Origin of the sequence: Paraburkholderia sp. BCC1885 (assembly GCF_900996235.1) — a bacterium.
Lineage (GTDB): Bacteria > Pseudomonadota > Gammaproteobacteria > Burkholderiales > Burkholderiaceae > Paraburkholderia.
Genome location: NZ_CAAJGM010000022.1, coordinates 1 through 115343, shown reverse-complemented (window position 1 = coordinate 115343; position 115343 = coordinate 1). Strand labels below are relative to the sequence as shown.

Sequence of the window (115343 nt, the reverse complement as noted above, 5' to 3'; positions counted from 1 at the left end):
GCGCAGATGTATCCGAGCCTGTCGCTGACGGCGTCGATGGGACAAGGCGGTTTTAGCTGGCCGGCGGCGCTCTCCGGCGCGGGGGCGATCTGGGCCGTCGCGGGTTCGCTCTCGCAACCGATCTTCCACGGCGGCGCGCTGTTCGCGCAACGCCGCGCGGCGCTGGCGACCTACGACGCCGCCACTGATCAGTACAAGCAGACGGTGCTGACGGCATTCCAGAATGTGGCGGACACGCTGGCCGCGCTCGAACATGACGCCCAGGCGCTCGATGCCGCCAACCTCGCCGCGCGTGCGGCGCAAGGCATTTCAGACGAAACCGCGGCGCGCTACCGGCTGGGCGCCGTGCCGGTGTCGGCGGCGCGATCGAGCGAGCAGCAGTTCCGCAACGCGAGGCTCGACGAGATCCGCTACACAGGCGCGCGGCTAACCGATACGGCCGCGCTGTTTCAGGCGATGGGAACGCCGCCGGTCGATGCAACGGCGGCCGCCACGTCCGTCAATACACCGCCGGCTCCCCCACCGGCCGGTGCTTGAAGCGCTTGTGCACCCAGTAGTATTGCGCCGGAATCCGCCGCACCTGGGACTCCAGGAATTCGGTGATCCGGCGCGCATCGACCGTGGTATCGGCCGACGGAAAATTGCTTAGTTCTTCGAAGATTGTCAGCTTGTAGCCGCGGTAATCCGGCAGCACCTCGGTGACGAACGGCACCACCCGCGCATTGCCCGCCTTGGCGAGACGCGACACGGATGTCAGCGTGCAGGCCGGCACCCCGAAGAACGGCACGAATACCGAATCGCGCAAGCCGAAGTCCATGTCCGCCGCCAGCATCACCGGCTTGCCGTCGCGCAGCACGCGCAAGGCGCGGCGCACGCTGTCGCTGCGCGGAATCATCTCGGTGCCGAAACGGCCGCGCTGACGCTTGGCCATCTCGTCGAACATCGCGTTCGACATCGGCGTGTACAGCGACGCGACCGGATGGCGCGTCGAATACATCATGCAGCCGGCCTCGATCCCCACGAAGTGAAAGCCGACGAAGATCGTCGGCCGCGAGTGGGCTTCGGCGAGGTCGATGGCGCTCTCCACTTCCACTAGCCGTGAAATGTCCCGCGCATTGCCGAACCACTGCGTGCCACGCTCGACGTAGCTGCGAATCACATGACCGAAATGCGCGCGCGCGAGGGTTTCGCGTTCCGCGGCGCTCATATCGGGGAAACACAGTTTCAGATTGGTATGCACGACGCGTCGCCGCGTGCTGGGAATGCGGTACAACAAGGCGCCGATGCCGATGCCAAGGCGCGCCACCACGCCGTAAGGCAGCCACGCGAACGCGCGCAGCAGTCCTGTCATCAGGACCAGAAGTATTCTGCTTTTCAAAAGAAGATCCCGGTTGAGAGGGGGTGCTGCAAACACTTCGTCCCAGGCCAGCCTGAGCTGCGGGTGAAGTGACACGCGTGCGCGTCGAGACCGGGGGTAGCGCGCTTCGCCGGGGTGAGAAAGCGGAAGTTCTCGCCTTGTCGCGAGAGGTTAAATGGTGAATTAGGCTCGAATAGTAAACCGGATTGGGGGCGCCCGGCGCACTGTCAGGTAGGAATTACATTACAAAATGTTGGATTGGGGTCAGCTTGACGGTAAATGTGTACCGGCGGCCTTTTTGTGAGACGACGTGTCCGGGCGGCTTAAATACGACCCGGACACGCCACACCGCATTACGGCTTGGTCGTCTCGAACATATTCATGATCTGCTGCTTCTCGTTCGACGACACGTCCGGCGGCGTCATTCCGGCGGGGCCCACGCCGCCCACGGCATCGCTGGCGCCAGCGAGCGGATTGGCGGAATCGAGACCGATGCTGGCGACGAAGCCGTTGCCCGGCGTCATATCCGTGTAGAACATCTCGCCATCGACGCTGGTGACCGTATCGGGCTGGGCCGGCTCGGCTTGCGGCACGCCGCGCAACGCCTTACCCATATAGTCCACCCAGATCGGCAGCGCGAGTTGCGCGCCGAATTCGCGACTACCAAGGCTCTTTGGCTGGTCGTAACCCATCCATGCCACCGCCACCAGCGACTGCTGGTAACCGGCGAACCAGCCGTCCTTGGCGTCGTTGGTGGTACCGGTCTTGCCCTGCAGGTCCGAACGCTTCAGCACGTTGGTACCCGCGCCGGTGCCCGCGGTCGCCACCGAGTGCAGCAGGCTGTTCATGATGTAGGCGTTACGTGGATCGATAGTGCGCGGCGCATCGCGGCCCGCCGTCAACGGCTGTGCCTTCGAAATCGCCTCGCCGCGCGCGTCGGTCACTTCGGCGATCAGGTACGGATTGATCCGGTAGCCGCCGTTCGCAAACACGGAGTACGCACCCGCCGACTGCAGCGGCGTGACGAGCCCCGCGCCGAGCGCCATCGGCAGATACGGCGGCGTCTTGTCGGCATCGAAACCGAAACGCTGCGTCACGAAGTCCTGCGCGTACTTCGTGCCGATGAACGACAGAATGCGAATCGACACGAGGTTCTTCGATTTCTCCAGGGCCACGCGCATCGGCATCGGACCGTCCGGCTGGTCGTCGTCCTTCGGCTCCCACGGGTCGCCGCCCGGCGAGCTCGGCGGGAAATACAGCGGCGCGTCGTTGATGATCGTCGCCGGTCCAAGACCCTTGTCGAGCGCCGCCGAATAAATGAACGGCTTGAAGCTCGAACCCGGCTGACGCCATGCCTGGGTGATGTGGTTGAACTTGTTCTTGTTGAAGTCGAAGCCGCCGATCAGCGCGCGAATCGCGCCGTCCTGCGGCGTGAGCGACACCAGCGCGCCTTCCACCTGCGGCAATTGCGTGATCTGCCAGTTGCCCTTGTCGTCCGCGACGAGGCGCACGATCGAGCCCGGCTTGATACGCTGCGCCGCCGTGGCGCGCGCGCTCAAGGCGTTGGCGACGAACTTCAGGCCGTCGCCATTGATCGTGGCTTCGGTGCCGTCGAGGAACTGCGCGTGCACTTCCTTCGGGCTCGCCGCCGTGACCACGGCCGCGACGATCTCGCCATTGTCCGGGTGATCGGTCAAGGCGTCGTCGATGGCCTGGTCGCGGTCGTCGCCGGGCGGCGGCAACTCGACATTGCCTTCCGGACCGCGATAGCCGTGGCGGCGCTCGTAGTCCATCACGCCCTTGCGCACGGCGTGATACGCCGCGTCCTGATCCGCGGAGTCGATCGTGGTGATCACGTTCAGACCGCGCGTGTAGGTCTCGTCCTTGTACTGCGCGTACATCATCTGACGGACCATTTCCGCCACGTACTCGGCGTGCACGCTGTATTCGTTGCCGGGGTTCTTGGTGTGGATCTCTTCCTTGACCGCCGCGTCGTACTGGTCCTGGGTGATGTACTTCAGATCGAGCATGCGCTTGAGAATATATTCCTGACGGATCTTCGCGCGCTTCGGATTGACCACCGGGTTATACGCCGACGGCGCTTTCGGCAAGCCGGCCAGCATCGCGCATTCGGCGAGCGACAGATCCTTCAGATCCTTGCCGAAATACACGCGCGCCGCCGCCGAAAAACCGTAGGCGCGCTCGCCCAGATAAATCTGGTTCATGTACAGCTCGAGAATCTGGTCTTTCGTCAGCGCCCGCTCGATCTTGTAAGCCAGCAGCATTTCGTAGATCTTGCGCGTATAGGTCTTCTCGCTCGACAGGAAGAAGTTGCGCGCCACCTGCATGGTGATCGTGCTCGCGCCCTGCGACGCGCCGCCGTGCAACAGGTCGGCCGAACCGGCCCGCAGGATGCCGACGAAGTCGACCCCGCCGTGTTCGTAGAAGCGGTAGTCCTCGATGGCGAGCACCGCCTTCTTCATCTGGTCCGGAATATCCTCGAAGCGCACGAGCGTGCGGCGCTCTTCGCCGAATTCGCCGATCAGCACGTGGTCGGCGGTGTAGACGCGCAACGGCACCTTCGGCTGATAGTTGGTCAGCGCGTCGAGCGACGGCAGTTGCGGCCCCATCACGACCAGCGCGTAACCGAGAATCAGCGCGCTGACGACTACCAGCGTCGCCAGCAGGCCGACGAACGTCAGCGCGATGCGCGCGCCGAGCGAACGGCGGCGCGGTTCGTCCGAAGCGTCGTTGCGTCCTGAGAAGCGGTGGTAGGGATCCCGGTCTTCACCACCCGGAGAATTTGAGGATTGCGGTCGTTTGATGATTGGCATGACTCGAATAGTTGGCGCATAACTCCACGCCTCTCTGCGGGCGGCAAATACCACCGTGTGACCGGACGCCCCCGGCAAGCCCCACGGCGCGCCCCTGAAGGGCCCGCGCAGACGGGTCCCGGCGCAACGTAACAGCGCATTTTAAAGAAATCGCGCGAGGGCCAAGACGATTTTTTTGTAAGAATTCCTTGGCGACGCCTTTCCCCCGCCCCGCTGCCGCCTTGCGGCGCACGCCGCGGCAGGGGTTATCAACAGAAAACGTTGACAGGCCTGTGGACAAGTGTGCCGGAAACGGCCCAAGCCTTTGATGTCGCGGGATTTTCATGCCGCGCCCGTTTCGCATCGGGGCAACTCGCCTTATGATGGTCTGGTCGCGCGGGGAAAGCGCGGCCGCGCGCAAAATCAGCCGTTCGACGCCAACAAGTACGCGAGCAGACCATGAACAAGCCCAGCGAACGCATCGTCGTATTCGTGACACCCGCCCAGAAGCTCGCAATCGCCGCCAGCGCGGAAACACTCGGCATCAGCGTAAGCGAGTTGATGCGGCGTGCGGTGCTGAGTTTTGGCGCGACCAGCGAACAGGTGAAGGCGGCGAGCATTGTCGACCGCTTGCGCGCGCCGCGCGAGCCGGACGCGCTCAACCAGGCACTGGAACGGGTCGCCCGCGGCAGCCGCGATGCTCGCGCGGCTCAGCCGGCCGCGCTGCAGAAGGCGGCGCCCGCGACCGCCGCGGGCGTGCCGCAGCAGGCGGAGCACGAGACACTGCTGCCCGCCGACGTGCTCGCGGCGCTGGTACGCACGCCGGAAGAAGAACAGGCCGCCGAGGACCAGCGGGCGGTAGCGCGTGTGGCGGCGGCAAAAGCGGCCGCGATCGCGCCGCATGCCGAGCCCGAAGCGCCGCGCGTGGTTGCACCCATCGCACCCATTGCGCCTGTTGCGCCTGTTGCGCCTGCCACACCCGCAGCACCGCGCCGGCGTGTGCGCCTCGACGCCACGCCCGCCGAAGATGACCCGCGCAACGATCCGAGCACGGAAGACGGCCGCTTCGCCTGAGCGCTTCTTCTCGATCTTTGCCATGGACATGTGGCACAGACACATCCAGCGACCAAGGCATTACTTTCGCGCCTGTAAGGTCTCATTCGCACGCGGCGTAGCCGTCGCCGCCGCATCTCCCTTCGACGCATTTTGCGCCGCGCTTTACAAACGTTGAAACTTTCCGCGCGCATCGGCGCCCAATCGACGTTCGATACACGAATACAGCCACACTTTAAGACGGTTTTAAGACATGGCGTGGTGTAATATCCGCGAGCTGCTGAGCCCGCCTGGCTTGCGTCCGACACACAGCCGCCACGCGGCAGACGAACAATTTTCCATGCCCCTATTGCAATTGGCGCGCGAGCCCCGACTTCCGCACCGGTTGCCCGCGCAATACCGCGCACGGCAGCGTAAACTAGTCGTCACAAGTGCTTGAACGCGCCGGGTACTCAGCGCCGATTTCATTCTACGGAGGGTTTCATGTCGCTATTTGATAGCATCTCGCGCACGCTTAAAGGTCTCCTGAACGACGCTGCCGATTCCGTGCAAGATCCGTCGCGCGATTCGCGCCAGATCGTGCGCGAGCTCGACGAAAGCATCGCCAAGGCGGAGAACTCGCTGATCGAGATTCAGGCGCAGGTCGCCACGCAGCAAAGCAAGCGCGACGTTGCCGCCGACAAGGCGAAGAAGTACGAAGACGGCGCAAAGCGCGCGCTGCAATCGGGCGACGAAGCGCTGGCTCGCGAAGCACTCGGTGCGCAGGCTACCGCCGAAGCGGAACGCGATGCGCTGGCGAAAGAGCTCGCTACGCTGGAGCCGTCGGTCGCGCAACTGAAGAGCCAGATCGAGGACATGCGCGGCCGCCGCAACGACCTCAACGCACGCTCGAACATCCTGCAGGCCAAGCAGCAGATCGCCCAGGCCAAGGACGTCGCGGCAACCGCGCTCGGCGGCATCGGCGGGCGCAATCTCTCCGACGACTTCCAGAAGCTCGAAGACAAGGTGGCGTTGTCGAATGCACGCTCCGACGCGCGCCTGAATTCCGCCGACGTGAAAAGCGGCAAGGCGCTCGAAGACAAGCTCGCCGACCTGAATCGCGGCCCGTCGGTCGAGGACCGCCTCGAAGCGCTGAAGAAGCAGTTGAACACGCCGGCGCAGTAAGCCGCCGCGAAGCAGTACACCGGAGGTGACGCAGCGCCGGCAATCCGTGCGGCGCTGCGTGTCACACCGGGGCATCGATTGACATGGAGACGGGCGTCAAGCCGTCCGGTCTGATACATGAAAAAATTTCTCGCAGCCCTGTTCGCTTCGCTGATGCTGGTGTCCGGCGCGGCGTTCGCCGTGCCGACCGCCCAGCAGATCGAATCCGCGATGGCGCAAGGCAACTGGCAACAGGCCGACGCCGGCCTGACCGAGGTGCTGCAGGCGCATCCGAACAACGCGCGCGCGCACTATCTCTACGCTCAGGTGCTGGATCGCGAAGGCCGCTCCGCCGATGCGCTGGCGCAGATCCAGCAGGCCAAGACGCTCGACCCGCAAATCCGCTTCACCGATCCCACGCGCTTCGCGCAAACCGAAGCGCGCATTCGTCGCGACGCGGAACAAGGCGGCGTAACCACGCGCCATGCGGCCAATCCGTTCGCGCAACAGAACAGCGGTTCGGTGCAACAGCAGGCGGCGCTGGCGCCGCCCGTGCCTGAGCGCCACGGACCGTCCATGGGCATGTGGATCGGCATTATCGTGCTGATCGCCGCAATTGCGCTGATACTGCGCTGGACGCTGCGCCGCGCGCGCTCGCAGGACGATTCGCGCGCCGACGACGATCGCCGCGTGCAACTCAAGCGCGCCACCGATCTGCTGAACGCCGTGCGTTCGCTCAAGCTCGATGTGAAGCTGTCCACCGCCGCCGGACACGAAGCGCTGGAGCGCGAAGTCGAAGGCACCGAAGAACAGTTGCGCACGCTGGTCGAGGGGTTGTCGAGCGGCAAGAATCCGGTGCCGCCGTATCAGCTCGACGAACTGGAACAACGTGTCGCGAGTCTGAAGGCGCGCGCCGAGGGCCGCCCCGATCCGTATGCGGCCGCACCGGCCGGCATGGGCGATTCCGCTTACGCACGCGAGGCCGAGCGTTTCGGCAATCCGCCGCAAGCGCCCTACCCGTATCCGCCGCAGCAACCGCCGCAGGTCATCGTGCAACAAGGCGGCGGGTTCGGCAGCGGCATGGGCGGCCTTCTGACCGGCGTGCTGCTCGGCGAAGCACTCAATTCGGGCCGCGAGCGCGAAGTGATCGTTGAGGACGACGAGACGCGCCGTCGCGGCGGCAACAATGACAACAACAGCAACGATGGCGGCGGCCTCGATTTCGGCCAGGGGTCGAACAACTGGGACGACGGCAGCGGCGGTGTCGATACGGGCAGCGACGATTCGGGCGGCTGGAGCGATACCTGACAGGCACGCTGTCCGCCCTGCCGTGTGATGGCAAGCGCGCAAGTGCCGCAAACGGCATCTGCATAAACAGACAGGCCCCGTTCATCGCGGGGCCTGTTTTTTATGCTTTGTTTTTTCATGCTTTGTTTCATGCACGCTTTGCACGAGGCGTGACGCGTGGCGCTTACCTCAATGCTTACGCATTCGCCGCGAGCGACGGCCGGTGCTGCGCGAGCACCGCGGCGCCCGCAAACAGCCTGACAATAAAACGCTCTGCATAGTCGATGAGCGCCTCGCGCCGGGCTGCATCGCCGATGTACTCGTGCGACAGATGAAACAGCTGCAGCACGACCTGCGTGCACACTTCATCCACGGTCGCGCGCGTGAGGGCCGGCATCAGATCGAGTTGCACGACGTCGTCGGCCATCTCCGCCGACACCTCGTTCAGGTTCACGCGCACCGCGTCGCGCAACGCCGGCGAGGTGCCGTGATACTCGGCGAGCGCGCTCAAAAACGCTTCGCGGTTATCCAGTGCAAACGCAAAAAACGCGACGCAGGCGCGACGCGGCACGCTGTGCGGCTCGTCGTGCGCGGCGAGCCAGCGCTCGCGCCGCAGCATCGGCCGCAGACGGCGGCTGACCCATTCGACCGCTTCGCGCGCCAGATCGTCGAGTGTGTCGAAATGCCGGTAAAACGTGTTCGGGTTCAGGCCGGCTTCGCGCGCGAGTTCGCGCAGACCGAGCGTCGCAAAGCTGCGACCGCCCGCCGTCAGGCGCAACGCCGCCTCGATGAGTCGGCGCTTGCCGGGCGCGAGATCGAGATCGAACTCGGAATCAGATGTGGGTTCCATGGATTCAAAAACAAAGCGCGTGCACCGTCTGCACTGTAAACGATCTTGACGCGCGGTGCACAGTTGTCTACTCTGCGCGTTACGAAGTAGACAATTGTAGACACCTCCGGCCCGGCTCGAGCACCCGGCGGGCGTCGCGTCATGGATCAATTCACCTGGAGCATCGCCCTTATGCCGTCTCCCTCGCCTGCCAAGCCACGCATCGCCATCGTCGGGAGCGGTTTCGCCGGCATTGGCATGGCGATCCGTCTGCGGCAGATGGGACTGGACTCGTTCACTATCTACGAGGCTGCGGGCGACATCGGCGGCACATGGCGCGACAACACCTATCCGGGCGCTGCCTGCGACGTGCCCTCGCATCTGTATTCGTTTTCGTTCGAACCGAATCCCGGCTGGACCCGTGCTTACGGACCACAGGCCGAGATTTTCGCGTATCTGCAGCACTGCGTGCGCAAGTACGGACTCGCGCCGTTCGTGCGCTGCCACGCACGCGTAGCGGCAGCGCGTTTTGATGAGGATTGCCAGGTATGGCGTCTGGATATCGAACACGGCGGCAACGGCGATAACGGCGGCCACGCGGCCACGGCATCGAACGAATCAGGCACACGTGAAACGATCGAGGCCGACATCGTGATCGCCGCGAGCGGCCCGCTGTCACGGCCGGCGATGCCGCAGATCGCCGGCCTCGAACGCTTCGCGGGCAAGCTGTTTCACTCGGCGCGCTGGGATCACGACTATCCGCTCGAAGGCAAACGCGTCGCGGTGATCGGCACCGGCGCCAGCGCAATCCAGTTCGTGCCGCGTATCCAGCCGCGCGTCGCGCGTCTCGAACTATTCCAGCGCACCGCGCCGTGGATCATGCCGAAACCCGACAAGCCCGTCAGCGAGCGGGCTCGATGGTGGTTCCGGCGTCTGCCGTTCACGCAACGATTCGTTCGCAGTGCGATCTACTGGCAGCTCGAATCACGCGCCATCGCCTTCGTCGTCAATCCGAAACTGCTGAACATCCCGATGAAATTCGGTCTGAGCTATCTGGAGCGACGCGTCAAGGAACCCGCGCTGCGCGCCAAGCTGACGCCGAATTACCGGCTCGGCTGCAAGCGCGTGCTGCTCTCGAGCGACTACTATCCGGCGCTCAACCAGCCGAATGTGGACGTCGTGACGAGCGCAATCCGCGAACTGATCGCCGACGGCATCGTCACCGAGGACGGCGTGCATCACCCGGTCGACGCGATCATCTGCGGCACCGGCTTCCAGGTCAACGACGTCGGTGCGCCGTTCGAGGTCACCGGCATCGGCGGCGCGGATCTCGGCGCCCGCTGGCTGCGCGACGGGCCCGAGGCGTATCTCGGCACGAGCATCGCCGACTTCCCGAATTTCTTCATGATGGTGGGCCCGAACACCGGCCTCGGCCACAACTCGATGATCTACATGATCGAGTCGCAGGTGCAATACATCGCCGACTGTCTGCGCGAACTGCGCCGGCGCGGCGCCCGCACCATGAATCTGCGACCCGACGTGCAGCAGGCTTTCAACGCGCGTTTGCAGGAAGACATGCGGCGCTCGGTGTGGGCGAGCGGATGCCATAGCTGGTATCAGACCAAGAGCGGCAAGGTCACGGCAATCTGGCCGGGCTTCACTTTCAGCTTCCGCAAACGCACCCGCCGGGTGCGTGCGGACGAATACCGCTTCGCGCGCTGACGCTGGCCGCGAAACTGCGCCGTTCTCGCACCCGCACGCGAACCCGCGCCGCAATTCGAACCATCAGGGAGACAACCATGGCAAGCGTGAACACTGCTTCAGATGCACGAACCGGCTCGCAGACAGCCGTGCTGCCGCCCCGCCCGCTTGCCGCGCGCCTCGGCATTACCAGCGTGCCGCGCGAGACACTGCGGCGGCGCTACACGCAGCCAGGCTCGAAGTTCGTCAGCATCATGGGCACCGAAGTCCATTACGTCGACGAAGGCAGTGGCGAGCCGCTCGTGATGATTCACGGCTTCGCGGCGTCGCTGCATACCTGGGACGGTGTTGCGGAGGAACTGGCGCGCAGCCATCGCGTGATCCGTCTCGACCTGCCGCCGTTCGGCGTGACGGGGCCGCTGCGCAGCGCGTCCGGTGCGATCGAAACAATGGACTTGCCGGCCTACCGGCGCTTTATCGATACCTTCATGCAGGCGCTCGGCATCGGTCGGGTGATGTTGATCGGCAACTCGCTCGGCGGTCTGATCTCGTGGGATTACGCCGTGCGCCATCGCGACCAGGTGAAGCGGCTGGTGCTGATCGACTCGGCCGGTTTTCCGATGAAGCTGCCGATCTACATTGGCCTCTTCAACAGCGCGCTGGTGCGCATGAGCGCGCCTTGGTGGCTGCCCGAGCCGATCATCCGTAGCGCGGTACGCAACGTGTACGGCGATGCGCGCCGGCTCGCCGCACCGGTTCTGCGACGCTACATCGAGTTCTTCCACGGTGAAGGCACGCGCACGGCAATCGGCAAGATGGTGCCGACACTCGATTTCGCCGATCTCGATACCGACGTGCTAAAAACGGTCGACGTCCCCACGCTCGTCCTGTGGGGAGCCAAAGACCGCTGGATTCCGCCCGCGCACGCCGCGGAGTTCGCGCAGCGCATTCCGGGCGCGCGATCCATCATGTACGACGGCCTCGGCCACATTCCGATGGAAGAGGACCCGCAACGGGTGCTCGCGGACTTGCGTGCATTCCTCGCCAAAGAGGAAACGAAAAGCGGCACGCCGGCCGTCTAGAGGCCGCGGCATGTAGCATGCCCGCAGCGGGCATGCAGCGGGCATGAACGCCCCGCCCGCGCTCAGCCCCCGCCGCCCAGGAAGCGCAGCAGGTCCCACAGAAACTTGCAGGCCATGACGATCAGTTCCCACAACTGGTAAAGCTGCTGCCAGCCGGTCAGGCACGCAAATGCTTCGATCATAGTCAGTCAGGCGATGGACGGTGGCGGGTTCCCGGCGGCCCGGGGAGGGATCGACGCCCAAGCGCCAAGACCCACATCATAGCGACCTCGGGATACCCCGTATCAAGTCGCACCCGCGGATGCCGTCAATACAACGAGAAGACGCGGCATCCGGCCTGGATGACCGTGCTATCGAGGAGAGACACATGACGCGCTTCAGCTTTCGCCGGGTGGGACGCACGCCGTCGATCGTCGGCGATATCGCCGCGCAGGCGGGCAAACTCGGCATCGAGATCTGCGACGTCTCGGGCCACGTCGAGGAGGTCGCGGCGCGGGTGCAGCATCAGGCCCAGGTATGCCGGTCGCTGCGCGAGGCCGCCGCCCAGACGATGGCCGGCAACCGCCGCATCGCGACGGCGGCGCGCGAGATGCGCGACGTGACGACCAACGTCGCGAGCAGCGTGCAGGAATCGCAGCGGACCCTGGCGGCCTCGCTGGAGGACATCCATGGCCTCGTTGAAGGGGTGACGGTCATCGAGAGCCACATCGGCGCGCTGCGAGCCGCGCTGGCCCATGTGAGCCGCGTCTCCGAGGAGATTTCGCTGATCGCGCGCCAGACCCATCTGCTGGCGCTCAACGCGGCCATCGAAGCCGCGCGGGCGGGCGAGTCCGGCAAGAGCTTCGCGGTGGTCGCGGCGGAGGTCAAGAATCTCTCGGCAAAGACAGCCCAGGCGACCGGCCAGATCGAAACCACCCTCGCGCAATTGACCCAGCAGACGGAGCAACTGACCAACGAGGGCTCGGTAAATACGGCGCGAGCGCATCGGGTGCGTGAAGGCTCGCGCAAGATCGGCGAAGTGGTGCACGCGACCGGCGAAGCGATTACCCAGCTCAACGCGGAGGCGGGACAGATCGCCACATTGACGGGCGAGATTGAAAACCAGTGCACGGGACTCGAAGCGCAGGTGCTGGACATGGCGAGCGGCGTGGAGGATTCGAGCGAGAACTTCGTGCAGGCGAAGGACCGGCTGGGCAATTTGCTGGGCGTCTCGGAAACGCTGATCGAACTGACCGCCGCGACGGGCGTGGAGACCACCGACACGCCGTTTATCGAAGCCGTGCAGCAGGCGGCCGTCAGGGTCGGCAAAATGTTCGAGCGCGCGGTGGCCAGCGGCGAATTGACCATGGACGACCTGTTCGATCAGACCTATGTGCCGATCGCAAGGACCAACCCGCCGCAGTTCATGACACGCTTTACAGCTTTCACGGACCGCGTGTTGCCGGCTGTGCAGGAGCCCCTGCTCGGACTCGATCCGCGCGTGGCGTTTTGCGCCGCAGTGAATACGCGGGGCTATCTGCCGACGCATAACCAGAAGTTCTCGCAGCCGCAGCGCGACGACCCCGTGTGGAATGCGGCGAATTGCCGGAACCGGCGGCTATTCGACGACCGCACCGGCCTTGCCGCCGGGACCCATACGAAGCGGTTTCTGTTGCAGACGTATCGGCGCGATATGGGCGGCGGCGAGTTCGTGCTGATGAAGGATGCGTCGGCGCCTGTTTTTGTGAATGGGCGGCATTGGGGTGGAGTTCGGATGGGGTATCGGGCTTAGGGTGGTTTCTTTGGCCGTGCGGCGCGGCTGACTGGCGTGACAGACAAGGCGCTGGTCAGTTGCACCTACAGCAGGCTGAACTGGGCGCCCGCCTTCCACCCGAGGCTGAACGAGAAATTTGCGCGTGGCCGACAATCAATCGTTTCTGGTCGAATCGGTCTCGGGGGTCGAGACGCTCAAGGCATGATCGGAGCCGGCTTATCCATCAGCCAGCAAGCTGATTGCGAGCCTCATCAAACGTCTTCACCCACTCTTCCAACGCGACGACCATCCTGGCAACCACCTCATCCCAGTCATCAAGCCGTGTCTGCCTGAAAAGTCGCATGACTCCGGGATACCAGGGAGAATCCGTCCTTTCCCGCAACCAGCGCCAATCCGTCGAGAACATCGGAAGCATGATCCAACATGTCTTGCCGAGCGCGCCCGCCAGATGAGCCACGGACGTATCGACGGAAATGACCAGGTCCAGTTGCGCAACGATCGCCGCACTATCGGCGAAGTCATTAACCGCACCGCCAAGATGGGTCAATCGTAGAGACGCAGCCGCGCGCTCGGCCTCGCTTTCCCCCTGACCTTTCTGCAAGCTGATAAAAGACACCCCCTCCACCGACCAAAGTGGAGCAAGCGTCTCAAGTCCCGGCAGCGACCGGGTTGCGTCCCGGCCGTGCGCGGCGTTGCCTTTCCAGATCAATCCGACCTTGAGCCCATGTCTGGGCAGGTACTCTCGCCACCATACGATGCGTTGTGGCAGGGCATAAAGATATGGCAGGCGCGAAGGAATTGTTTCGACGGTCGTGTTGAAGTGCAACGGCAAGCTCATCGTGAGGACCCAGAAGTCGTGTGCCGGCGTTTGCGTAAGCTCGGTGACGACTTCATCGACGCCGTCGGCAGTCTCCATCAGCGGCTTGAGCACGGCCGGGCAGACAACGGTAAGACGCCGAAGTCCGCGCGCCTTGAGCAATGGCGCATACCGAACGAACTGGATGGAGTCGCCGAGCCCCTGTTCGTGCAATATCACCAGTGATTTATCGTGCAACGATTCTCCACGCCATTGGGGATAGTCCACCAAGGGCAACAGCGTAATCCTGCTCTGCGCGGCGGAATCGTATCTGGATTCGGCGTATCGCCATCCCTCAGCGTAACGGCCATTCGCCAGCAGGAGCAGCGCGAGACTCCAGCGAGCGGCGGAGGGTTCCGGGGCAACTTCAATCGCCTTTCGATAGACGCTCTCTGCTTGCGCGTGGCGGTCATCAAGCGTGAGCGTGTTGCCCAGGTTGAGCCACGCATCGCTATAGGCTGGAGCAATTTCGATCGCACGGCGCAACGAAGCCTCGGCCGGCAAAAAGCGTCGGCTATGCATCATGCGTGTACCGAGGTTGTAGTGCGCCTGGGCGTAATTGGGTGCCAGGCGTAGCGCGTGGTTCAACTCTGCCTCGCCCTCTTCCGGGCGGCCGTCTTGCAGAAGCAATGTGCCGAGATTGTTGTACGCTTCGCTGTGCTCGGGAGCAATGCATATTGCTCGCCGGAAAGCCGCTTCGGCCTCTGGAAAGCGACCGGCATTCATCAGTAATATGCCGAGGCGATTGTGAGCCTCGATATAGTCCGGATCAACGGCTAACGACTCGCGAAACGTCATTTCAGCTTCGTGAAGGCGTCCCTGCTCTGTTAGCAGCAAGCCCAAAAGAAAGTGCGCACGAGGCCTTCCTGGATCGAGTGCCAGTGCACTTCGAATCGAAGACTCGGATTCGCTGAGACGGCCTGACTCCATCTGAATTACCCCGAGGCTGACGAACGCCTCGACGAGGCTCGGGTCGTATTCGATTGCCCGTTTAAAAGCCCTTTCTGCTTCGTCGTACCGTTGTGCATCCATGAAAATCGTGCCGATATTATGGTGCGCAAACGCATAGGACGGCGAGATTTCGGCGGCGCGATGGAACATCGCTTCGGCATCCTGCGATTTACCTTGATCGGCCAGGACATTCCCAAGGTTACAGAGGAAAACAGCATTTTCCCGGATGTCGACTGCTTGACGGATCAGCGATTCCGCCTCGTCCAACGAACCTCGTTCCGAGCGAATCAATCCGAGCAGATGTAACGCGTCGGCGTGCCGAGGCTCGGCCCGGAGAATGGTTAAGTAACCCTGCTCAGCCTCTTCAAGGCGCCCGGCCTGATGTGCCTCGAGCACGGACTGGAACAATAACATATCAGAAATATGGTAAGAAGAACTGAATACTATCGCTGGAAAAACTCGCACGGCGGATCGCATTTCGCGAGCGCCGTGCAGATGCGGCCCGTTGTAATGGGCAAACACGATGGCCAGAACACTTGTCTCTTTACACAGGGCACAAACGCCGCCACTCTACTAGAGCTTCAGGTAGCTATACGTCACTCCTGCATCATCTGTTGTACGGTTGTAGTAAAGACAGGACGCATCGTGCCAGTGCGAGTGCGGATCAAGCACATGCATTGGCACGAACCGGTCGCGCAAGTACCCAGCGGGATACTGCATCATCACCTTCTTGCGGAATATCCGCGGATAGCAGGCTGCGATCCAGTACGAACCGCTATCGACGCCGATATAAATTCGCGCCTGTGCGATCAACCTGGCTACTTCCCAGATATCCGCAACACCGCGGCAGTCGATCACCTGTGCATCAAGGTCACTGGCTGAACCGACCTGAACGATTTCGTATCCGGCGTAAGCATCTCGAACATGAGAGATAATTTCCGCCGATAACTCTCGCACGTGGTCTTCACCCAACGCGACATGCGGAGGAATGTTCTTTCCGGTCGTGTGAAGCACAATCCGCTTTTCGAGCGTCGGCAACTCTTCGAACCGGTAAAGACGCGGGTGACGAAGGTATGCCACATGACCGAAGATGTGACTCGTGCGCTCGGCGAGCGAAGAGAATACGGGCTTTGTCCTGTAATCCTCAAACGGCACGGAATTTCCCCCCAGCCACTTTTGTGTCCAGAGATTGACGATGCGATCAGGCTGTACATCCCGAACCACATAGGGGTTGTGATCGAAGATCCAGACGCGGTCCACGTCGACGACTTTCCGGCCGGTGTTGCGAAAGTAGTTTTCCGGGAACGAGGAAAACTGCAGTTTGTCGCCGATACCTTCGGCGCCCGCGAGTGTTATTCCTAACACGCCGTGGTCGTTGAGGCGGTGAATGAGCGTCGTCGCCGGCCTGTGGTTATTGGCGTTCACGAATTCGTCGAGCGCCTGGGCAACGCGCCTGATAACGTCATTCCAATCGCCGGGCTCTGTCTGCCTGAACAGCCGCGCGGTCGGATACCATGGCGAATCGTCGCGTTTTTCCAGCCAACGCCAGCACCCGTCGAAGCGCGAGAGAATCCATACGGGTTTTCCCAGCGCTCCGGCAAGATGGGCGGTGGAGGTATCGACGGAAATCACCAGATCCAGCTGTTCGATGATCGCCGCGGTATCAGCAAAGTCGCGTACCTCGTTCATGAGGTCCAATGGACGTAACGCTTCCGGTATGTCATTGAGCTGTGCCTGCGCCGCATCCCCTTTTTGCAGGCTGACGAACGTTATCCCACCGATCTGCAGGAGCGGCAGGTACGCCTTGCACGCGATTGATCGACGTTTATCCGTTGCGTGCGCGTCACCTTGAGTTGGCCGCGGATCGCCGGCCCAGACGAGGCCGACTTTCATTTTTTTCCCTGGCGGCAGGCAATGTCGCCGACGGCTACGCCGCGCAGCGGGCACCCGAAGATACGGCATCGACGCAGGAATGCTCTCCATCGTTGTGCCGAAATGAAACGGCAGGCTCATGAATAAGCACCACCAGTCATGAGCGGGGACAACCTGCGAACCGTCGAACGCGATGCAGTGATCCACTTCTTCAATGGTTTCGAGAAGAGCGATCAGCGTGGGGGGGCATAAAACGCTTAGTTTCGCGAGACCCTGGCGCTTGAGTCCCGTCAGATAACGGCAGAACTGAAGCGTGTCGCCGAGCCCCTGTTCCGCGCAGACCAGCAGCGACTTTCCGCTTAGCGGTTCGCCGCGCCAACGTGGAAAAGGCAACGGTGGCGCGTCGACATTGACGCGAGCGTCGAGGCGGGACTCGAATAACCGCCACCCTTCCGCATACTGGCCCTGCTTGAGCAGCACTTGGGACAGATTCCACTGAATGCCGGCTGAATCCCGCTGTAATTCGATGGCTTGCCGGTAGACCGCTTCTGCCTCAGCAGGACGGCCGGCGCAGGCCAGCACATTGCCAAGATTCATGCGCGCGTCGCAACGGCCTGGCGACAGTTCAATGGCGCGGCGCAGCGCCTTCTCGGCCTCCGGCAGACGGTGCGTCTGCATATAGCGTGTTCCCAGATTGTAGTGGGCGTCCGCATTGTGAGGCGCCAACTCGATCGCGCGGCGAAGCTGAGTCTCGCCTTCATCGCCGCGCCCACTTAGCAGCAACAAGGTACCCAGGCTATTGCATGTGGCGCTGTCATCCGGGGCGATCGACAGTGAACGGCGCAGCGCTACTTCTGCCTCGGCAAGCCGGTTCATTCTCATCAACACCAGGCCCAAGTCGCGGTAGGCATTTGAGCGGCAGGGATCGACGGCACAAGCGTGACGAAACGACGCTTCGGCTTCGTCAAGACGTCCACGTTCCATCTGCAGGACGCCAAGATTGATCACCGCCTCGACAAGGTCTGGATCTTGCTCGATTGCTCGCGCAAACGCCGCTTCCGCTTCGTCGAACCGTTGCGCATCCATGAGCAACGTGCCGAGATTGTGGTGAGCGAGCGCGTAGGACGGCGCAATTTCGGCGGCCCGGCTGAATGCCGCTTCGGCGGCGGGCAATTTACCCTGATCGGCCAGGACGTTCCCGAGATTGCATAGAAAATTGGCGTTTTCCCGGATGTCGACCGCGGCGCGGATCAGCGATTCCGCCTCATTCAGCGCGCCCCGTTCAGAGCGAATCAAGCCGAGCAAATGTAACGCGTCAGCGTGCCGGGGATCGGTCTGGAGGATGGCTGAATAACCCTGTTCGGCCTCTTGAAGGCGCCCGCCCTTGTGCGCAGCGAGTGCGGAATGGAACAATGACATATCGGAAAGGGGATGTGCGAAACGTGGGTTCCCCGTGCCTAAGCGCGGGATTGTGAATCTTTTAATTCATCAAGCGCTTGCGTGACACGTCGGATTACGTCGGCCCAATCACCGGGCCAGGATGGCGTGAGTAGGCACGCGCCCGATGATCACCAGATCGAAGCATTCGAAGACCTCGGCGGGCTCGATGTACAAACAACGCATGTTCGAATCGCGACATGAACGCTCCGGTGGCAAGAAAAAATCGCTCCAGATTATATGTGGCGAATGATGGGAACTTGTTAAAAATTGTCTTTTATTTAAGATATCTAATTAAATAATTGAACGTCATACCCATTTCAAGCGCTTGCGACGGGAAGCAAAAAACTGCCCGGACCTCTCTGCCAGTTCGCTATATGCATAGACCCTCAGTTCGCCCCGATATATCTGGCATCTGGCGGCCGAAGCGATCTCCGCGACAGCTTCCCACGGGCCTGGTTTTCCGCGCAGGTCAATCACGTTGCGTCGCTCTATTCAGACTAAGCGAATCCTCCGCAGATCCAAAATCCCCTCCAGCAGATTCGCTGCCGGCGCGCTACAGCAGCGTGCGCAGATAGGCATTCCACTCCTCCGCCCGGCGGTCCCACGAATAGAAGCGGTTGAAGTACTCAACCTGTTGCGCGCGCAGTCGCTCGTCTTCAGCCCTGCGCTGCCGAACCGAACGGATCGCCTCGTCGAGGACGGCCGCAAACCGGTTTGCATGCGCCTGCAGATCTTCCGTGAACGGATAAAGCCGCGCGAAATTCGCGCAGGTTTCCGGCAACCCGCCATATGCCGCGCAGACCGTGAGACATCCCGCAGACATCGCCTCAATGGCTGCGATACAACTGGTTTCCGGTTCCAGATTCGGATACGCGAAGATATCGCTCTCGCTTAATGCGAGGCGCACCGTTTGATTCGGTTGTGCACCGTGATAACGGATACGCGGATGCGTCATGCAGCGCTCGAAGAGCGGGCGATGCGCTTCGTCACGTTCGCTCCAGCCGTAAATACCGAAGCTCGAGAACACGTCAAGCTCGATATCGGGATGTATTGCCGCGAGATGCTCAAACACCGGCACCAGGATTTCGAGACCGCGGTTTGGCGCGCTGTGGTAGATCAGGCGTATGCGATCTGCGCATCGGGGGCGATATACCCCGAATGGCTCGATCGCGTTTTGCAGCACTGTCATGTCACCGTAGGGTACGCCGGGAATCAGGTGGTACAGGAGCGCCTGATAATGCGAGACGCAGACAATGCCGGCAAACGCTCTACGATTATCAGGCTGCTCAAGGAAGCCTGACTCTTCCCTGCTGGGTTTGTCATGCAGCCACAAAATACGCTTGCGCGTCGGATCGAGTTCGCGCACGCGCGACGGAATGATCTGAAACCGTCGTGCGAGTTCCGGGTCCAAACGTGCATGCAGCGTTTGCAACATCAATTCGGTGCCGCCACAGGCGCGCACGCTCAACTCGTTGGTTTCCATGCTCAGCTCGCACCGCCGATGGTCGTCTCCGGACTGATTGCAAGCGAAGCGCCGAAATCGCCATGCCAGGTGTAGATGCCCTGGTGTGACAGTTTCGACTGCGTATCGACGAATACCCGCCCGCCGATATCCCGCCAGCGGCGACAGAACGCATAGTCTTCCGAAAGATAACGGCCCGTTGCCGGTTCGACCATGACGTCGAAAAAGCGGTAGCAGAGGTCGCGCAATGGCGAGTCGGGCGGGCCGTCAGGCACGTACCTGAGTTCGGGCAACTGCGCCACCATGGCTTCGATGACGCTGCGCCGGATGCACATGAAACCGGTTGGCGCTTCGCTCACTTCGAGAAAACCATCGCCGTCGATTTCGCTCGACGCACCGTCGTGTGCATTCACGGGATAACGTAAATAGCGCTGCGAGAAAGTCTCTTTCGTGAGACCGGCGGGCAACTGCTCCGGCCAGTCGAAGCGCTTGATGGGGTAGACGCCCGCCACGACATCGCGATCGGCCAGCAACAGGCGAAACACCTGATCGGCCGAAAAGCCGATGTCGGCGTCGATCCAGAACAGATGCGTCAAACTCCGGTCGAGCAGAAAGCGCGCGACGGCCTGATTGCGCGCCCGTGTGATCAAGCTCTCGCCGGAGTCGATCCGAATCGCGGCGCGCATGCCCATTTGCCACAGACCGTTGTTCAGTTCAAGCAGGCTGTTGGTGAAATTCGCTGCCACATTTCCACCGTAGCACGGTGTCATGAACAGCGGTTTCATGGAAGCGAGGGCGGAATGGTCAAGCATGATGGCAGTCTCCTGGCGAGTGAGAAGTGGCTGCTCTTTCATGCCGTGCCAGATGTGTGCGCAAACTCTGTGCGCCTCTCGCACCTGTATGGCGACCGACCGGCGCAGCCTCAAGGACATCCATCAGCATAAAGACTGGCCCCAGGTACGGCTTTAGGAACCGTCTTAAATTGGAGCATACCATTGGAATTGTGTCTGTCAGCGAATAGATCATCGCTGACAGACGCACCTCGCCAGCAAAAAATCAAACCGCCATCGCCATTCTCTTTCGCTCGTTACGCTGCATGAAATGATTAGCGGCGATCACGCCAACGGTTACCACGCCGATAAACAGCGTCGCTAACGCATTCATCTCGGGATTCAACCCCAGCCGCACACGAGAAAACACCACCAGCGGCAGCGTGGTCGAGCCAGGCCCGGACAAAAACGCGGACAGCACGAGGTCGTCGATAGACAACGTGAAAGACAGCAGCCATCCGGCCACCAGCGCCTGCGAGATCAACGGCAGCGTAATAAAGAAAAATACCCGCAACGGCGTCGCGCCGAGATCGAGCGCGGCCTCTTCGAGCGAAGGATGCAGTTCCCTCACCCGCGACTGCACGATGATCGTGACATAGGAAATGCACAGCATCACGTGCCCGATCCAGATCGTGAACACGCCACGTCCAGCCGGCCAGCCGAGCCATTTCGCCATTTCGATGAAGAGCAGCAGCAGCGATATCCCCTGAATCACTTCGGGAATCACCAGCGGCGCGTTGATCATCCCTGTGTACAGGGTGAAGCCGCGAAACCGGCCCATGCGCGCCAGCACGAAGCCCGCCCAGGTACCGATGAACACCGATGCAAACGCCGTCATCAGCCCAATCCGAAGCGAAAGCCACGCCGCCGCAATCAGTTCGTCGTCGTTGAGCAGCGCGGCGTACCAGCGCGTCGAGAAATGCGTCCACACCGTCACCAGTTGGGATTCGTTGAACGAATACACCACCAGGCTGACGATCGGGATGTACAGGAACAGAAAGCCAATGCCCAGAGCAATGATCTGCAACACGCGATTCGGTTTCATCAGCGCCGCTCCTCCAACGCCTTGGCCTGCGCGTACTGGAAGAACGCCATCGGCACCAGCAGCAGCAGGACCATCGCACACGTCACCGCGGACGCCATCGGCCAGTCGGCGTTGTCGAAGAACTCATTCCACATCACGCGGCCAATCATCAGCGTGTCCGCGCCGCCCAGCAGTTCCGGAATCACGTACTCCCCCACCGCCGGGATGAATACCAGCAGGCAGCCCGCGATAATGCCGTTTTTCGACAGCGGCAACGTGATCTGCCAGAACGCCTTCCACGGCTTCGCGCCGAGATCGTAGGCGGCTTCCAGCAAAGTCAGGTCCATTTTCACGAGGTGCGCATAGAGCGGCATCACGAGAAACGGCAGATAGGAATACACCATGCCGATATAGACCGCGGTATTCGTGTGATACAGCTCGATAGGCGTATGGATCAGGCCGATCGACATCAGGAAATTATTCAGCAGACCGTTATTCTTGAGGATTCCTATCCATGCATACACGCGAATCAGGAACGAAGTCCAGAACGGCAGCATCACCGCCATCATCAGAAGATTGCGGGTGGCCGGATTCGAGCGTGCAATGTAGTACGCCATCGGGTAGCCGAGCAGCAGGCACAGCAACGTCGACACCGCGGCCACCACGACCGAGTTCACATACGTCGCGAAGTACAGGCTGTCGGTCAGCAGAAAAGCGTAGTGCGACAGATCGAGCGCGATGTGGATCACGCCGTCCTGAAAGCTGGTTAGCTCCGTGTATGGCGGAATGCCGAGCTGCAGGTCGGCAAAGCTGATCTTCACGACCAGCAGGAACGGCACGAGGAAGAACAGCAGCAGCCAGACAAACGGGCCTGCCACCACGGCGGTGCGGCCGCTCAGGCCGAAGCGCCGCACGGGCCACGACGCGAAGGAACTCAGCGCGCTTTTCATGACGTCAGCACCACGCCTGCCGAAGCACTCCAGCGCACATAGACTTCGTCGCCCCACGCCGGCGGATCGATCTCGGAGAGCGCGAGGCTCGTGACGTTCGCCACCACGGTCTTGCCGCCGTCCAGCTTCACGTGATACAGCGAATAGCCACCCATGTAGGCGATATTCGTGACGATGCCCTTGCCCCAGTTGTACGCGCCCTCGGGCGGCTTGCGGGTGAGCGCGATGCGCTCGGGCCGCACCGAGATCGTCAGCGGCATGCCGAGCGGTCCAGTGATGCCGTGGTTCACGTACAGACGCACCGGCAGATCGGACGTTTCGACGAAGATGTGATCGGGTTCGTCCTCGACCACGGTGCCGTCGAACAGATTGGTCGAACCGATGAACTCAGCCGAAAAGCGGCTGTTCGGAAATTCGTACACCTCATGCGGCGTGCCGAGCTGGACGATTTCGCCTTCGCTCATCACGGCGAGGCGGCCGGCCATGGTCATCGCCTCTTCCTGATCGTGGGTCACCATGATGCAGGTGACGCCGACCTTGTCGAGAATGTTGACCAGTTCGATTTGCGTGCGCTGGCGAATCTGCTTGTCGAGCGCGGACATGGGCTCGTCGAGGAGCAGCAGCTTGGGGCGCTTGACGAGGCTGCGCGCGAGCGCCACGCGCTGCTGCTGTCCGCCCGAGAGCTGATGCGGCTTGCGCTTCGCGAAGCGGCCCATCTGCACGAGTTCGAGCACCGACTGCACGCGCTCGTTCAATTCCGCCTTCGGCACGCCTTCCTGCCTGAGGCCGAAGGCGACATTGCCCTCCACCGTCATATGCGGAAACAGTGCATACGACTGGAACATCATGTTGACCGGCCGGCGATACGGCGGCATCTGCGCGAGATCCTCGCCGTCGATCAGGATCTTGCCCGACGTCACGCTTTCGAGGCCCGCGAGCATCCGCAAAAGCGTCGACTTGCCGCAGCCCGAACTGCCGAGCAGGGCAAACAGTTCCCCCTTCCTCACCGACAGGTTCACCTGCCTGACCGCGACCGTCTCGCCGAACTTCTTGACGACGTCGACGATCTGCACGAAGTTTCCCGCTGCATCGTTCGCAACGGCATAGCTGCCCGGGGGCGGCGTGCCGGCCCCTGCCAGCGCACCCGACTGGTCACTGCTCATGATTTGCTACTTCACTCCTGCGTTTGACGAACAAAGCCCCCGGTGATCACCGGGGGCTTCATGATGAGGCCTGGCTGCCGATCATTCGAGCCGCGGACTTCAGCGGCCGGACTTGAACTCGGTCCACAGCCGCGTCTGCAGCCGCTGGATTTCCGGTGGCAGCGGCTTCAACAGGAACAGCGTCTTGATGACATCGGCCGGCGGATAGACTGCCGGATCGTTCGCCACGTCCTTGTCCACATACTTGCGCGCTTCGAGGTTCGCGCTCGGATAGTAGACCTCGTTGGTGATCGCGGCGTGGACCTGCGGCGTCTCGATGTAGTTGATCCACTCGAGCGCGGCTTCCTTGTCCTTCGCGTCCTTCGGAATCGCCATCACGTCGAACCAGACCGGCGCGCCGCCCTTCGGAATGTAATACTCGATCTTGTACGGCTTCTTCGCTTCCACCGCGCGATGCTTGGCGATCACCACGTCGCCCGACCAGCCATACGCGAAGCAGACGTCGCCGCCGACCAGATCGTTGATGTAGCCGGACGAATTGAACTGCGTGATATACGGGCGGATCTTCTTCAGCATGTCGAGCGCGGCGTGATAGTCAGCCGGGTTCGTACTCATCGGATCCTTGCCGATGTAATGCAGCGCGGCCGCGAACATCTGGTCAGGCGCGTCGAGCACCGAAACGCCGCACGCCTTCAGCTTCGAAATATTTTCGGGCTTGAACAGGATGTCCCAATTGTTGAGCGGAACATTGGCGCCGAGAATCTGCTGGACCTTGGTGACGTTGTAGCCGAGGCCCGTCGTGCCGTATGCCCAGGGCACCGAGTACTTGTTGCCCGGATCGGCGCCGGCGACGAGCGCCATCAGCGAGGGGTCGAGGTATTTCAGGTTAGGCAGCTTCGATTTGTCGAGCGGCGCAAAAATGCCGGCGGCAATCTGTTTGCCGGCGTAATTGCTGGTCGGCACGACGATGTCATAGCCGGAATTGCCGGTCAGAAGTTTGGCCTGCAGGGTGTCGTCGCTGTCGTAATTGTCGTATTTGACCTGGATGCCGGTCTGTTTGGTGAAGTTCGGGATCGTGTCCTTGGCGATGTAGTCGGACCAGTTGTACACGTTCAGTTGCGTATCTTTTGCCGCTGCCGTCAGCCACGGCGTAGCGCACAGCATGAGCGTCGCCAGTTGGCGCACTACCAGTTTCTTCATCCCGTTCTCCGATCCTGTCGGCTACAACCGACTGTCTACTCCACCCGCCACGGCGACCGCCCGCGGCTCCCCTGAAAAACCCGAAAACTACCACTAATTATTGCGCGCTTCAAAAAAAATACGGCGCTGTCGCACAAAGGGTACAGCGAGCACGGCAATGCGGCCGCGCCAGCCTGATCCGCGGCGACAAAATTGCGCGCAATTTTAGCGGGTTATAGCCGCCTGTCCACCCGGAAAAAAACCCGCACGCTCAGGCCGAATAGCAGGCGCGGATTTCTCGCAGGTTTTATCGGATTGTCATGCATAACCGCACAAAGCGCGGCCGGATTCAATGCGATTGCGCTTGCAATTGCCTTCGAATGGCTTTCAGGTCTTGAGATGAGCGAGGCGTGCCGATGCGTCGATGATTGGCGTGACATGACAGCCATCGCCGCAACTCGCCTTTGTAAGCAATCTTTTACAACGATACCGTGCGGCCGCTCCGAGGCAGATGCGCCGCATCGGTTAACATAGCGGCACCTTCCTGCGTCCCGTCCCAAGGTTTTAAATGGCTTCGAATCTTCACGCTCTTCCGGATAGCCCGTGCATCGGCGTTTGCTCCACGCTCTTCGATGAAGTCTGCAAGGGCTGCGGGCGCACGGCAATCGAGGTCTCAAACTGGGTTTTTCTGAGCGACGAGGAAAAACGCGCGGTGTGGGTGCGCATCGAACAGGAAGGCACCGCCATGCGCTTCAAGAACGACCATCTTTGACGGGCCGCCACTCCCTCCACCACGAAGTTGCGCGAAGCCGGGGCTAAACGGCAAAACGCCGGGAAACCCGGCGTTTTGCTTGCGCCCAAGGCCTGCTATCAGAAGCGCATCCCGACACCCAGACCCACCACCACCGGATCGATATCCAGCCGGCCCAGCGGTGCGCCGCCGAGCGTCGCGTCCGTGTGCATCCAGATCTTCTTGATGTCCGCGTTGACGAAAACTGATTTCGTCACCTGGACGTCGACACCACCCTGCACAGCCGGTCCGAAACTGTGGTTGGTAATGGAGATCGGCTGACCGCCGGCATTCAGGCCGTTGTTATAGAAATAGGTGTAATTCATACCCGCGCCGAGGTACGGACGGATACGGCCCTGATGGTTGAAGTGATATTGCAGCAACAAGGTGGGCGGCAGTACGTTGACGCCGCCCAGATTGCCGAGGCTCGACGTCACCTGATGACGCGATGTCCCGAGAATCAACTCCACGCCGAGATAATCGCGGATCATGTAGGTGAGATCGAGTTCCGGCACGATTGCATTGTTGACGTTCACATTGAGCGCCGACAAGGTGTTGCTGGTGGACACGTTCGGAATGATGCTGATGGCCCGCAGGCGGACGAGAACGTCGCCTGCATGGATGCCACTCATCTCGTCGTCGCCTGCCGCATGTGCCTGCGACATGGCAAGGCCCATCGCCAACAGGCACGATGCAATCGCTGAAGCCTTAAGGCGATTTTTTGTGTGGTTCTTCATGTTATTCCCCGGTCGTTGAAAGAAGCCCGGGAATTGTGGAAGGTCCACGCGGTCTGCGGGTTGACCCGCATCAACCTAGCGAAAACGCCCACCGCCCTGCGACAGGTGGTCGCGCCACCCCGGTCAGCAGCAGTTCGATCAGGTCGTGCACGCTGCGAATCGCATTGCCGAACGGCAGCGCCTCGCGGCCGCGAAAAAACAGCCCATTGGCGACGTCGCCGCGCAGCGCCGCGGCAAGCCGCGTATCGATGCAGAAGTGTCCAAACTTTTCGATGCCGTCGCGCAAGCCGCACACACTCAGACACTCGAGCGCAGTGGGACAGGCATTCTTCAGGCTGCCGATCTTGTCGCGGATACGGGTTTCATTGCGCAGATAGCGGGTGAGCCACGGCGTCTTGACTGCACGCGCCGGTAGTCCGGTGACACTGACGAATTCGACGATGTCCTCGGGTCTCGCGTCGGCCAGCACACGTTTGAAGTTCGGATGCGCGTCACCCTCTTCGGTGACGGCGAACGGCGTGCCGACCTGCACGCCGTTGGCGCCCGCGGTGAGCCACGCGCGCACGGCCTCGTGGCTATTGATGCCGCCCGCGACGATCAATGGCACATCTTGCCGCTTCAAGCCGAGCGACGTGAAAATCGGCTCCAGTTCTTCGAGGATGCGGGCGAAGTCGAAGCGGTTATCGTGCATGTCCGCGAGGTTCGTCACGCCGAGATGGCCACCCGCGTGCGCCGGATGTTCGATCACGATTGCGTCGGGCAAGCGGCCCTTCTTCATCCACTTCTTCAGCACGAGCGCGATGCCGCGGCTGTCCGAGAGAATCGGAATCAGAGCGATGTCGTGACCTTGCGTCATGTCGGGCAAATCGAGTGGCAGCCCCGCGCCCATCACGATGGCGTCGGCGCCGTTCTCGCAGGCGACCCGCACGTATTCCGCATGCGCGTTGACCGCCTTCATCACGTTGACGGCCAGCATGCCGTGACCTTCGCTCAAGGCGCGCGCCGCCTGAATTTCGCGGGCCAATGCGGTGAGATTGGCGCGTTCGAGCGTGGCGTGATCCGGATTCGCGCGGCATTGCTCGACCAGGTCCGCGTGATGATGACGCAGATCGATACTGGCGATCGTTCCAAGTGCGCCTTCGCGCGCGACGCTGCCAGCCAGCCGGTGCGCCGACACGCCGACGCCCATGCCGCCCTGAACGATGGGGAGCAACGAGCGGCCACGAATGACCAGCGGTGCAAAGGAATGAGATGAGAACATGAGACCCTGAGTCGACGAGATAAAACGTCAATACTGGTCACTGGAGCGGCGCGCGCATTGACGCACATCAAACAAAAGGAGCGTGAGCCTATTCAGGCACACGCTCCTTTGACCGTTGTCATGGGCGACGCAAAATCCACGCGAGGTGAACGCAACACGGTTCAAACCGTGGCGCTGGCGCCTTGCCCCACAACGCTATAAATTTACCGCGACATCATGTTCATGCTGACGTTATGCATCACCCACATCGTGCCGCCGATCAGGATCACCGCAGCCACCACCGTGTAACACAGCGCCATCACATTCCAGCGCTGACTGGACGAGGTGTTGAGGTGCAGAAAGAACACCAGATGAACGACGATCTGCACGAGCGCCAGCACCGCCAGCACCATGAGAGCCGACTGCGGCGGCAGCAGGCCTTGCATCACCAGACCGAACGACGCGGCCGTCAGCAGTACGGCGAGGACAAACCCGACGATATAGCTGATCGCGCTGCCGTGCGCCTCTTCTTTATGAAACGATTGCGTATGGGCCATTTAGAGGACGCTCCCAAGATAGACAAACGTAAATACGCAGATCCACACAATATCCAGAAAGTGCCAGAAGAGACTCAGGCATGCGAGACGCGTGATCGTGCGCTCCGACATTTCCGGCTTGATGACGACCTGCACGGCCAGCACCACCATCCAGACCAGGCCGAGCGCCACGTGCAGGCCGTGCGTGCCGACCAGCGTGAAGAACGACGAGAGGAACGCGCTGCGACTCGGACCAGCGCCTTCGTCGATCAGATGCGAAAACTCCAGCATTTCGAAGCGCAGAAACGCCAGGCCCAGCACGAACGTAATAGCGAGCCAGGACAGCACCACACCGGACTTGCGCTTGTGCGCGCCGAGCATCGCGAAACCGTAGGTGATGCTGCTCAGCAGCAGCACCGCTGTTTCCATTGCAACGCCCGGAATGTCGAACAGGTCCTTGCCCGACGGGCCGCCCGCGAACTGGTGCGCCATCACGGCGAACGCCGCGAACAGCGAGGCAAACAGCACGCAGTCGGTCATCAGGTAAAGCCAGAAGCCGAATACGGAATGCGACGGCGCGTGCTCGTGTTCCAGTTCGCCCAAGGCGGCGACTTGTGTATTGCTTGACATCAGTTGACCTCCGCAGCGGCAAACGCTTCACGCCGCTTCTCTTGACTTGTCCGGCCGTTATTCTCCTCAGTCCGGCGGACCGTATCAGCCGAAATGAAATACCCGTCGTGATCGCCGAAGCTGCGGCCGATCACCGTCGCCATGATGGCGATGAGCGCCACGATTGCGAGCCACGTGATATGCCAGACCCCGGCAAAGCCCAGCACCAGGCTAAACAGGCCGATAAAGAAGCCCGCGCTGGTGTTCGACGGCATATGGATGTCGTGATACACCGTCTCGTTGCCGAGACCCAAGCCGGTTTCCTTCATGTGCGCGAAAGCGTCCAGTTCATGCACCACCGGGATGCTCGCGAAGTTGTAGACCGGCGGCGGCGACGACGTGGCCCATTCGAGCGTGCGGCCGTTCCAGGGATCACCGGTGACGTCACGATATTCCGGCAGCTTGCGATTGCGCACACTGACGATAACCTGCACAACCTGGCAGACCACGCCGAGAGCGATGAACACCACGCCGCATGCCGCGAACACCAGCCACGGATGCCATGCCGCGTTATCGTAGTGATTCAGGCGTCGCGTCATGCCCATGAAGCCCAGCACATAAAGCGGCATGAACGACACATAGAAGCCGACGAACCAGAACCAGAATGCAGCCTTGCCGAGTCTCTCGTTGAGCTTGATGCCAAACACCTTCGGGAACCAGTAATGCACGCCGGCCAGATAGCCGAACACCACGCCGCCGATGATGGCGTTATGGAAGTGGGCGATCAGGAACAGGCTGTTATGCAGCACGAAATCAGCGCCCGGAATCGCCATCATCACGCCGGTCATGCCGCCAATCGTGAAGGTGATCATGAAGCCGATCGTCCACAGCACCGGGGCCGTGAATTCGAGGCGGCCGCGATAGATCGTGAACAGCCAGTTGAAAATCTTCACGCCGGTCGGGATGGCAATGACCATGGTCATAATGCCGAAGAACGCATTGACGTCCGCGCCGGAACCCATCGTAAAGAAGTGATGCAGCCAGACAAGGAACGCCAGCACCGTGATCACGCAGGTTGCATAGACCATGGTCTTGTAGCCGAACAGCGGCTTCTTCGCGAAGGTTGCGATCACTTCCGAATAGATGCCGAACGCCGGCAGAACCAGGATGTAGACCTCGGGGTGACCCCATGCCCAGATCAGGTTCAGATACATCATGGCGTTGCCGCCGCCGTCATTGGTAAAGAAGTGCATGCCGACGTAACGGTCGAGGCCGAGCAGCGCGAGCGTGACCGTGAGGATCGGGAACGTTGCCATGATCAGCACGTTTGAGCACAGCGCGGTCCACGTGAACACCGGCATCTTCATCAACGACATGCCGGGTGCGCGCATCCGGATAATGGTGACGAAGAAGTTAATGGCCGTAATCAGCGTGCCGACGCCCGACAACTGCAGGCTCCAGAGATAATAATCGACCCCGACGCCCGGACTGAATTGCAACTCCGACAGCGGCGGATAGGCCAGCCAGCCAACCTGCGCAAACTCGCCGATCACGAGCGACAGGTTGATCAGGATGGCGCTGATCGCCGTCATCCAGAACGAAAGCGAGTTCAGGAACGGGAACGCCACGTCGCGCGCGCCGATCTGCAGCGGCACGATCAGGTTGAACAGACCCACCATGAGCGCCATTGCCATGAAGAAGATCATGATGACGCCGTGGGCCGTAAAGATCTGGTCGTAGTGATGCGGCGGCAGATAGCCCGGCGAATTGAAGGCGAGCGCCAGTTGCAGACGCATCATGACCGCGTCGGCAAAGCCGCGCAGCAGCATCAGCACGGCGACCACGATATACATCACGCCAATCTTTTTATGATCGACGCTGGTGAGCCATTCGCTCCACAGCCATTTCCACTTGCCGAACCACGTCAAGGCGCCGGCCGTGGCGAGGACGAGAATCGCCATCAAGGCGCCCGCCCCCATGATAATGGGCTGATCGAACGGAATCGCCGAAAGTGTCAGTTTTCCGAACATGTGTTACCCCTTCGTACCGCAATTGGCGTTCTGCAAATCGAGAACATGGCCGTTGTTGTACTTCGCAATGATGTTGTGAAACAGCTTCGGATCGACCGATGAGAAATAGCGCACCGGCTCCTTCTCGCTTGGCTGCGCCACCGAGTTGTATTCATTCATGTCGAGGCGGCCGGACGACGCCTTGACCTGTTGCACCCACGCGTTGAACTGCTCGGGATTGGTGGCCAGCGCGCGGAATTTCATGTCGGAAAAGCCCTTGCCGCTGAAATTGGCCGAAACGCCGGCGTAGTCGCCCGCTTCGTCCGCAACCAGATGCAACTGCGTCTGCATGCCCGCCATGGCGTAGATCTGGCTACCCAGTCGGGGAATGAAGAACGAGTTCATGACCGAATCCGACGTAATGCGGAAATTAACGGGCGTCCCCACCGGGAAAGCCAGTTGATTGACCGACGCAATGCCGAGATCCGGGTAAATGAATAGCCATTTCCAGTCGAGCGCGACGACTTCGACGTTGATAGGCTTCACCGCCGACTCGATGGGCTTGTACGGATCGAGCTCGTGCGTCGTTTTCCATGTCAACACCCCAAGGCACAGGATGATGATGGACGGCACCGTCCAGATGACCACTTCGATTGCGGTGGAATGCGCCCATTTCGGCGCGTAGGTCGCCCGACGGTTGCTGGCGCGATAGTGCCATGCAAACCAGAGCGTCATGAGGATGACCGGCACGACGACAATCAGCATCGTGAAAGTGGCCGTACCGATCAGCGATTTTTCCGCCAGGCCGACACTGCCTTTCGGATCGAGCACATCGAGCTTGCTGCACCCTGCGAGACACGCGGCCAATGCGGCCGCGGCGGGTATCCATACCCTGTTGTAGAGAACTCCTTTGTTCATCATATTTGCCTGCTTTTCATTGGACCACCCCCGAGATCAGCTGCACCGTTGCAACACGCAACCTACGCAGTTAAATGCGTACGCCGCCGGATTCTACGAGCGAACGTTCGGGCGAAATTTGATCCTGGCCAAGGAAAGTGCAAACGATCTGTCATATTTTGTTTATGCGCGCGAAAACCGTGATGGACGGCGCAAATGCGGAAGACAACGACGCGCTTGCCGGCATGTCATGGCTGACGTGCGGGACGACATTCAGGCGGAAGGAAAATCGAAGCGGGGGGAGATTTGAAGCGCGCTCAAGCGGCGCGTGACTGCGGGATCCGCGTGGCGCCCACCGGGTGTTCCGGCGCGTACCACGCGGCTACATCGTGAAACTGAAGCGGACCGGCTGAATACTTACTGCACGCCCTGGCTCGCGAGGAAATCCTCGTAGTTGCCACCGAAGTCATACAGCGTGCCGTCGGTGCGCACTTCGATGATCCGGTTCGCCAAGCCGCTGACGAATTCGCGGTCGTGCGACACGAAGATCAGCGTACCTTCGTATTTATCGAGCGCGATCTGCAGCGATTCGATCGACTCCATGTCCATGTGGTTGGTCGGCTCGTCCATCAGCAGCACGTTGTGGCGGCCCAGCATCAGCTTGCCCCAGATCATGCGGCCTTTTTCACCGCCCGAGAGCACCTTGACCGACTTGCGGATGTCGTCCGCGTTGAACAGCAGGCGGCCCAGCGTGCCGCGCACCATCTGCTCGTCGTCGCCTTCCTGGCGGTAGACGTCGATCCAGTCCATCAGCGTGACGTCGTCCGGAAACTCTTCGTAGGTATCCTGCGGCATGTAGCCGATATTCGCGTTCTCCGCCCATTTGACCGTGCCGTGGTCCGTCTTCACGCCGCCTTGCAGCGAACGCAGCAGCGTGGTCTTGCCGGCGCCGTTCTGACCGATGATGGCGATGCGCTCGCCCGGCTGCACGCTAATGCTGAAGTTGCTGAAGATCGTACGCTCGTACTTCTTCGTGATGGCGTCGGCCACCACCGCGATGTTGTGCAGCTTCTTCTCGTATTCGAAGCGGATAAACGGATTTTGCCGCGACGACGGCTTGAATTCCTCGATCTTGATCTTGTCGATCATCTTCAGACGGCTGGTGGCCTGGCGCGCCTTCGACTTGTTGGCCGAGAAGCGGCGCACGAAGTCCTGCAGGTCGGCGACGCGTTCCTTCGCCTTGGCGTTGGCGTTCTGCTGACGCTCGCGCGCCTGCGTGCTGGCCAGCATGTAATCGTCGTAGTTGCCCGGATAGACCTTCAGCGTGCCGAAGTCCATGTCGGCCATGTGCGTGCAGACCTGGTTCAGGAAGTGTCGATCGTGCGAGATGATGATCATCGTCGAGTTGTACTGGTTAAGCATGTCTTCCAGCCAACGGATCGAGTTGATGTCCAGGTTGTTGGTCGGCTCGTCCAGCAGCAGCACGTCCGGCTTCGAGAACAGCGCCTGCGCCAGCAGCACGCGCAGCTTCCAGCCCGGCGCCACGTTGCTCATCGGCCCGTTGTGGTCTTCGATGGCAATACCGATGCCAAGCAGCAGTTCGCCCGCGCGCGCTTCCGCCGTGTAGCCGTCGTACTCCGCGAACTTGGCTTCGAGCTCGGCGGCGTGCATGTAGTCATCATCGGTCGCGTCGGGGTTGGCGTAGATCGCATCGCGTTCGGTCATGGCGTTCCACATTTCGGTGTGGCCCATCATCACGACGTCGAGCACGCGCACGTCTTCGTAGGCGAACTGGTCCTGGCGCAGCTTGCCAAGACGCACATTCGGTTCGAGCATGACATTGCCCGAACTCGGTTCCAGATCGCTACCCAGAATCTTCATGAACGTGGACTTGCCGCAGCCGTTCGCACCAATCAGGCCATAGCGGTTCCCTCCCCCGAATTTGACCGAGATGTTCTCGAACAGGGGCTTCGGCCCGAATTGCATGGTGATATTTGCGGTAGACAGCACGGCGCGTCCTTTGAATGAATTTGCGGCGAACAACCCAATATTTTAGCAGGTTATCAAGATGTTATCCCGTGCACGATCGCTTTGACCGCCTGCCATGGCCTAGGGGCGCTGCGAGATGCGCCGGGCACGCGATGTGCGCCCTATTTCTTCACCGTGCACGGACATGTCGGGTCCCTGCCTTCTCATACCTGAAGATTAAGGAGGAAATGATGAAAGACCACGTCTACAAGCAGATTGAATTGACCGGATCGTCGGAGAAATCGAGCGACGACGCGGTTCGCACCGCGATTGAAAAAGCGTCCAAAACCCTGCGAAATCTACATTGGTTCGAAGTGACCGAAACGCGGGGCCATATCGAAGACGATAAGGTCGTGCACTGGCAGGTGACCATCAAGGTCGGCCTGCGAATCGAATAAGGAAAAAAAGCGGCGTCCGCGAGGACGCAGCCCTTAAAAGCAGCGATTGCTGGATCGCCGCCTAGTCGATAGTTGGACTGATGCAACGGCAACGCGGGCTGGCGCGAGGCCGCGCCAGCCATCCGCTGCGCGGCCCACGCAATTACTTAGGCAAAGCGCCGTCCACGCCATCCACGTACCAGTTGATGCGCTGCAATTCTGGATCGGCCAGCGTCTTGCCGGCCGGCACCTTCACTTCGCCCGCCTGGTCCTTGATCGGGCCGGTGAACACATCCCACTTGCCGCTCGCGATCTGCTCGCGCTTCGCCGCGACGTCCTTTTGCGCATTGGCCGGCACCGCCGACGTGTTCAGATCATCCAGATCGACGGCCTTTTGCGGAATGCCCCACCACACCGGATCGTTCTTCCATTTACCGTCCAGTACCTGCTGGATCACGGCCGTGTAATACACGCCCCAGTTGCCGACCACCGAGCCCAGGTGCGCGTCAGGACCGAATTTCTTCATGTCCGAATCCCAGCCGAACGCATGCACGTGCTTTTCCGAAGCGGTCGCCAGCGTCGCGCTCGAGTCGGTGTTCTGCAGCAGCACGTCGGCGCCCTGCCCGATCAGCGTCTCAGCGGCCTGCTTTTCCTTGCCCGGATCGAACCAGCTATTGATCCAGATGACCTTGGTGTGGATCTTCGGATTCACCGAACGCGCGCCGAGCGTGTAGGCGTTGATGTTGCGAATCACTTCGGGAATCGGCACCGAAGCGACGAAGCCCAGTGTGTTGGTCTTCGTCACATAGCCCGCGGCGACGCCGGCCAGATAGGCGCCCTGATACATCCGCACGTCATAGGTGCCGAAGTTCGGCGCCTTCTTGTAGCCGGTTGCGTGCAGGAACACGGTATCCGGGAAGTCCTTCGCCACTTTTAGTTCGAAGTCCTGATAACCGAAGCTCGAACCGATGATGATCTTGTTGCCCTTGTTGGCCAGATCGCGGAACACGCGCTCCGAATCCGCCGATTCCGGCACGTTTTCAACCCGCGTGATCTTGATCTTGCTGCCGAACTTCGCTTCGGCGGCCTTCGATCCCTGGTCGTGCGCATAGGTCCAGCCGGCGTCGCCCGGGTTGCCGAGATAGACGAAGGCGACACCCGGCGCATCTGCGGCCTGCGCGGATTGTGACAGCGTCACGCCAAGGGCTAGCGACACAGCACCGAGCGCCGCGGCGGTCAGCAGATTTCTTCTCTTCATGTTTTCTCCTGTCGTGTAATGGATTGGTGCGAATCGTTGAGCGAGCTTGTATCAGACACATGACGGGTTGCAGCGGCTAGCCCGCCGCGAAGAACGGCTTGCCGAGCGACGCCGGCGCATTCAGGCGAATCGTGTTCGGATTGCGCGAGATCAGCACCAGCACCACGATCGTCGCCACGTAGGGCAGCATGGCGAGGAACTGCGTCGGCACCGGCACGCCGATCGCCTGCGCGTAAAACTGCAGGCCGGTAACAGCGCCGAACAGCAGCGCGCCGATCAGCAGACGCCCCGGCCGCCAGGTGGAAAACACCACCAGCGCGAGCGCGATCCAGCCGCGCCCCGAGGTCAGCTGTTCCTGCCAGAGGTGCAGATTGACGATCGAGTAGTAGCCGCCCGCGAGACCAGCCATGCCGCCGCCGAAGGCGACCGCGCCGTAGCGCACGCCAATCACTGGAAAGCCCACCGAATGCGCCACCTGCGGCGACTCGCCGACCGAGCGCAGCACGAGCCCCGCGCGGGTGCGGTACAAAAACCAGCCCACTACGGCGAACATGATGAAGGCGAGGTAATCGAGCGGCGTCAGGCTGAAGAAGGCGGCCCCGAGCACCGGAATCTTCGAGAGCAGCGGAATGGTCCACGTGTCGATCGACGCGCGCACCGCCGCCGACGTATACGGCTTGCCGACGTAAGCCGACAACCCGATACCGAAGATTGTCAGCGAAAGGCCGGTGGCGACCTGGTTGGCGAGCATGGTCAGCGTGAGAAAGCCGAACAGCAGCGACATGGCGAGCCCGGCCACGATCGACGCCAGCACGCCGAGCCACGGATCGCCGGTCACCGACGTGACCGCGTAGCCGCTGACGGCGCCCATCAGCATCATGCCTTCCACGCCGAGATTCAGGACTCCCGATTTTTCGGTGACGAGTTCGCCTGCTCCCGCAAACATCAGCGGAATCGCGGCAGTAACGGCGCTCGAGGTGAGCGCACTAGCTTGTTGGATATCCATAAGGCCGGGTCGGGAAAATCGGTGGGCTTCAGTTTCAGTTCGCGTGAACGGCCGCGGTACGGCGGCGCACGCGGTAATTCACAAACAGGTCGGCGCCCAGCAGGCAGAACAGCAGCAGCCCCTGGAACACGCCGGAGAGTGCCTGCGGCAACTGCATCGAGGTTTGCACCGCCTCGCCGCCCAGATACAGCAATGCCATCAACAGACTCGCCAGCACGATGCCCACAGGATGCAAGCGCCCCACGAACACGACGATGATCGCGGTGAAGCCGTAACCCGGCGACCAGGTCGCCTGCAACTGCCCGATCGGTCCGGCGATTTCGCCCATGCCCGCCAGACCCGCAAGAGCGCCGCTGATCAACAGCGAAGTCCAGATGGTCTTCTTGTCCGAGAAGCCGGCATAGCGCGCGGCGAGCGGCGCGAGGCCGCCCACGTTCATGCGGAAGCCCGCGAAACTCTTGCGCATGAAAAGCCACACCAACGGAATCGCAGCCAACGTGACGAAGATCGAGGCATTCAGACGCGTGCCACGCAGGAATTTCCAGTGCCAGTCGCCGGAAAAAGTCGGATACAGCGCGTCGCCGCTGAACATTTCGGAGAGCGGAAAATTCATGCCCTGCGGATCGCGCCACGGACCGCTCACCAGATAGATCAGCAATTGCGCCGCGACGTAGGTGAGCATCAGGCTCGTCAGGATTTCATTAGTGTTGTAGCGGCTTTTCAGAAAGGCGGGAATCGCCGCCCACGCCATGCCTCCCGCGACACCGGCCAGCATCATGGTGGGCAGAATCCACCAGCCGCTCGCCTGATCGAAATAGATCGCCACGCCGCTCGCCGCGATACCGCCAAGCAGCATCTGTCCTTCGGCGCCGATGTTCCAGACATTGGCGCGATAGCCAATGGCGAGCCCAAGTCCAATCAGGCATAAAGGCGAGGCTTTCAGCAGCAGTTCGGACCAGCCGTTCACATTCGCAAGCGGTTCGATGAAGAAGGCGTGCATCGCCTCCAGCGGATCGCGGCCCACGAGGCCGAAAATCAGAAAGCCGAGCGCGAGTGTGAGCAGCGCGGCGATCAGCGGCACGGCAAGCTGCATCGTGCGTGACGGCGCGGTACGGGCTTCGAGTCGATACGGAAAGATCATGAGTCTGCGTGGTGCCGTAGGTTATGCGTGAGCCGGTTCTTCGGTGGAAGGCGCCGCGCCCTCTTCGCGGCCGCCGAACAGACCTGCCATCCATCGGCCGATCTCCTCGGCGTTGGTATCGCCGGTGATGCGCACCGGCGACAGCCGGCCGCGCGCGAGCACGGCGATGCGATCGCAGATGTCGAACAGTTCCTCGAGTTCTTCGGAGATCACCAGAATCGCGACGCCGCGTGCCGACAGATCCAGCAACTGCTGGCGAATGAACGCGGCCGCGCCGACATCGACGCCCCAGGTGGGCTGCGCGACCACCAGCACCTTCGGCGCCTGCAAAATCTCGCGTCCGACGATGTACTTCTGCAGATTGCCGCCCGACAGACTTTGCGCGAGCGCCTCGGTGCCGCCGCAACGCACGTCGAAGGCGTCGATGCATTTTCTGGCGAAGGCGCGCATTGCGCCGGCCTTGATCCAGCCGGAATTCACCATCTTCTGGCGGTGGCCGGTGAGCAGCGCGTTTTCCGCCAGGGTCATGGCGGGCACCGCGCCACGGCCCAAACGTTCCTCCGGCACGAAGCCGAAGCCGAGCGAGCGGCGCCCACCCGCACCGAGCTTGCCCGCGGGCTTGCCGCAAATCGTGATCGCCTCGGCATGCGCGCCGCGCTGCTCGCCGGAGAGTGCCGCCAGCAGTTCGGCCTGCCCATTGCCGGAGACACCCGCAATGCCGAAGATCTCGCCGGCATGCACGCTGAACGAGACATCGTCGAGCGAGGTGCCGAACGGATCGTCGCTGGCCGCCGAGAGATGCTTCACGTCGAGCAGCACAGCACCGGGGGTATGCGCGCGGCGCGTGTAGTCGGGCAGCGAGTGACCCACCATCAGTTGCGCGAGCGACGCGTGCGTCTCTTCGTGTGGCTTCACGTGACCCGTCACACGGCCGCCGCGCATCACCGTGGCGGTGTCGCATAGTTCCTGGATTTCGTCGAGCTTGTGGCTGATGTAGAGAATGCTGCAGCCTTGCGCCGCGAGACGCCGCAATGTCTCGAACAGCTTGCGGACCGCCTGCGGCGTGAGCACCGAAGTCGGCTCGTCCATGATCAGCAGACGCGGGTTCTGCAGCAGGCAGCGCACGATCTCCACGCGCTGCCGCTCGCCCACCGTCAGGCTATGCACGTGACGCTGCGGGTCGATATCGAGTCCGTAATCCGCCGACACTTCGCGGATGCGCTTTGCCAGCGTCTTCAGGTCGAACGGTTCGTCGAGCGCGAGGGCGATGTTCTCGCCTACCGTCAGCGTCTCGAACAGCGAGAAATGCTGAAACACCATGCCGATGCCGAGCTTGCGCGCGGCCGCCGGGCTCGCGATTTCCACCGCCTCGCCTTCCCAACGGATCTCACCGGCGTCCGGACGCACCGCGCCGTAGATGATCTTCATCAGCGTGCTCTTGCCCGCACCGTTTTCGCCGAGCACCGCGTGGATCTCGCCGGGCGCGACGATCAGGGTGACGTCGTCGTTGGCGCGCACGGCCGGATATTGTTTGGTGATGCCCGCCAGCACGAGCCGCGGCACCGCCGCAGGAATAGTCGGGATAGCCGGGGCGCCTGCGGGTTGCGCGGCGTCGCTGTTATAGGAAGAGGAATCGCCCATGAGTTTCCGTAATACGTCGGTGACCGTGTCGTGCAGCGAGGCGGTGCGCCCCGGACGAATGCGCCGCGTCTTCGTTATGTCGAAATGACAATACCTAATTCGACCCAGCCAGTCGAGCCGCCAAAAATCCCCGCAAACCCGCGCCAGTGCGTGCTGTGCGGGTATCCCTCTCTTGACGCGTCTTTGTGTCCATATTAAAAGTCATATACCCCAAGGTCCATTCGATCAGCCAGAACATATATTTCGGAGAAGTCATGAGCCAGCAACGCGAGGCGATCGACACATATTTATTACGCGTCTTGCACACCCTGTTGATGGAGCGCAGCGTTACCCGCGCGGCCGTCAAACTCAATCAGTCACAACCCGCCATTAGCGCGGCACTGCGGCGTCTGCGCGACATCACCGGCGACCCGCTGCTGGTGCGCGGCAAGTCCGGCATGGTGCCGACCGAGTACGGGCTGCGTCTGCTCGAACCGGTGCAGAACGCCCTGCGTGAAATCGAGCGCATCAAGTTCCAGCAGCACAATTTCGATCCTGCCACCTCGATCCGCTGCTACCGGATCGGCTGCCCGGATTATCTGAACGTGCTGTTCGTGCCGACGGTGGTGGAGCGGTTCCGCCAGGCCGCGCCTAATGCGACGCTCGAGTTTCACTCGCTCGGGCCGGCGTTCGACTATGAACTGGCGCTCGAGGACGGCAAGCTCGACATCGTGGTCGGCAACTGGCCGGAGCCGCCCGAGCAGTTGCATCTGTCGAACCTGTTCGTCGACCAGATCGTCTGCCTGATGAGCAACGCCCATCCGTTCGCCAAGCGCGGCGGCCTGACGCTCGACCAGTATCTGAATGCCCCGCATCTTGCGCCTACTCCCTATTCGGTCGGCCAACGCGGCGCGATCGACGTGCACCTCGCGCGCGAACGCCTGAAGCGTCATGTCGTCGTGACTCTGCCGTACTTCAATCTGGCGCCGTATGTGCTGATCAAGTCGGACCTGATCTTCACCACGACGCGGCTTTTTGCGGACTACTACGCGAAATTCCTGCCTCTGACCGTGGTGCCCGCGCCGCTGGATTTCCCGCCAATGCAGTACTACCAGCTATGGCACGAACGGGTGCATTACTCCGATGAAGTGCGCTGGTTGCGAAGCCTCGTTGCCGAGGCAACCAAAACCCTGATCGACAAGCCCTAAAACAAGCCCTAAAACAAGCCTTAAGTCCAGCCAGGCCCGCGTCACGGATGCGGGCCTGGCACATCATCGCTACGCCGCGGCTTGATACAGCGTTTTCGCCAGGCGGTTGTGCTGCTCGATCACAGGGCCCAGTTCGACGGTCGTCAACTGCCCTTCTTTCACCACCACTTTCCCGCCAATCACGCTGTACGACACCTGCGACGGCGCACAGAACACCAGGGCCGCCACCGGGTCATGCAAGGCGCCTGCAAACAACGGCTGACGCAGATCGAACGAGACGAAATCCGCCGCCATACCTGGCGCCAACGCGCCGATGTCGTCGCGGTTGAGCACTTTCGCGCCGCCCAGCGTGGCGATCTCCAGCGCTTCGCGCGCGGTCATCGCATCGGGGCCGAAGCCAACCCGTTGCAGCAGGAGCGCCTGACGGACCTCCGCGACCATCTGCGCGCCATCATTCGACGCCGAGCCGTCCACGCCAAGACCCACCGGCACGCCGGCGAGCCGCATGCGTTTGACCGGCGCGATGCCTGAAGCAAGCCGCATGTTCGAGCACGGACAGTGCGCGACGCCCGTCCCCGTGCGCGCAAACAGTGCGATCCCCGCATCGTCCAGTTGCACGCAGTGGGCATGCCACACGTCGTGGCCGACCCAGCCCAGATCCTCCGCGTACTCCGCCGGCGTCATACCGAATTTCTCGCGGCTGTAAGCAATATCGTTGACGTTCTCAGCCAGATGCGTGTGCAGCGACACCCCGTATTGACGCGCCAGCACCGCCGATTCGCGCATCAGGTCGCGGCTCACCGAAAACGGCGAACAGGGCGCGACCACCACGCGCAGCATCGCGTACCGGCCCTCGTCGTGATACGTCTCGATCAGGCGCTGCGTGTCCTTCAGAATCTCCGGCTCGCGCTCCACCACGGAATCCGGCGGCAAACCGCCGTCTTTCTGGCCCACGCTCATGCTGCCGCGCGCCGCATGAAAGCGCATGCCGATCCGCTGCGCGGCCGCAATGCTGTCGTCGAGCCGGCTACCGTTCGGGTAGATGTACAGATGGTCGCTCGACGTGGTGCAGCCCGACAGCAGCAACTCGGCCATCGCGGTCAGCGTCGAGACTTCGATCATCTCCGGCGTGAGGTTCGCCCACACCTTGTACAGGTTCGTCAGCCAGCCGAACAGTTCTGCGTCCTGCGCGGCCGGAATCGCCCGCGTCAGGCTTTGATACATGTGGTGATGCGTGTTGATCAGGCCCGGTATCACCAGATGCCCACGCATATCCAGCACTTCGTCGGCGGTTTGCGGCAGGTCCGCCGTCGGTCCGACCGCGACGATCCGGTTGTCCTCGATATACAGGCCGCCGTCGCGCAACTCGCGCCTCGCGCCGTCCATCGTGACCAGCACGTCCGCGTGCCTGACCAGCATCGTTTTGCCGCGTCTGCCTGCGCGGGCTTCTGCGTGAATGCCTGCGCCCATGCCTGCCTGTTGCTCCATCGTCATTCGTTTTCTCCGCTTTGTTGCTGCCGCAGCGGCGCGCCGTGGTTCGGGCCGGCCGTGCGGCAAGGCCGATACTGGATGCTGCGCCAGCAGGCCATACCGTGTGCAAAGTCGTGCGAATGCGATGCGGCGGACACGCTGCCGTGCCGCCGCGTCCATTCGAACGCCGTTGGCCCGGTTACCCAGCGTGCTACGCCGTCTTCGGGATGCGCGGCATTGCTGCTGCGCACAGACGTAACCTTCGACGGCCAAAATAACGCTGACAACATGCGCCGGTGCGATACCCAGGTTCACACAGCCGATATAGTGGGCTTTTTTGGCACCGGTAGGATCGGGACAAACGGTTATCCAGGTCTCATGGCCGCTCGCGAGGCGCTTGTAAATGGATCGCGCAGACTTTGCGCGGCTCCTGAAGGCCTTGCAGGTCATGGCGCCTTACAGCGGGCTGTCATGCGCAAGGTCTTATCTTTCCTATCGCTCGCGCATCGACGGGAACATCCTTTTTACAATGGCTGCCACGGCGCTCGCTTCAATTCGCCGACGGGTATGTAGCCACTGACGTGGAGCCTCGATCCGCCGCAACGTATTCTGGATCGGGACGCCGCCGAAACCTCGCAAACACACAAGGAAAATTGCGAATGGGAAAGCTCACTACCCATGTGCTCGACACCGCCAACGGCCGTCCCGGCGCGGGCATCAAGGTCGAACTCTTCGCGCTCTCGGGCGACACGCGCCGTGCGCTGAAAACCACCCTCACCAATGACGACGGCCGCTGCGACCAGCCGCTGCTCGAAGGCGACGCGCTCGTCGCGGGCGAATACGAACTCGTGTTCGGCGCCGGCGATTACTTCGCGTCGATCGGCACGAAGGTGCCGGAGCCGCGCTTCGTCGATCGCGTGGTGTTGCGCTTTGGCGTCGCCGACGCCGCCGCGCACTATCACGTGCCGCTGCTGGTGTCGCCGTGGTCGTACAGCACTTATCGCGGCAGCTAGGCGCGCTCGCCGGGATATCACGCGCGACACGATGAAAACCGCGAGCCGGATTCACACCTTGGAGGCATCGCTACCGCTGCCTTTCGCAGATGACTGGAGACACCTGCGAAGTGCATCCGAAGGCGAATCGCGTAGCTCGGCAACGGCTGCCGTCACCGAAGGCTTCGAACCGGCCGACCCGCACCACCCGCAATCCGACGCCGCGCGAACTGAGCGCGCCGCGTCCCCTAACAGCAGTTTGCACGCGTCGCGCGTGGCAGACCGGACGGCCGGACCATAACCAGTCGTCCCGCCTCATGCCGCCGCCCACCGCGCAGACAACGAATCAGAATTGGAGGAGTTCATGGAAGGCTTTATCACCGACTGGCTGAACCTGGCCTTGCGCTGGTTTCACGTCATCGCCGCGATTGCGTGGATCGGCGAATCGTTTTACTTCGTCGCTCTCGACAACAGCCTGAAACCGCCCACCGATCCGAACCAGCGCCGGCGCGGCGTGTTCGGCGAACTGTGGCACGTGCACGGCGGCGGCTTCTACAACATGCAGAAGTACACCGTCGCACCGCCGGAAATGCCCGATGACCTGCACTGGTCGAAGTGGCCGTCGTACACCACCTGGCTGTCGGGTGCGAGCCTTTTCACCGTGCTGTATCTGTTTTCGCCGAGCACCTACCTGATCGACAAAAGCGTGATGGATATGGGTCCGGTGGTGGCCGTGTTCTCCGCGCTCGGTTTCCTCGCTGCGGGCTGGATTGTCTACGACTCGCTGTGCCGCACGTTGGGCAGCAAGGACAAGGTGCTGGGGATTTGCGTCGGCATCTATGTGCTGATCGCGGCGTGGCTGGCGTGCCACATCTTCGCGGGGCGGGCGGCGTACCTGATCGTGGGCGCGATGCTGGCGACGATCATGTCGGCCAACGTGTTCTTCGTGATCATTCCGGGTCAGCGCAAGATGGTCGACGCCATGTTGAAGGGCGACACGCCGAATCCGATCTACGGCAAGCGCGGCAAGCAGCGCTCGGTGCACAACACTTACTTCACGCTGCCGGTGGTGTTCGCGATGCTGTCGAACCACTACGCGATGACCTACACGAACCAGTACAACTGGCTCGTGCTGGCGATGATCATGATGGCCGGCGCGCTGATTCGCCAGTTCTTCGTGATGCGCCATCGCGGCCAGGTGCTGTGGTATCTGCCGCTGGTGGGGATCGTGCTGATGTTCGGCGCCCTCTTCTGGACCATGCCGAAGCCGGTCGTGCCGCAAGCCGAAGCGGCCAATGCGCCGACGCTGAAGGTCGCCGACATTGCGCCGATCCTGCAACAACGCTGCGCCGCCTGCCACTCCGCGCATCCGACCTTGATGGGCAGCGCGCCGTCGGGTGTGATGTTCGATACGCCGGATGAAATCTCGCAGAATGCGCAGCGCCTGTATCAGCAAGCCGTGACGCTGAAGGCGATGCCGCTCGGCAACGTCACGCATATGACGGACGACGAGCGTCAAAAGGTGGCGGCGTGGTTCCAGGGTGGGGCGCTGAAGTAAGCGATTGAGGCGAGGCCGGATCGCTGAAGCGGCCGGCCGTTTCACCTGGCCGGTCGCCGATGGAGACAGGCAGCGGGCTTTGCGCGGGAGCGCAAAGCCCGCTTTGGTTTAGGACGTAGTGAGCTTGAACGATGTACGGCTCTGAGGACTTCGATGCGTTGAAGCATGCACGAAGCCGAGGCCCAATACAAAACGCCCGAGGCACACAATGCCACGGGCGTTTGTTCTTCCAGCGACCCACTCGATCGCGTCTTATGCGCGAGCGGCTACGCCATCAGACGGTCGCCCCACTCAACGCATCCTCGGTCAACCAAAACGACTCAGCCAGATCCTGCTCGTTGAGATTGAGCCCATCGCCGCCACGATCCACGACGATGAAATCGCTCACCTCGGCGAGCGCGAGCAACGGATGATGCCACACGCCCTTCGCGTAGTTCACCCCCTGCCAGCCGTTCGTCACGAACGCGCGAATCCGCGTCGCATCGAGCTCGCCGGCCGGCGCCACGACCACGAGGTACGGCTTGTCGTTCAGCGGCACAAACGCCTGGCTGCCGAGCGGATGCCGTTCGAGCATCTTCACCTCGAACGGCAGCACGCGCGGCTGGCCACGAAACAGATTCACCAGCGTGCGACCGTTCTCGTCGGTGACGTCCACTTTCGCGAGATCGTGATAGCGGATCGTCGTGCCGAGGTTGATCGGAATCTGCTTCGCGCCTTCGAGTTCGATTACGTCGCCGAACGGGGCGAACGCATCCTTCGTCAACGGTTCGATGGCGAGCGTTTTCATTATGCGAGCGTACCCCACAGACGCAGACGCGAAACGCCGCCGTCCGGAATGATGTTAAAGCGCACGTGCGTCACCGGTCCGAGCGACGCCACCTCGCTTTCGAAATAGTGCTGGTTGTCCATCTTCAGCTTCTGTTCGCCCAGCAGCACCGGCCAGAACATCGCCTGGGTGATCAGCGAGCTGTCGGTGCCGCCTGTGACATAGGCGGCCTGGATCGAGCAGCGGTCCGGAAAGTTGCCCTTGAAGTGCGCGGTGTCCACTTCGATCTTCTTGATCACGCCAGGTTGTGCCAGGGCGACAATCGCCCAGTCGTTGCCCGGCTCGCGACGGCGGCGCGTTTCCCAGCCGTCGCCCATGTTCACGCCACGGCCCGGCATCAGGATGGTCGAGGCCGCACCGAAATGCTGGTTGTTTGCTGCGACCAGGTACGCACCGTTTTCCATCGCGGCCAGATCGAACTGCTCGGTGCGGCTCGCGCCGGCCCAGTCCATTTGCGGCTGGCCGTAGACCCGCAGACGCGCAATCCCGCCGTCCGGATAGATGTTCACGCGCAGGTGCGTGTAAGCGTTCGTATCGCCGACTTCGTGATAGTGGTGACTGTTGCCTTGCAGCGTGGCCGACGGGACGATTTCGGTCCACTGGGTCGACTGGTTCGGCTGACCGTCCACCACCCGCGCCGCTTCCACCGACGCCGCCGGCGGGAAGTTGCCCGTGAAGTGGCTCGTATCGAGATCGAGACCTTTGATCACACCCGGACGCGCGAGCTTCACCACGCACCAGTCGTAACCGGTGGTGCGCTTGCGGCGCGTTTCCCAGCCGTCCATCCACTTGCCGTGATCGTCGTACTTGCCCGGAATGAAGACAGCCGGTTCCGGATTCAGCATGCGTTCCTTCGGCGCGAAGAAATCGTCGCTCGCCTCGAGCGCCTGCGCGCCGAGACGCGGATCCGCCAGGTTCACATAGCGGCGCGTGAAGTCCGGTGCGTTGGGGTCGAGAATCGGGAGTGCCATCGTTGTCTTCCTTCCTGTCTGATAGTGCTAGAAAACGCTTCGGTTCGAGACTTGCAGCGCCGTGTCAAAACGCGCGCGTTCACGCTGATGCGGACGCGCAGTTACGCGTCGATCAGGTCGTCGAGCCGAAAACGTGCGATACGGTAGATCTGATCCAGGCTCGCGCGCAATTCGTCGGCGCGGCTATTGTTCACGCGCGCTTCGAAGTTGGCGATGATGCCGTGGCGGTCATAGCCGCGCACCGCGAGAATAAACGGAAAACCGAATTTCTTGCGATACGCCGCGTTCAAACCCACCAGCTTGTCGAATTCTTCCTGCGTGCATTGCGAGAGGCCCGCGCCGCTTTGCTCGCGGGTCGACTCCGCCGTCAGTTCGCCGCGCACGGCGGCCTTGCCTGCCAGCTCCGGGTGGGCATTGATCAATGCAAGCTGCTTCGCTTCGCCGGCGGTTTCGACTGCGTTGGACATCGTGCGATGCAGCGCGTCGATGCTGGCAAAAGGACGCTGTGCGGCTGCGACTTCCGCGACCCACGGCGAGTGCTCGAAGATGCCCGACAGCGCCGCGACGAACGCGTCGGTCGAGATGCTGTTGAGTTGGTCCAGAGTGTATTGCATCGCCTTCATGCCGCAGCCCCGCGGTTGTTGGTTGGATAAGGATGATGTTCGCGCCAGTGCCGCGCAATGTCGACGCGCCGCGTCACCCACACGCGATCGTGCTGTTCGATGTGGTCGAGGAAGCGCTGCAGTGCGCGGAACCGCCCCGGGCGGCCGAGCAGCCGGCAGTGCATGCCGATCGAAAGCATCTTCGGCGCTTCGTCGCCTTCTTCGTAAAGCACGTCGAACGCGTCTCGCAGATACGTGAAGAAGTGATCGGCTGTATTGAAGCCTTGCGGGCTCGCAAAGCGCATGTCGTTGGTGTCGAGCGTGTACGGCACGATCAGCTGTGGCGTCTTCGCGCCGCCGCTGACTTCGACCTCCATCCAGAACGGCAGATCGTCGCCGTAGTAATCCGAGTCGTACAGGAAGCCGCCGTATTCGGCCACCAGACGATGGGTATTCGGACTGTCCCGGCCGGTGTACCAGCCGAGCGGGCGCTCGCCCGTCACACGCTCGATCGCTTCCATGCCGAGGCGCATGTGCTCGGCCTCTTTCTCCGGCGACGCATCCTGATAGTGAATCCAGCGGTAACCGTGGCAGGCGATCTCGTGCCCCAGTTCGACAAACGCACGCCCGAGATCCGGATGACGCTCGATCGCCATGCCGACACCGAACACGGTCAACGGCAAGCCGCGTTTTTCGAATTCGCGCAGAATGCGCCAGACCCCGGCGCGCGAGCCGTACTCGTAGATCGACTCCATGCTCATGTGACGCGCCGGATAGGCGGCCGCGCCGACGATCTCCGAGAGGAACTGTTCCGAGCCCGGATCGCCGTGCAGCACACAGTTTTCACCGCCCTCCTCGTAATTCAGCACGAATTGCACCGCGACGCGTGCCCGTCCGGGCCAGTTTGCCTGCACCGGGTGACGGCCGTAGCCGATCAGGTCGCGTGGATAGTTCGAGTCGAGTGGCATGGTTTGGCGAATGCGTGGTGACGAAACGGGATGACGGAACTGGAAACCGGCGCCGGCTTGGGCGGAAAACACGGAAACCGCAGGAAACGCCCGCGATTTGCCCCAGCGTCTGACGGACCAGTGTAGCGAAAACGTCCCGGCGCGCCCATACACGTGGCCAGATAGTGCGTGTCAGACTGAATGTATGTGCGCGGCCGGCCGCCTGGGGACTTGGACCGGTCGCGCTCGCGTTACCCGCCTGTCACGCGCGTTTCAGGCATTTTCCCTGCTTTACGGCGTTCCTGCCGCCTGGCGAGGCGCCGCGCTAGCGGGCCTGAGACGTGCGCGCCGGCCGAGGGTTTGGATCCGTTTCCGTCGGACTGAAGGACGCCAGCGCGCCGTCGTATCGTTTCGCCAGCGGCCTCGCATAATCGCCGCGCTTGGCGGTGCCAAGGCGCAGCGTCACCAGTGCCTCTACCCACTTCACCGCCGCCGTCACCCCTTCGACAACCGGGGCGCCCAGGGCGTCCTCGATCTCCGCGCAGAGCTGCGCCATTCCCGCGCAGCCGAGCACAATGGCGTCGGAGCCGTCCTCTTCCAGCGCGCGACGGCATTCGTCGAGGATGATGCGCCGCGCCTCCGAGCCCGGCCGGTCCAGTTCGAGCACGGCCACATCGGTCGCACGGACGTTGCGGCAAAAACGCGTCATGCCGTAGCGCTCGGCCAGATGCCACGCCATGCCGCAGGTGCGCTCAAGCGTGGTCACGACGGAAAAGGCCGGCGCCAGCACGCTGGCCGCGTGCATCGCCGCTTCGGCAATTCCGATCACCGGACCGCGCGCCAGTTCACGCGCCGCATAGAGGCCGGGGTCGCCAAAACACGCGATCACGTAACCGTCGCAACCTTCGCGCTCGCCCGCGGCGATTTCGGCCAGCAGGCCGGGGACGGCAAGCGCCTCGTCGTAATAGCCCTCGATCGACGGCGGCCCCGAATCCGGGCTCACCGCGATCACCTCGGTGCCCGGCGCGACGACTTCGCGTGCGCAGCGCCCCATCGCCTCGGTCATGCGCACGGTGGTATTCGGGTTGATCAGCTTGATACGCATTTGCCCTCCTGTTTCAGCCCGCTGAGCGAATCGTCAAGGCGCGATAGAACACTGCGCCGAGCGCCGCACCGATGAACCACGAGAAATTCGCCATACCGTCGAGCGACGGCACCATCACGCACAGCACCGCAATCACGGCAGCGGGCAGCAAAGCGGCGACGGCCTTGTAGTTCACCCCGTTGCGATACCAGTACGTACCCGTTTCGGCGACGGTATAAAGATCGTTCAGCACAATCTTCTGACGCCTCACCAGGTAGAAATCGACAATCAGGACACCATACAAAGGACCGATGAAGCTGCCGAGCACGTCGAGCGTGTAGTGAATCACCGCCGGGTTGTTGAAGAGGTTCCACGGCGTGATGAAAATCGACGCCACCGCCGCCAGCATCCCGCCCATGCGCCAGCTGATGAGACGCGGCGCCACGTTGGAGAAATCGAAGGCCGGGGAAACGAAGTTGGCCACGATATTGATGCCGATCGTCGCGATCGTGAACGTCAGCGCGCCCAGAATCACCGCGCTCGGATAATCGATGCGGCCGACCGTCTCCACCGGATCGGTGATCAACTGGCCGAATACAGGCAAGGTGGCTGCGGTCGTGACCACCGTGACGAGCGAGAAAGCCAGGAAGTTGACCGGCAAGCCCCAGAAATTGCCCTTTTTCACGCTTCTAAAGCTCTTGCCGTAGCGCGAGAAGTCGCCGAAATTCAGCATCGGCCCCGAGAAATACGACACCACGAGCGAGGTCGCCGTGATCATCACCGGCACCACTTCGAGGCCATGATATTTGACGCCGCCCAGGTTGATGCCGATGTTGCGCCAGCCCGCCCGCCACACCATGTAACCGGCGAGCACGAACATCACCACGTATACAGCCGGTCCGGCGAAATCGATAAACTTCTTGATCGTTTCCATGCCGTGCCAGAACACCAATGCCTGCAGCACCCATAGCAGCATGAAGCCGCACCAGCCGAGCGTGGAGAGTCCCATCAGCCCATGACGATGCACGTCCGCATAGGGCAGCAGTTGCGGGAAGAATTTCAGCACCACGATCACCAGCGCGCTCGAAGCGAGATAGGTCTGGATGCCATACCACGCCACCGCGATCAACCCGCGAATCACAGCCGGAATGTTCGCGCCGAGCACGCCAAACGTCGCACGGCACGCAACCGGATACGGCACGCCGTTTTGCTGGCTCGGCTTGGCGATCAGATTGCACAGGACGTTGACGATCGTAATGCCGACCAGCAGCGCAATCAGCACCTGCCAGCTCGTGAGACCGAGTGCGAACAGACTGCCGGCGAACACATAACCGCCGACGCTGTGCACGTCGGACATCCAGAACGCGAAGATGTTATACGCGCTCCACGTCTGGTGACGCAGCGGTGCGAGGTCTTCGTTATACAGCCGCTCGCTGTAACCTGCGGGCATGCCGGGATCGGAGGCTGGGCCTTCCCCGTCGAAAGCAGGGATAGCGGGATTACGCGGTGCTGCACTGAACTGAGCCATGGCTGCTCCTTGAGTGTGAGGGCCGTCGACGGCAGATCGACGGGCAATGCATCCGATACGCACCGCATCCTTCCCGGCCAGGTTGGACAGCAGACGCATCGCGGCTCCGCGGTGTCTTCGTACTTATCTGTACAACTAAGCACTTTTTATTGCCGCTTCGCCGCCAGCCGCGGGCTTGTGACGAAGCGTTCTTACTCTTTTATCCGGCGCGCACCGGACAGCGGCACGCAGGCCGTAGGGACGAAATCGGTCACACCGCCCATCCGCGATGACCCGTCAATTCTGGTTTAGTACCGCGCGTCTTTTTATGCGTGCAGGGCGCCGAACACTTCGTGCAGATCCGCTGCGCCACGCGCCGGTCTGTCGAGCATTTTCAGTTCGACGCTTTGCAGGTGGCGCGACATCAGGGCCGCCGCCTCGCTGGCATCGCCGGCGTCGAGCGCGGCGAGAATGGCTGCATGGTCTTCGAACGAACATGGGCTGCGCCCGAGCGATTCGTACAAAGCCGAAATCAAAGTTGAACGCGCCACCAATCCATTCAGACAGTCGCACAACACCGTGTTGCCGGTGAGCGACGCCAGCTCGGTGTGGAACTCGCCGGAGAGGCGGATCCATGCCGAAAAATCGCGGTTTTCGAACGCCTTGCGCTCGCGGCCGATCATGCTGCCAATATGCTTCAGACGACGCGGGCCATGCCCCGCACAAATCCGCTCCACCACCGCCAGTTCGATGATGCGGCGCATCTCGAACACCTCATGCACTTCCTGCAGCGACGGACTCGCGACGAAGGCGCCGCGATTCGGCTCGAGATCGACGAGCCGGTCGGTCGCCAGCAAGGCGAGCGCCTGGCGGATCGGTCCGCGCTTGACGCCGAATACTTCGCACAACTGTGCTTCGGTCAGCTTGGCCCCAGGCGCCAGCCGATGTTCGAGGATCGCCGCGCGGATGCGCTCGGCAATCGCTTCGGGCTTCGAACCATTCGAGGTGGCGGAGGATGGCGTCGACATAATATGTGTTCCGTTATGTTGCCCATCATAGGATGGACACAATGATTGTCAACAATTTCAATATTGATTTTTCGGTAAGCGGAAACACGGCCTGTGAGATGGACTCGGTGGGACGGGCGACAGGCCTTTCTGGCTGGCGTTATCAGCTTCGCGGCGGTCTGACGCCCCTCGTTCTGCAGACAAATATTGTCAACAAAATCCTCTGCGCCAAATCGCACAGGTGTTTGTGGGCGGACGTGCTGCCTGACCGTTAGTTGCGTTCAGTAGCAATAAAAAAGCGGGCAATGCGCCCGCTTCGCCGAATGTGCCCTACTCCGTATCAGCCGAGATGCGGATACCCCGTCGCCGTGAGCCTGAAGCCATGTGCGTCGGAAACCAGATGCGCGTCCGCGCCGACCGGCAGCGTCACCAGGTTCGGGATATGCCCGAACTGCAGCCCCGTAATGACCGGGATGCCGATCACCGAGCGTATGTGCTCGATCATCGCGTTCAGGTCGTAGCCGTTGTCGTATTCGAAGGGCTTGCCGCCCGAAAAATCGCCGAGCACCAGCGCCTGCTGCCGCTCGAGAATTCCCGCCAGATGCAGTTGATAGAGTGCCCGTTCGAGACGGAACGGCTGTTCGTTGACATCCTCGACGAACAGGATGCCGCCCTCCACCGGCGGCATATAGGGCGTGCCGGCCAGCGCGGCCAGCACGGCGAGGTTGCCGCCCCACAGCATGCCGCTGACGTCGACTGCCTGGGCCTGCGGCACCGTGCTGGTCACCGTCACCGTCGGCGCGGTCAGCGTCGACCAGAACCGTTGCGTCATGACTTCGCTGAGATTCTCGGCGCCGAAATCACCCATCAGCATCGGGCCGCCGAAGGTCTTAAGCCCCGAACGCGCCAGCAACGCCATCTGAATGGCGGTGAAATCGCTATGGCCGACGAACGCGACCGGCTGATCGGTCAGCCGCCGCTGCAAGCCCTCGTAGTCGAGGCCATGCAGAATCCGCACCGCGCCGTAACCGCCGCGCACGGCGAGCACGATGTCCGGCAGCTTGCGCGACGGATCGGCCAGCCGGTTCAGCTCGGCGGCGCGCTCGCCATCGGTGCCGGCGAAGCGCTGGTAGCGGCGCTCGGTGGCGCTGACGCCCTCCACATGGTGACCTTGTGCGTGCAGGCGATGCAGCGCCCGGCGAATCGCTTCGGCGTCATGCGGGTAACCCGAGGGCGCGACCAGTTCGAAAGTGCGATGGGCGGTCATGATCGGCAATGGTGAAGGGGTGGATTCCGGCGCCTTAGCGCAGCTCGTCTGATCCGGCTGCGCCGCGAGCGGCATCTCGTGCTGCGCGCACGGCACGCCGCCGGTCGGCGAAGAACGACTTGAGCGCGGCCGAGCATTCGCTTTCCAGCGCCCCACCCACGACCGTCGTGTGATGGTTCAGCTGCGGATCGGCAAACGCATCGACTACGCTGCCGCACGCCCCCGTCTTCGGATCGCGCGCGCCGAACACCACGCGGGCGATACGCGCGTGCATGATCGCACCGGCGCACATCAGACACGGTTCAAGCGTCACATAGAGCTCGCAGCCGGGCAATCGGTAGTTTTCCAAGGCCTGCGCTGCAGCGCGTAGCGCGACCATCTCGGCATGCGCGGACGGATCGTGCGCCGCAATGGGGTGATTGAAACCCGTTGCAATGACCTCGTCGCCGCGCACCAGCACGGCGCCCACCGGCACTTCGCCTGCCGCGCGCGCCTGCTCCGCGGCGGCTTGCGCCAGCTTCATGAAGCGAAGATCGCGTTCGGAGAAGGCGGCGGGCATGGCCTCGCCGGATTCCTCGTGACTGACCAGGTCGTGGCCGCGAGGCACAGCAGACTCGCCGCCGTCAATTCCGGCGAGAACGTCATGTGAAGTGTGTGGGGTGGGTTCTTCGTGCGCAGCAGATCCGGATGCATCGGATGAAACCGACGAACCTGCAAACGCTGCGGGGTTCGCGCACGGCTCGCTCACTGCGGCTCCGGCTCGCCGGCATCTGCACCTGTCGTGCCGCCGGTGGCCCGTTCTGCGAGCCGCTCGGCAATCCGCCGGCAATATTCGCGCGGCAGAACCAGCGGGCCGCCGCGCAACGATTCGAGCGCCATGTGCAGCGCGAGCATACGCGCGCGCAGAGCGCAGCGGGTAGCCGGGTCGCTGACCGCATTCACCTCGTCCCGCAGGTCGCGCAACGCCCGCAGTTGTTCGACCGCGGGCGGAGCAAAGCCGGCATTCTTCAGGATGCGGTTCGCGGCGTGCACTTCCTGCGGGACATCGTCCTCAGGCGCCAGCGCGGCGCGCGCTCCATGCAAATCGTCGAACTCACCGCGCGCGGCTGCGGCGGCTATACGTTGTTCAACTAACGCGTCAAGCAATCTCATCTGCGGTCCACTACGTTGCGGCTCACGCATTCTATCAGGGAGCCTCATGCAAAACTCGGCTCACAAGCTGACAATCCCCTCTGATTTTTCAGATAGCGCGTATTTTAGGGGCGCATGGTGGCACGCTAAAGGAAAGTGCTGATAGCTCTTTGCTCGCCCAAACTTTACGCCTAGCTTTCGACAACACCGCTATAACCGCCCATTCACCCTCTTCCCAGGCCCCTACGTAAATTTCTGTAACGAGGGCGCGAACGGTTGTAATTTGGATCACGCGCGCGCCCACTATCCTTCGGACGCGCGCTGGCGCCTCGCCACGACGCACATCCCGCAGGAATATGACTCGAGAACCCGATCACGCAGCCGCAGCGCCGGCCGACGCAACCGAAAATTTTCCGCTCGACCCGGCGCTGCATCGCGCGCTTGCCGAAACCAGACGCGCCGCCGGCGACGAACTCGGCGCGCTCGCCCATCTGATTGCCGCCCACACGCTCGACGCCTACGCGAGCGGATCCGCCGAAGCCAGCGCATCGAATCTTTGCGACGTCGCCACCGGCTACTTCATGAAAGGCGATCACGAGGTCGCCGCCGCCTGGTACCAGCTTGTCCTGACGCTCGATCCGAACCTCGCGGTCGCCTGCCAGAACCTGGCCGCGATCCACGCCGACGCCGGACGCACCGCGCAGGCCGACGCCTATCGCGAGCGCGCCTATCGGATCCAGCGCGTGTTCGTCGAACAGGCGCCCGGCCAGATGCGGCGGGTGCTCGTGCTGTGCGCGGCGCGCGCCTCGGGTAATGTGCCGTTCGACGCGCTGCTGCCAGGCGCGGTCAATTGCCGGATCAAATACGCCATCGACTACGCCGCCGACGCCGAAGACGCCCACCTTCCGCCCTTCGATCTCGTGTTCAACGCCATCGGCGACCCGGACGTCGCCGCACCGCTGGCAGGGCGTCTCTCACGCTTCATGTCGCGCTCCGGCGCCCATCACGGCTCGCGCCCGCTGCTCAATCCGCCCGCCGCAATCGAGCGGACCGCGCGCGGCCGGATTCCTCGCTTGCTCGGCGATCTGCCCGGCGTGCAGGTCGCGCAGTGCGTGCGAATCGACACGCCGCCCGCATCGTCCGCGGCCCTTGCCAGCCTGCTGGAAGACAGCGGCCTGACACTGCCTTTGCTGGCGCGCCCGGCGGCCACACACGGCGGCGAAGGCCTGGTGCTGTGCGAAAGCGTCGATGCCCTGGAGAGGCGGCTGCGCGAAAGCCTGGGCCCGCAATACCTGACGGCGTTCCGCGACTGCCGCGCGGCAGACGGCTATTACCGCAAGTATCGGATGATCTTCGTCGACCGCGAGCCGTTTCCGTATCATCTCGCCATCTCGCGGCACTGGATGGTCCACTACTTCTCCGCCGAAATGGAGCAGCACGCCTGGAAGCTCGACGAGGAGCGGCGTTTCCTGCAAGATCCCGCCGCCGCGCTGGGCGAGCGCGCGCTGCAGGCGATCAGGGCCATCGGCCGCCGGCTCGACCTCGATTACGGCGGCATCGACTTCACCGTGTTACCGGATGGACAGGTCTTCGTCTTCGAGTCCAACGCCACCATGCTGGCGCACTACGAGCGCGGCAACGGGGCATTGGCCCATAAGAATCCCTTTGTACAACATATCGTCGACGCGTTTGAGCGGTTGATGAAGCGTCGCACGGCGGCCTGAATGAACGAACCTTTGAATTTTTCCGGCGGCCCAGGTGCCTTGCCGGCCTCCGTGTTGCGCCAGACGCGCGACGCCATCGAAGCACTGCCGGAGACGGGCTTGTCCGTGCTCGGCATGAGCCACCGCTCGGACTGGTTCCGTGGCGTGCTCGATGAAGCCGAGAGCAATTTGCGCACCCTGCTGGGCGTGCCTGACGGCTATCACGTGCTGTTTATGCAAGGCGGCAGCAGCCTGCAATTCTCGATGCTGCCGATGAACTTCCTGCGCGCGAGCGGGCGTCACGCCGAATACATCGTGTCGGGTTACTGGAGCGCGAAAGCGCCGGTCGAGGCGCGGCTCGAAGGCGACACGCGCGTGGTGTGGGACGGTCACGCCGAGGGCTATCGACACCTGCCCGCAGCCGCCGACCTGCAACTCTCGCCCGAGGCGGCCTATCTGCACTACGTCTCCAACGAAACCGTAGAAGGCCTCGAATTCGCGGACACACCCGGCCTGCCCGAGGTGCCGCTCGTCTGCGACATGTCGTCCAATCTGCTGGCCGCGCCGATCGACATCGAACGCTACGCGATGATCTACGCCCACGCGCAGAAGAATCTCGGACCGGCCGGCGTCACCGTCGTGATTCTGCGCGACGAGTTCGCCAAACGCGCCACCACGAGCTTGCCGACGCTGCTCGACTACCGCACGCATATCGACGCGCGCTCGGTCTACAACACGCCGCCGGTCTTTGCGATCTATGTGCTGATGCTGGTGACCCGCTGGCTGCGCGATGAAGTGGGCGGCGTCGAGGCAATGGCCGCGATCAACCGCGTCAAGTCCGACCTGCTGTACCGCGCGCTCGACGCCGACCCCGGCTTCTACCGGGTGCATGGCGCGCCGTCGTGCCGCTCGACGATGAACGTGGCGTTCCGCCTGCCCGAGCCGCAGATGGAGAAGCGCCTGCTGGAAGCGGCCCGGCTCGAAGGCTTTCATGGACTCGAAGGCCACCGTTCGATCGGCGGCCTGCGTGCTTCGCTGTACAACGCGGTGACCCTCGATGCGGTCACCGCGCTGGCGGATTGGCTGGGCGAGTTCCGCCGCCGCGAGGCTTAAGCCGCGCAGCGCCTCAATTGGCGCCGACGTGCTGCTGCAGAAACAGGGCGAAGCCGTTCTGGGTCGCCACGATCTTCTTGACGCACTCGTCGTAGTCCGAGGCCATCGCGCGCTCCGGGCCGTACATGCCCTTGCATTGCGCGTAAAGGGTGATCGTCGCGCCGCTGCCTTTGGCGACGCGCGCCGCCGAATAGGTCGCATGGCCCGAACTACCCGGCACGTCGGATTCGATGGCGAGTGCGTCGGCGCGGGTCACCGGCTCTTCCGAATGCTGGGTGACGTAGGCCTTGGTCAGTTGCCAGGCCTCGTCGCACTGGGCCTGATCGCGGCAGTTCACCGTGGCATTCGTTTGCGCCGCGTCGAGCAGGCGTTCTGAGCGGGCGAAGTCGTTTTCTTGCCGCGCCTCTTTGTCCGCGGAGGATGCACAGGCCGCCAGGGCGAGCGTAGCGAGCGCGACGGCGATAATCGTTTTCACTGGTTGAAAGTCCCGAGTTAAAGGCGAGGACGATTATAGACGGGTGCGCACGGCGGTTGCAGTTGCGGGTGCGTCAGCGCGGCAGACGGTTGCGCGCGACCTGCGCGAAGCTGACGGCGATCGATCCACGTGCTGAAACGTTGCGCGGTTCGAAGTTTGCTGCGGCGTGGTCGGTTTGACCGAGCGGCGCGTACAGATCGGGACGGCGAGCCTTGAGCCATTGACGACCCGCGCTGGCATCGCTCAGGCGGGGGTCGATTTCGGCTGACAAAATTTCGAATTCCTCATTAATTTCATCATTCTCCTCGCTGAGACAGGCGCCGGTTCTCGCGCTCTCCGCCAAAACCCGGCCACACGGATCGACGATCATACCGGCGCCCTCTGCTGCCTCAGTCGTGATCATATCTATTCCATTGCTTAGCGTGACGAACATACCGTTGTCGGCGGCGCGTGCGGGCAGCGAGGCGCGCAGCCAATCGATTGCGCTGTCTTTATCACCTGCGCCTTTGATATGCGCGGCCTCTCCCGCCGTATCGCGCTTACGCCATTGCTCCGCCGACACCGGCTGCAACGTCATGTCGCCTCCCGGCCGCACGGCATAGCTTCGATGCGGCACAACCAGCAGCGTCGCGCCTAGCAGCGCCGTCATGCGCACGTTCTCGACCAGATAGGCATCGCCACCAATCAGGACTCCGATGCGAATACGCCACACGGTATCGAAGACCGTGAAGCGGTCGCCGCTCACCACACGACGATGCTCGAAAGCATGCAGCTTACGGTGATAATGCCGCCCGCCGCCAGGCATGCAGACCACGTAGCTATTGAAGAGACGCCCATCCGGTGCACGCTCGATCAGCCCCACGCCGGCCGCCACGCCCGTTTGCTCGACGGCCCGCGTCACCGCACGCAGCGACGGCCCGTCGAGCGGTTCGGCAAGCGCTTCGAGTTCGTCCCGATGCAATTTCGCGAGGCTGCCGTAGCCAGCGAGACAAATTTCCGGAAACACAACCAGGCCGATCGACTCGCGCGCGGCGCGCTCAAGCCACTGCCCGACTCGCGCGACATTCCGTGCGGCCTCGCCGCGACAGGAACGCAGCGGGATAGATGCAACGCGAAGCGTAGGAACTGACAAGGAAGACATCCCGCGACGTGGTGAACAGAAGGCTCCATTGGACCGCCGGGCATTCGATAAGTAAAATGAATGTTCTTACATATTCGATTACTTTTCAGAATGGAATTAAAACTTCTGCGGGCCTTCATCGCCGTGGCCGATCTGCGGCACTTCGGCCACGCGGCCGAGGCGATGAACGTGAGCCAGCCCGCGCTCAGCAAGCAGATCGTCGCGCTGGAGGAAAGCCTCGGCGCGCGGCTGTTCGAGCGTGGCCGGCACGGCGCGGAACTCACCACCTTCGGCACGGCATTCCTTGCCGACGCGCAGGCGCTGGTGCGCGATGCGGACGAGATCCACGCCCGGGCGCGTGAGGCGAGCAGCGGCAAGCGCGGCTTTTTGCGGGTCGGGCTCGGATTGTCGACGCTGACACTCGCGCCGCAACTGATCGCCGAGTTCCGTCGACTGCATCCGAATGTGAGCGTCACGCTGAACGACCTGTCGTCGGCGGAACAGAGCCGGCGCTTGCTAGCCGGCAGGCTGGATGTCGGGTTCCTGCGCTTGCCGGCGGACGCCGGCCTGGACGCGTTTCCCGTGCTGGACGAAGCGCTCGCGCTGGCGGTGCCGCAGCACGCGCGCTGGAAACGCATCCCAGCCCGTCTGGAGGAATTGAATGACCCGGGGTTTATCGGTCTCGCCCGCAGTCGTGGGCCGGGACTCGCCGCGCAGATCGATCGCTGGTGCGGACAACATGGCTTCGTGCCGCGCGTGATCCAGCAGGTCGACGATATTCAGTCGGTTCTCGCCGCCGTCGCCGCCGGAGTCGGCTCGGCGTTTTTGCCGTCACGCACGCAATATCTGCTGCGCGACGCCCGGGTGCTGCCGTTACGCAATCCGGCAGCGCAATGGCAGGTCGGGCTGACATGGCAGTCGGGACGCGACGATGCAGTGGTAACGCGTTTCATCGAATTCGTGCGCGCGACGGTTAAGTATCCCGAGTGACCAGGCCGTGTTAGCGATACGCCAAACATGATTGCGGCGCACTCCGGCACATTAGCGGCAATACATCGGACTACTGAATCAATGCCGACGTCCCGCGCTTGACACGCCGCGAGGCACTCTTGCGCGCTTTCAGCTTCTTGAACCAGATGACGAGGCCGGTCGCACTCAGCAGTGCCACCATCACGCCCATGAAGCTGACCAGAATGCGGCCTGGCAACCCGAAGAGACGGCCGGAGTGCAGCGGGAATTGCGCCTGCAGAAAGATATCGCCGGCGGTGCCTTCGCCGGGAATCGTGCCGCCCACTTCGCGTCCAGTGCGCGCATCCCAGTAGGTCCACGCGTTGCCCAGATGGCCGTCCGCGTAAAGCCCTCCCGGCTCGAAGTAGCCCACCCCGTACAGATGAAGCGAGGCGATTTCGAACGTGGCGCCGGGATCGGCTCGCAGCTTCAGCCTGCGTCCTTCCGCCGTTGCCAGCTCGACGATCTGCTCGCGGCTCAGCAAAGCAGCACCGCCCGGCTGAGGCGTCCGCAGTTCGGGATTGCTCGCGGCGTCCGGCGTCAAAGGGGAAAACAGCGATACGATGGGACGAATCACCGGACGTTCAAGGTTCATCGAAATGGACGTCAGCGCAATCACGCACAGCAGGCCCCAAATCCACACGCCGCCCGAGCGATGCAGGTCGAACGCGAGCGTGTAGCCGCCGCGCCGCACGCGAAACGCGAATGACTTGCGCCACGTTTTGAGGCTTGGAAACGCCAGAACCAGCGCGATCACACTATCGAACAGCCAGACGATCCCGACGATGCCCAGCAGCCACACGCCGGTCGCGATACCACTGCCTGTGGTGGGCAGATACAGCGTGTAGTGGAACAGATAGAGAAACGGCATCAGGTTGAGCCGTCTGAGCGACAACGCGCCCCAGTCGCGGCGTGCCTGGATGTTGCCAGTACCGGGGTCGACCGCAATCTGATTGAAGTCCAGCGCGTATGGCTGGCCCGTAGCCGGATTGGTGCGACCCTGCACGCGCATCTGCAAGGTTCGGCCCGGCACGATGCCCAGAGGCAGATAGGTTACATAGAGACGCGGGTCCGCTGCTTCGACGCGATTGGCGAGTTCAAGCGCCGTCAGCGCGGGCGCCGTGGAATTCGCGTAGTAGAACTGAGGATTCAGCAGCGCATCCAGTTCCTGATTCCACGCGATGATTGCGCCCGTCAGCCCGGAGACGAACAGGAACAGCGCCGTGCCCATGCCGAACCAGCGATGCAGGCGAACGAGAACCGCTCTCATGGGCGGCGCGCCGCGTGAGCACCGGCGCTTCGCGCGCGATGCGAAGCGGCCGTGGAGAGCGTGTGTCGAGAAACGCCGACGGGTCGCATTCAGGACTGCGTGGTTGCAGCGGCTGCGGAGCAGGCGGCCAATGATTGCGAGGAGCCGGTGCTTATCGCCAGCGCGGCACCGGAAAGCGCGAGAGTACGGAGAGTGCCGCGAGCAAACATCAAGTGGCGGACGGTGTACAGCTTCAGCATAGTGTTCTGACTGAGCGCAGACGCAGGCAAAAGCCCGTGCAGCAAGGTTTGCGCGGGTTCCGGAGCGTTTGTAGCGGGATGCAGTTAAATGAAAGGTTTGTACAGATGCGAATGATAATGCGATCAATTCTCATCTGCAAGGTAATTTTCGCGGAATGGATCGTGTGGCACGCCGCAAATATCTTGAAGTCACCGCGTGACGGTTACGCGCGGATTTCCGATGGATAGCGAAAGCCTTCGAGGCACCGCCTACCCCGTCAGCGTCCAGCGTGCGAGTTCGATATGCCGGGTAAGTCCGACCAGACTATGCACCAGAACAAACTCGCGGACGTTCCAGCTGACCGCTTCGACGGGACGCGCCGCCATGTAGGGCATGCCGTAAGCGAGCGTCACGTGCGGTTTGTAATGCTCCGGACGCCGCGCGGCAACCGGATCGCCAAATTCCACGTTTTGCAATGCCCGCGCGAGCGCCTCGTTCAGCGTGTGAAGGCCCACCACGCCGTCGCCACCAGCCAGAACCAACGGCCCGGGTCGATGCTCCGGCCCAAAACGCAAGGCATGATCGAACTCGACGCTGAACGGCTCCATCTTGATCGACGCAGCGGCCTTGATGGCTGCATCGACCAGCCCTTGCGGCAAGCCGCCTGCGAAATTGCCAAGATACGACAGCGTGACATGCAGGCGGTTGGCCGCGAGTGGCTTGCCCTTCGAACGGATTTCGCCACGGATCTGCTGCGAGAGCTTCGTGATGCTGGCGGCCGTGTTGGCGTCGGGGAGAACCGCAAAGAACAGGCCGTCGGTGGCGACGGGCGGCGCCTCCAGCCCCGGTAACCAGAATTGTTCAGGCATGATGCGGCCGGGACGATGAAGCGGGCATGTCGATGAAGCTCCGTTCAATGGGGTGCCAAACCGGGCCAGCCGAGGCCAGGCGTTTGGACCATCGCGCTAATTGCGTCGCTTTAAAAGGTCGGTGTTTGGGCGTTGGCAGGCACGCGCTACTTCAAGGCTTCCGGTTCTTGCGCAGATTAAAAGCGCTACCGCCTATACTGTACATTTATACAGTATGAACGACAAGATGAAATTGCTTCCCGGCGTCGATGCGGGCCACGGCTGTCCGCGACTGCGCCATTGAGCCAGTCGTAGTCAGACTACGACAACGACGACCAAGCACTTGCACGTACCGGCGCGTCATTTCGCTCATGATCAGAACCCCGGCAGCATGGCGGTCTGCGGTTCCTCTTTCCTGGGCGCCATCGCCTTCTCGTGCTCCAGCAGCCAGCGCTTGCGGTACAAGCCCCAGGCGTAGCCCTTGAGGTCGCCATTACTGGCGATGACGCGATGACACGGCACGATGAGCGCGATCGGATTGGCGCCGTTGGCCGCGCCCACGTCAATGGCCGCGCGCGGATCGTCGAAACCTAGCTGCTTGGCCAGCTTGCCGTAGGTGGTGGTCCTGCCCGCCGGAATGCGGCGCAACGCGGCCCAAACACGGCGCTGCAACTCCGAACCGGCTGTTGCCGTCCGCAACACATCTAGCGCCTCCAGCTCGCCAGCAAAATAGCGCGTCAAGGCATCGGCGATCTCGACGGGCGTCGGAATCTCGGTCAGCTCCACGTCGCCATAGTGGTCGCGCAGGCTGCGATACAGTCGCGTCTTGTGGTCGGCGAAGTCGAGCGCCCGCACGACCTGCTGCGCGTCAGTGACGAGCAGCATGGCACCCAGCGGCGAATCCAGATGGCTCAGGAACATTTTCATGGTGCATTCCTCATTTAGTGAATCCAATGGCCGGCTTTGACTGTTCCGTCCAGTCACTTCAGCCGCGTTATGCCTGGCTCACCAAACAGGTAAGCCTCGCCACTTTCCATATGCAGTTCGACATCGCCGTCATCGTTGACCCACCACCTCGCCTCGCCGGCATTCACCAGCGACTGGCAGTAAGCCTCAACCCGATGACGCGCTTCGGACAATTCGCTTACCGAATCTATGGATGTCGCCTTCATGGAAAACCTCAGCAGCTACGACTACTCCAGTTACGTCACGATTGGAAAACACTTCATCGAAGGTTACGCACACGCCAATGCCGAGCTTTCTATCGGACTGCCTCGAGCGGCGCAGCCTTTGCGTCCTCGAAATCCGGCGTGCGATACATTTCTTCCGGGATCTCACCGAGTTTGGAGGTATGGACCTTGGGCCCGAGACCGTAGAACTCCTGGAAGCTCATAATGAGCGGACGCCATTTGTCGGGATCGATCCGATTCGCGTGCCCATCCATCAGGATCGACTTCTCGACGTGAACACGCGTGATCTTCGCTTCCAGGACAGCAATAAAGCCGGCAAGCGGGCCATCCGTGTCGTAGCCGTGCTCATGCTCCAGAACAGCTTCCAGTTGAACCGGACATTCGGCGACGCGAGGCGCATGCACCGTTTCTGACGGTACCGCGGTCAAGCCGGCGACCGCGAACTTGTCTTTCACGAAATGATAGCCACGATCGATCTTGTCTTGAGGAACTGGATTGGAGCCGGTCGTGCGCGCCAATCGGTCAACTGCCGCGACCTGTGCCGGCGAAGGCAGATTAATCACGAGCTGTTTTGTACGGCGCATGTTCTCCGTGGTCTTCGAGCTGCCCTGGAGACCCAGGAAGCAACGCCAACCGAGCCAGAATACCGAAGACATCGGAGCAAGATTGACTGAACCGTCCTCATTGACGGTGCTGAGCAGAGCGACGGGCGTGCCGAAATACAGGATTGAAGGGTGTGCGGTAACGTGCATGGCATTTCTCCTTGGGTTGATGCTATGAACGATGCCAGCCCGCTTGAATTTGCACGCTCCGATTCTTGCTCTCATATTTTATTTCCCTCGCCTCAATGACTATCCGCCAACGTTGCTTGCTTCGGCACACGCCCCTCTTCGCTGATTGATAAGCACACAAGCAGCTATCCACCATCGGTGACCCGAATGTCGGATCTGCGCAGAACCATGGATCGGTTCGTCACTCGACCAACCGGTGAATCCGATTTGAAGATATGAATCGGAGTTCGATATATCGACCGGCGCGCGAACATTGCACTGCGCCGACTCATAGCGTCGTTGGGACAAACACGGATCACATTCATTGAGGAAATATTCCATGTCGAAAGTCTGGCTCATTACGGGGGCGACCCGTGGTATTGGTGCCGAAATCGCACGCGCGGCTCTCGCGGCCGGTGAAAAAGTCGTCGCGACCGGACGCTCTTCATCCAGGATCGAGCAATCGCTTGGTCCCACGGATCGCCTTCTCGCGCTCACACTCGATGTGACCGATCATGATCAGGCTGTGGAGGTGGCGAGAACAGCGGTGGAACGGTTTGGTCGGATCGATGTATTGGTTAATAACGCCGGCTATGGCCTGATCGGCGCAGTAGAAGAATGCAGTTCCGCAGAACTCGCCGACCAATTTGCAACGAACGTTCTCGGCGTTGCTGCCGTGACTCGGGCGGTTCTGCCAATCATGCGCGCACAGCGCTCGGGTCACATCTTCAACATGTCGTCGGCTGCGGGGATCGTCGCGTTTCCCGGTGCGTCCGGGTACTGTTCGTCGAAATTCGCCGTCGAAGGCCTGACCGAAAGCATGGCCCAGGAAGTCGCGCCTCTCGGCATCAAGGTGACGATGGTGGAGCCCGGATACATGCGGACGGAATTTCTGGAAAGCCCGTCGGCGGTGTATGCCGAGCGTGTGATCGACGACTATGACAGCACTGCTGGCGCGATGCGGCGTGGATCTCGAGCTATCAGCCTGAAGCAACCGGGCGATCCCCGAAAGCTGGCTCAGGCGTTCCTGACTCTCGCATCGGCCGCAAACCCGCCCCTGCGTTTCGTCGGCGGTGCGGACTCGGTGAGTTTCCTCGAACAAGCGCTCGCCACAAAGCGCGAGGAACTGGAGACCTGGCGCCACCTGTCGATGTCTTTGGGATACGAGGAGTAACTGCCTGCAGATTGCTTTTTGGGGAGGAGCACTGCATTGCTGGGCGCTGTCTCGCGATAGCGCCCAGGCGCGGGGATTCATGTCCGTTTCGATTCGGATGTACCATTGTTGGTCAATGCGCCCCCCGTTCGCTACATCGGATCGTCGATTTCAGGATCGATACGGCGCAGCATCTCAGCTTGACGAACTGGTGTTCGACCTTCCTCAAATGTACGTGGGAGATTCCGACCGTGAGTGCTCTGAATACTACTGCGGTGTGGCAATCACCTTATCTGCCAGGCACGTTGTTTTTTCGGGCCGAATTCAAAAGGCATTCCTTTGAGCCTCATTTTCATGAGGAATACGCCATTGGTGTCATTGACGCCGGCTGCCAGGCATTTACCTATGATCGAGGGAGGCGGCTGGACATGCCTCGTGGGTCGGTCGCGCTCATCGCGCCAGGCGTCGTTCACACCGGGTGGGCCGGCATCGAAGGCGGCTGGTGCTACCGCATGCTCTATCCCACGCAGGACTTGATGCGGCATTACGCGAAGGACATCTTCGGGGTCGATGTTCTACCCACGTTCCATCAGCCCGTCGTCAAAGATCCCTGCCTGTTTGCACTGCTTAGCCATTTGCATAACTGCAGCGATTCCCTTGCGCCTGATCCCCTCGAGATCCAGGAGTTATACGTCGCGATAGTCGAGCGGGCATTGAGACGACATGCTGGTCAACCCACACCGAACACAGCGGCGTTGCATACGAATGCATTGGCGACCGTCCGGGATCTGCTTAACGATAGATATAGAGATTCATTCAGTCTCGACGAACTGTCCGCCATCGCGGGGATGAGCAAATTCCGGCTGCTGCGCCAGTTTCGTGCGCTTTACGGCGTTCCGCCGCATGCTTACCTACGTCTGTGTCGAGTCCAGCGGGCCCGACACGCAATCCTGGGAGGAGCGATGCTCGCCGACACAGCCTCCGCCGTGGGCTTTGCCGATCAGGCGCATATGACGCGAGTCTTCCGACGGACGTTGGGATTTACGCCCGGCGAGCTGCTGCGTAGCTGCACATGATTGGCAGATGAGGTTCGGGTGCATCCTTCCTGTACGAGGCGTCGCTCTCACTCGCGACGGTGTAGCCGATCACGCGAGGCCACCGTCAGTCATCGTATCCGTGCGTGGGCCTCCCTCTCGATCAAAGTTCGCTTGCGATCCACGCCCCACCGATAGCCTGAAAGATCGCCGTCGTTTCGGACGACGCGATGGCACGGGATAGCGACCGCGATGTTATTGCTCGCACAGGCCCCCGCCACGGCCCGGACCGCCTTCGGCGCGCCGATCTTCCGCGCGATGTCCGAATAGCTGGCAGTCTGCCCGAGAGGAATCTCTCGAAGTGCCTGCCAGACACGCTGCTGAAACGCGGTGCCTCGAACGTCAAGCGGCAGATCCAGTCCCAGCGCAGGTGCTTCTACAAATCCGACGACGTGTGCGACCAGGGCCTCGTATTCCGCGTCACCGCCAATGAGATTGGCCTTGGTGAAGCGATCTTGCAGTTCGCGTACCAACGCATCCGGGTTGTCGCCGATGAGAATAGAGACAACGCCCTTCCTGCTCGATGCGACAAGAATGGCGCCGAGGCTCGATTGACCCACGGCGAAGCGGATGTCCTCGTCGAGCCCGCCCGCACGATATCGGGTCGGCGTCATACCGAGCATGCCGATGGAATTCTCGTAGAAGCGACCACTGGAATTAAATCCCGCGTCGTAGAAGGCATCGGTCACCGAGGGCCGTTGCAATAACTGTTTCCTGACGCGGTTCGCCCGATGGGCAGCGGTATAGCCTTTCGGCGTCAGTCCAGTTTCCGCCTTGAACAGGCGGTGGAAATAACTCGGGCTCAAGCCGACCGCCTCGGCCAGCGCGGTAAGCGATGGCGGTTCCGGACTCTGTTCAATCATCCGGCAGGCCTTTTCGACGAGCGTCGCATTGACCGCGTCCTGTGACATTCCGTCCGGATTGCATCGTTTGCACGGCCTGAATCCTGTTGCCCTGGCTTGCTCCAGGGTGTCGTGAATAGTGACGTTCTGCGGATTTGCCACGCGCGACGGACACGAGGGACGGCAATAAATCCTGGTGGTCGCCACCGAATACCAGAAGCTGCCATCCGCGCTGTGATCTCGTGCAAGAACTAGCTGCCAGCGAGGGTCCTTCTGCGTTGGTAGCGGAACATCTGTCTCATCGGTCGCACGTTCCATGATCATTCGAAACCACTGGTGTTGTGAGCCATTCGTGAGCCAGCCAAATTCGAAGCTGGCTTCTCGAATAGGGCTGTCAAAGCAAATTTCGCCTGCACGGCGCCTGCTGATCGAACATGCTCTATGTACTTTTATCCTCTGTGGTTCGAGCCCGGTCGATGTCCGGTCCACGGTAGGCACTTTCGGGGATCTCGGCGAGCGTCGATTCGTGCAGTTCCGGCCCCAGGCCATAGAAACGCTGGAAGCTCATGATGAGCGGCCGCCATTTGTCCGGATCGATGCGGTTTGAGTGTTCGTCCATCAGCACATCGGGGTGGACGTGGACGCGTTGAATGCGGACCTCGAAAATCAGGACCGCACCGCGGCTGGCCACGTCGTCTGCCATCAGATCGTGTTGCGCGACGAGTACGGCCTCCATTTGGATCGGACATTCCAGCGCGCGGGGCGGCTTCACGGTGAGCGATGGTACGGGGGTCAAGCCGGAGACCTCGAACTTCCGCTTCTCATAGGTATATCCACGGCGTACCTTGCGCTCGGGAACGGGATTCGCCCCGGTGAGGCGGGCCAGGCGATTGACCGCCTCCACGCCGTCCGCAGAGGGAAGATTCAGGACGCACTCGCCGGTGCGCATGAGGTTCTGCGGTGTTTTGGCACCTGCATCAAGCCCCAGCATGCATCGCCAGCCCAGCCAGAAAGCGGACGACATGGGAGCGATATTGGCGCTCCCATCTTCATTCAGAGTGCTGATCAAGACCACAGGAGTGCCGAAATAGAGGATAGCCGGCTCTGTGAGGACATGAGGTGCTTGCATGTTATTTCCTCTAAAAAATACTCGACTGGATCGTTGAGCACGATGCTTCGGTCAGTCAGTTAACAGCGCCCATGTACTAGCCGTCTTGAACGCTATTGCAGGCCGATCCTCTACGGCGTCAAGGATGCGCTCGAAGATCCAGCCGATAACGCCTTGAGCAAGCAGCACTTGATGCACGAGATCAAGATGAGGTTGTGGTTCGCGGGCAGGACAAACCGATGCCGGTCCGCAGAATTACGCGAATCGTCGAACACGCGGCGATCAAAAAATGCGAGCAAGCCCCCCGGATGCATATCATGGCGGGCAAAACAGGTCGTATTTCCAAAGGCTTTTTTGTTCACGAACGGTCATATCCGTGCGAGTAGCGAAGTCCCACCATCACCCTCAAACTCAATACTTCTGCAACCAGAGGGATAAATGATGAAACGCTATGTTGTCGTGGGTGCCAGCCGGGGCGTTGGGCTGGCCATCGTGGAGCAACTGAGTCACCAAGGTAAGTACGTGCGTGCCATATCGCGTCATCCTCGAGCGGCCTCGCAATATGTCGAACCCGTCGCCGCAGACGTGACAAACCCGGCCTCGCTGTCCATCGCGCTTGATACAGACATCGAAGCTGTCTTCTTCACCGTCGAAAGCGCCGGCGGCATCAACGGACGAGGACTGTTCGGCTCGCGGGCTGCGATCCGTGAAGTCACCTATCAGGGATGCGTCAACACCTTAAATGCCATCACGCAGAAAGAGCATCGTCCCCGTTTCATCCTGATGTCGGCGATGGGCGCGGACAAGCCATCGATGCTCTGGACCATTTCCAACCTGATGAAGGCCGGCATGCGTGACAACATGATCGGCCGCGAGCGTGCGGTTCAAGGCTCAGGACTTCCCTACGTCATTCTCCGTTCTCCAATTCTGACCGATGCTGTCGCTGGCATTGAGACCGTGAGCGCAACGCCGGCGACCCATGCGCTATCCGGCAGTATGAAGATCGGCCGTTCCGACATCGCCGCTGCCTTGATAGAGGCCGCCCGCTTCGCTCCCTCATGCAGCACGTGGGATGTCGTGCCCGATATAGTTGCAGACGCACCTGACTGGTGGAGAAGCACGCGTAGATAAGGCCCCACGGGGCCGTCATGGTACGTTAGAGATGGCGCCGTACATCGTCGATTTTTGTCGGCGCACAAACTATTCGGTGGCCATGGTCAAGTACCCCAAAACCGCCCATTCGATCCGCCGGGCTAGCACCTGGGAGGCGCTTGCCGTTTCCACAGGACCCAGGTCGCTGAGACTTCGGGTAATCGCCATCAGATCGGAGGCAATCACTGCGGTGGGGAGCGGAAACTTTCCGACCGCATCTAACAGATCCATGATGGCCGCTCGAATCCTGTCGGCCGATTCTCTCTGGGCGCTTTCCGCCTTCAGGCGAACCTCTTCCGAGTCGAGTAAGCGTGACAATCGGGGCCGCTGCTGCTCATGTTCCGAGATGATCTCGATCATCTTGAGCAGGGTGATCTTCCAGTCGTCCTGATCCAGTGCCGCAATGCGACTGGCAAGATTCGACGCTTCCCGCTCGATCAATGCAACGGTCACCGCATCCTTATTGGGAAAATACTGATAAAGCGAGCCGATACTCACACCGGCACGTTCTGCGATGTGATTCGTTGTGTAGCTTTCGAAGCCTCCCGCCTCCAACACCAATGCCGCCGCTTCCAGGATCGCGTCCATTGTATTGGACGACCGTGGCTGGCTGGGCCGCTTGCGCGGACGGGGAACGTCATTGGGTGAAGTGGAGGCGGATTGCTTCATGACTTCCTAGTTACTGGAAATTGATTTTCGACCCCGGCAAATCTCGCCGGTGATCGCGATCATGCTTTCGCTGATGCCTGGCGCGGCGGCAAGAATACCTTCCGCGGTCCATCCAAAGGGCTGACCTTCAAGGTCCGTCATCCGAAAGCCGGCTTCTTCGACTAGCAACGACCCGGCAAGCCAATCGTGAATCGTCGATCCGACTTCGAACAAAGCATCAAGACGCCCGGCAGCAACGTAGGCGAGCTGCAGCGATGCGGACGCCATCTGCCGGATCACGAACACATGCGGCGCAATTGCAGACATCAACTCAAGCGTCGTCGCGTGCCGTGACGGATCGCCATGTCCGTAGGGCGGAAGGAAGGTCGCCACGACGGCACCGCGCAAATGCTTCTTGCCGCTTGGGCGAAGCGGCATACCGTTCAACGTTGCACCGCAGTTGCGCCGTGCGACGAACGTCTCCTTCAGGACGGGATCATAGACGATGCCAAACTCGGTACGTCCGTTGACCACCAGCGCCAACGACGACGACCAAAGTGGCAGACCTTGTGCCAGATGATACGCGGCGTCGATCGGGTCATACACCCAATACGCTGTAGAAGGCTCCGCCCCGGCCTGGGCCTTGGCATTCGCCTCCTCGGCACCGCTCCAGCTAATCTGGGGGAAACGCGACGACAGCGCGCTGCGCATCTCGCCTGCGTACAGTTGATTAAGCGCCGTAATTTGCCGAACGAAATCGGCAATGGTGAAATCGGGGCCGGGGCGCTCGAATGTCTCCGCGATACGGTTCGTGATGCTTTGAAGCATCGTCTCGCAGTAGTTTTCGTCTACGTCGATCATCATGGCTTTCCTAAAAGAGTCGATAGATTGCCTCCCGATGGCGGGAGAAAATTCATCGCTCATCGGATCGCTCATGAATTATCCAAGGCGTGGCGCATCGTCACTACTCGCATGGCCCTTGCTGAAAAGACAGACGTAACCTCATGAAATGAAGGCATATTCCCGGATATCGCGCGGCGGCGCCCGACGCTGGCTGCATCGTTACTCATATATTCGGCGAATCTCCCGGACATACGATGACGAAGCCATACTCGGACCCGGTAGGCGAAGGCAATGATTAATGCGCGATCGGACCGCAAACCCGACCCGCGCACTTATCAAAGGATCAATAATCAATAGCCCGCACCGTGGCGGACGGTCGTGTTCTGCGGCGCTGAACCGATACTTTCGTTGACGGACAATTCCTTCAGGCAATCGGCTACGATTTCGAGCGCACGCACGACGTCATCCTTCTGTATATCCAGATAGAAAACCGCGCGAACGGCATCGATGCCAGAAGGAAGCATCCACAGACCCCGGCGGTGTGCGGCTTCGACAAAGGCGGCCGCATCGGCACCGGCGAGTCGGAAACGGACGATGTTGGTCTCGACCGTGGACGTGTCCAGAATGATCGATTCCAATTGCGCAAGCCCATGGGCGAACTGTTGCGCCAATGCGTGGGTTTCCCCTATACGTTCACGATGATTCTGCAACGCATACAACGCTCCCGCGGCGATGATGCCGGCTTGGCGGAAACCTCCACCGATCTGCTGCTTGAAACGGCGTGCCCGAGTGATGAAGTCCTTCGGGCCTGCCAGACAGGAGCCCACCGGTGCACCGAGCGCCTTCGAAAAACAAACACTCACGCTATCGAACGGCGCCGCGTAAGCCGATTCCGGTACGCCGGTGGCGGCGGTGGCGTGCCATAACCGTGCTCCATCCAGATGCAAGCGAAGCTGATGGGTCCGCGCGGTGCGGCAAACAGCTTCCAGTTTCTCCAGTGGCCAGATCGATCCCCCACCGATGTTATGGGTGTTCTCAATACAGAGCAGACGGTTCGGTGCCGGTATAGTGGCCGGGAAGAACGGATGGGGGCGGCCGAGCGCCGCATCCACATCATCCGGTCCAAAGATTCCGCGAATCCCCGGTAGCAGGCGCGGCAAGACGCCCGAGAATGCCGCCGGTGCGCCGCCTTCGAGAATATAGACATGCGCGTTCTGGTCGAACAGCACCGCATCGCCAGGCTCGGTGTGCGCACGAATGCCCACCTGGTTAGTCATGGTCCCGGTCGGCATATAGACAGCATCTTCCTTGCCGAGGAGTTCCGCCGTTGTTCGCTCCAGGGCTTTCACAGTCGGATCATCGCCATAGACGTCGTCACCAACTGTCGCTTCAGCCATCGCCTGACGCATGGGTATCGTCGGCCGGCTGCAGGTATCACTGCGGAGATCAATCATTTGAGACCCCTGGTCCGTTTCTGGGTTGATTGGTGCCATGATTTGCGAAGAACACGCGCGGCTTCTTGAACGCTATTGCATCCGTAACCTCGTTGCACAGGCTCGCAGGTCTTCAGGCTGGATTTCGGTCAGCAGGCGATTCTGAAAAACCGACGAGATGTCCCGGTCGATGATGTGCTTGCGCATGGCTCGGGTGCTGTCAGCCAACGTTGCATTGGCCAGCCATGTTTTTATCGCGGTGTCGAAGGTCTTGATGGCGAGCATACGGCGTGTCTCGCGTTGCTTTTCAAGCGCGGGCGAGATGCCATTGAGGACGGTTTTCCGCGCGTCCAGGAGCGGTTCGCGCGCCATTGCCAGAGATATGCCGTCAGGGCCATAGCGCCCGAAGGTCAGCGTTTCGCGGCGGCCGTTGAAACGGTAATCGTAGCGGGACGGTCAGAAGCCTTATAAATCCTGGACTTAGGTTTGGGATTGCGTAGTGCGGCGTCAGTGGGCACGGAGGTTTTCTCCGGCGTTTGACGGTTTTTATCGTCGGGTTTTACCGTCAGGGATCAGGAGACCTGTTGATGCCCGGAAAGCCGCGTAAAACAACATTTCCTGAGAAGCCTTTTACCGTCAAAGACGGTAAAAGTCCGAATAGTGAATGGGAGGGTCAATCGAAAAGCGCTCATCGTCGGCCAGCCAGGTCTCGTCATATTCGAACGTGACCGTTTCTTCCCGACGCGATGCATGGCGCCTGAGCAGGCCTACCGGTCGCGGCGAGCCGTCAAGATCGATATATACCTCAACATCAGTCATGGTCACCCTTCCCTCCGCCACCACGGCGCAGCCGGACGCGCTGAGGCAATGCCGCGGTTGCAAGCGACTGCCCCACTGTATCCCGGGCGGCGTCGGCAACGTCCAGTAGCCCATCCAGAAGCCCAAGCGCCTGTAGCACGGCGGCGTAGATGCCGATGCTCACGCTCGGATCTCCCGCCTCGACGCGCTGCAAAGTCGCCCTTGATGTGAAAGCCCGTTCGGCAATCACAGCCATGGTCAACCGGCGACGGCGACGCGCGTCGTGAATATCGGCGCCTAATTTGCGTAGCGTGCGCCGGACGCCAGCGGAAGGGGCATAGGGGGTCGGCATTTTGCTATCTTCGTAAGCCTTTATACTCCATTAATGTATCACGAAGTTAGCATCTTTCCCAACCCACCTGAATTGTCTGGGAGAGATTGACGTCGTACGGACGTGGAACGCGCTCGGGCGATTGCGAAAGACCGGCAGGATGTCCCGGTCGATGATGTGCTTGCTCATGGCGTGGGTGCTGTCGGCCAACCGTGCATTGGCCAGCCATGCTTCCATTGCCACGCCGAAAGTCTTGATGGCGACGACCCGCCGCTTCTCGCGTTGCTTTTCAAGCGCGGGGGACATGTCTACCTGAACGGATTTGCGCGCTTCCAGGAGCAGTTTGCGCGCCATCGCCAGCGAGATACCACCCGGGCCATAGCGTCCCAGGGTCAGCGTCTCGCGGCGGCCGTGGAGCCGGTAATCGTAGCGGAAGGTGACGGTACCGCTAGTCGATACCGTTACGTACATGCCGTCCCGGTCAGAAGCCTTATAAATCTTGGACTTAGGCTTGAGATTGCGTAGTGCAGCGTCGGTGAGCATCGAGGTTTCCTCCGGCTTTTTGACGGCTTTACCGTCAGGTTTTACCGTCAGTGATCAGGAGACCTGTTGATGCCCGGAAAGCCGCGTAAGACAAGCTTTCCAGAGAAGACTTTTACCGTCAAAGACGGTAAAAGTCTAATAGTGAACGAGAATAACTTAATCCGGCCTCGATTTTTACCGTCAGCCCTACCACCAACTTATTTTGCTGGCCGGCGATAGCCACCGATAGATCCCGCGACGTACTTTCTTCTAAATCAATACGTTACGACAGTTTCTCGATAGCTGGCGATAGTCCTCGAAGGACGTAAATTCACTCCCACTCCATCATCAACAGGCCACGCAAACCCGCATGGTTAAAGGGATTGGTGGTGATTGACATGGGGTATTACCGTCGCTTTTACCGTCAATGGCGTTCATCTTTTGCTGGCGCGAGATGGAGCGATTTGGGGGGCGGCGACTCTTGCAACACCATCGTCAACCAGTGCATAGGATACAAAAAAAACGGCACCCCGGCCCGCTCCGCGCTGGCTGCCTAGTTTGCTTACGGCAGCCTCAACAGCTTCCGAATTGCTATAGCCACTGTCTCCAAGTCATCGATGACGCCATCAGCGTCGGGGTGACCACCAGCGCATGGATACCGCCGCCAGCGTTCGCGCCAAATTCGGCAGCCTACGGTGTAACAAAAAGATTTTCCCGACCGCCGAAGGCACGAACCGGGATACCTTTTCCGGTCTCGGCCGCGGCGGCAGGCACGACGATGGGAAGAACAGACCGGCGCGACGCGCACGGTTTATTTTGGACATGCGGTCAGATATACGGCAATTCTGGAACTGTCAGATTGTGTTCGAGGCGGTTAAGGCACCCCGCTTTTCGGCGGGCAGCGGTTCGAGGATAGCTCAGTCGTAGGGATGCGTGAAGCGCTCCTCGTACAGTATCGCGAATTGGTTCATGGCCGCTTTCCAGACATGTGCGGCGCGTGTCCAGCCAGCGGTAATGTTGTGCGGCGCCAGCCATAGCAGTTTCGTCCCGGCCTCGTCACTCGGGAAGTGGCCGCGTGTGCGAATGATCTTGCGCAAACCAGCATTAACGCTTTCAAGCGCGTTCGTCGTGTAGATCACCTTGCGTACTGCCGGCGGGAACGTAAAGAAGGGAATAGGGGAAGGGGTTTTCTCATATAAATCAACGGCTTGTAAAATAACTCAAAAATAGTTAACGCAACGCACTGCTCGCCACGAGAAGCTATTGCCGCGTCTGGGGCGGAGCACAGCGTGTAAGCGACCTGCTCATATTTACAACGGCGGTTTTACCATTGCCTGACGAGTTTGTTCAGCCCTTACCTTGAGAGGCGAGGAACGGCCTGCGCGAGGATTTTCGGACTCATTCCGGTGAGCCGATGACATAGAGAGACGAAACTACTGACGCTATCGTAGCCAAGAGACATCGCGGTGTGGGTGACTGATTTACCCTCCGCAAGCATGCCGATGCCTGCCATCAATCGGGCGACCTGCCGCCATTTACCCACGGACATCCCGGTTTCCTGTTTGAAGGTTCGCGTCAGAGTGCGTCGAGACATCCCGGATGACGCGGCCAGTTCATCCAGACCGGCCATTTCTCCCGGCGCCTTTTGCCACGTATCCGTTAGCGTTCGCAGTCCAGGAGATCGTGGCAGAGGAAGAAGAATGGCAGCGCCGCGTGCAACCGACAGTTCGTCGAACAGGACATCAAGCAAACGCTGTTCGGATGGCGAGACCGTCATATACGTCTCTGCCCGTTGTGCCAATCTCTCAAACAAAGCACGCGTAAGAGACGTCGACGTCCACACGCATGGCTGCGTAGGAAGCGATGCACACAGACTCGGCTCCAGGTGGATACGTGTCCATTCAACGTCATGGTTGGCAGACCCATGAACCGCGTAGGGCGGTATCCAACAAATTTGAAGCGGGGGAATCAACCAATGGCCCGTCTCGCTGCGAGCCATCAAATGACCAGCATGGAGCAGGAACAACTCCCCGTGCGGATGTACGTGGGAGCCAATGAGCAACGCCTGGTCGAGACTCCGCGCAACGCTTAAAAGCCCACCATTGCGGAAGGAATCAAGCGCCCGCACGTAGGACGAAGTGGAAAGTTTTCTCATATGGCCCAAAATCATACAACATCAGTACTTTTCGCGTAGCGGGCAAGCGTTAGTAGGAGCAAGATTTGTCCTCCATTAGCCCGACTCGCTCGCTGAAAATGACGAATCTTCCTTGTCTTCGTACCGGTCGCATCCTCCCGGTGTTGGCACTGCTCATACTCGCGGGTTGCGCCGGAACCGGTGTGACCAACGTCATGAGTTCGCACCCGATCAAGACGTCTGCCCCACGGACCATAGCGGTCCTGACAGACGTCAAGCTCGCCTATTCACCACGGCATGAATCGGTAGCAACGCAATCAGACGCCGCAGACCAGGTCAATACCGCGCTTAACAGCGATCTAAAAGCGACCCTGCTTAGCAACCATCTCACAGTCGTCGATGCCACGGAGCATCCAGACTTATTGCTCCGCAGTCGCATCGTCGACGTCCGACGTGGAAAAAAAGCGCTGCGATTACTGGTGGGCTATGGCGCAGGACGGGCGGAGTTGCAAGTCTCCTCCAGCCTCGAACTTCCACACGCGCCAAGATCGGAACCGCTGCTGTCTTTCCAGACGAAGAGTACGACTGGCGGAATGCCCGGGAACTTGATCAGCGCTGCCGTGAAAAGTCTCGGTAAAGACGGGCTCGACGTAGAGGTTATGGAGACAGTAAAGCAAATAGATGACGAGCTCGGCAAGTATTTCGTGGCCCAGGGCTGGCCATACCTCGATTCGTCACCCCATGTAGATGCGCCGAAGTCTGATGCGCCCTGAGACCAAAAATTGATGAAGACCGATGATAAGCTCGTTGCCCGAATCGGACCGGAGAATACGCTTCCCGACCCTCTCGGCTCGCCTCTGCCTCGGCTCGTCTTGTCGGCGACAAACGGTATTACAGTGGATCTCGCCGAACGAGCCAGCAGTGATATTCTCGTGCTGCACCCGGTTGCGTTACCTCTCGATTGTCTGATACCTCAACCTCTCGACAATGCCTTTCAGATTAAAAGAAGCATCGCTACGCTACTTGCATTCAATGAATTATGCGATGAGCTCGAGTCTGTAGGAATTAGTGTGTTCGGTATAAGTGTGCAGTCGCCGGAAATGCAACGTCTGACGGCGGCTAGTCTAGAACTAAAGTTTCCCCTCCTGAGCGACAAACATGCGGCGCTGGCACTCGCCCTCAAACTTCCGTTAATCCGCAACGGGAGGTCGCCAAGATGCCCACTACTTGTCCTGGAAGCCAGAATGGGGCGGATAGTGCGCCACATCAATCCACTGATGGAACCGGATGGCCTTCTAGAAACGATGCGGAGATTTTTAATTTCTTGACCATTTGGTTGCTCCGACATGCCTAATTGAAGGTTGCGGAAACAGACTCGCCAGCACGAGGCGAGCGCGCGGCGAGATAATTGCCCATGGGCCAGTAAGCGGGCGACACGTCAGCCGGTACGTGCCCTGCCCCTCAATGGCATGGAGCTGCGCCTACGGCGCGCGGCAAGCTTGTCCTCGGCGCGTAGCATAAGACGGGCCAGGTACGCTGCGCTGCGTCCAGCGGCGTACAAACCTGCATCGAAGTATTCGCCGTACAGCGTGCAAGATGGTCACGCGGCCGCCCGTCGAAGTCGGCGACGGGGCGTTTCGCTGTGGACGTTGACACTTCTCGGCAGCCCCCGCGCCTAGCTGTGGATGAAGAAAAGCGCCGGCTCGGCGTGCCGGCTGCACTATGCCGAGCATCGCGCGCATAGGCTGTCCACGCGCTTCTTCCGCATGGAAGTGCGAATTGCGCTCGATTGGCAGGTCGAGCCACCCGCGAACGATCGCCAGCTATGTTGCCCTCGCTCATTCATGTCCGCGAGGAGCCGAACCGAGCAACGTTGCGTGGTGCATCTAACACAAGAGACAGGAACTGGTTGATTCGTAGCCCGAAGATTCTATCGTCACTCAGCAACTGGCGACCGCGGTCCTCGTGAAAGCATTGCGGCTGCACCTCGCGCAGACGTGCTGAGGTGGTGTTGGCTCGCTCTTCGCCCTGACCGATGAGCGGCTTCGTGCGGCGATCAATGCTATGCACGCATCCCCCGGCCGCCAATGGACGCTGCAAATCATGGCCGAGCACGCAACCATGTCGCGTACGACGTTCTCGGCACATGATCATCGAAAAAGCGGTCGAGCAATTCGTGGCGACGGGCCGGCCCGGGAAGCAAGGACCAGCCCGTCAGCGAGGCCGCCCCATAGATTCTTCCTGGGAAGTCCCCTCGAATGCACGCCACATTGACGCATACGCCCCATTTCGCGCGAGGAGATCGTGATGGCTGCCGAATTCAGTGATGCGACCGTCCTGGAGGACGGCGATGCGGTCGGCTAGACGCGCCGTCCGGAGGCGGTGGGCGATGATGATGGTCGTGCGGTTGCGAGCGGCCGCTCGCATGGCTGCGTTGACTCGGGCCTCGCTGAGTGGATCGAGGTTGGAGGTCGCCTCGTCGAGAAGCAGGAGTGCGGGCTCGACGAGTTGCGCTCGAGCCAGGGCGATCAGTTGTCGTTGGCCCGCCGAGAGTGATCCGCCCCGTTCAGGGAGGTCGGTGAGGTAGCCGTTGGGCAGCGCTGCAATGACGTCGTGGGCGCCGACAGCCCGAGCGGCGGCTTCGATCTCGGCTTCGGTGGCGTTGGGGCGGCCGTAGGCGATGTTATCGCGCACGGTGCCCGCGAAGAGGAAAGCCTCTTGTGGCACGTAGCCGAGTTGGGTGCGGAACGTGTGCAGGTTGAGCGCGCGTAGGTCGTGGCCATCGAAGCGGACGGAGCCGTCGAGCGGGTCATAGAAACGGGCGAGCAGCTTGAGTATTGTGGACTTTCCCGCGCCAGTCGAGCCGACTAGTGCCACGGTCTCTCCGGCGGCGATAGTGAGGTTAAAGTCGCGCAGAGCGTTCCCGTGTGCGGTGGGGTAGCCGAACCGAACTCCGACCAAATCGAGCGCTCCGGTGGCGGGCGTGGCGAGGACCTCGGGATGTTCGGGTTCGGGTGTCAGCGTCTTGGTCGCCATCAGGCCGGCGATGCGGTCGACGGCGATGCGGGTCTGTTGCCAGGAGTCGAAAACCTGGGAGAGCTGTTGGATGGGGCTGAAGAACAGATCGATATAGAGCAGGAACGCGACCAGCGTGCCGCTGGTGATGGAACCGTGGTGGATCAGGGAAGCCCCGAGCCCGAGGACGACGGCGTCTGCGACCGCAGACAGGAACTGGACGAAGGGAAAGAACAGCGCGACGAGGCGTTGGCTTGCGACGCGTGTGCGAAGGTAGGCGTCGTTGAGCTGGTGGAAGCGAGCATTGGTGGCGTCCTCGTGGGTAAAGGCTTGTGCTTCCCGGATACCGGCCAGTCCCTCTTGGAAGTCGGCGTTAAGGGCGGCGATACGTTCACGTGCGGCGTCGTAGAGGATGTGTGAGCGTCGGCGGAACCAGATCAACGCAATTGCCATGGGAAGAACCACTGTCAGGGTCGCCAGCCCGAGTTTCCAGTTGGTCACGAGCAGCATGACCGCGACGCCGATGAAGGTCACGAACGCGACCAGCGCGCTCAGTAGGCCACTGCTGATCAGGGTTGCGAACTGATCGACGTCGGAGGTCATCCGGGTCATGATCCGGCCGGCCGACTCGCGCTCGTAGTAGTCGAGCGAGAGGCGTTGGAGCTGGGCCCAGATCCGGATTCGGAGCGAGAACATGATCCGCTCGGCGGTGCGTCCGGCGATGAAGGTACTTCCGATCTCGACGAACAAGTCGGCGAGCGTGACGACCAGATAGATACTTGCGGCGATGAGCAGAGCGCTTTGGGCGCCCGCGCTGACGCCGGAGTCGATGCCCTGCTTAACGAGGAACGGGCCCGCGACGCCGGCGGCGGCGTCGAGGATCACTAGGGCCAGCCCGAACAGCAGAGGGCGCCGGAAGCGGAAGAGAAGTCCTCGCAGCCGGAAGGAGCGTTCCGGTGCGCTCTCGGAACTGAGGTCGTAGGCGATGTGGTCGCGCACCGGTGGCAATGCTCTGACGCGCGCGAGTAGCTCCGGAGTGGGCGGTAGCCCTGCCATGGCGCCGCTTCCTCGACCAGCGCGGCGACCGCCAGGCCCCGCGGCGCTAGCTTGTACCGTCCGCTCCTTCGAGGTGCTGATGGGGTCGGCAGGCCCGCTCTGCCAGGCCGAGGCGGTGACGGCGGCAGACACGGCAAGAGATGCAAGCGCCTCGACCGAATCGCCGGCCTGGCGAGCAGGATCGGCTGCTTGCTCGAGACCGGTCAGCAGTTCGCGATAACGCGGGCTCCGCGCGCTTAGCTCCTGGTGAGTACCGTCATCGACGATGCGGCCCTCGTCGAGGACGAGGATCCGATCGGCCAGACGCAGCGTCGAGACACGGTGGGCGATTAGCAGCGTGGTGCGGCCGGCGAGCACGGCGCGCAGGGCATCCTGGATGGCCTCCTCCGTGGTCGCGTCCAGTGCACTGGTGGCGTCATCGAGGACCAGAACCCGGGGGGCGGCGAGGATCGCTCGCGCAAGGGCGACGCGTTGGCGTTGTCCGCCGGACAGTGTCAGGCCACGTTCTCCGACGACGGTGTCGTAGCCGTTCGGAAGATCAAGCGCGAATTCATGGACCTGTGCTGCACGTGCGGCCGCTTCGATCTCGGCCTCGGTGGCATCGGGGCGACCGTAGGCGATGTTATCGCGGATAGATCTCGACAGCAGGAAGCTCTCCTCGAACGCAACCGCGACCTGCCGCCGCAGAGAGTGCAGCGTGACGTCGCGAAGGTCCTGGCCGTCGATCAAGATCCGGCCTGCATCAGGGTCGTAGAAGCGGGGAAGCAGCATCGCGAGCGTCGACTTCCCGCTGCCGCTAGGCCCGACCACGGCCACCCGCTCCCCGGCCGCGATGCGGAAGGAGACACCACGCAGCACCGGTGCGCTTTCGATTCGGTCCGGCAACTTGCCGGCGATCTCGTCCGACGACTGGGCCAGTGAAGAGGCGTGCATGTAGGTAAAGGTGACATCGTCGAAAACGACCTCGCCGGCGACGTGGTCGAGCGTGATGGCGTTCTCGCGGTCGCGGATCTTCGACTGCTGATCGAGCAGCTGATAGATGCGCTCGACGCCGACGCGGGCCTGTTGCGCGACGGTGAGGATGCCGGCCAGCTGCCGCGCGGGGGCGGCGAACTGAGCAATATAGGTGGAGAATGCCAAGAAGGTGCCAATAGTCAGGTGGCCGTGCAGCGCCAGCAGGCCACCGCATGCCAGAACCGCGACCTGGGCCAGCAAAGGGATCATTTCGAGCACCGGCTGATAGCGCGCGTTCAGCCGCGTCACCCGAAGTCGCGACCCGTACAGTCGCTGCGCCGCCTCGGCGAGGCGACTCACCTCGCGTTGTTCTTGTCCGAAGGCTTTGACCACCCGGACCCCGGTGATGCCGTCATCGACGATCTGAACCAGTTCGCCCTCGCGCTGCTGGCTATCCCAGCTTGCCGGGAAGACCTGTTGCCGCATCCGGTAGGCCACCGCGAACAGCGCCGGCAAAATCGCCAGGGCCAACAGCGCCAGCAGCGGCGAGATGACGAACATGACGACTACGGAGAGCAGCATCATCAACACGTTGCCGCCGATGACCGGCAGGTAGACCAGCAGGCCTCCGACCAAGGCGGTGTCGGAGTTCGCCCGCGAGATCAGCTGGCCGACGGGAAGACGCGACAGCGTCGTCTGATCAAAGCTCTCAAGGTGGTCGTGCAACGCGTTGCGCAAATCAGCCTGCACGCTTAACCCGACGCGTGCGCCCAGGTAGCGGCGCAGGTAGGACATCGCGAATGCTACCCCGGCCGCGGCCAACAGCATCGCCAACCAGAACCACAGCACGCCCTGGTGGTCGATGATTACGGTGTCCAGGATCTGGCGGCCGATCAACGGCACGGCGACCTGAGCGGCCGATCCGCACGCCGCCGCCGACACGCTGATCACCGCGTCGCACCGGTGGAGTAGCACGACCGACACGATGCGGCGCACCCACGATACGGGAACTGCCGCCGTCCTAGAGGCAGAGCTGGAACTGCTCACGCAGCGCCAGCTAAGATGCCAGAGGCGGACAGCTTGTCCAGGATCTCATCAGTGGTTGCCCTCTCGCCCAGACGGGGGAAGATATGGTCGAGACTGTTGCGATGCGCCTCAGGATTGGGATCGGTCATCGCATCGGTGGCGAGAACGACATGCAGCCCGTGCTCGTATGCCGAGCGGGCCGTGGACTCCACTCCGATACTGGTCGCCACCCCCGTTATGACGGCCTGGGTGACACCGCGGGTAGCGAGTATCTCGGCTAGACCGGTGCCGTGGAACGCACCCCAGGTCTTCTTCGTGACCCGGATGTCACTGTCCTGCGGATCAAGTTCGTCGCGTAGCTCGGTCCAGCCTTCCGGCCGGGCCCGCGGCTGTCCAGCGTCATCGCTGCGGGCCTGGCGAGCCTCGGTTCGGCCAGGGGATCCGCCGACCACGTTGACCAACACGACTGGCAGGCCGCGAGCACGAAACGCGTCGGCCAGACGACGGGAGTTACTCACGACGCTGTCGAAAAACTGCAGTCGCGAGCCGCCGATGCCCTTCTGCAGATCGACGATGATCAGGACAGGCGTCTCATCGATGGCGGTTAATGGCATGGTTGCTCCTCTCGGTAGATCGACGGATTTCTTGCGCGCTCGTCGACTGGTCTGAATGTGATTGGTGCGGCTACGGTGCCGAGACCAGCGTGCTGGACAGCGGCCGAGAAGCGTCGGCTGCACGAGCAGATCAAAGTTGATGGCGCCGCTCAGTCTTCTGTGGAATCGAAGCCCGCAAGTCGCTCCATGAGCGCTCCCGCGAGCAACAGAACCGCGCACTCTTCCTCGCTGAGCTTCGCAGCGATGGCGCGTCCGAGCCAGGTATCTCGCTCGTTGCGGAAGCCGGCCACCAGATCGGAACCGGCCTCGGTTGCCACGAGATTCACGCGTCTCCTGTCTTGTAGAGACCTGACGCGCCTTACCAAGCCGCGAGACTCCAGCGTGCGGAGTGCGGCAGCGACATTCGAGCTCGCCATCCGTAGTTCATTGCCGACGTCATGCGGCGTCAGCCCCTCTGCCCGGCAAATTACTGCCAAGACTTGGAGCCCGGTACGCGTAAGCCCTTCGGCAGGGAGTAACTCTCGCCCCAAGCGACGCCGCAGCATCTTGATCTGCTTACGGAATCGCCGAACATTCTGATCGTCCATTATTACTATTTTATATAGCTATTATATATAGTGCAAGTGGCGATTCTGGGAAGCTCGCAGCAGATGTCGAATCCGCAGCGATCACTTGCACAGGCACGGACACGAATATATGATTCGCATACATTTCATATAGATAGAACAGCATGGGCATTGTGAATATCGACGATGACCTGCACGATCAATTACGCAAAGCGAGCGTAGTCTCGTGCCGGTCGATCAACGCGCAGGCGGCCTTCTGGATCAAGGTCGGCATGTTGTGCGAAATGAGTCCGACGCAGAGTTTCAATGAGATCGTTGCACAGGAATTTCGAGCGGCAGGCGTCGTGACGCAAGCCATCAAAGTGGCGTCGGCATGACCAAGCGTCCAGAAGAAAGCGCATTACTGGCAGAGTCCGGTAGGTTGCCGGCGAATTTATACGGCTATTTGAGCGATCGCCTCATCGACAATGAACTCGACGCCGGCCGGCAAACAAAGGGCAGTAGGCGACAAGAGGAAACAGCGATATGACTGCTCCATTTTCCGGCGGGTGTGCATGCGGGTCGATCCGCTATAGATGTTCGCGCGCCCCTGTTGCGACGCTGAACTGCCACTGCCTGGACTGCCAGCGCGCAAGTGGCGCTCCTTTCGCTTCCGGCTTCATCGTGCGGGTGTCGGACGTAACGATCACCGGCAAGCCGAAGACGTACTCGGTTCGTGCTGGCAGTGGCAGGCACGCGACTCGCAGCTTTTGCTCCGATTGCGGCGCTCCTCTGTTCACACGTGGCGAAACTGCTCCAGAAGTGATGTCCATTCGTTTCCCTACACTGGACAATTCGTCGGAGTTTCAGCCGATGCTGGATATCTGGACATCCAGTGCGCAACCGTGGGTTTGCCTTAGTCAAGCAATTCCCCACTATCCTCAGGTGCCCTAGTGCGTTCGCCGCCGATCGCGCGACTATCCGCTTCGGAGGAATTTATGGCCTATCGAGTTTGGCCCATTGGCCCGCGCTCGGTGGTAGAGCGGTACGCGTCAATCCAAAGCCGGACGCAGATTTAGTCGGTCGCTGTTTCGTTCGAGACCAGCTTCTGATCGTAGCGGCCGCTTCGCTCGAATATCCGCCGGAAGAACCTGGCCCGCTGCGCAAGCCGGTGCCTTGTGTCGTCATGAGTTCCTTACCCGGTGGTGATTTCTGGCGCGTTCAGGGCCCGAGGGGCGAGATAGAAATTCCGCTGCGGCCGGTCTTGCGACTACCATCCCTACTTATGGTCCGCGACGCGGTGCGGACGGGTATTGGCGCGGCTAGGCTTCCCCGCATGCTCGTGGCCGAGGATTTGGCTTCCGGCCAACTCGTGTGCTGGGGCGCCGCCGCCGGGCCACCGGCGGAGATCTGGGGACTCCATGCGTCGCGGCGGTTCGCCAGCGGCAAGGTCAAGGTTTTTATGCGCTTCCTCGAAGCGGCCTTTCCCAACGATTGGCTCTAACGATTCAGCCACAGCGACAACGCTGCGCGCCACTATGCTTGAATCGCAGAACGCGCCTACGCGCAATGCCAGATCGATACTCTCGGTGACGAGGTCCTGTCGTTCGTCTCAATACATAGGTCAACATTCAGTTCGAGATGCAGCGTCACAAAACGTGATGGCGCCGGAACAAGTTTCCGAGTTGCAAAGCTCGAGGAGGCACCGATCTTAAGGTGGCCGCGCAATTCGTCCATGTCCCTCGCCTCGTTGTTCGCGTCGTCGACGTCCGCCAGGATTTTTTCGACTCGCGCGAGATAGCGCTATCCCAGCCTCCGTCACCGCGACTGCACGGGTGTGACGCTGCAGGAGCATACCTCCGATGTTTTTCGAGTTCAGCAATGAGTCGCGACGCCGAAGGCTGGGACAGCCCGAGTTCACGTCCCGCCTGCGAAAAACTTTGTGTGTAAGCGGTGCATCGGCACGGTTCGCCCAGACCACGTAGACGCGATTGTCTTCGGCCTTCGGTACCGTCAGCAGGGTGCGCTGGGAGGGATGTTCCCAGGCGCAGCACCACACGAGAATTTCCGCGCCTGAAAGCGCCAGTGCCCGGCTCGATTCCGGAAACATGCCGTCATATCCCAGCAGGATCCCTATGCGCCCGTGGAAAGTGTCGAAGACCTGGAATCCTTCCGTCCCGGCACATGCCAGACTTAGCGGCAGCGATCTTCTGGGAGTGGTGTTTGCGATTAGTCATGTAGAGGCGGACCTGTTGGTCAGTAACGCGGATTCCAGACATAGACCGACTGCTTGTTTTAGCCTCAGTCAGCCATCGTATGCCTCCGCCGAACCGGCGCCGCCGGCAGCTCGTCGTCTCCGGCGGCTACGCCGCCTGCGACTCCTCACTACCGGCCAAGATGATCGCCGCTACACCGGACAAGCTCATTGTCGCCGTCCACGCTCGGCAAGTCTCGCAAGTACCGCAGGAATCGCTTTGTCCAGCGCTGCCCGGCTCTTGCTTATCACTTCGCCGTACTCGGTGAGCAGCCCGCGCAGACCGTTCATCTGTGCGGTCCGGAACTTAACCTTCTGTTGCCGCATCCGGTGCAGCGCCAACACTGCCTGCTGCGCCTCGGTCTTCACCGCGACCGCTTTACTTGGCATCTGGGCAACCATCCAGATCGCGCGTGCGTCTGCCGGATCATTCTTATTGCCAATCACGAAGGCTTTGACGAACTTCGCTGGCATCAGTTTCACCTGGTGGCCCATCTCAATCAACCGCCGTGCCCAATGCTGAGCCCCGCCGCATGCTTCCATCCCGATCAGGCAAGGAGCTCGGTTTGCGAAGTGCTCAAGAAATATCGCCCGTTTGAGCTGCCGGCTGAGGATCTCCCCCGTGTCAGCATCCACCCAGTGAAGTTGGAACACCGACTTCGCAATGTCTACCCCGACCGTCGTACACTTCATTTGGGACCCTCCGGTTAGCCTGTGAAGACCTTAATGATCTTCCAGTTTTGGCACTTTGATGCCGTCGGCCCGTGAGGGTCCACCGCTTTCTAACTCCTCACGTCTGATGGGCGGGGGCGTTCATTTGATTTGTCGCTGCCCACTAGACACACACAGACGCCGATCACGGCGCCGTAATCACATCGACGAGCAAGGTCGGACGCCTATGCTTCATACGTTCTGACAAACGGTTATACATAGTCCACGATTCCTTCCGGTGAATTTCGTTCTGTGTGCATGGTCCAATAGGTATCCGCAATCTTTTCGGACCACCCTGGCTCGATCTTCACGCAAACTGTTGCGCAAGCGACATAGATATTTTCTGTGGCGAGCTCAGCATTAAGGCTTAACGCATAGGTGCGTAGCGCCGCGGCCATCGGGCCTGCAGATCCAATCTGCCATATCGTGTACTTTGCGGCGCGCCCTACGGTAAGCAGGATCATCCCGACCCCGCGTTCCCGCATCGACGGGAGGACTTGCTGAACGTAAGCAACAGCGCCCAAAAAATAAGAGTTGAAGGCTAAACGTGCGGCTTCGGTGTCCACCTGCGACGAAGGAACGGCTATTCGGGTCAGCGGACTATATTCCAGGATGTCGATTGCCCCGAAACCCTGTTGATCTGCATGAACGCACGCTCGAGAGATTCCTCGTCGGTCACGTCGGCGACATAGCCTTTCGCCTCTATTCCCTCTTCCCCAAGCGTCGCCGTCATAGTGGCGAGTGGTTCGGCGCGCCGCGCGATCAGCACAGCACGATACCCTTCCCTGCCAAATCGCTTGGCGATCGCGAGACCGAGACGAGGCCCGGCACCCACTATGACGATCGTTTTCATTTGCATCGGACAACTCCGTCCTCTTAGGCCGCAAAAGGGACATACACGGGGCATGACGTTCGAGCCGTCTAAATATTGTGATGCACGGGAAAATTTTGGCGCGTTAGGCAAATTACTTTAATAACGTCAATGCCTCTTCAAAATTCTCAGTGTGAGATTTCGCCGGTCAAAAGTGGGCGTGAGGCCGCCGAAGGAACCCTTCTGGCACCCAGAATCGATAAGCTGAAGGGTTGCTGGTTGCGGCAACGCAGTAATCAGTCACGCAAAACAGCTACCGTGCCCAATCGGCTTTTTAAAAACCGCTCCTCCGTATAATCCTTCGCAGATACATATCTCCGATCGGTAAGGGTCGAGCGCGCAAGAAGACGGCTGGTTCGGGACGGGTGAAACCCATGGTGTCATGCCCACGGCTCGAGCACGATTCTCCCGTTGACATCACCGGCTTCGAGTAACTCATGCGCTTGAGCGATTTGGCCAAGATGTCGAGGCGGCACTCGGACGAGTTGCGGCATAAAAAGGCTACGCGGCGTCCAGGAGAGCATCCGCGTAGCAAAAAAAATGCGCTTCCTGACAGAGCGGCGAACTTGCAAATTCCGCGGCCGTGGTGCTCAGTCAAGGCGCCATGCTGCTCACGGGTTAGGATCAATTCGCGGTATGGCAGAAATGGCGTTGTGGGGGTCGGTCGATCTCCGCACTGATAAACACGGCATCGTCCACTTCCGCTTTGCTTGACGAGCGTGCGGGCACCCCTTACAGGACTCGCTTACTGACGCCGTGGGATGTAAGGCATCAATAGGTACGATGCATGTTCCCCGCCCGTCGCAACCGTGTCCGTCCCGCCGTAAAGAGCAGGATCGCGGTTCGGATGAGCCAAATAGTAAAGTCCAGAATTGTTTGAGTCCGGAAGTTCGTAGTCCTTAGCGTGAACGATATTCGCGCCGGGGCCGTAACCGAAGTCCTTACCCTGGATCGTCAAAGCCAGGCGGTATCCCTTGGGAATCACAATACTCGTCGGATTCGTAAATTCGACGTCTACCGGGTAAAGCTGCGCGGGGATCATCGGCTCCGAGGCGAGGTGCGGATGGAAAGGCGCGTATTCGGTGGACCTCGCCGGATCGATGGCGCGATGCGACACCCGAAGATAGCCCTGGCCGAGCGGCACGTTCGGGTCGCTGTTGCCCGTAAAGACAACGTCGCGGCCCTCTGGATCGATCAGTCGGACGGCTGCGAAAATATCCATGTCCGCGGTCGAGGAACTGACCCAGAGCCTCACGGCGATCGGGCCGGTGAACTCCGTCTCATCGGCGAAGGGCGCGGACGTGAACGTCAGCCCATCCCCGGCTCCGGGATAGGATTTCTCAGCGGCCGTCGCGACTCCCACGGTCGGGCTCATCGTGCCGCTCGCATTGTCTAGATACCAGCGTTCCCAGCGCGTGCCCGGTAGAGGCCACGCGGTTTCCTCGCGCCAAGTGGCACCATCCGGACGCCTGACCTCCACGGCAACCGGCGCTTCCTTTTCCCAGCCGTTGTCGACGCCTTTTAGGTAATGGTCAAAGAACCGCTTCTGCAGCGCGAGTGCCTCGTCCGAATAGAAGGGCGTCAGATGATCTCCGGTTTCGATGCGCAGCCATTTGGACTTGCTGGCCGCTGCCAGATAGCCCTTGGTGCTCCAACCCGCCCAGTTGGCCACATCGAGAAGAGGTACCGTAATCCGGCTCCCGTCCGCTGTCAGCGCGCGATAATAGGCATCGTCAAAGGGATGTCTTGCGAAGGTTTCGACTGGCGCGACGCGGTTCTTCTTCAAAAGCTCGGGCGACAGAGGCGCTCCGGTATCTTTGCCACCGCCGATGGAATCGATGAGCGACGTCTCTCCATTCCCATTCTGGTTGGGCACCACCTGATGGTCCCACCAAAACTGCCATGCGGGGTTCAGAATCCCGCCAGAATAGGCTATCTCACGATAGGGATCGAACGCGCCCTCCCAGGGGAGGATCGCGGCGAGCCCTTTAGGCTGTAAAGCGGCGACCTGATATTGATTGATAGCGTGGAACGAGGTTCCCAGAAGACCGACCTTGCCCGTGCTCCAGGGCTGGTGCGCCGCCCAGGTGATCAGCGTCGCATAGTCTTCGGTCTCGCGCGGGGACATCGGATCGAGCACGCCGGGGGAGGCGCCGGCGCCCCGCACGTCGGCGTGGATGACGACATAACCGTTCGGAACCCAGCGTTCGGGGTCGGGCGCCTCGAACCGGATGTAGCGGCACGAGGACTGCTTGCAGAGGTCCGGATACTTGGCGATCAGTTTGGCCCACGACGTCTTATAGGCTGGAGCATCGGCAAGCCGCGTATCTTTTCCGTAGGGCCCCATCAGCATTAATACCGGATACCGACCGGGCTTGTCCGGGCGATAAATATTGACGCGCAACTTCAAGTCATCGGTCATGGTGACGGGCACGTCATGATCGAAAATCATCCCCGGGACGCCACTATCGACGCGCTCCGCCAGAGCTGGCTGGGCGAAGGCTATCGAGAGGGCAAGCGCCAATGGCACGAGTCGGGTCAATCGCATGGAAACTACTCCTGGTTGTTGTCCAGACCGCTTCACCGAAACCGAGAAATCGCAAAACGTTCGGCGAATGCAGTCGATATAGGAAGGTGTGGGCGTTCTGCGCTCTCTCACCCAGACGGCGTAGACGTTTGGCGATACCGGTCCTGGGAAGTAGAGCCAGCCGCAATGTCGGCCATCAGTGGCGGCTGCGTCGGCTGCCAGCACAGCCGTTCCTGCGTGGCGCTGCTGGAAACCGGATTGTCTGCGCCAACGAAAGGCGCAAGCCATCCGAAATGACTCGAAGCGTCTTCAGGTGACAACGATGCGACCCGGACACCGAGCTGCTGTCCAATCGCCTCAGCGAGGTCACTGAACCGGATGCTTTCTTCGGACACGGCGTGATAACAGGCACCGCCCTCGCCGTTTTCAAGCGCGAGCCGGAATAGGCGCGATGCGTCGAGCCGGTGCACGGCAGCCCACCTGTTCTTTCCATCACCGACATAAGCGGAAACCCGCTTCTTACGTGCGATCTCGAGCAACTGGGTCACGAGGCCATGCCGGCTCGCGTCATGCACCGAGGGCGGCAGCCGAATAACGGTGGACCGGATTCCGCGCGCGACGAGCGCCAGGGCCGCCTTTTCGGATTTGGCTCTGAGGCCACCCACTGCGTTCGGATCTGCCGGGTCGGTCTCGGCTGCGAGATGGCCCGGCGTCATCGCCATCGTCGGGAAGGCGATGACGAGGGCTCGCCCTCCCCCTCCCCCGTGTAGCGCATCCCCGAAGGTCTCGATCGCGCGCCGGTCCGCCTCAACGGCAGCGGACATGAATCGCTTGACGATGCCCGTCGGTCTACCGCCAAGCATGACCTTCACACGGGTGCCGAGACGGGCATGCGAGAAAGCGTGGAAAAACGCGGTGTGAATCACGCCATCCGCCGCGGCCGCCGCCCGGCGCAAACTGTCCAAGTCCTCAATCGTGCCGCGATGAGCCTTCGCGCCGGTGGCTTCAATCTTGGCGGCACCGTCTGCCGAGCGCACAAGCCCGGTCACCTGGTGTCCGGCCTCGATGAGATCGCGGACGATGGCCGATCCTATAAAGCCTGTGGCGCCTGTCACGAAAACGCGCATTGTGGTCTTCCTCGATGTCGATTCAATGGGAATTCGGCCGTTCAGGCGCCGAAATAACCGGGCTGAGCAAGGTCGGCAAGGAGGTCTGAGTGCTCCGGCGCCCAGCCCAGTAGCGCACGCGTGTGCTCGCTGGCGGCGGGAGCGTCGATTGCGACAAATTGAGCAAACCATCCGAAATGCGCGGCAGCTTCATCGGGCGACAGCGAAACCGTCGGCAGACCCAGGCTATGGCCGATAACCTCAGCGATATCCCGAAGCGCAACGCCTACTTCGGCGATCGCATGAAATGGCCCCTGCGCGTCTACCTCGAGCGCGAGACGGTAGACACGGGCAGCATCGAGCCTGTGCACGGCGGGCCAGCGGTTGAGGCCGTCGGCAACGTAGGCTGAAACGCCCTTCTCTCGAGCAATAGACGCAAGACGTGACACAAAACCGTGCTCACCCAGGCCATGGACCGAGGGTGCCAGGCGAATCGCGGCTGCCCGGATGCCACGCGCCGCCAGTTTCCCAACGGCGACCTCGGTAGCACGCGGGAAACTCGCCGAGATAGCGGGCGCCACATCTTTCTCTGTGGCGATTTGCCCCGGGGCAAGTAGCGCGACACCGGACGAGACCAGAAACCGTCGGCTCGAACCTTCGAGCATCGCACCGATCACCTCGATAGCACGTCGATCTACCGCGCAGTTCTCGGCAAGACGCGACCAGTCACGGCTAAAGGCCGTGTGGATCACCCCATCCGCCTCCGACACCCCCTCTCGCAAGCTCTCGAGATCTTCGAGCGAGCCGATGACGGGACGCGCTCCCACTGTGGCAAGCGCCGCCGCGCTCTTATCCGAACGGGCGAGCCCCATGACCTCATGCCCCGTGGCAAGCAGTTCCTGTACTACCGCGAAGCCGACCCAACCGGTCGCGCCGGTGACAAATACGCGCATCTCTCATCTCCTGTCTGTCTACCGAGACAGATTAGGCCGTTGAGAGCGGCTGATCTATGGTGTAGAGTTCGGATTTAGTTCTCGATCGTTCGGAATTCGACCATGGACCCCCTCTCGGATGTGTTGTCGTTGCTGAAGCTGCGTAGCTATGTATCCGGAGGCTTCGATGCAAGCGGAGACTGGGCCGTGCAGTTTGGCCCCCACGACGGAATCAAATTCCACGCTGTCCTTGTAGGTGAGTGTTGGGTATCGGTCGATGGCACGCCCGAGGCAGTGAAGGTCTGTGCGGGCGAATGCTTTCTGCTGGCGCGAGGAAAGCCCTTTCGCATCGCCAGCGATATGGCGGTGGAACCGGTCGACTTCCGCGCGCTTTTATCGCCGGCACATGACGGGCGTATCGTGACGTACAACGGGGGCGGCGAGTTTTTGAGCATCGGTGGCTATTTCACCCTCGTAGAGGGCCAAGCCGATCTTTTTCTGAATATGCTTCCCTCGCTCATCCATGTCCGCGAGGAACCCAATCGAGCGACGTTGCGCTGGTGCGTCGAGCGCATGAGACAGGAATTAGTCGATCTGCAGCCCGGCGATTTCATCGTCGCCCAGCAACTGGCCACCATGGTCCTGGTAGAAGCGTTGCGACTACACCTTTCAGAGACGCAGCGACATGGTGTTGGCTGGCTGTTCGCCTTGGCCGACAAACGGCTGCGTGCGGCGATCAACGCCATGCATGAGTCTCCCGGCCAGCGATGGACCCTGCAGACGATGGCCGAGCGGGCAGCCATGTCGCGCACTACGTTCACGCTCAAATTCAAGGAGATAGTAGGCGTCTCGCCCATGGACTATCTGACGCGCTGGAGAATGATGCTGGCCGCGGACAAGCTGACCCATTCTCGTGACTCTGTGTCAGAGATTGGGCTGGCACTCGGCTACGAATCCGAGAAGGCCTTCAGCTCAGCGTTCAAGAGAGTCATGAACTGCTCGCCACGCCGATTTGGTCGCCAGCAGAGAGAGGCTGTGATCGAGATGCGTTAGAGCAAAGAGTGCTGCCGGTCGGTCAACCAGATGGCGGTCTCGGCCGCTTCGACCTGGCAGAAGAACGGGCGCACACCGGCGAACTTGTGGTTGCGCCAATGCTCCAGTAACCGGGCTGTTTCGGGGGTGACGCGCCACTGCGCCGGTGGCAAGCGACGCCAAGCATCGACCTCGCGCCGCACTGAATTGATCAGTTCAGAATGTCGGTAGCGCTGCCCGTCGTCAGACAGGCTCTCAACATCATCCAGCGCCAGAGTAGTCTGCTCACCTTGGTGCCGGCGTGGTTTTGGAATCGGACTAACGAAGCTGGATGCTCGGCGAGATTCGACGATTCGCTGTGTAGGTTGCCCCTTCTCGTCGAGCTCCCAGTGCAAAGACGGGTAGCCGTATGGAGATTGAGAATAGGCTGCTTGAAGAACTGGTCGCTCACTTCTTTAGTCCCCTGATATTTAGGCTGTTTCGGGGCAATTCAAAGCACGATGCCGCGATCTTCAGCCGTGCCGCTGGCCGAATGGTTTGCTTGAGGGTGTCACCCAGCAAATGGCTGATGTTGCCGATCAATTCCACCATGATCCCCTTACCCTTGCTTGATCCATTTCGCCCCTCGTCCTTTGCCTGTTGACTCTATTAACCCCTCTGATTTCATTGCCCGCAGCACCAATCGCACCATGTCCCGGCTCACGCCTGGGCAGGCTTCCTCGATATCGGAAATCGAAAACGGCTGGCTGCGCCCCCGGACTTCTGACCGCACTCGATCCCCCTTGCTGCCACGTCCCCGTTCTATAGTACCGACACGCTCTTCGAACTCACGGTATGCGCGAAGCAAGGCTCCCCAGAAATAGTCGAGCCAGGGTTTGACGTTGTGCTGCCCCTGATGCCAGCCTTGCGAACTGGCCTCCAGTGTCTCGTAGTAGCCTTCCTTGGTGTCCTCGAAAATGCGTTCAAGGCTGATATAGCGGCCTACCGCATAGTCGAAGTGGTAAAGCAACTGCAAGGTCAGCAAGCGAGACATGCGCCCGTTGCCATCCGGAAAGGGGTGGATGCACAGGAAGTCGAGCATCGCCAGCGGCACCAGTACCAGTGGGTCGGCCAGATGCTGGTCCAGTGCGGTGGCGTAACGCCCGGTCAAATCGGCCATGGCCATAGGCGTGAGGTGCGCCGCGACTGGCTGGAAGCGCAGCCGCGCCGTGCCGTCCGGATAGCGTTCGATAATGTCATTATTGGTGGCCTTCCAGCGCCCGCCCGCCTGCGGCATGTAGCGGTACAGCAGAGTATGCAGTTGCAGCACCACGCCTTCGCTGAAGGACATATGTGTGGCGGACTCATGAATCAGCGCCAGGGCATCACGGTAGCCAGCGATCTCCTGTTCAGAGCGACTCTTTGGCGTTGCGTTGCGGATGACCAGGGACTTCAGCCGTGAGGGCGCCACGACAACGCCTTCCAGGCGGTTGGAGGACTCAGTGGACTCGACTACCGCGATCTGGCGAAGACCCTTAAGGACTTCGGGTGACTGCGCGGCGTAAAGTTGTTGCTTGCCTTGGTACTCGCCCAGTGAGCGTAACGTGGCCGCCTGGGTGCCATCGAAGCGAAGCGCGGCGAGGTACTCTGGCGTGAGTGAGTGCATGGAAATGTAAACCAGGGCTGTGTAAACGGGGCAATCATAGCCGTTAAAGGGGGTATTGGATATGAAAATACCTCATTAAATCTGCTTGACTACCCCCTTTCCCCAAGGCGAACAGACTGGAGTGCCTGCCCCAGACTCACACCATCTCAAATAGATGAAGCACCAGTAAAAATAGGGTATTTTTAATAAAATTACCCTATTTATCCAATTGAGTACCCCATTTCTTGGCTAAAGTTCGTCGCACAGCTAAGGCCAGCAATGGCACTAGCCTCTCCTGTTAAGAATGCCGATTTCCTGTAGTGCCAACTGTTTTCGCAGCCGTATAGGAATCAAAATGTCCTACTGTGGCCTCTCCCTTTTCGCTACGACTCTCCGGAATCCCCGATCCCCCGCCATGAACGCCTCCAGCATGTGCGGAATCAGCGTAGTGGTATCGACCGCTTCGCCGTAGGTCTGCGCATGCAACGCGGCGTAGCGGTCGAGGTCGGTTTTCAAGCTGATCGGACACGCGAAGGTCAGCTTGATGCTTTCAGTTTTAGGCAGCGGCCCCAGCCGCAGCTTGCGTGTCGTGCTCATGGTGAAGTCCCCCGATTGAAGAACAGCGGCTGGTACGGCCGCAGCACGATGTCGCGGTTGACGATGATGCTGACCGGCAGGCCCGGCCGTTCGGTCAAGGTCGGCTGGATGTTGAGATTGCGGCGCGTGAATTCCTGGCCGACCTGATTGGCCGTGTCCTGCGCGCTATCCCGGAACGCGATGACCGTATTGCCATTGACATTGCCCTGATTCGAGACGGCCAGCTCGGAACCCACGCCCAACACGGTGGACAGCACAGCACCCGCCAGGATGCGTCCCCAATGCCAATCGACGCCATCCTCCAGACCGGCGTAGCCAGCCGGATCGGCACCAGCCAGGTTGTCCAGCGTGAGCGAAGACGTGTCCGGCAGAATGATGCGGTTCCACACGATCTGCACGCGACTCTGCCCGTAGGCGACCTGACTGTTGTATTTGCCGAGGATGCGCGAACCCTGCGGAATCAGCAGATAGCGGCCCGTCGCTGTGTCGTACACCGGCGCCGTCACGGTGCCGATCACGTCGCCCGGCAGGTCGGACTTGATACCCGTCACCAGCGCCGCCGAGATCACGGTGCCGGCCATCACCTGATACGGCGAGGCCGGCGTTTGCAGACTGCCGGAATTACGGGTTTGCGTAGTTCCGGCTTTCTGGAACGCCTCTTTCTGGTCTTGCCGGTTCTGCACGGCGGTCGGGTCGGCCGGCTGCGCCGCCGTTGAGGCCGGCCCTGCGGCCTGCGGGTCAAAACCCGCCAGGCCGGACGCCGGCGCGGTCGAAGCGGTCTGCGTGGATGCAGCGGTCGCCGCATCGGCGCGTTGCAGGTTGCTGGAACGAAAGAACACCGACGAACCCGCCGCCGCTTCGGCCTCCTTGCGTAGCGCATCGCGCTCAGCCTCTGCCGCGTCCTGGCCGGGTGGCGTGTAGCTGGCGACCGCAGGCGGCTGTGACTTCACGATGGCCGGACCGAGATCGCCCGGCAACGGCGGCCCCAGCTCCGGCACCTTCGGCGGCTGCGGTGTTGGCTGCGGCGGTAGCTTTGAGTAGTCGGCGGGAAGCTGGCCGAGTTCTTCGGACTTCGATACGCGATCGACGTTGTAAAGCTCGCTCGCATCGGTGTTGCCGCGCGAGTGCTTCGGCTGCAACGACCACATCGTTGCGCCCAGCACTGCAGCACTGAGACCACCGGCCAGCAGTGCGAGTGTGCGGCGATTGAGGCGCGTTACCGGGCGCGGCTGCGCCCGCAGTGTCACATTCTCCGGCGCGACCTTCGGCGCGGCATCGGGGATCGGCACGTCGGGGGTGTTGTCCTGGCTCATGGTCAGTTCCCCCGCGTGCCGTCCGTGCGCTCGATACGCACCACGTCGCCCTTGTCACCGCCCAGGCGTAGTTCGGCCGCGCCGAACAGCCGATCCACGATGTAGTACGGCGAGCGAAAACGGTAGTTGACGAGCTGGCCATCACCCTGCACGCCGATGACGAACAGCGGCGGCAGTTCGCCTTGCGCGATGCCGGGCGGAAACTCGATATAGACCTTCTCGCCATCGTCGAAGGCGCGCAGCGGCTTCCACGGCGGATTACTGCCGCTGATCGCGTAGCGGAAGCGGATCTTCTCTAGCGACAGGCCGGTATCGACGGGGGCTGCCGCCTGCGCGGCTTGATCCTGCCGCTGCAAGGCCAGCATCTGGTCTTTCGGGTACTCCCACGACACCGACGCCATCCACGCCTTGTCGGTCGAGGTCAGCTCGATCAGGTAGGTGCGCCGGCTGGTGGTGATGACGAGGTTCGTCTTGAGGCCCGAACGGATCGGCTTGACCAACACGTTCACGCGCAGATCGTTGCCAGCCCCGCTGGATGTGTCGCCGACGATCCAGCGCACGGTGTCGCCCGCGGCGACCGTCACCAGTTCCTCGCCGGGCTGGAGCGAAATCACGGTGACGCGCCCCGGCGCGGCATAGACCTGATACAGCGCGCCATCGGTGAAAGGCCACACCTGAATCGCGTTGACGTAGCCCTCGCGCGTGGGCGCCATGCGCGCCTCGGCGTTGGCGCGCGACACGCGCACGGTTTCATCGGCCGGCTCCGGCGCAGGCTTGGAATCGTCCGCCTCCGGCAGAGGCTTCGTCTGCGCCGGCATCGGCAGCACCTTCGGCACCTCCACCACTTCGACCGGCTTGGGCGGTTCGGGCAGCATGTGCGCCTGTACCGGCTCGTCGAGCGAGATATGCGGCGGCGGCTTGCCCTGCGAGGCGCAGCCCAGTAATGACGACGTGACCGCTACGGTCAGCCCGAAAGCGTAAAAGCGGAGAGACAGGTTCATGGCTTGGCTCCTTCGGACGCATCGAGTTCGCGGCTCCACGACAGGCCGTTGACGTAGATGCCGAGCGGGTTCTTGCGCAGGCGTTGCTCGGTGCGCGGGGTTTGCAGGACGATGGACACCACGGCGTTCCAGCGTTCCGTGCTGGTGGGTGCGCCGTTGACGAAACGCTGCTCCGTCCACCGGACGTTGAACGACGAATCACTGGCGCGCGTGACGCTGGTAATCTGCACCGTCACCGACTCCTTGCCGACTCGGGCGAAAGGATCGTTGTTGCTGGCGTAGTCGTTGAGCACGGCTGCGCCGTGGTCGGTGGTGTAGTCGTAGGCGTTGAGCCAGTTCTGCCGCACCACGATCGGGTCGATGGAGAGCGAGCGAACCAGCGTGATGAAGCTCGCCAGGTGGTAAGCGATCTGCGCATCGGCGGGCCGGTATGGCGTAGTGGCAACGCCGACCGCGCGCACCTGGCCGGTCTTGTCCACCTCCACCACGTAGGGCGTGACGATGGACTGCGCCGAGCGCCACACGAGGCCACCGGCCATCAGCAGCGCGAGCGCGAGGCAGCCGAAGGCCATGAAGCGCCAGTTCTTCGCCTGCACGCGGGCCGAGCCGATGCGCTCGTCCCACACCTGCGCGGCGGACTGGTACGGAGTGGCAGGCTGCGGCGTACTGGCGTAGCGCACCTGCGGTCGCTTGAATCGCATGGCGGATTCTCCTCAAGGGGCGTTCATTCGTCGGGTTGGCCCAGGCTCGGGCCTTGCGCCGAGCCGCCGCCGTCCCCGCCGTGCAGCGTGTGCGCGGCGGTGGTCGCGGCATGGGTGATCTGCTGGCGGCGGTGCAGGCGCTTGGCCCACGCGGGCTGCGGCTGGTCGGTGGCGGAGCTGGTGGAATTGGCGGTGGATTCACCGGATGCAGCCGCGCCAGGCGACGCTCCGCCGCTGGACTCACCCGCGCTGTCCGAGCGGAACGCGGCGGCAGCGCGTTGCCCGAACGAGCGCGCGCCAGCGGCGGCCTTTTGGCCGACGGCCTGCGCGCCGGTCTTGGCGACGTTGCCGAAGCCCGCCATCGCGCCTTTCGCGCCGCCGCCGGCGGCAGCGGAACCGGCCTGAAATGCCGAGCCGGCGCTGCTGGCCGTGGATGCAGCCATGCGTGCGCCTTTGCCGAGCGCGCTGGCGGCGGCTGGCGCCATGCGTGCGCCGGCCACCACTGCACCGCCGACGCCCGTAGCCGCCGCGCCGATGGCGACAGCGGTACCGGCTGCGCCTACGGCAGCGCCGGCCATCGCGCCCGCGCCGAGCTGCGGTGCGCCGGATACCAGGCCGGTAGCAATGCCCGGCCCGTATATGCCGAGTGCAAGCAACGCGAGCGAGGCCAGCATCACCACCAGCGCATGGTCGATGGACGGCTCGCTGGGCGCCGTCGGGAACTGCCCGAACAACCCCGTACCGATGCCAACAATGACGGCCAGCACCTGTACCTTGATGCCCGCCGACACCACGTTGCCGAGCACTTTTTCCGCAAGGAACGCGGTCTTGTTCCACAGTGCGAACGGCACCAGCACAAAGCCGGCCAGCGTGGTCAGCTTGAACTCGATCAACGTGATGAAAAGCTGCACCGCGAGCACGAAGAAACAGACGATGACGGTCAGCCAGGCGAGGAACATCACGACGATGGGCGTGATGTTGATGAACACCTCGGGAAAGCCCGCCATGTCGCTGATCTGTTCGAGGATCGGCATACCGGCGTCGATGCCGGTCTTGGCGAGATGTCCCGGTTGCAGAAACGTCTCCATGCTCACGGCCGAGCCGGTAGCCGTCAGGCCGAGGTCGGCGAAGGAACGGAACACGACGCCGGACAGCATGTTGAAGTTGCCGATGATGTAGGCGAAGGCGCCGACGTAGAGCACCTTGCGGATGAGCTTCGCCATCACGTCTTCGCCCTGGCCGGTGGCGTGGCCGAGTGACCAGTAAAGACCCGCCAGCGTCATGTCGATGACCACCAGCGTCGCGGTCAGAAATCCGACCTCGCCACGCAGCAGACCAAAGCCCGAGTCGATGTAGGTGGAGAAGACATTAAGGAAGTGGTCGATGATCGAAACATCGTTCATGGCCGTTGCTCCGTCGGTTCGCCCGCCGTTGGTACTGACCCGTCGAAGCTGGCCGGAATGGGCGGCAGATCGGCGAGCGTCTGGTACTCGCCGGGGCCGACGCGCCCGGAGAAAAAGCGCCGCAGGTTGGCTTGTTCAACGTGCGCGCAGAACGCGGCGTCGTGCTGGCCGCGCAGGCATTGCCCGTGCAACGTGTGCAGCCGCGCGGGGTCGGCGGCGAGCGCATCGACCGACAGCGCCTGCGGCCGGTCGCAACCGGCCACCAGGCACGCGATGACGAACAGGACGGGCACGCGGTTCATGGCCGTCAGTTCCCGTAGAAGCTCACGGTTTCCGGCGTGTACGGCGTGCCGGTGCCGAGGAACCGCTGCGTGATGACGCGGCCCTGTTCAACGGCGGCAGCCTGCCGCGCCAGTTCCAGCGCCGACGCGCGACCCTGCGTAAGCTGAAGCTGCTGCGCCTGGATCGACTGCTTGGCCTGCAAGGCCAAAAGCTGGTTGGTCGCCTGCTGTGCTTGCAGTGCGCCGGTCGCCGACTGGCTCTGGCTCACGAGGTCGGTGAGCACGCCCTGGTCAGTGGTCACGTTCTGCGACACCTGCGCCTGCATCTGCATCGCGGTCTGCAAGCCGTTGAGCGTGTTCTGCCAGCGCTGGTGCGCGTCCTGGTACATCTGATTGCCGCTCACGGTCGCGGCGTACTGCTGCCGGTACAACTGCGCGAACTGCTGATCCATGCTCTGCACCTGGAACGCCAGTCCCTGTGCTTGCGTGATGAGCTGCTGCGTGGTCGCCAGCGTTGATTGCAGCCGACTGACGACGTTGAACGGCAAGCTCTCCAGATTGCGCGCCTGATTTATCAGCGACTGCGCCTGATTCTGGAGTTGCCGGACCTGGTTGTTGATCTGCTCCAGCGTGCGCGCGGCCGTCATCGTGTTCTGCACGAGATTGGTCGCGTCGATGACGGCCCATTGCGCGTGCGCAGCAGGCATGACGCCGATCAACGTGGCAACAGCGATGGCGAGAAAGCGAATCTTCATGGCGAAACCTCCAGCAGTTGAGGAGCGAGAAAGGACGCAGCGGATGGCGCCGACGGCAAGAGGTCGGCCGCCCAATCAAGGCCGCGATGACGCAGCCACGCGCCGGCGAAGCCGGGTGCGCCGGCTTGCGTCAGCACACGGTCGATGTCGCGCTGGTCTTGGGGTGTGGATGCGCCCGCGAACGCGAGCGTGACCGGCCCCAGGTCGAGGTCGAACAGGCGATTGCCTGCGCGCGACTGGTAGTAGTAGTCGCGCTTGGGCTGCGCGGTGGCGACGATCTCGATCTGCCGGCTGTTGAGGCCGAAGCCTTCGTAGATCGTGCGAATCTGTGGCTCGGTGGCCTGCGGGTTCGGCAGAAAGATGCGGCTGGCGCAGCTCTCGATGATCGCGGGAGCGATGCTCGAATCCTTGATGTCCGCGAGCGACTGCGTGGAAAAGATCACCGACACGTTTTTCTTGCGCAGCGTCTTGAGCCATTGCCGGATGCGAGCGGCAAATACCGGGTCATCGAGGAACAGCCAGGATTCGTCGAGGATCAGCAGCGTCGGTGCGCCGTCGAACCGCTCGTCGAAGCGTGCGAACAGATAGCCCAGCACGGCCAGCACTGCGGCCTTGCTGTGCATCAGTTCTTCCATCTCGAAGCACTGCACGTCGGCCATGCCGAGCCGGTCGTGGTCGGCATCGAGCAGCTTGCCGTGCGCGCCACCGAGCACATACGGCGCAAGCGCCTGGCGCAGCGCATTCGATTGCAGTAGCACCGACAGGCCCGTAAGCGTGCGCTGTTCGACCGGCGCACCGGCGAGACTGCCGAGCGCCGACCAGATGGCCGCCTTCTCGTCGGGGCCGACGGCAACGCCTTCGTGCGTCAGGCGACCTTCGACCCATTCGGCGGCCCAGGTGCGATAGCCCTCCTGGTCGATGCGCGCGAGCGGCTGGAACGCGATCGCGCCATCGGCGCCGAGGTCGTAATACTCGCCACCAAGGCCCAGCGCCGTTGCCCGCATCGAGCGGCCCATGTCGAAAGCGAAAATGCGCGCGCCGGGATAGCGGCGGAATTGCATCGCCAGCGTGGCGAGCAGGACGGACTTGCCCATGCCGGTCGGGCCGGCGATCAGCGTGTGCCCCACGTCACCGATGTGCGTCACCAGCCTGAACGGCGTTGCGCCTTCGGTGCGGGTGATGATCAGCGGCGGGCCGTCGAGATGCTCGTTCTTCTCCGGCCCGGCCCACACTGCCGACACCGGCATCAGATGCGCGAGATTCAGCGTCGAGACGATGGGCTGGCGGACATTCGCATACGCATTGCCCGGCACCGACGACAACCACGCCTCCACCGAATTGAGGGTTTCGGGAATCGTCACGAAGCCCCGGCCCTGAATCACGCGCTCTACTTGGCGCAGCTTCTCGTCGGCCGTGTCGGCATCGTTATCGAGCACGGTCACGGTCGCCGTGACGAAACCGAAAGCAACCTGATCGCTGCCGAGTTCCTGCATCGCGCCATCGGCGTCGGCCGACTTGTTGCTGGCGTCGGTATCGACCAGCGGGCTTTCCTGCTGGAAGATGGTTTCGCGCAGTAGCGCGAGGACGTTCTTGCGCTTGGCGAACCACTGCCGGCGCAGACGGCCCAGCTCCTTCTCGGCCTCGGACTTGTCCATGCAGAGGAACCGGGTTGACCAGCGATAGGCGAAGCCAAGCCGGTTGAGGTCATCCAGAATCCCCGGCCAGGTCGAGGTCGGAAAGCCGCGCACTGTCACCACGCGCAGGTGCTGGTCGCCGAGTATTGGCGCCAGCCCGCCGATCAGCGGCGCGTCGGCTAGCAGCGCGTCGAGGTGAAACGGCACTTCGGGCATGCCGACGCGATAGCGTCGCGTCGAGATGGTGCCGTGCAGGTAGGTCAGCGTTTCGCCGTCGTCTAGCCACGCGATTTCGGGCATCACGCCGTCGAGCAGGTCGTAGAGCCGATCCGTCTCCGCGACGAAGGCCGTCAGGCGCTCGCGCCAGTCCACGCCTTCGGTCGGCCGGTTCTCGTACAGCAGCCCGGCGGCGCGGGTGCGCGATTCCTCCGGCGGCAGGTATTGCAGCGTCAGGTGATAGACGCTCTCGAAGTGACTGCCGGATTCCTCGAACGTGGCACGGCGTTCTTCATCGACCAGCCACGACAGCGGCTCGGGGAAATCGGAGTGCGGATAGTCGGCCGCCGGCCGGCGCTCGGCTTCGATGTAAAAGGCCCAGCCGGAACCGCAGCGGCGCAGCGCGTTGTTCAGCCGGGCCGTGGTGGCGACCAGCTCGCCCTGCGTCGCGCTGTCCAGGTCGGGGCCGCGAAAGCGCGCCGTGCGCTGGAAACTGCCGTCCTTGTTCAGCACAACGCCGGGCGCGACGAGTCCGGCCCACGGCAGCCAGTCGGCGAGCAAGGCCGGACGATGACGGTATTCGGCGAGGTTAAGCATCGCGGCATCCTCCTCACACGTCCAGCAACGGCTTATGCTTCAGGTGCCGGGCGAACACCTGCATGAACTGCGGATCGACGCGCGCGCCCCACACGGCCAGCGAATGGCCGACGATCCAGAGCGCGATGCCGGGAATCCACAGTTGCAGGCCGAGTCCCACGGCACCGGAAAGCGTGCCGTTGGCAATCGCCACGGTGCGCGGCGCACCGCCCATCAGGATCGGCTCGGTGAGCGACCGATGCAGCGGCACCTCGAAGCCCGGCAGGTCGTTGGCCGTGCTCATACGACGGCCCCGCCGGAAAAGCTGAAGAACGACAGGAAGAACGAGGACGCCGCGAACGCGATGCTCAACCCGAACACGATCTGGATCAGCTTGCGAAAGCCACCCGAGGTGTCGCCGAAGGCGAGCGCCAGGCCCGTCGAAATGATGATGAGCACCGCGACGATCTTGGCGACCGGCCCCTGGATCGAATCGAGGATGGATTGCAGCGGCGTTTCCCAGGGCATCGACGAGCCTGATGCCTTCGCCGTGCCAGCCGTCATCAGCATGACGGCGGCGAGCAGCAGGCCGTGATATGCGGGGCCGGCCAGGCACCGCAGGCGAGCGAGGCACGAAGGCGGATTTACGGAAATACGGAAAGCAGGGGCGTGCATCTGCGTCATGGCAGTTCTCCAGAGGGGTTGAGAGACGAGGAAGAAAACGGCAGCTCTGGAAGCAGTGGCTCCAGCGCATCCGCGAGGCGATAGCCCACGCCATCGAAGCCAAGCACGCGGGCAATGCTCTCGATGCGGCGGCGCCGGCCACGGCCGGCGATGTGGACGACGACGTTGACCGCCTCGGCGACGAGCGCCCGCGGCGGATTCACGGCCACTTCGAGAATCAGTTGCTCCAAGCGCAGCAGCGCGCCCAGCGCGGAACCAGCATGGATGGTGGCGATGCCACCGGGATGGCCGGTGCCCCACACCTTGATGAGATCCAGCGCTTCGCCGCCGCGTACCTCGCCGACGATCACGCGGTCGGGGCGCAGCCGCATCGTGGCGCGCACCAGCTCGGTCATCGACACGACGCCCGCGCGCGTGCGCAGCGGTACGTGGTCGCGCGCCGTGCATTGCAGCTCGATGGTGTCTTCGAGCACCAGCACGCGGTCGCCCGTGGCAGCGATTTCCGCAAGCAAGGCATTGGCGAGCGTGGTCTTGCCGGTGCTGGTGCCGCCCGCGATCAGGATGTTCTGCCGCTCGCGCACGGCATCGCGCAGGAACGTCGCCTGCGCGTCGGTCATCATGCCGTCGGCGACGTAGTGATCGAGCGGGATCACGCCCAGGGCGCGCTTGCGCAGCGCGAACGCCGGGCCGGGAGACGCCGGCGGCAGGATGCCCTCGAAGCGTTCGCCGGTTTCCGGCAGCTCGGCGGTCAGGAGCGGCTGGCCGCGATGCACTTCCGCGCCGACGTGCGCGGCGACCAGGCGAATGATGCGTTCGCCATCCGCTTCGGACAGTTCGACGCCCAGTGGCGCGCGACCGGACGACAGCCGATCGACCCACAGGGAGCGGTCGGGGTTGAGCATGATTTCCACCACGTCCGGGTCTTCGAGGGCGGCGGCGATGACTGGCCCCATTGCCGTGCGCAACATGCGGATGCGCCGGTCGAGCGAGGTGCTGGCGAAGGACTGGGGAACGGCGCTCATGTGGCACGCTCCGCATCACGGTCAAGAGCTTCGGCTTGCGCCGCCGTATCGTCGAGCCGCACGGCGTCGGGGTTCAGCTCGTCCACCACGTCGCGCACGAGACTGCGCCCGCGCATCAGATGCCGGCCGAGCTGTTCGACAAACTGCTCGAAACGCACCTTGCCCTGCGCGCGGGCCGCGTCCTGGTGCGCTTCGGGAACCGGAGTGCTGACGGTCAGGAAGTAGCGGACGAACAGCGCCAGCGTTTCTATCTCGATGTTCTGGTCGCGCTCCAGCCGCTCGAACTGGCGCGTCAGTCGGTCGAGGCGCCTGGCGATGGCCGCCTCGCGCTGGTCGCCCGCGTCCGGCGACAGCCACGATGAGAGTGCCGCCGCGACGATGGACGACTTGGATACGCCTTTCTTGACGGCCAGCTCGTCGAGGCGTTTGGCGTGTTCGCGCGGAATGAACAGGTTGAGGCGGTACTGGCTCATAGCTCGATCCCGTCTTGTTGGTCGAGGGACACCAGTCGGGCCGTGCGCTGCATGGCCGGGTCGAGCTGGCGGGGGGAAGAGGGAAAAGCGGGCAACGGCAGGTCGTCGTCGTCATCGAGCAGCGCCAGGTCGGTGCCGGCAGGCTGCGGTTCGGGGCTGTATTCGGCGACTTCGGAGAGTTCGGGCTGACGGCGTGGGCCGCCGCCGTCGGCCATGCCGGCGTCATCGCCCGCGAAGCCGGTAACGGCGGGCGCAACGGAAACGGCAGGAATTGCCAGCCCACTCCAGTCGTCGGGTCGTTGCGGTGGCGCATCGACATAGCGCCCGACCGCAAGGGTGGGCGGTGGCAACACGCGGCGCTTGAAATTGGCGTCGGTGTAGTAACGCAGCTTCTTGGCGCGAATCGGCGCGACGCTGGACACCATCACCACGGCGTCGTCGGGCGGAAGCTGCATCACTTCGCCTGGCGTCAACAGTGGGCGCGCGGTTTCCTGGCGAGACACCATCAGGTGCCCGAGCCACGGCGCGAGCCGATGGCCGGCGTAGTTGCGCTGCGCGCGCAGCTCGGTCGCGGTGCCGAGCGTTTCGGAGATGCGCTTGGCGGTGCGTTCGTCGTTGGTGGCGAACGTCACGCGCACATGGCAGTTGTCGAGGATGGAATGGTTCTGGCCGTAGGCTTTGTCGATCTGGTTCAGCGACTGCGCAATGAGAAAGCTGCGGATGCCGTAGCCGGCCATGAAGGCCAGCGCCGTCTCGAAGAAGTCGAGCCGGCCCAGCGCCGGAAACTCGTCGAGCATCAACAGCAACTTGTGACGACGCGCGACGCCGTCGCTGCCGTCGAGGGATTCGGTGAGCCGCCGGCCGATCTGGTTGAGGATCAGGCGCACCAGCGGTTTCGTGCGGCTGATGTCGGATGGCGGCACGACGAGGTACAGCGAGACGGGGGATTCGGATGCGATCAAGTCGGCGATGCGCCAGTCGCAGCGCGACGTGACTTCGGCCACGGTGGGATCGCGGTACAGACCGAGGAACGACATGGCGGTGGACAGCACGCCCGAGCGCTCGTTGTCCGACTTGTTCAACACCTCGCGGGCGGCCGATGCGACGACAGGATGTGGCCGATTTCCCTGATCAGTGCCCAAGTGTCGCGTGGTCATCATCCGGTGCAGCGTCAGCTCGAATGGGCACGCGGGATCGGAAAGGAAATTGGCGACGCCGCGCAGTGTCTTGTCCTCGACCGCATAGAGCACGTGCAAGATGGCACCGACCAGCAGCGCATGCGAGGTCTTCTCCCAATGGTTGCGACGTTCGAGTGCGCCTTCCGGATCAACGAGGATGTCCGCGATGTTCTGCACGTCGCGCACTTCATGCGCGCCACGCCGGACTTCGAGCAGCGGGTTGTACGCGGCCGACTTCGCATCGGTCGGGTTGAACAGCAGGCAATGCGAGAAGCGCGAGCGCCAGCCGGCGGTGATGCTCCAGTTCTCGCCCTTGATGTCGTGGATAACGGCCGACGCAGGCCAGCTCAACAGCGTTGGCACGACGAGGCCGACGCCCTTACCGGAGCGCGTCGGCGCGAAGGTCAGGACGTGTTCCGGGCCTTCATGACGCAGGTATTGGCCGCGATGCAGGCCGAGGAAGATGCCGGCCGGTTTGTCGAGGCCGGCCTTGTGTATGTCGGCGGATTCGGCCCAGCGTGCCGAACCGTAGGTCGTGACGAGCTTCGATTGCCGCGAGCGCCACACCGACATGGCGATGGCGACCAGCGCAGCAATCAGGCCGCCGCTGCCCGCGATGGCACCGCCTATGCTGAAGATGTGCGGTGCATAGCCGTCGAACAGGAACCACCACTCGAACAGCCGCCACGGGTGATAGACCGGCGTATCGAGAAAGTCGAACCACGGCGAGCCAAGGCGCAGCTGATAGCCCAGGGCAGCGGCTGTCCATTGTGTGGCAGCCCACACGCCGGCGAACACAATGCCGAACACGACGGCAATCTGCCCGAACAACACGCCTTGACCTTGCATCCCGGCCTCCGCTTTTTCCCGCACGACACGCGGCACAAAGACGTGCCGCAGCCGTGAGATTCGGGCTAGGTTAAGCGGGAGTCAAAGACTGTTATCGGAAGCAATGTCATGAAAAAAACATCGTTTCCTGTTGCAGGGTAAGCTATAAGAACAGTGGAAGCTATGGCGCGCTGCGGCGTGCTACCGAGGGAGGCAAGTATCTATTTGACGTACTGGCGATCAGCACTTTGGCGGTGCTCTGCGATGACCGGTCGGGCGTTCTCCCATCACTAGAGGGTTTTGGCCGCTTATCCGAGGGACAACACATATCCAGCGGACGTGCGGCCGGCTTGCCTACTACTTCTCGTTGCATACGTTTGCTTTGGCAACCGGGAAGTGTTTGCGCAGGAAGGGCCAGAGGGCACGAATGTCGTCGGCCTCCCGCTGCGCGAGGAAAAAAAGACCGTCGAGAAGATCAGCAAGGGCGCTCGAATGAACTGTTGATCGGTGCGCCGGAAAGACTAAGCTGACGACTCGCCGAGGAGCTTGCACCGAGCTGCAGCAATGATCTCGTTGGAAATACCTTTCCCGCTCGTGGCCCATGCAAGAACTAGCGAACCCACCATCGTGGAGATATCCACAAGTGCCCGTTCTCGCCGCGCGGGCGGTTCCTCATCGGAGAGTTGCGCGTTGCTGAGAATGTTGATCAATTGTTCGAGTCCTTCGCGATAGGCTTCGCGAACGGGCTTGGTTTGCTCGCATCTAGAAACGTCCATGGCGAGCGCAGCCATGGGGCATCCATGTCCCGCAGAAGCTCGGTTCGACGGCTTAAAATACGCTTTGATTAGCGCGCTCCGGACATCTGAAGCGCCGTCGGCTCTCTTTTTCCAAGCTTCGACGGCCTCAAGGAAAGCACTAGTGCATGCCACCGCCGCCATGTCGTCCTTGGATTCGAAGTGCTTGTAGAAACCGCCGTGTGTCAAACCCGCAGCGCCCATGACGTCAGCCACGCTCACGCCGAGGCCGTGCTCTCGAATGAGTTGCGAAGAAACGCGCTTGATCTCTGCGTGATTTAGTTCTGTTTGCGCCTTGGACGCACGGGGCATGAAAGTTCCTTGCTTGATGTGAATTCATTTATAAATGTTAAGCGTAATCTACAGAGTGAAATTTCGCAACCTTGCTCCTCCCCTCGCTACACTCGAGTTCGCCAGAGTTTACGAACTGCGGCCAATACGTTGACGGAACGATCGAGGCTTCGCAGAGCAACGCGCGCTGCCGATGATTTTCAAGGGCCGCGGCGACTGCTCGAAGGTTGACTGGGCTTTGTTGGGCCTGCCGACCGCCAACTGATCGCTTGTTGCTATCTGGCCTTCATTCCTGTATGCCCTCCACAAGAACCGCACGATAGTTCGCCCCTTTAAAGCGATGCCGCGCGGCGGCCTGATATGCATCGCTGTAATACCAATCGCGCGCGGCGGTTGTAGTCGGAAATTCCATAATGACGACGCCTTCCGGCGCTGATCCCTCAAGCGCTTGTTGAGTCCCGTAGGCCGCAAGAATCTTGACCGAATGCCCTTCGAAAGTTTCGCGCACCTTGCTTTGATAGAGGTCAAGCTCGTTCTGGTCTATGGAGAGGTCTTTCGTAAAGACTATATATGTGGTCATGGTGTTAATTCCTCGGGTCGATGAACTTCATTTAAGGAAAAGATCGGCCCCGTCCACAGCCCTGTGACTGAGGACGGGGGCAGGCAGAGCTGGCCTAATGAAGCCTTGGATTTAGCGATACCGTGATTAGAATCACCAAGTGGTCGGTTTGGGGTTTCGGGCGTCGAACGCCTTCTGGTGCCAATAAGGGTAGATCGGGGTTTCTTGACTCACCGCGTCCAAACGGGCCACTTCTTCAGACGTCAGTTCCCAGCCCACGGCGCCTAAATTCTGCAAGAGTTGATCCTCGTTCCGTGCACCGATGATGACATTGGCGACGGAGGGGCGACGAAGCACCCAATTCAACGCGACCTGCGGAATTGTTTTACCGCGCTCCTTGCCGATCTCTTCCAGCACGTCCATGATCGTGAAGAGCTTTTCCTGGTTCACAGGGGGGCCGCCGTCTGCGCCGCCTGCAGCGATACGCCCCTCGCTGAGAGGCTGTCCGCGGCGAATTTTCCCCGTTAACTGAGCACCGCCAAGAGGACTCCACACCATGGTGCCCAATCCCCGATCAAGTGCAAGTGGCATGAGCTCCCACTCGTACTCACGACCGACCAACGAGTAACTTCCCTGATAAACCACATAGCGAGCCAGACCATACCTCTCCGAGGTGGCCAATGCTTTCATGACTTGCCAGCCGGAAAAGTTGGATGCACCGATGTACGAGATCTTGCCGGCGGAAACCAGATCATCGAGTGCTCTCAATGTCTCATCCACCGGCGTCAAGGCATCGAAGCCGTGCATGAAATAAACATCGATGTGATCGGTCTGAAGACGCTTCAGGCTGGCTTCGCATGCGCGAACGAGATGGTGCCTCGAAGAACCGACTTCATTAGGAGCCGCCCCCATCGAAAACGTACTCTTTGTGGAAATCAAGGCGCTATCGCGCTTGCCCTTCAACGCAGCTCCGAGGATCTCTTCAGATCGACCGTTGGAGTAAATGTCCGCAGTATCGAAGAAGTTGAGGCCGTGGTCGAGGGACACGTCTACGATCCGTTGAGCCTCGGTATCTTGAGTGCTTCCCCACTTTTCAAAAAAGGATCCCACCCCTCCGAACGTGGCGGTGCCAAGACTCAAGGCGGGGACTTTCAAGCCAGAACGGCCAAGTTTTCTGTATTCCATGTACGTCTCCATTGCTGGGAAAAAACGCAATCTCGCACGCTAGCGCGAATGAGAGATTCCGAGTGGTCAATCTAATAATAGATTCTATATAACATCTATTTTTCCTGCAAGACCTCCGCGATCAACGCTCGCTTGTAGAGGATCAGGCATCGCGATATACGGTCGATGATGGAAACAATTGAGCAAACAGATGGTCCGCGTGCCATCCGCCGCCGATGCCGCGATGTTGCGTTCAGCAGCGCTCACGTCGGTCGCGCCTTTCGCTTCTGACATGGCGCCGGTCGGGTACACATGACGACGAATGTGCAGTCTGGACAAGAAGATGGTAGCAACCGGACAAGTGAGTTTCTGAACGACAGCGCATCATAGAAAAGCTAAATATCAACGCTGTCCTGGCTATCGCTGCGCCAACGGGTTATCCCGTCGTGACGGGCGCAGCAGCCGACCATCACTCCGGAGAAACACACCATGTCGTCCGTCAAATCCGTATCAATCGCGGCCGTACCACGGCCATACGAAGGCTTTAGCGACCAGTACATCTCAGGCCGGTGGCGAGCTGGAAAATTTGGAACCGCACTGATTGATACCGATCCCTATACCAGCAATACCTTGGTTGAAATCCCGAACGCCGATGCGAGCGATCTAGACGAGGCCTATCGCGCTGCAGCGCACGCCCAACGTCTGTGGGCTGCCACCGCACCGCACGAACGGGCACAGGTCATCGCGCGCGCTGCTGAAATAATGAAAGCCCGGCACGACGAGATGCTGGACTGGCTCATCAGCGAAACGGGCAGTACCCGAGCCAAGGCCGAAATCGAATGGCATTTCGCAGTGGGCATCACCGCGGAAGCCGCGACCTTTCCTCACCGGGCCGAGGGGCGTCTGCTCCCGAGCGACGCGCCGGGTAAGGAGAGTCGGGCGTACCGCCAGCCTCTTGGCGTGGTGGGCGTAATCAGTCCTTGGAACTTCCCGCTCTACCTGACCCAGCGTTCGGTCGCACCTGCGTTGGCTCTGGGCAATGCCGTAGTCATCAAGCCGGCCGGGGAGACCCCTGTCACCGGAGGGTTGCTGCTCGCGAAAATCTTCGAGGAAGCCGGGCTACCGGCCGGTCTGCTCAACGTGGTCATCGGCCAGGTCGAAGAGATCGGTGATGCCTTCACTCTGCATCCGGTGCCTAGGATGATCTCATTTACCGGCTCCACGCGAATCGGCCGGCGGGTAGGGTCGCTTGCCATGACTGCGCCTCAGATCAAACGTGTCGCGCTTGAACTGGGTGGCAATGCACCGCTCGTCGTGCTTGATGATGCAGACTTGGAGCATGCGGTCCGCAGCGCCGTGGTTGGTCGATTTCTGCACCAGGGACAGATCTGCATGAGTTCGAACCGCATCATCGTCGACGCGAAAGTGCATGATGCGTTCGTAGAGCGTTTTGTTGCGCATGTCAGAACACTCAAGTATGGTGACCCGCGCGATCCCGCTGTATCCATTGGACCGGTGATCAGCCAGAAGCAGCTTACGGCACACTTCGCAACGCTAAAACTTGCCCACGATACCGGGGCAAAGCAGTTGCTCGGGGGGGAAGCCCAAGGGTTGGTTCTGCCGCCTCATGTGTTCGTTAATGTCAAGAACGACTCCGTTTTTGCTCAGAGCGAAATGTTTGGTCCTATCGCTCCGATCATCAAGGTCTCAGGCGATGAGGAAGCACTGCGTGTCGCGAACGAAACGGAGTTCGGACTATCGTCTGCCGTGTTCACCCAGGATCAGGAACGCGGCGTTCGGTTTGCGCTGGGAATCGAGGCGGGAATGACACATATCAACGATCACAGCGTTGATGATTCCCGGTCCGGTCCGTTTGGCGGTGAAAAGAACAGTGGTCTTGGGCGATTTGGCGGAGAGTGGATTCTCCATGAACTGACTCGTGACCATTGGGTGACGATCCAGCAGAACAAGGGACCGTATCCATTCTGATAAGCGAATGGGTCGACATTCGGCCGGACTGATCGTGAGTCCGGCCTTAGCGTATTTTTTTAGTAATCCCCGTGCGGTCGGTACGCTAACGTGCGCATTGCCCTCGGATTCAGGCCGTAGGATTGTTTGAACTTCCGGCTGAAATGCGCCGGGCTTGAAAAGCCGCAATTCCAGGCAATCTCATCGATCGGCATGGTGCGGCACGCAGGCTTCGTCAGCAGGTCGTAGGCGTGCTTGATACGCTGCTGCCAAACGTAGCGCATCAGAGACGTTCCCTGCTCCCTAAACAGATGATTCAGATAGCCTATTGATAGGTTCACGTCATTCGCGATCTTTGCGGCGTCCAGGGTACTGTCCGCCAGCCGCTCGTTTATATAACGCTCGATGCGGAAAAGTGCAGCCTCGCGGGTCTTGAGACCATATCTCCCCTCCTTTCCCAATAGAGTTATGTCAGCCATATCGAGTAGCTGTGACGCCAGCCGAACGATGGTAGTGTCACGCGCGGCACCACGATATTGCATCAACAGACTGCTGATCCCCAGAAACAGTTGTACATCGGGAGAATCGGAATCCGCTTCCACCCACTGCTTCAGGCTTGACGGATTGCCACGTTGGCGAAGTGCAGATTTCGGGCATCCCATCACCACCATCCGGACCTGCTCGTCAACCTGCTCCGTGAAAGGCCAGGAAGGGTCCACAACGACCAATGCGCCCGCACGTACGCAACCTTGTTTGCCGTTTTGCTCGAACACGACCGTGCCGTGAACGATATGCTTGATCAATATCTGATCCGCTTTGCGGCCCGGTTGCTCCTGTGGGACAAGCCGTAGATCGGCCATGCGGACATCAGCAATCGTCAGTTCCCCCGTATCCAGAATATTGATGTACGGTTCGGTGTGGCTGCGGTCCGACTGACTTTCCAATCCATACACGTTTCCCAGTACGGCGTGCCAATCCGCACCAGGCAAGATGGCACGCCCGACGATTTGTTTTTCACCGCTCGGTCTGAGTATCTCGCCCACTATGACTTCCTGGCTCTTGACTGAATCACCCTGGGAATACCGAAGACCCGGTTACACAGCAGTTCTCGCAGGTTGGCGCGCTCCGTCCTGCATTGACGCAGGAGTTTCTTCAAGCGATCCGAGTCGGCAGCCGACTCATCGACCGTCGGAACAGTGGTTTGCCGTTGCGGTGCTTTGGACTGGCCGCGTGCGGTGTGTGCGGCAGCCTGCATAAATGGAGCGATCTGCTTCACGGACATGGTTCGATTCCCTCCTGGGTGTCCGGCTCGAAAGGCAGTGAGGGCGTGATTTCAGGAGATTCGATGGCTTGCGCGCGCTCGATAAAGCGCGACAGCACCTCCGAGGATTCGCCGTTGCGATATAGCAGGTAGGTCGTCAGCATCGGCGAGCGGCCCGCCAGCGGCCGAGGCACCATCTCGTTCGCGGCTAGCCAGACGCGAACGAGATGGTGCCTCGAAGAACCGACTTCATTAGGACCCGCCCCCATCGAAAACGTACTCTTTGTGGAAATCAAGGCGCAATCGCGCTTGCCCTTCAACGCAGCTCCGAGGATCTCTTCAGATCGACCGTTGGAGTAAATGTCCGCAGTATCGAAGAAGTTGAAGCCGTGGTCGAGGGACACGTCTACGATCCGTTGAGCCTCGGTATCTTGAGTGCTTCCCCACTTTTCAAAAAAGGATCCCACCCCTCCGAACGTGGCGGTGCCAAGACTCAAGGCGGGGACTTTCAAGCCAGAACGGCCAAGTTTTCTGTATTCCATGTACGTCTCCATTGCTGGGAAAAAACGCAATCTCGCACGCTAGCGCGAATGGAGATTCCGAGTGGTCAATCTAATAATAGATTCTATATAACATCTATTTTTCCTGCAAGACCTCCGCTTGCGCCCTGCACGACACAGGGCACCCGGCAAACGCTACCTCCGTCGTGCGCAGACGACGCGCTCTCGCTCGTTTCCCTGTTCTCAGCCGGAAGACATTTCATTGTTCTGGAGTAGCTCCACGTAACAGAGGACAGGAGAACCTTCTTAAAACAGAGATAGCCTTGTGACCATCACGAAACCTAGTCCTTACGTGGAAAACATTAAAATTCTGACCGATCGGAACTTCGCTGGCGGCGCACGGCGCAGGAAAAAGTCGCCATCGTGCAGGTGACGGTGGCTCATAGCGCATCGGTATCGACGGTTGAACCGTCATTTGCATTAAAGCGTCTAGCTAGTCGCAAAAAACTGGTCAAAAGAACGGCTCAACATTCGACGCAAAGCAAACGTGAAACCATTTTCTGAACCATGTCCGCGTGTCTGCGTAATTCTGAAGAGGTGCGGCCCGGGCACGCCGTTAGGTGCCAGAGTAAACAAAGTTCCTCGACGAATCGTGATGGATCTGTAACGCCAGCACACGCTGCGAGAGCGCCGAACCGCTCTCGTAAGATCGCTCGTCCGCTGTCGATACATTGGCGTACTGGGTGGTTCAAATCAGTAAATCCAAGCGAAAATTTCAGCAGTGCATCGCCGTCGTAATCAGTGTCAAGCATTTCTTGGCACAGGACCGTAAAGTATGCCGCGATCTGTTCGAGCGGCCGGTCCGGATAGCAGAGCTTCAAGTCGTTCCAGCGCTCCGATGCGAGCCTGCTTGCCCAGGCAACGTAGGCCAGCGCGAGTTCATCCTTAGATGCGAACTGCCGATAGACGGACATTTTGTGGGTGCCTACCGCTTGCGCAATCTGATCGACACTAACCGCGTTAAAGCCATGGCGATAGAAAAGTAGCGCTGCATGCTCCATGAGAGAATCTCGCAGCGACTCAGTCCGCCCTTGTCTTTTTCCCATCCGCGGTTGAGGCACAGGAGGGCAGCCAACGCTATCGTGCTTGGACATGAGGCTAAGCGTCGGAGGCGAACTTGCTGACTGCGTCTTCGTTCCATGTAATACCGCTTCCAAGCCGATCTGGAATCACGATGCTGCCGTTTGCCAGCTCGAACGGCTCGGCCAGGATCGGATTCACCCAATCCTGCCATTCGAGCCAGTGCGCAGTCTCGGTAATGCGCATTAGATGCGCCGACACTTCTGGATAAAGATGGGTAGACACTTCAATGCCGGCGGCGGCCGCGACCGGCACCGATCTCATCCACCCGGATACACCGCCGATACGCATCAGGTCCGGCATGACGTAGTCGGCGGCTCCGGCACTGATCGCGCGGGCGAGTTCGCGCGGGCCGTAGAAATTTTCGCCGATCTGTATGGGGGTCTTTAGTTCACGCGCCAGTTGCGCGTGCCCAACCAGGTTAGTGTACGTAGTCGGCTCTTCAAACCAGTGCAACCCTTCACCGTCCAGCGCGTGACACCGATGCAGCGCATCGCCGAAGGTTAGCCCTTGGTTAAAGTCCACCATCAATTTGATATCTGCACCCACTTCGGCCCGGACTATTTTAATGGCGCGCAAATCATCTTCGACACGGTCCCGCCCCAGCCGCAATTTCAACGCCGCGAAGCCCCCTTCGTTGACGAGCTCAGTCGCTTCCCCGGCGAGCGCATCCGCGCTACTTAGCCAAAGCCCGTTGCTGTTGTACGCCGGGACCGGACCGATATCGCCACCGAGAAAACGAGCGAGCGGCATACGCACAGACCGCGACAGAGCGTCCCACGCAGCCATATCTAACCCCGAAATGGCAATCATAGAAAGACCCTCGTGGCCAACCAGATTCAGACCGCGCCGCCCATCCAGGAAATCAATTAAAGGACTAATCTGCTTTCCGGCGCGGGAGGCTGCGATGTCTTCGATGACTGCCTTGATGTACTTCATCGACTGCTTTAGGTATGGCTCCAGATAGCTTTGACCCGTAATGCCCTGTTCGGTGTCGAGATCGATCAGCACCACCGGCCACCAGTCAAACACGCCGACTCTCGATATCACGGAGCGCTTTAACGGTACCTCTACCAACCGGACATCGACGGAATGCAATGTGAGTTTTTCATGCTGCATCAGATCCATCCTCTTCGAGAGTGGCTGAACTCTCGAAGAATCACTGCGCTTCGTAAAGAAGCGAGAATATAAACATACAACCTCAAATTCGATCGAGAGTAATTCTCAGGCCGGACTGCAGCGCGAACGCTGAGCGGGCAGGTAACTAACATTTAGGGAAGGTCTGCATAAATCATGCAGGAATTGAGTTGCCAAATATGCCGTCGACTGCGACGATTTGGGCATGAGACAAGCTAATCTGGGATTGGATTTGACGACCAAACGAACGCGCAAGCGGGAGT

At 61.4% G+C, this 115343-nt stretch carries 104 protein-coding genes and 8 pseudogenes (1 of these 112 running past the window's edge); 27 read left to right on the top strand and 85 right to left on the bottom strand.

Annotated features, from left to right (window positions below):
- On the top strand, positions 1–537 hold the end of the coding sequence (locus tag FQ755_RS01815) for an efflux transporter outer membrane subunit (RefSeq protein WP_144150400.1). 981 nt of this gene lie to the left of the window's left edge; only the last 537 of its 1518 coding nucleotides appear in the window; its start codon lies off the left edge, out of view; the stop codon is at positions 535–537.
- On the opposite strand, the gene FQ755_RS01810 is transcribed toward FQ755_RS01815, so the two are convergent.
- Together FQ755_RS01810 and FQ755_RS01805 are read right to left on the bottom strand one after the other, a co-directional pair.
- The gene (locus FQ755_RS01810; protein WP_144150399.1) at positions 500–1378 is read right to left on the bottom strand and encodes a lipid A biosynthesis lauroyl acyltransferase; all 879 of its coding nucleotides are present in this window, start codon (positions 1376–1378) and stop codon (positions 500–502) included. The genes FQ755_RS01815 and FQ755_RS01810 overlap by 38 nt on opposite strands.
- A gap of 332 nt (positions 1379–1710) precedes the next feature.
- Positions 1711–4191 carry a penicillin-binding protein 1A gene (locus tag FQ755_RS01805; RefSeq protein WP_144150398.1) on the bottom strand — a complete coding sequence of 827 codons (2481 nt, stop codon included), beginning with the start codon at positions 4189–4191 and terminating at the stop codon, positions 1711–1713.
- Positions 4192–4629: 438 nt separating this feature from the next.
- Between FQ755_RS01805 and FQ755_RS37090 the strand changes: the two genes are divergently transcribed.
- The 3 genes from FQ755_RS37090 (at position 4630) to FQ755_RS01785 (ending at position 7674) form a co-directional block, all read left to right on the top strand.
- Positions 4630–5244 carry a plasmid mobilization protein gene (locus tag FQ755_RS37090; RefSeq protein WP_186308392.1) on the top strand — a complete coding sequence of 205 codons (615 nt, stop codon included), beginning with the start codon at positions 4630–4632 and terminating at the stop codon, positions 5242–5244.
- Between the two features lie 462 nt (positions 5245–5706).
- On the top strand, positions 5707–6387 hold the full coding sequence (locus tag FQ755_RS01790; RefSeq protein ID WP_144150396.1) for a PspA/IM30 family protein: 681 nt from the start codon (positions 5707–5709) through the stop codon (positions 6385–6387).
- A gap of 117 nt (positions 6388–6504) precedes the next feature.
- Positions 6505–7674, top strand: a complete 1170-nt coding sequence (locus tag FQ755_RS01785; RefSeq protein WP_144150395.1) for a tetratricopeptide repeat protein — start codon at positions 6505–6507, stop codon at positions 7672–7674.
- Positions 7675–7849: 175 nt separating this feature from the next.
- Here the strand turns inward: FQ755_RS01785 and FQ755_RS01780 are convergent, their stop codons facing one another.
- A complete protein-coding gene (locus FQ755_RS01780) occupies positions 7850–8503 on the bottom strand; it encodes a TetR family transcriptional regulator (protein WP_144150394.1) in 654 nt (217 codons plus the stop codon).
- 171 nt (positions 8504–8674) lie between these two features.
- On the opposite strand from FQ755_RS01780, the gene FQ755_RS01775 reads away from it, so the two are divergent.
- The 3 genes from FQ755_RS01775 to FQ755_RS01765 all read left to right on the top strand — a co-directional run bounded on the left by FQ755_RS01775 (position 8675) and on the right by FQ755_RS01765 (position 13036).
- Positions 8675–10204 (top strand): flavin-containing monooxygenase, encoded by a 1530-nt coding sequence (locus FQ755_RS01775; protein WP_186308396.1) that lies wholly within the window; start codon positions 8675–8677, stop codon positions 10202–10204.
- 77 nt (positions 10205–10281) lie between these two features.
- Complete coding sequence (locus tag FQ755_RS01770; RefSeq protein ID WP_144150393.1) at positions 10282–11265, top strand: alpha/beta fold hydrolase; 984 nt, start codon at positions 10282–10284, stop codon at positions 11263–11265.
- Between the two features lie 367 nt (positions 11266–11632).
- Positions 11633–13036, top strand: coding sequence for a methyl-accepting chemotaxis protein (locus FQ755_RS01765; RefSeq protein ID WP_144150392.1), 1404 nt, complete (start codon positions 11633–11635; stop codon positions 13034–13036).
- 205 nt (positions 13037–13241) lie between these two features.
- Here FQ755_RS01765 and FQ755_RS01760 read toward each other — a convergent pair whose 3' ends face one another.
- The 8 genes from FQ755_RS01760 to FQ755_RS01725 form a co-directional block, all read right to left on the bottom strand.
- Positions 13242–15233, bottom strand: coding sequence for a tetratricopeptide repeat protein (locus tag FQ755_RS01760; protein WP_186308391.1), 1992 nt, complete (start codon positions 15231–15233; stop codon positions 13242–13244).
- Between the two features lie 165 nt (positions 15234–15398).
- A complete protein-coding gene (locus FQ755_RS01755) occupies positions 15399–18110 on the bottom strand; it encodes a tetratricopeptide repeat protein (RefSeq protein WP_186308390.1) in 2712 nt (903 codons plus the stop codon).
- Between the two features lie 580 nt (positions 18111–18690).
- Entirely contained in the window at positions 18691–19620 is a 930-nt protein-coding gene (locus tag FQ755_RS01750) for a glycosyltransferase family 4 protein (protein WP_260858242.1), read from the bottom strand.
- A gap of 2 nt (positions 19621–19622) precedes the next feature.
- Positions 19623–20411 (bottom strand): hypothetical protein, encoded by a 789-nt coding sequence (locus tag FQ755_RS01745; protein WP_144150388.1) that lies wholly within the window; start codon positions 20409–20411, stop codon positions 19623–19625.
- Between the two features lie 244 nt (positions 20412–20655).
- Positions 20656–21474, bottom strand: a complete 819-nt coding sequence (locus FQ755_RS01740) for an ABC transporter permease subunit (RefSeq protein ID WP_144150387.1) — start codon at positions 21472–21474, stop codon at positions 20656–20658.
- Positions 21474–22403 (bottom strand): ABC transporter permease subunit, encoded by a 930-nt coding sequence (locus FQ755_RS01735; protein WP_144150386.1) that lies wholly within the window; start codon positions 22401–22403, stop codon positions 21474–21476. The genes FQ755_RS01740 and FQ755_RS01735 overlap by 1 nt, the downstream gene beginning before the upstream one ends.
- Complete coding sequence (locus FQ755_RS01730) at positions 22400–23566, bottom strand: ABC transporter ATP-binding protein (protein ID WP_186308389.1); 1167 nt, start codon at positions 23564–23566, stop codon at positions 22400–22402. The genes FQ755_RS01735 and FQ755_RS01730 overlap by 4 nt, the downstream gene beginning before the upstream one ends.
- 99 nt (positions 23567–23665) lie before the next feature.
- Positions 23666–24766 (bottom strand): polyamine ABC transporter substrate-binding protein, encoded by a 1101-nt coding sequence (locus FQ755_RS01725; protein WP_409936994.1) that lies wholly within the window; start codon positions 24764–24766, stop codon positions 23666–23668.
- Positions 24767–25313: 547 nt separating this feature from the next.
- Here FQ755_RS01725 and FQ755_RS01720 point away from each other — a divergent pair.
- Positions 25314–25517, top strand: coding sequence for a DUF1289 domain-containing protein (locus tag FQ755_RS01720; RefSeq protein ID WP_144150385.1), 204 nt, complete (start codon positions 25314–25316; stop codon positions 25515–25517).
- Between the two features lie 98 nt (positions 25518–25615).
- On the opposite strand, the gene FQ755_RS01715 is transcribed toward FQ755_RS01720, so the two are convergent.
- From FQ755_RS01715 to FQ755_RS01685, 7 genes are all read right to left on the bottom strand, one after another.
- Positions 25616–26212, bottom strand: coding sequence for an OmpW/AlkL family protein (locus FQ755_RS01715; protein WP_260858250.1), 597 nt, complete (start codon positions 26210–26212; stop codon positions 25616–25618).
- A gap of 130 nt (positions 26213–26342) precedes the next feature.
- Positions 26343–27533 (bottom strand): NAD(P)H-dependent flavin oxidoreductase, encoded by a 1191-nt coding sequence (locus tag FQ755_RS01710; protein WP_144150383.1) that lies wholly within the window; start codon positions 27531–27533, stop codon positions 26343–26345.
- A gap of 203 nt (positions 27534–27736) precedes the next feature.
- The gene (gene cyoD, locus FQ755_RS01705) at positions 27737–28069 is read right to left on the bottom strand and encodes a cytochrome o ubiquinol oxidase subunit IV (protein ID WP_144150382.1); all 333 of its coding nucleotides are present in this window, start codon (positions 28067–28069) and stop codon (positions 27737–27739) included.
- A complete protein-coding gene (gene cyoC, locus FQ755_RS01700) occupies positions 28070–28678 on the bottom strand; it encodes a cytochrome o ubiquinol oxidase subunit III (RefSeq protein WP_144150381.1) in 609 nt (202 codons plus the stop codon).
- On the bottom strand, positions 28678–30687 hold the full coding sequence (gene cyoB / locus FQ755_RS01695) for a cytochrome o ubiquinol oxidase subunit I (RefSeq protein WP_144150380.1): 2010 nt from the start codon (positions 30685–30687) through the stop codon (positions 28678–28680). The genes cyoC and cyoB overlap by 1 nt, the downstream gene beginning before the upstream one ends.
- A 3-nt stretch (positions 30688–30690) precedes the next feature.
- Positions 30691–31584 carry a ubiquinol oxidase subunit II gene (gene cyoA, locus FQ755_RS01690; protein ID WP_409937025.1) on the bottom strand — a complete coding sequence of 298 codons (894 nt, stop codon included), beginning with the start codon at positions 31582–31584 and terminating at the stop codon, positions 30691–30693.
- Between the two features lie 396 nt (positions 31585–31980).
- Positions 31981–33573 carry an ABC-F family ATPase gene (locus tag FQ755_RS01685; RefSeq protein ID WP_144150378.1) on the bottom strand — a complete coding sequence of 531 codons (1593 nt, stop codon included), beginning with the start codon at positions 33571–33573 and terminating at the stop codon, positions 31981–31983.
- 209 nt (positions 33574–33782) lie between these two features.
- Between FQ755_RS01685 and FQ755_RS01680 the strand changes: the two genes are divergently transcribed.
- Entirely contained in the window at positions 33783–33989 is a 207-nt protein-coding gene (locus FQ755_RS01680) for a dodecin (RefSeq protein ID WP_144150578.1), read from the top strand.
- A 142-nt stretch (positions 33990–34131) separates the two neighbouring features.
- Here the strand turns inward: FQ755_RS01680 and FQ755_RS01675 are convergent, their stop codons facing one another.
- The 4 genes from FQ755_RS01675 to FQ755_RS01660 all read right to left on the bottom strand — a co-directional run bounded on the left by FQ755_RS01675 (position 34132) and on the right by FQ755_RS01660 (position 39014).
- Positions 34132–35226: a BMP family ABC transporter substrate-binding protein gene (locus tag FQ755_RS01675; protein ID WP_144150377.1), complete on the bottom strand. Its 1095-nt coding sequence runs from the start codon at positions 35224–35226 to the stop codon at positions 34132–34134.
- Between the two features lie 76 nt (positions 35227–35302).
- On the bottom strand, positions 35303–36232 hold the full coding sequence (locus FQ755_RS01670) for an ABC transporter permease (protein WP_144150376.1): 930 nt from the start codon (positions 36230–36232) through the stop codon (positions 35303–35305).
- 34 nt (positions 36233–36266) lie between these two features.
- Positions 36267–37373 (bottom strand): ABC transporter permease, encoded by a 1107-nt coding sequence (locus tag FQ755_RS01665; RefSeq protein ID WP_144150375.1) that lies wholly within the window; start codon positions 37371–37373, stop codon positions 36267–36269.
- Between the two features lie 21 nt (positions 37374–37394).
- On the bottom strand, positions 37395–39014 hold the full coding sequence (locus FQ755_RS01660) for an ABC transporter ATP-binding protein (RefSeq protein ID WP_144150374.1): 1620 nt from the start codon (positions 39012–39014) through the stop codon (positions 37395–37397).
- A gap of 254 nt (positions 39015–39268) precedes the next feature.
- Between FQ755_RS01660 and FQ755_RS01655 the strand changes: the two genes are divergently transcribed.
- Entirely contained in the window at positions 39269–40201 is a 933-nt protein-coding gene (locus FQ755_RS01655) for a LysR substrate-binding domain-containing protein (RefSeq protein WP_012433318.1), read from the top strand.
- 69 nt (positions 40202–40270) lie between these two features.
- Here FQ755_RS01655 and FQ755_RS01650 read toward each other — a convergent pair whose 3' ends face one another.
- Positions 40271–41671 (bottom strand): 8-oxoguanine deaminase, encoded by a 1401-nt coding sequence (locus FQ755_RS01650; protein ID WP_144150576.1) that lies wholly within the window; start codon positions 41669–41671, stop codon positions 40271–40273.
- A gap of 659 nt (positions 41672–42330) precedes the next feature.
- Between FQ755_RS01650 and uraH the strand changes: the two genes are divergently transcribed.
- Together uraH and FQ755_RS01640 are read left to right on the top strand one after the other, a co-directional pair.
- Complete coding sequence (gene uraH, locus FQ755_RS01645; protein WP_144150373.1) at positions 42331–42684, top strand: hydroxyisourate hydrolase; 354 nt, start codon at positions 42331–42333, stop codon at positions 42682–42684.
- 343 nt (positions 42685–43027) lie between these two features.
- Entirely contained in the window at positions 43028–44221 is a 1194-nt protein-coding gene (locus tag FQ755_RS01640) for a urate hydroxylase PuuD (protein ID WP_144150372.1), read from the top strand.
- Between the two features lie 274 nt (positions 44222–44495).
- On the opposite strand, the gene FQ755_RS01635 is transcribed toward FQ755_RS01640, so the two are convergent.
- The 7 genes from FQ755_RS01635 to FQ755_RS01605 form a co-directional block, all read right to left on the bottom strand.
- Positions 44496–45008 carry an ureidoglycolate lyase gene (locus FQ755_RS01635; protein ID WP_144150371.1) on the bottom strand — a complete coding sequence of 171 codons (513 nt, stop codon included), beginning with the start codon at positions 45006–45008 and terminating at the stop codon, positions 44496–44498.
- Positions 45008–46018 carry an allantoicase gene (gene alc, locus FQ755_RS01630; protein ID WP_144150370.1) on the bottom strand — a complete coding sequence of 337 codons (1011 nt, stop codon included), beginning with the start codon at positions 46016–46018 and terminating at the stop codon, positions 45008–45010. The genes FQ755_RS01635 and alc overlap by 1 nt, the downstream gene beginning before the upstream one ends.
- Positions 46019–46119: 101 nt before the next feature.
- The gene (gene uraD / locus FQ755_RS01625; protein WP_144150369.1) at positions 46120–46641 is read right to left on the bottom strand and encodes a 2-oxo-4-hydroxy-4-carboxy-5-ureidoimidazoline decarboxylase; all 522 of its coding nucleotides are present in this window, start codon (positions 46639–46641) and stop codon (positions 46120–46122) included.
- Positions 46638–47588, bottom strand: coding sequence for an allantoinase PuuE (gene puuE, locus FQ755_RS01620; protein WP_144150574.1), 951 nt, complete (start codon positions 47586–47588; stop codon positions 46638–46640). The genes uraD and puuE overlap by 4 nt, the downstream gene beginning before the upstream one ends.
- 304 nt (positions 47589–47892) lie before the next feature.
- Positions 47893–48672 (bottom strand): aspartate/glutamate racemase family protein, encoded by a 780-nt coding sequence (locus FQ755_RS01615; RefSeq protein WP_144150368.1) that lies wholly within the window; start codon positions 48670–48672, stop codon positions 47893–47895.
- A 13-nt stretch (positions 48673–48685) separates the two neighbouring features.
- Positions 48686–50179, bottom strand: a complete 1494-nt coding sequence (locus FQ755_RS01610) for an NCS1 family nucleobase:cation symporter-1 (protein WP_144150367.1) — start codon at positions 50177–50179, stop codon at positions 48686–48688.
- Between the two features lie 305 nt (positions 50180–50484).
- Positions 50485–51186 (bottom strand): GntR family transcriptional regulator, encoded by a 702-nt coding sequence (locus FQ755_RS01605; protein ID WP_144150366.1) that lies wholly within the window; start codon positions 51184–51186, stop codon positions 50485–50487.
- A 41-nt stretch (positions 51187–51227) separates the two neighbouring features.
- Between FQ755_RS01605 and FQ755_RS01600 the strand changes: the two genes are divergently transcribed.
- On the top strand, positions 51228–51440 hold the full coding sequence (locus FQ755_RS01600) for a hypothetical protein (protein WP_144150365.1): 213 nt from the start codon (positions 51228–51230) through the stop codon (positions 51438–51440).
- 65 nt (positions 51441–51505) lie between these two features.
- Here FQ755_RS01600 and ldcA read toward each other — a convergent pair whose 3' ends face one another.
- The 3 genes from ldcA to FQ755_RS01585 all read right to left on the bottom strand — a co-directional run bounded on the left by ldcA (position 51506) and on the right by FQ755_RS01585 (position 53584).
- Positions 51506–52432: a muramoyltetrapeptide carboxypeptidase gene (ldcA, locus tag FQ755_RS01595; protein ID WP_144150364.1), complete on the bottom strand. Its 927-nt coding sequence runs from the start codon at positions 52430–52432 to the stop codon at positions 51506–51508.
- 34 nt (positions 52433–52466) lie between these two features.
- The gene (gene tadA / locus FQ755_RS01590) at positions 52467–52991 is read right to left on the bottom strand and encodes a tRNA adenosine(34) deaminase TadA (RefSeq protein WP_144150572.1); all 525 of its coding nucleotides are present in this window, start codon (positions 52989–52991) and stop codon (positions 52467–52469) included.
- A gap of 185 nt (positions 52992–53176) precedes the next feature.
- The gene (locus FQ755_RS01585; RefSeq protein WP_144150363.1) at positions 53177–53584 is read right to left on the bottom strand and encodes a DnaJ family domain-containing protein; all 408 of its coding nucleotides are present in this window, start codon (positions 53582–53584) and stop codon (positions 53177–53179) included.
- 335 nt (positions 53585–53919) lie between these two features.
- On the opposite strand from FQ755_RS01585, the gene FQ755_RS01580 reads away from it, so the two are divergent.
- A complete protein-coding gene (locus FQ755_RS01580) occupies positions 53920–55287 on the top strand; it encodes a hypothetical protein (protein ID WP_144150362.1) in 1368 nt (455 codons plus the stop codon).
- Positions 55288–56379: a phosphoserine transaminase gene (locus tag FQ755_RS01575; protein WP_144150361.1), complete on the top strand. Its 1092-nt coding sequence runs from the start codon at positions 55288–55290 to the stop codon at positions 56377–56379.
- A 13-nt stretch (positions 56380–56392) separates the two neighbouring features.
- Here the strand turns inward: FQ755_RS01575 and FQ755_RS01570 are convergent, their stop codons facing one another.
- Together FQ755_RS01570 and FQ755_RS01565 are read right to left on the bottom strand one after the other, a co-directional pair.
- A complete protein-coding gene (locus FQ755_RS01570; RefSeq protein ID WP_144150360.1) occupies positions 56393–56854 on the bottom strand; it encodes a hypothetical protein in 462 nt (153 codons plus the stop codon).
- A gap of 73 nt (positions 56855–56927) precedes the next feature.
- The gene (locus FQ755_RS01565) at positions 56928–57995 is read right to left on the bottom strand and encodes a nitrilase-related carbon-nitrogen hydrolase (RefSeq protein WP_144150359.1); all 1068 of its coding nucleotides are present in this window, start codon (positions 57993–57995) and stop codon (positions 56928–56930) included.
- Between the two features lie 90 nt (positions 57996–58085).
- On the opposite strand from FQ755_RS01565, the gene FQ755_RS01560 reads away from it, so the two are divergent.
- The gene (locus FQ755_RS01560; RefSeq protein ID WP_144150358.1) at positions 58086–58964 is read left to right on the top strand and encodes a LysR family transcriptional regulator; all 879 of its coding nucleotides are present in this window, start codon (positions 58086–58088) and stop codon (positions 58962–58964) included.
- Between the two features lie 70 nt (positions 58965–59034).
- On the opposite strand, the gene FQ755_RS01555 is transcribed toward FQ755_RS01560, so the two are convergent.
- The 5 genes from FQ755_RS01555 to FQ755_RS01535 form a co-directional block, all read right to left on the bottom strand.
- Complete coding sequence (locus tag FQ755_RS01555) at positions 59035–60252, bottom strand: PepSY-associated TM helix domain-containing protein (protein WP_144150357.1); 1218 nt, start codon at positions 60250–60252, stop codon at positions 59035–59037.
- Between the two features lie 488 nt (positions 60253–60740).
- Entirely contained in the window at positions 60741–61340 is a 600-nt protein-coding gene (locus tag FQ755_RS01550) for a 2'-5' RNA ligase family protein (RefSeq protein ID WP_144150356.1), read from the bottom strand.
- A 354-nt stretch (positions 61341–61694) separates the two neighbouring features.
- Positions 61695–62246, bottom strand: coding sequence for a methylated-DNA--[protein]-cysteine S-methyltransferase (locus FQ755_RS01545; protein WP_144150355.1), 552 nt, complete (start codon positions 62244–62246; stop codon positions 61695–61697).
- A 53-nt stretch (positions 62247–62299) separates the two neighbouring features.
- Positions 62300–62491: a hypothetical protein gene (locus FQ755_RS01540; protein WP_144150354.1), complete on the bottom strand. Its 192-nt coding sequence runs from the start codon at positions 62489–62491 to the stop codon at positions 62300–62302.
- 89 nt (positions 62492–62580) lie between these two features.
- A complete protein-coding gene (locus tag FQ755_RS01535) occupies positions 62581–63261 on the bottom strand; it encodes a flavin reductase family protein (RefSeq protein WP_144150353.1) in 681 nt (226 codons plus the stop codon).
- Positions 63262–63619: 358 nt separating this feature from the next.
- Here FQ755_RS01535 and FQ755_RS01530 point away from each other — a divergent pair, with 358 nt between their 5' ends.
- Both FQ755_RS01530 and FQ755_RS01525 read left to right on the top strand, forming a co-directional pair.
- Positions 63620–64453 carry an oxidoreductase gene (locus FQ755_RS01530; RefSeq protein ID WP_144150352.1) on the top strand — a complete coding sequence of 278 codons (834 nt, stop codon included), beginning with the start codon at positions 63620–63622 and terminating at the stop codon, positions 64451–64453.
- A gap of 230 nt (positions 64454–64683) precedes the next feature.
- Positions 64684–65508, top strand: a complete 825-nt coding sequence (locus FQ755_RS01525) for an AraC family transcriptional regulator (protein WP_144150351.1) — start codon at positions 64684–64686, stop codon at positions 65506–65508.
- Positions 65509–65597: 89 nt separating this feature from the next.
- Here FQ755_RS01525 and ada read toward each other — a convergent pair whose 3' ends face one another.
- Together ada and FQ755_RS01515 are read right to left on the bottom strand one after the other, a co-directional pair.
- The gene (gene ada / locus FQ755_RS01520; RefSeq protein WP_222105702.1) at positions 65598–66686 is read right to left on the bottom strand and encodes a bifunctional DNA-binding transcriptional regulator/O6-methylguanine-DNA methyltransferase Ada; all 1089 of its coding nucleotides are present in this window, start codon (positions 66684–66686) and stop codon (positions 65598–65600) included.
- 121 nt (positions 66687–66807) lie between these two features.
- Entirely contained in the window at positions 66808–67497 is a 690-nt protein-coding gene (locus tag FQ755_RS01515) for a flavin reductase family protein (protein WP_144150349.1), read from the bottom strand.
- Between the two features lie 417 nt (positions 67498–67914).
- Here FQ755_RS01515 and FQ755_RS01510 point away from each other — a divergent pair, with 417 nt between their 5' ends.
- Complete coding sequence (locus tag FQ755_RS01510; RefSeq protein ID WP_144150348.1) at positions 67915–68607, top strand: NAD(P)H-binding protein; 693 nt, start codon at positions 67915–67917, stop codon at positions 68605–68607.
- A gap of 69 nt (positions 68608–68676) precedes the next feature.
- On the opposite strand, the gene FQ755_RS01505 is transcribed toward FQ755_RS01510, so the two are convergent.
- The 10 genes and pseudogenes from FQ755_RS01505 to FQ755_RS38605 all read right to left on the bottom strand — a co-directional run.
- The gene (locus FQ755_RS01505) at positions 68677–69216 is read right to left on the bottom strand and encodes a TetR/AcrR family transcriptional regulator (RefSeq protein ID WP_186308388.1); all 540 of its coding nucleotides are present in this window, start codon (positions 69214–69216) and stop codon (positions 68677–68679) included.
- Positions 69217–69303: 87 nt separating this feature from the next.
- The gene (locus FQ755_RS01500) at positions 69304–70212 is read right to left on the bottom strand and encodes an inositol monophosphatase family protein (protein ID WP_144150346.1); all 909 of its coding nucleotides are present in this window, start codon (positions 70210–70212) and stop codon (positions 69304–69306) included.
- A 257-nt stretch (positions 70213–70469) separates the two neighbouring features.
- Entirely contained in the window at positions 70470–71573 is a 1104-nt protein-coding gene (locus FQ755_RS01495; protein WP_144150345.1) for a threonine aldolase family protein, read from the bottom strand.
- 81 nt (positions 71574–71654) lie between these two features.
- Positions 71655–72070: pseudogene (locus FQ755_RS01490) on the bottom strand (integrase arm-type DNA-binding domain-containing protein); the annotation flags it as partial.
- Between the two features lie 118 nt (positions 72071–72188).
- Complete coding sequence (locus FQ755_RS01480; protein WP_186308386.1) at positions 72189–72371, bottom strand: hypothetical protein; 183 nt, start codon at positions 72369–72371, stop codon at positions 72189–72191.
- Complete coding sequence (locus FQ755_RS01475; protein WP_144150343.1) at positions 72364–72702, bottom strand: helix-turn-helix domain-containing protein; 339 nt, start codon at positions 72700–72702, stop codon at positions 72364–72366. The genes FQ755_RS01480 and FQ755_RS01475 overlap by 8 nt, the downstream gene beginning before the upstream one ends.
- 117 nt (positions 72703–72819) lie before the next feature.
- Positions 72820–73224, bottom strand: a pseudogene (locus FQ755_RS01470) (integrase arm-type DNA-binding domain-containing protein); the annotation flags it as partial.
- An 896-nt stretch (positions 73225–74120) separates the two neighbouring features.
- Positions 74121–74378 (bottom strand): annotated as a pseudogene (locus tag FQ755_RS01465) (transposase); the annotation flags it as partial.
- Between the two features lie 179 nt (positions 74379–74557).
- Positions 74558–74980: a helix-turn-helix transcriptional regulator gene (locus FQ755_RS37925; RefSeq protein WP_260858241.1), complete on the bottom strand. Its 423-nt coding sequence runs from the start codon at positions 74978–74980 to the stop codon at positions 74558–74560.
- 93 nt (positions 74981–75073) lie between these two features.
- Positions 75074–75358, bottom strand: a pseudogene (locus FQ755_RS38605) (AraC family ligand binding domain-containing protein); the annotation flags it as partial.
- Positions 75359–75540: 182 nt separating this feature from the next.
- On the opposite strand from FQ755_RS38605, the gene FQ755_RS01455 reads away from it, so the two are divergent.
- A complete protein-coding gene (locus FQ755_RS01455; RefSeq protein WP_186308385.1) occupies positions 75541–76110 on the top strand; it encodes a DUF4410 domain-containing protein in 570 nt (189 codons plus the stop codon).
- Between the two features lie 12 nt (positions 76111–76122).
- Positions 76123–76665, top strand: a complete 543-nt coding sequence (locus tag FQ755_RS01450) for a redoxin domain-containing protein (protein WP_144150340.1) — start codon at positions 76123–76125, stop codon at positions 76663–76665.
- A gap of 886 nt (positions 76666–77551) precedes the next feature.
- Here the strand turns inward: FQ755_RS01450 and FQ755_RS01445 are convergent.
- The 3 genes from FQ755_RS01445 to FQ755_RS01435 all read right to left on the bottom strand — a co-directional run bounded on the left by FQ755_RS01445 (position 77552) and on the right by FQ755_RS01435 (position 82547).
- Positions 77552–81358, bottom strand: coding sequence for an ABC transporter ATP-binding protein (locus tag FQ755_RS01445; RefSeq protein WP_222105700.1), 3807 nt, complete (start codon positions 81356–81358; stop codon positions 77552–77554).
- 47 nt (positions 81359–81405) lie between these two features.
- On the bottom strand, positions 81406–82002 hold the full coding sequence (locus tag FQ755_RS01440; protein WP_144150338.1) for an isochorismatase family protein: 597 nt from the start codon (positions 82000–82002) through the stop codon (positions 81406–81408).
- Between the two features lie 149 nt (positions 82003–82151).
- Positions 82152–82547: a MarR family winged helix-turn-helix transcriptional regulator gene (locus FQ755_RS01435; protein WP_260858249.1), complete on the bottom strand. Its 396-nt coding sequence runs from the start codon at positions 82545–82547 to the stop codon at positions 82152–82154.
- A 185-nt stretch (positions 82548–82732) separates the two neighbouring features.
- Here FQ755_RS01435 and FQ755_RS01430 point away from each other — a divergent pair, with 185 nt between their 5' ends.
- From FQ755_RS01430 to FQ755_RS01420, 3 genes are all read left to right on the top strand, one after another.
- Positions 82733–82945: a ParD-like family protein gene (locus FQ755_RS01430; protein ID WP_144150336.1), complete on the top strand. Its 213-nt coding sequence runs from the start codon at positions 82733–82735 to the stop codon at positions 82943–82945.
- Positions 82946–83093: 148 nt separating this feature from the next.
- Positions 83094–83501 (top strand): GFA family protein, encoded by a 408-nt coding sequence (locus tag FQ755_RS38600; RefSeq protein ID WP_144150335.1) that lies wholly within the window; start codon positions 83094–83096, stop codon positions 83499–83501.
- Positions 83443–84051, top strand: a complete 609-nt coding sequence (locus FQ755_RS01420) for a LysR substrate-binding domain-containing protein (RefSeq protein ID WP_260858240.1) — start codon at positions 83443–83445, stop codon at positions 84049–84051. Before FQ755_RS38600 ends, FQ755_RS01420 begins: the two co-directional genes overlap by 59 nt.
- A 145-nt stretch (positions 84052–84196) precedes the next feature.
- Here the strand turns inward: FQ755_RS01420 and FQ755_RS38595 are convergent, their stop codons facing one another.
- From FQ755_RS38595 to FQ755_RS01385, 8 genes and pseudogenes are all read right to left on the bottom strand, one after another.
- On the bottom strand, positions 84197–84601 hold the full coding sequence (locus tag FQ755_RS38595; RefSeq protein WP_409937022.1) for a LysR family transcriptional regulator: 405 nt from the start codon (positions 84599–84601) through the stop codon (positions 84197–84199).
- Positions 84562–84684, bottom strand: a pseudogene (locus FQ755_RS38590) (hypothetical protein); the annotation flags it as partial. The gene FQ755_RS38595 and the pseudogene FQ755_RS38590, both read right to left, overlap by 40 nt.
- A gap of 300 nt (positions 84685–84984) precedes the next feature.
- Positions 84985–85494: pseudogene (locus FQ755_RS01410) on the bottom strand (IS110 family transposase); the annotation flags it as partial.
- A 230-nt stretch (positions 85495–85724) separates the two neighbouring features.
- Positions 85725–86078, bottom strand: coding sequence for a hypothetical protein (locus FQ755_RS01405; protein WP_144150333.1), 354 nt, complete (start codon positions 86076–86078; stop codon positions 85725–85727).
- A 26-nt stretch (positions 86079–86104) separates the two neighbouring features.
- Positions 86105–86371, bottom strand: a complete 267-nt coding sequence (locus tag FQ755_RS01400; protein WP_186308383.1) for an SDR family NAD(P)-dependent oxidoreductase — start codon at positions 86369–86371, stop codon at positions 86105–86107.
- A gap of 757 nt (positions 86372–87128) precedes the next feature.
- Positions 87129–88931 (bottom strand): CocE/NonD family hydrolase, encoded by a 1803-nt coding sequence (locus FQ755_RS01395; RefSeq protein ID WP_144150331.1) that lies wholly within the window; start codon positions 88929–88931, stop codon positions 87129–87131.
- A gap of 107 nt (positions 88932–89038) precedes the next feature.
- Positions 89039–90037 (bottom strand): SDR family oxidoreductase, encoded by a 999-nt coding sequence (locus tag FQ755_RS01390; protein WP_144150330.1) that lies wholly within the window; start codon positions 90035–90037, stop codon positions 89039–89041.
- 41 nt (positions 90038–90078) lie between these two features.
- Positions 90079–90969, bottom strand: coding sequence for an SDR family oxidoreductase (locus tag FQ755_RS01385; RefSeq protein ID WP_144150329.1), 891 nt, complete (start codon positions 90967–90969; stop codon positions 90079–90081).
- 102 nt (positions 90970–91071) lie between these two features.
- Between FQ755_RS01385 and FQ755_RS01380 the strand changes: the two genes are divergently transcribed.
- Positions 91072–92001: an AraC family transcriptional regulator gene (locus tag FQ755_RS01380; RefSeq protein WP_144150328.1), complete on the top strand. Its 930-nt coding sequence runs from the start codon at positions 91072–91074 to the stop codon at positions 91999–92001.
- Positions 92002–92018: 17 nt separating this feature from the next.
- Here the strand turns inward: FQ755_RS01380 and FQ755_RS01375 are convergent.
- The 16 genes and pseudogenes from FQ755_RS01375 to FQ755_RS01295 form a co-directional block, all read right to left on the bottom strand.
- A pseudogene (locus FQ755_RS01375) lies at positions 92019–92431 on the bottom strand (restriction endonuclease); the annotation flags it as partial.
- A 147-nt stretch (positions 92432–92578) separates the two neighbouring features.
- Positions 92579–93625 carry a Fic family protein gene (locus tag FQ755_RS01365; RefSeq protein ID WP_144150326.1) on the bottom strand — a complete coding sequence of 349 codons (1047 nt, stop codon included), beginning with the start codon at positions 93623–93625 and terminating at the stop codon, positions 92579–92581.
- A gap of 339 nt (positions 93626–93964) precedes the next feature.
- On the bottom strand, positions 93965–94201 hold the full coding sequence (locus FQ755_RS01360) for a DUF2274 domain-containing protein (protein WP_144150325.1): 237 nt from the start codon (positions 94199–94201) through the stop codon (positions 93965–93967).
- A complete protein-coding gene (locus FQ755_RS01355) occupies positions 94198–95514 on the bottom strand; it encodes a TrbI/VirB10 family protein (protein WP_144150324.1) in 1317 nt (438 codons plus the stop codon). Before FQ755_RS01355 ends, FQ755_RS01360 begins: the two co-directional genes overlap by 4 nt.
- 2 nt (positions 95515–95516) lie before the next feature.
- Positions 95517–96515 carry a P-type conjugative transfer protein TrbG gene (trbG, locus tag FQ755_RS01350; protein ID WP_144150323.1) on the bottom strand — a complete coding sequence of 333 codons (999 nt, stop codon included), beginning with the start codon at positions 96513–96515 and terminating at the stop codon, positions 95517–95519.
- Positions 96512–97216 (bottom strand): conjugal transfer protein TrbF, encoded by a 705-nt coding sequence (gene trbF / locus FQ755_RS01345; protein ID WP_144150322.1) that lies wholly within the window; start codon positions 97214–97216, stop codon positions 96512–96514. The genes trbG and trbF overlap by 4 nt, the downstream gene beginning before the upstream one ends.
- 23 nt (positions 97217–97239) lie before the next feature.
- Positions 97240–98619, bottom strand: coding sequence for a P-type conjugative transfer protein TrbL (gene trbL, locus FQ755_RS01340; protein WP_144150321.1), 1380 nt, complete (start codon positions 98617–98619; stop codon positions 97240–97242).
- Positions 98616–98921, bottom strand: coding sequence for a hypothetical protein (locus tag FQ755_RS01335; RefSeq protein ID WP_144150320.1), 306 nt, complete (start codon positions 98919–98921; stop codon positions 98616–98618). Before FQ755_RS01335 ends, trbL begins: the two co-directional genes overlap by 4 nt.
- 5 nt (positions 98922–98926) lie before the next feature.
- Positions 98927–99655: a P-type conjugative transfer protein TrbJ gene (gene trbJ / locus FQ755_RS01330; protein WP_144150319.1), complete on the bottom strand. Its 729-nt coding sequence runs from the start codon at positions 99653–99655 to the stop codon at positions 98927–98929.
- A complete protein-coding gene (gene trbE / locus FQ755_RS01325) occupies positions 99652–102102 on the bottom strand; it encodes a conjugal transfer protein TrbE (protein WP_144150318.1) in 2451 nt (816 codons plus the stop codon). The genes trbJ and trbE overlap by 4 nt, the downstream gene beginning before the upstream one ends.
- Positions 102103–102115: 13 nt before the next feature.
- A complete protein-coding gene (locus tag FQ755_RS01320; RefSeq protein WP_094854453.1) occupies positions 102116–102385 on the bottom strand; it encodes a VirB3 family type IV secretion system protein in 270 nt (89 codons plus the stop codon).
- A complete protein-coding gene (locus FQ755_RS01315) occupies positions 102382–102765 on the bottom strand; it encodes a TrbC/VirB2 family protein (RefSeq protein WP_144150317.1) in 384 nt (127 codons plus the stop codon). Before FQ755_RS01315 ends, FQ755_RS01320 begins: the two co-directional genes overlap by 4 nt.
- The gene (trbB, locus tag FQ755_RS01310; RefSeq protein ID WP_144150316.1) at positions 102762–103787 is read right to left on the bottom strand and encodes a P-type conjugative transfer ATPase TrbB; all 1026 of its coding nucleotides are present in this window, start codon (positions 103785–103787) and stop codon (positions 102762–102764) included. Before trbB ends, FQ755_RS01315 begins: the two co-directional genes overlap by 4 nt.
- Positions 103784–104260 carry a CopG family transcriptional regulator gene (locus tag FQ755_RS01305; protein ID WP_144150315.1) on the bottom strand — a complete coding sequence of 159 codons (477 nt, stop codon included), beginning with the start codon at positions 104258–104260 and terminating at the stop codon, positions 103784–103786. The genes trbB and FQ755_RS01305 overlap by 4 nt, the downstream gene beginning before the upstream one ends.
- Positions 104257–106287, bottom strand: a complete 2031-nt coding sequence (locus FQ755_RS01300; protein ID WP_144150568.1) for a conjugal transfer protein TraG — start codon at positions 106285–106287, stop codon at positions 104257–104259. The genes FQ755_RS01305 and FQ755_RS01300 overlap by 4 nt, the downstream gene beginning before the upstream one ends.
- A 500-nt stretch (positions 106288–106787) precedes the next feature.
- On the bottom strand, positions 106788–107372 hold the full coding sequence (locus FQ755_RS01295; RefSeq protein WP_144150314.1) for a TetR/AcrR family transcriptional regulator: 585 nt from the start codon (positions 107370–107372) through the stop codon (positions 106788–106790).
- 172 nt (positions 107373–107544) lie between these two features.
- Between FQ755_RS01295 and FQ755_RS38585 the strand changes: the two genes are divergently transcribed.
- On the top strand, positions 107545–107616 hold the full coding sequence (locus tag FQ755_RS38585) for a hypothetical protein (protein WP_409937021.1): 72 nt from the start codon (positions 107545–107547) through the stop codon (positions 107614–107616).
- Positions 107617–107637: 21 nt separating this feature from the next.
- Here FQ755_RS38585 and FQ755_RS01285 read toward each other — a convergent pair whose 3' ends face one another.
- Positions 107638–107931 (bottom strand): DUF1330 domain-containing protein, encoded by a 294-nt coding sequence (locus tag FQ755_RS01285; RefSeq protein WP_144150313.1) that lies wholly within the window; start codon positions 107929–107931, stop codon positions 107638–107640.
- A 132-nt stretch (positions 107932–108063) separates the two neighbouring features.
- Positions 108064–109095 (bottom strand): aldo/keto reductase, encoded by a 1032-nt coding sequence (locus FQ755_RS01280; RefSeq protein WP_144150312.1) that lies wholly within the window; start codon positions 109093–109095, stop codon positions 108064–108066.
- Positions 109096–109563: 468 nt separating this feature from the next.
- Here FQ755_RS01280 and FQ755_RS01275 point away from each other — a divergent pair, with 468 nt between their 5' ends.
- Positions 109564–111063 carry an aldehyde dehydrogenase family protein gene (locus FQ755_RS01275; RefSeq protein WP_144150311.1) on the top strand — a complete coding sequence of 500 codons (1500 nt, stop codon included), beginning with the start codon at positions 109564–109566 and terminating at the stop codon, positions 111061–111063.
- 59 nt (positions 111064–111122) lie between these two features.
- On the opposite strand, the gene FQ755_RS01270 is transcribed toward FQ755_RS01275, so the two are convergent.
- From FQ755_RS01270 to FQ755_RS01255, 4 genes and pseudogenes are all read right to left on the bottom strand, one after another.
- Entirely contained in the window at positions 111123–112085 is a 963-nt protein-coding gene (locus FQ755_RS01270) for an AraC family transcriptional regulator (RefSeq protein ID WP_144150310.1), read from the bottom strand.
- 436 nt (positions 112086–112521) lie between these two features.
- Positions 112522–112845 (bottom strand): annotated as a pseudogene (locus FQ755_RS37920) (aldo/keto reductase); the annotation flags it as partial.
- Between the two features lie 482 nt (positions 112846–113327).
- Positions 113328–113864, bottom strand: coding sequence for a TetR/AcrR family transcriptional regulator (locus FQ755_RS01260; RefSeq protein ID WP_186308382.1), 537 nt, complete (start codon positions 113862–113864; stop codon positions 113328–113330).
- A gap of 97 nt (positions 113865–113961) precedes the next feature.
- Positions 113962–115071, bottom strand: coding sequence for an enolase C-terminal domain-like protein (locus tag FQ755_RS01255; protein ID WP_260858237.1), 1110 nt, complete (start codon positions 115069–115071; stop codon positions 113962–113964).
- Positions 115072–115343 lie beyond the last annotated feature (272 nt).

Coding starts and splice junctions, on each gene's coding strand:
- FQ755_RS01260 (WP_186308382.1), bottom strand. CDS start 113,864: ATGGAGCATGCAGCGCTACTTTTCTATCGCCATGGCTTTAACGCGGTT.
- cyoA (WP_409937025.1), bottom strand. CDS start 31,584: ATGAACAAAGGAGTTCTCTACAACAGGGTATGGATACCCGCCGCGGCC.
- FQ755_RS01605 (WP_144150366.1), bottom strand. CDS start 51,186: ATGTCGACGCCATCCTCCGCCACCTCGAATGGTTCGAAGCCCGAAGCG.
- FQ755_RS01430 (WP_144150336.1), top strand. CDS start 82,733: ATGGGCATTGTGAATATCGACGATGACCTGCACGATCAATTACGCAAA.
- FQ755_RS01530 (WP_144150352.1), top strand. CDS start 63,620: ATGTCGAAAGTCTGGCTCATTACGGGGGCGACCCGTGGTATTGGTGCC.
- FQ755_RS01560 (WP_144150358.1), top strand. CDS start 58,086: ATGGAATTAAAACTTCTGCGGGCCTTCATCGCCGTGGCCGATCTGCGG.
- FQ755_RS01555 (WP_144150357.1), bottom strand. CDS start 60,252: ATGAGAGCGGTTCTCGTTCGCCTGCATCGCTGGTTCGGCATGGGCACG.
- FQ755_RS01725 (WP_409936994.1), bottom strand. CDS start 24,766: ATGAAGAAACTGGTAGTGCGCCAACTGGCGACGCTCATGCTGTGCGCT.
- FQ755_RS01665 (WP_144150375.1), bottom strand. CDS start 37,373: ATGATCTTTCCGTATCGACTCGAAGCCCGTACCGCGCCGTCACGCACG.
- FQ755_RS01320 (WP_094854453.1), bottom strand. CDS start 102,385: ATGAGCACGGCCAACGACCTGCCGGGCTTCGAGGTGCCGCTGCATCGG.
- cyoD (WP_144150382.1), bottom strand. CDS start 28,069: ATGGCCCATACGCAATCGTTTCATAAAGAAGAGGCGCACGGCAGCGCG.
- FQ755_RS01365 (WP_144150326.1), bottom strand. CDS start 93,625: ATGCACTCACTCACGCCAGAGTACCTCGCCGCGCTTCGCTTCGATGGC.
- FQ755_RS01765 (WP_144150392.1), top strand. CDS start 11,633: ATGACGCGCTTCAGCTTTCGCCGGGTGGGACGCACGCCGTCGATCGTC.
- FQ755_RS01395 (WP_144150331.1), bottom strand. CDS start 88,931: ATGCGATTGACCCGACTCGTGCCATTGGCGCTTGCCCTCTCGATAGCC.
- FQ755_RS01385 (WP_144150329.1), bottom strand. CDS start 90,969: ATGCGCGTATTTGTCACCGGCGCGACCGGTTGGGTCGGCTTCGCGGTA.
- FQ755_RS01540 (WP_144150354.1), bottom strand. CDS start 62,491: ATGAAGGCGACATCCATAGATTCGGTAAGCGAATTGTCCGAAGCGCGT.
- FQ755_RS01730 (WP_186308389.1), bottom strand. CDS start 23,566: ATGAGCAGTGACCAGTCGGGTGCGCTGGCAGGGGCCGGCACGCCGCCC.
- trbG (WP_144150323.1), bottom strand. CDS start 96,515: ATGAACCTGTCTCTCCGCTTTTACGCTTTCGGGCTGACCGTAGCGGTC.
- alc (WP_144150370.1), bottom strand. CDS start 46,018: ATGGCACTCCCGATTCTCGACCCCAACGCACCGGACTTCACGCGCCGC.
- FQ755_RS01500 (WP_144150346.1), bottom strand. CDS start 70,212: ATGAGCGATCCGATGAGCGATGAATTTTCTCCCGCCATCGGGAGGCAA.
- FQ755_RS01355 (WP_144150324.1), bottom strand. CDS start 95,514: ATGAGCCAGGACAACACCCCCGACGTGCCGATCCCCGATGCCGCGCCG.
- puuE (WP_144150574.1), bottom strand. CDS start 47,588: ATGCCACTCGACTCGAACTATCCACGCGACCTGATCGGCTACGGCCGT.
- FQ755_RS01640 (WP_144150372.1), top strand. CDS start 43,028: ATGGAAGGCTTTATCACCGACTGGCTGAACCTGGCCTTGCGCTGGTTT.
- FQ755_RS01305 (WP_144150315.1), bottom strand. CDS start 104,260: ATGAGCCAGTACCGCCTCAACCTGTTCATTCCGCGCGAACACGCCAAA.
- FQ755_RS01400 (WP_186308383.1), bottom strand. CDS start 86,371: ATGCAAATGAAAACGATCGTCATAGTGGGTGCCGGGCCTCGTCTCGGT.
- FQ755_RS01510 (WP_144150348.1), top strand. CDS start 67,915: ATGATGAAACGCTATGTTGTCGTGGGTGCCAGCCGGGGCGTTGGGCTG.
- FQ755_RS01710 (WP_144150383.1), bottom strand. CDS start 27,533: ATGTTCTCATCTCATTCCTTTGCACCGCTGGTCATTCGTGGCCGCTCG.
- FQ755_RS01735 (WP_144150386.1), bottom strand. CDS start 22,403: ATGAAAAGCGCGCTGAGTTCCTTCGCGTCGTGGCCCGTGCGGCGCTTC.
- FQ755_RS01545 (WP_144150355.1), bottom strand. CDS start 62,246: ATGAAAATGTTCCTGAGCCATCTGGATTCGCCGCTGGGTGCCATGCTG.
- FQ755_RS37090 (WP_186308392.1), top strand. CDS start 4,630: ATGAACAAGCCCAGCGAACGCATCGTCGTATTCGTGACACCCGCCCAG.
- FQ755_RS01785 (WP_144150395.1), top strand. CDS start 6,505: ATGAAAAAATTTCTCGCAGCCCTGTTCGCTTCGCTGATGCTGGTGTCC.
- FQ755_RS01495 (WP_144150345.1), bottom strand. CDS start 71,573: ATGATTGATCTCCGCAGTGATACCTGCAGCCGGCCGACGATACCCATG.
- FQ755_RS01480 (WP_186308386.1), bottom strand. CDS start 72,371: ATGACTGATGTTGAGGTATATATCGATCTTGACGGCTCGCCGCGACCG.
- FQ755_RS01715 (WP_260858250.1), bottom strand. CDS start 26,212: ATGGGCCTTGCCATGTCGCAGGCACATGCGGCAGGCGACGACGAGATG.
- uraH (WP_144150373.1), top strand. CDS start 42,331: ATGGGAAAGCTCACTACCCATGTGCTCGACACCGCCAACGGCCGTCCC.
- FQ755_RS01255 (WP_260858237.1), bottom strand. CDS start 115,071: ATGGATCTGATGCAGCATGAAAAACTCACATTGCATTCCGTCGATGTC.
- FQ755_RS01515 (WP_144150349.1), bottom strand. CDS start 67,497: ATGCAAGCACCTCATGTCCTCACAGAGCCGGCTATCCTCTATTTCGGC.
- ada (WP_222105702.1), bottom strand. CDS start 66,686: ATGGAACGTGCGACCGATGAGACAGATGTTCCGCTACCAACGCAGAAG.
- FQ755_RS01380 (WP_144150328.1), top strand. CDS start 91,072: ATGGACCCCCTCTCGGATGTGTTGTCGTTGCTGAAGCTGCGTAGCTAT.
- FQ755_RS01770 (WP_144150393.1), top strand. CDS start 10,282: ATGGCAAGCGTGAACACTGCTTCAGATGCACGAACCGGCTCGCAGACA.
- FQ755_RS01505 (WP_186308388.1), bottom strand. CDS start 69,216: ATGGACGCGATCCTGGAAGCGGCGGCATTGGTGTTGGAGGCGGGAGGC.
- FQ755_RS01390 (WP_144150330.1), bottom strand. CDS start 90,037: ATGCGCGTTTTCGTGACAGGCGCCACAGGCTTTATAGGATCGGCCATC.
- trbJ (WP_144150319.1), bottom strand. CDS start 99,655: ATGAAGATTCGCTTTCTCGCCATCGCTGTTGCCACGTTGATCGGCGTC.
- FQ755_RS01575 (WP_144150361.1), top strand. CDS start 55,288: ATGAACGAACCTTTGAATTTTTCCGGCGGCCCAGGTGCCTTGCCGGCC.
- FQ755_RS01680 (WP_144150578.1), top strand. CDS start 33,783: ATGAAAGACCACGTCTACAAGCAGATTGAATTGACCGGATCGTCGGAG.
- FQ755_RS01435 (WP_260858249.1), bottom strand. CDS start 82,547: ATGCTGCGGCGTCGCTTGGGGCGAGAGTTACTCCCTGCCGAAGGGCTT.
- FQ755_RS01585 (WP_144150363.1), bottom strand. CDS start 53,584: ATGAGATTGCTTGACGCGTTAGTTGAACAACGTATAGCCGCCGCAGCC.
- trbE (WP_144150318.1), bottom strand. CDS start 102,102: ATGCTTAACCTCGCCGAATACCGTCATCGTCCGGCCTTGCTCGCCGAC.
- FQ755_RS01780 (WP_144150394.1), bottom strand. CDS start 8,503: ATGGAACCCACATCTGATTCCGAGTTCGATCTCGATCTCGCGCCCGGC.
- FQ755_RS01790 (WP_144150396.1), top strand. CDS start 5,707: ATGTCGCTATTTGATAGCATCTCGCGCACGCTTAAAGGTCTCCTGAAC.
- FQ755_RS01280 (WP_144150312.1), bottom strand. CDS start 109,095: ATGGAATACAGAAAACTTGGCCGTTCTGGCTTGAAAGTCCCCGCCTTG.
- FQ755_RS01615 (WP_144150368.1), bottom strand. CDS start 48,672: ATGCGTATCAAGCTGATCAACCCGAATACCACCGTGCGCATGACCGAG.
- ldcA (WP_144150364.1), bottom strand. CDS start 52,432: ATGACCGCCCATCGCACTTTCGAACTGGTCGCGCCCTCGGGTTACCCG.
- FQ755_RS01565 (WP_144150359.1), bottom strand. CDS start 57,995: ATGTCTTCCTTGTCAGTTCCTACGCTTCGCGTTGCATCTATCCCGCTG.
- FQ755_RS01675 (WP_144150377.1), bottom strand. CDS start 35,226: ATGAAGAGAAGAAATCTGCTGACCGCCGCGGCGCTCGGTGCTGTGTCG.
- FQ755_RS01805 (WP_144150398.1), bottom strand. CDS start 4,191: ATGCCAATCATCAAACGACCGCAATCCTCAAATTCTCCGGGTGGTGAA.
- FQ755_RS01335 (WP_144150320.1), bottom strand. CDS start 98,921: ATGAACCGCGTGCCCGTCCTGTTCGTCATCGCGTGCCTGGTGGCCGGT.
- FQ755_RS01450 (WP_144150340.1), top strand. CDS start 76,123: ATGAAGACCGATGATAAGCTCGTTGCCCGAATCGGACCGGAGAATACG.
- FQ755_RS01670 (WP_144150376.1), bottom strand. CDS start 36,232: ATGGATATCCAACAAGCTAGTGCGCTCACCTCGAGCGCCGTTACTGCC.
- FQ755_RS01580 (WP_144150362.1), top strand. CDS start 53,920: ATGACTCGAGAACCCGATCACGCAGCCGCAGCGCCGGCCGACGCAACC.
- trbB (WP_144150316.1), bottom strand. CDS start 103,787: ATGAGCGCCGTTCCCCAGTCCTTCGCCAGCACCTCGCTCGACCGGCGC.
- FQ755_RS01550 (WP_144150356.1), bottom strand. CDS start 61,340: ATGCCTGAACAATTCTGGTTACCGGGGCTGGAGGCGCCGCCCGTCGCC.
- uraD (WP_144150369.1), bottom strand. CDS start 46,641: ATGAAGGCGATGCAATACACTCTGGACCAACTCAACAGCATCTCGACC.
- FQ755_RS01360 (WP_144150325.1), bottom strand. CDS start 94,201: ATGAGCACGACACGCAAGCTGCGGCTGGGGCCGCTGCCTAAAACTGAA.
- FQ755_RS01655 (WP_012433318.1), top strand. CDS start 39,269: ATGAGCCAGCAACGCGAGGCGATCGACACATATTTATTACGCGTCTTG.
- FQ755_RS01285 (WP_144150313.1), bottom strand. CDS start 107,931: ATGACCACATATATAGTCTTTACGAAAGACCTCTCCATAGACCAGAAC.
- FQ755_RS01600 (WP_144150365.1), top strand. CDS start 51,228: ATGATTGTCAACAATTTCAATATTGATTTTTCGGTAAGCGGAAACACG.
- FQ755_RS01635 (WP_144150371.1), bottom strand. CDS start 45,008: ATGAAAACGCTCGCCATCGAACCGTTGACGAAGGATGCGTTCGCCCCG.
- FQ755_RS01295 (WP_144150314.1), bottom strand. CDS start 107,372: ATGCCCCGTGCGTCCAAGGCGCAAACAGAACTAAATCACGCAGAGATC.
- FQ755_RS01720 (WP_144150385.1), top strand. CDS start 25,314: ATGGCTTCGAATCTTCACGCTCTTCCGGATAGCCCGTGCATCGGCGTT.
- FQ755_RS01440 (WP_144150338.1), bottom strand. CDS start 82,002: ATGCCATTAACCGCCATCGATGAGACGCCTGTCCTGATCATCGTCGAT.
- FQ755_RS01740 (WP_144150387.1), bottom strand. CDS start 21,474: ATGAAACCGAATCGCGTGTTGCAGATCATTGCTCTGGGCATTGGCTTT.
- FQ755_RS01745 (WP_144150388.1), bottom strand. CDS start 20,411: ATGCTTGACCATTCCGCCCTCGCTTCCATGAAACCGCTGTTCATGACA.
- trbF (WP_144150322.1), bottom strand. CDS start 97,216: ATGCGATTCAAGCGACCGCAGGTGCGCTACGCCAGTACGCCGCAGCCT.
- trbL (WP_144150321.1), bottom strand. CDS start 98,619: ATGAACGATGTTTCGATCATCGACCACTTCCTTAATGTCTTCTCCACC.
- FQ755_RS01535 (WP_144150353.1), bottom strand. CDS start 63,261: ATGCACGTTACCGCACACCCTTCAATCCTGTATTTCGGCACGCCCGTC.
- FQ755_RS01750 (WP_260858242.1), bottom strand. CDS start 19,620: ATGGAAACCAACGAGTTGAGCGTGCGCGCCTGTGGCGGCACCGAATTG.
- FQ755_RS01775 (WP_186308396.1), top strand. CDS start 8,675: ATGCCGTCTCCCTCGCCTGCCAAGCCACGCATCGCCATCGTCGGGAGC.
- FQ755_RS01650 (WP_144150576.1), bottom strand. CDS start 41,671: ATGGGCGCAGGCATTCACGCAGAAGCCCGCGCAGGCAGACGCGGCAAA.
- FQ755_RS01610 (WP_144150367.1), bottom strand. CDS start 50,179: ATGGCTCAGTTCAGTGCAGCACCGCGTAATCCCGCTATCCCTGCTTTC.
- FQ755_RS01275 (WP_144150311.1), top strand. CDS start 109,564: ATGTCGTCCGTCAAATCCGTATCAATCGCGGCCGTACCACGGCCATAC.
- FQ755_RS38600 (WP_144150335.1), top strand. CDS start 83,094: ATGACTGCTCCATTTTCCGGCGGGTGTGCATGCGGGTCGATCCGCTAT.
- FQ755_RS01300 (WP_144150568.1), bottom strand. CDS start 106,287: ATGCAAGGTCAAGGCGTGTTGTTCGGGCAGATTGCCGTCGTGTTCGGC.
- FQ755_RS37925 (WP_260858241.1), bottom strand. CDS start 74,980: ATGACGGTCTCGCCATCCGAACAGCGTTTGCTTGATGTCCTGTTCGAC.
- FQ755_RS01475 (WP_144150343.1), bottom strand. CDS start 72,702: ATGCCGACCCCCTATGCCCCTTCCGCTGGCGTCCGGCGCACGCTACGC.
- cyoC (WP_144150381.1), bottom strand. CDS start 28,678: ATGTCAAGCAATACACAAGTCGCCGCCTTGGGCGAACTGGAACACGAG.
- FQ755_RS01315 (WP_144150317.1), bottom strand. CDS start 102,765: ATGACGCAGATGCACGCCCCTGCTTTCCGTATTTCCGTAAATCCGCCT.
- cyoB (WP_144150380.1), bottom strand. CDS start 30,687: ATGTTCGGAAAACTGACACTTTCGGCGATTCCGTTCGATCAGCCCATT.
- FQ755_RS01660 (WP_144150374.1), bottom strand. CDS start 39,014: ATGGGCGATTCCTCTTCCTATAACAGCGACGCCGCGCAACCCGCAGGC.
- tadA (WP_144150572.1), bottom strand. CDS start 52,991: ATGCCCGCCGCCTTCTCCGAACGCGATCTTCGCTTCATGAAGCTGGCG.